Annotated in this window: 100 protein-coding genes and 2 pseudogenes (1 of these 102 running past the window's edge); 55 read left to right on the plus strand and 47 right to left on the minus strand. The window is 59.5% G+C overall.

The annotated features are described in order from the left end of the window. The first annotated feature begins 69 nt into the window (after positions 1-69). Positions 70-2,238 (plus strand): FAD-dependent oxidoreductase, encoded by a 2,169-nt coding sequence (locus O3A94_00870; protein ID MDA1354801.1) that lies wholly within the window; start codon positions 70-72, stop codon positions 2,236-2,238. Positions 2,239-2,254: 16 nt separating this feature from the next. Here O3A94_00870 and O3A94_00875 read toward each other — a convergent pair whose 3' ends face one another. Next, positions 2,255-4,699, minus strand: a complete 2,445-nt coding sequence (locus tag O3A94_00875) for an FAD-dependent oxidoreductase (GenBank protein ID MDA1354802.1) — start codon at positions 4,697-4,699, stop codon at positions 2,255-2,257. 213 nt (positions 4,700-4,912) lie between these two features. Between O3A94_00875 and mscL the strand changes: the two genes are divergently transcribed. The 3 genes from mscL (at position 4,913) to O3A94_00890 (ending at position 7,568) form a co-directional block, all read left to right on the plus strand. After that, positions 4,913-5,326: a large conductance mechanosensitive channel protein MscL gene (gene mscL, locus O3A94_00880; GenBank protein MDA1354803.1), complete on the plus strand. Its 414-nt coding sequence runs from the start codon at positions 4,913-4,915 to the stop codon at positions 5,324-5,326. A gap of 519 nt (positions 5,327-5,845) precedes the next feature. Beyond that, positions 5,846-6,451 (plus strand): hypothetical protein, encoded by a 606-nt coding sequence (locus O3A94_00885; protein ID MDA1354804.1) that lies wholly within the window; start codon positions 5,846-5,848, stop codon positions 6,449-6,451. A gap of 118 nt (positions 6,452-6,569) precedes the next feature. Continuing rightward, entirely contained in the window at positions 6,570-7,568 is a 999-nt protein-coding gene (locus O3A94_00890) for an LLM class flavin-dependent oxidoreductase (GenBank protein ID MDA1354805.1), read from the plus strand. A 19-nt stretch (positions 7,569-7,587) separates the two neighbouring features. Here O3A94_00890 and O3A94_00895 read toward each other — a convergent pair whose 3' ends face one another. The 3 genes from O3A94_00895 to O3A94_00905 all read right to left on the minus strand — a co-directional run bounded on the left by O3A94_00895 (position 7,588) and on the right by O3A94_00905 (position 10,231). Continuing rightward, positions 7,588-7,980 carry a VOC family protein gene (locus O3A94_00895; protein ID MDA1354806.1) on the minus strand — a complete coding sequence of 131 codons (393 nt, stop codon included), beginning with the start codon at positions 7,978-7,980 and terminating at the stop codon, positions 7,588-7,590. 25 nt (positions 7,981-8,005) lie between these two features. Then, positions 8,006-8,830, minus strand: coding sequence for a cytochrome c (locus O3A94_00900; GenBank protein MDA1354807.1), 825 nt, complete (start codon positions 8,828-8,830; stop codon positions 8,006-8,008). 81 nt (positions 8,831-8,911) lie between these two features. Next, positions 8,912-10,231 carry an FAD-binding oxidoreductase gene (locus O3A94_00905; protein ID MDA1354808.1) on the minus strand — a complete coding sequence of 440 codons (1,320 nt, stop codon included), beginning with the start codon at positions 10,229-10,231 and terminating at the stop codon, positions 8,912-8,914. A gap of 106 nt (positions 10,232-10,337) precedes the next feature. Here O3A94_00905 and O3A94_00910 point away from each other — a divergent pair, with 106 nt between their 5' ends. After that, positions 10,338-11,288 (plus strand): acetamidase/formamidase family protein, encoded by a 951-nt coding sequence (locus O3A94_00910; GenBank protein ID MDA1354809.1) that lies wholly within the window; start codon positions 10,338-10,340, stop codon positions 11,286-11,288. 55 nt (positions 11,289-11,343) lie between these two features. Here O3A94_00910 and O3A94_00915 read toward each other — a convergent pair whose 3' ends face one another. Genes O3A94_00915 through O3A94_00925 form a run of 3 tightly spaced genes read right to left on the minus strand, consistent with a single transcriptional unit; the run spans position 11,344 to position 14,396 of the window. Continuing rightward, positions 11,344-12,744: a TRAP transporter large permease subunit gene (locus O3A94_00915; GenBank protein ID MDA1354810.1), complete on the minus strand. Its 1,401-nt coding sequence runs from the start codon at positions 12,742-12,744 to the stop codon at positions 11,344-11,346. Beyond that, complete coding sequence (locus tag O3A94_00920) at positions 12,741-13,376, minus strand: TRAP transporter small permease (GenBank protein MDA1354811.1); 636 nt, start codon at positions 13,374-13,376, stop codon at positions 12,741-12,743. The genes O3A94_00915 and O3A94_00920 overlap by 4 nt, the downstream gene beginning before the upstream one ends. A gap of 18 nt (positions 13,377-13,394) precedes the next feature. Beyond that, entirely contained in the window at positions 13,395-14,396 is a 1,002-nt protein-coding gene (locus tag O3A94_00925) for a TRAP transporter substrate-binding protein (GenBank protein MDA1354812.1), read from the minus strand. 513 nt (positions 14,397-14,909) lie between these two features. Between O3A94_00925 and O3A94_00930 the strand changes: the two genes are divergently transcribed. Further along, positions 14,910-15,749: a carbohydrate ABC transporter permease gene (locus O3A94_00930; protein ID MDA1354813.1), complete on the plus strand. Its 840-nt coding sequence runs from the start codon at positions 14,910-14,912 to the stop codon at positions 15,747-15,749. 19 nt (positions 15,750-15,768) lie between these two features. On the opposite strand, the gene O3A94_00935 is transcribed toward O3A94_00930, so the two are convergent. The 10 genes from O3A94_00935 to O3A94_00980 all read right to left on the minus strand — a co-directional run bounded on the left by O3A94_00935 (position 15,769) and on the right by O3A94_00980 (position 29,757). Next, positions 15,769-18,147, minus strand: coding sequence for a lantibiotic dehydratase (locus O3A94_00935; protein ID MDA1354814.1), 2,379 nt, complete (start codon positions 18,145-18,147; stop codon positions 15,769-15,771). A gap of 296 nt (positions 18,148-18,443) precedes the next feature. Beyond that, on the minus strand, positions 18,444-20,138 hold the full coding sequence (locus tag O3A94_00940) for an amidohydrolase family protein (protein ID MDA1354815.1): 1,695 nt from the start codon (positions 20,136-20,138) through the stop codon (positions 18,444-18,446). An 84-nt stretch (positions 20,139-20,222) separates the two neighbouring features. Beyond that, positions 20,223-21,782, minus strand: coding sequence for an amidase (locus tag O3A94_00945; GenBank protein MDA1354816.1), 1,560 nt, complete (start codon positions 21,780-21,782; stop codon positions 20,223-20,225). 66 nt (positions 21,783-21,848) lie between these two features. Then, positions 21,849-22,265 (minus strand): cupin domain-containing protein, encoded by a 417-nt coding sequence (locus tag O3A94_00950; GenBank protein ID MDA1354817.1) that lies wholly within the window; start codon positions 22,263-22,265, stop codon positions 21,849-21,851. Positions 22,266-22,318: 53 nt separating this feature from the next. Further along, complete coding sequence (locus O3A94_00955; GenBank protein MDA1354818.1) at positions 22,319-23,308, minus strand: aromatic/alkene monooxygenase hydroxylase subunit beta; 990 nt, start codon at positions 23,306-23,308, stop codon at positions 22,319-22,321. Between the two features lie 30 nt (positions 23,309-23,338). Then, positions 23,339-23,641 carry an MmoB/DmpM family protein gene (locus tag O3A94_00960; GenBank protein MDA1354819.1) on the minus strand — a complete coding sequence of 101 codons (303 nt, stop codon included), beginning with the start codon at positions 23,639-23,641 and terminating at the stop codon, positions 23,339-23,341. A 41-nt stretch (positions 23,642-23,682) separates the two neighbouring features. Beyond that, positions 23,683-23,964, minus strand: a complete 282-nt coding sequence (locus O3A94_00965) for a toluene monooxygenase (GenBank protein ID MDA1354820.1) — start codon at positions 23,962-23,964, stop codon at positions 23,683-23,685. Positions 23,965-24,020: 56 nt separating this feature from the next. Beyond that, on the minus strand, positions 24,021-25,526 hold the full coding sequence (locus O3A94_00970; protein MDA1354821.1) for a YHS domain-containing protein: 1,506 nt from the start codon (positions 25,524-25,526) through the stop codon (positions 24,021-24,023). A gap of 280 nt (positions 25,527-25,806) precedes the next feature. Beyond that, complete coding sequence (locus O3A94_00975; protein ID MDA1354822.1) at positions 25,807-27,654, minus strand: hydantoinase B/oxoprolinase family protein; 1,848 nt, start codon at positions 27,652-27,654, stop codon at positions 25,807-25,809. A 12-nt stretch (positions 27,655-27,666) separates the two neighbouring features. Then, positions 27,667-29,757 carry a hydantoinase/oxoprolinase family protein gene (locus tag O3A94_00980; GenBank protein MDA1354823.1) on the minus strand — a complete coding sequence of 697 codons (2,091 nt, stop codon included), beginning with the start codon at positions 29,755-29,757 and terminating at the stop codon, positions 27,667-27,669. A gap of 304 nt (positions 29,758-30,061) precedes the next feature. On the opposite strand from O3A94_00980, the gene O3A94_00985 reads away from it, so the two are divergent. Next, on the plus strand, positions 30,062-30,811 hold the full coding sequence (locus O3A94_00985; protein ID MDA1354824.1) for a glucose 1-dehydrogenase: 750 nt from the start codon (positions 30,062-30,064) through the stop codon (positions 30,809-30,811). 618 nt (positions 30,812-31,429) lie between these two features. On the opposite strand, the gene nhaA is transcribed toward O3A94_00985, so the two are convergent. Together nhaA and nhaR are read right to left on the minus strand one after the other, a co-directional pair. Then, a complete protein-coding gene (nhaA, locus tag O3A94_00990) occupies positions 31,430-32,824 on the minus strand; it encodes a Na+/H+ antiporter NhaA (protein ID MDA1354825.1) in 1,395 nt (464 codons plus the stop codon). Further along, on the minus strand, positions 32,814-33,716 hold the full coding sequence (gene nhaR / locus O3A94_00995; protein ID MDA1354826.1) for a transcriptional activator NhaR: 903 nt from the start codon (positions 33,714-33,716) through the stop codon (positions 32,814-32,816). The genes nhaA and nhaR overlap by 11 nt, the downstream gene beginning before the upstream one ends. 761 nt (positions 33,717-34,477) lie before the next feature. On the opposite strand from nhaR, the gene O3A94_01000 reads away from it, so the two are divergent. Beyond that, on the plus strand, positions 34,478-36,199 hold the full coding sequence (locus O3A94_01000; protein MDA1354827.1) for a cation:proton antiporter: 1,722 nt from the start codon (positions 34,478-34,480) through the stop codon (positions 36,197-36,199). Between the two features lie 179 nt (positions 36,200-36,378). On the opposite strand, the pseudogene O3A94_01005 reads toward O3A94_01000, so the two are convergent. Further along, positions 36,379-36,513, minus strand: a pseudogene (locus tag O3A94_01005) (IS6 family transposase). A gap of 285 nt (positions 36,514-36,798) precedes the next feature. Here O3A94_01005 and O3A94_01010 point away from each other — a divergent pair. The 8 genes and pseudogenes from O3A94_01010 (at position 36,799) to O3A94_01045 (ending at position 48,263) form a co-directional block, all read left to right on the plus strand. Beyond that, positions 36,799-38,814: pseudogene (locus O3A94_01010) on the plus strand (hydantoinase/oxoprolinase family protein). A gap of 42 nt (positions 38,815-38,856) precedes the next feature. Then, on the plus strand, positions 38,857-40,533 hold the full coding sequence (locus O3A94_01015; GenBank protein MDA1354828.1) for a hydantoinase B/oxoprolinase family protein: 1,677 nt from the start codon (positions 38,857-38,859) through the stop codon (positions 40,531-40,533). Between the two features lie 59 nt (positions 40,534-40,592). Next, positions 40,593-41,930 (plus strand): aspartate aminotransferase family protein, encoded by a 1,338-nt coding sequence (locus tag O3A94_01020; protein MDA1354829.1) that lies wholly within the window; start codon positions 40,593-40,595, stop codon positions 41,928-41,930. A 29-nt stretch (positions 41,931-41,959) separates the two neighbouring features. Beyond that, a complete protein-coding gene (locus tag O3A94_01025) occupies positions 41,960-42,853 on the plus strand; it encodes a 3-keto-5-aminohexanoate cleavage protein (protein ID MDA1354830.1) in 894 nt (297 codons plus the stop codon). 8 nt (positions 42,854-42,861) lie between these two features. After that, a complete protein-coding gene (locus O3A94_01030) occupies positions 42,862-44,661 on the plus strand; it encodes a hydantoinase B/oxoprolinase family protein (GenBank protein MDA1354831.1) in 1,800 nt (599 codons plus the stop codon). A 4-nt stretch (positions 44,662-44,665) separates the two neighbouring features. Then, complete coding sequence (locus tag O3A94_01035) at positions 44,666-46,723, plus strand: hydantoinase/oxoprolinase family protein (GenBank protein MDA1354832.1); 2,058 nt, start codon at positions 44,666-44,668, stop codon at positions 46,721-46,723. A 117-nt stretch (positions 46,724-46,840) separates the two neighbouring features. Continuing rightward, complete coding sequence (locus O3A94_01040; protein ID MDA1354833.1) at positions 46,841-47,866, plus strand: 2-dehydropantoate 2-reductase; 1,026 nt, start codon at positions 46,841-46,843, stop codon at positions 47,864-47,866. A 49-nt stretch (positions 47,867-47,915) separates the two neighbouring features. After that, a complete protein-coding gene (locus O3A94_01045) occupies positions 47,916-48,263 on the plus strand; it encodes an antibiotic biosynthesis monooxygenase (GenBank protein MDA1354834.1) in 348 nt (115 codons plus the stop codon). 45 nt (positions 48,264-48,308) lie between these two features. Here the strand turns inward: O3A94_01045 and O3A94_01050 are convergent, their stop codons facing one another. Next, a complete protein-coding gene (locus tag O3A94_01050; GenBank protein ID MDA1354835.1) occupies positions 48,309-48,590 on the minus strand; it encodes a hypothetical protein in 282 nt (93 codons plus the stop codon). A gap of 147 nt (positions 48,591-48,737) precedes the next feature. Then, positions 48,738-49,046: a hypothetical protein gene (locus tag O3A94_01055; GenBank protein MDA1354836.1), complete on the minus strand. Its 309-nt coding sequence runs from the start codon at positions 49,044-49,046 to the stop codon at positions 48,738-48,740. On the opposite strand from O3A94_01055, the gene O3A94_01060 reads away from it, so the two are divergent. Then, a complete protein-coding gene (locus tag O3A94_01060; GenBank protein MDA1354837.1) occupies positions 49,041-49,259 on the plus strand; it encodes a hypothetical protein in 219 nt (72 codons plus the stop codon). The genes O3A94_01055 and O3A94_01060 overlap by 6 nt on opposite strands. Before the next feature lie 384 nt (positions 49,260-49,643). Here O3A94_01060 and O3A94_01065 read toward each other — a convergent pair whose 3' ends face one another. The 5 genes from O3A94_01065 to O3A94_01085 all read right to left on the minus strand — a co-directional run bounded on the left by O3A94_01065 (position 49,644) and on the right by O3A94_01085 (position 54,500). Continuing rightward, entirely contained in the window at positions 49,644-50,108 is a 465-nt protein-coding gene (locus O3A94_01065; GenBank protein MDA1354838.1) for a nuclear transport factor 2 family protein, read from the minus strand. Positions 50,109-50,138: 30 nt separating this feature from the next. After that, the gene (locus tag O3A94_01070) at positions 50,139-51,791 is read right to left on the minus strand and encodes a pyridoxamine 5'-phosphate oxidase family protein (GenBank protein MDA1354839.1); all 1,653 of its coding nucleotides are present in this window, start codon (positions 51,789-51,791) and stop codon (positions 50,139-50,141) included. Next, complete coding sequence (locus O3A94_01075) at positions 51,788-52,099, minus strand: VOC family protein (protein MDA1354840.1); 312 nt, start codon at positions 52,097-52,099, stop codon at positions 51,788-51,790. The genes O3A94_01070 and O3A94_01075 overlap by 4 nt, the downstream gene beginning before the upstream one ends. 210 nt (positions 52,100-52,309) lie before the next feature. Next, the gene (locus tag O3A94_01080; protein ID MDA1354841.1) at positions 52,310-53,107 is read right to left on the minus strand and encodes a class II glutamine amidotransferase; all 798 of its coding nucleotides are present in this window, start codon (positions 53,105-53,107) and stop codon (positions 52,310-52,312) included. 94 nt (positions 53,108-53,201) lie between these two features. After that, complete coding sequence (locus tag O3A94_01085; protein ID MDA1354842.1) at positions 53,202-54,500, minus strand: flavohemoglobin expression-modulating QEGLA motif protein; 1,299 nt, start codon at positions 54,498-54,500, stop codon at positions 53,202-53,204. A 151-nt stretch (positions 54,501-54,651) separates the two neighbouring features. Here O3A94_01085 and O3A94_01090 point away from each other — a divergent pair, with 151 nt between their 5' ends. The 4 genes from O3A94_01090 (at position 54,652) to O3A94_01105 (ending at position 58,218) form a co-directional block, all read left to right on the plus strand. After that, positions 54,652-55,035 (plus strand): cupin domain-containing protein, encoded by a 384-nt coding sequence (locus O3A94_01090; protein ID MDA1354843.1) that lies wholly within the window; start codon positions 54,652-54,654, stop codon positions 55,033-55,035. Positions 55,036-55,146: 111 nt separating this feature from the next. Beyond that, positions 55,147-55,581 (plus strand): nitroreductase family deazaflavin-dependent oxidoreductase, encoded by a 435-nt coding sequence (locus tag O3A94_01095; GenBank protein MDA1354844.1) that lies wholly within the window; start codon positions 55,147-55,149, stop codon positions 55,579-55,581. Between the two features lie 92 nt (positions 55,582-55,673). Further along, entirely contained in the window at positions 55,674-56,480 is an 807-nt protein-coding gene (locus tag O3A94_01100; GenBank protein ID MDA1354845.1) for an SDR family NAD(P)-dependent oxidoreductase, read from the plus strand. A 115-nt stretch (positions 56,481-56,595) separates the two neighbouring features. Continuing rightward, a complete protein-coding gene (locus O3A94_01105; GenBank protein MDA1354846.1) occupies positions 56,596-58,218 on the plus strand; it encodes a SulP family inorganic anion transporter in 1,623 nt (540 codons plus the stop codon). A gap of 25 nt (positions 58,219-58,243) precedes the next feature. On the opposite strand, the gene O3A94_01110 is transcribed toward O3A94_01105, so the two are convergent. The 3 genes from O3A94_01110 to O3A94_01120 all read right to left on the minus strand — a co-directional run bounded on the left by O3A94_01110 (position 58,244) and on the right by O3A94_01120 (position 60,260). Next, on the minus strand, positions 58,244-59,032 hold the full coding sequence (locus O3A94_01110; GenBank protein MDA1354847.1) for a glucose 1-dehydrogenase: 789 nt from the start codon (positions 59,030-59,032) through the stop codon (positions 58,244-58,246). Positions 59,033-59,189: 157 nt separating this feature from the next. Then, complete coding sequence (locus tag O3A94_01115; GenBank protein MDA1354848.1) at positions 59,190-60,074, minus strand: hypothetical protein; 885 nt, start codon at positions 60,072-60,074, stop codon at positions 59,190-59,192. A gap of 6 nt (positions 60,075-60,080) precedes the next feature. After that, a complete protein-coding gene (locus tag O3A94_01120) occupies positions 60,081-60,260 on the minus strand; it encodes a twin-arginine translocation signal domain-containing protein (protein ID MDA1354849.1) in 180 nt (59 codons plus the stop codon). A gap of 151 nt (positions 60,261-60,411) precedes the next feature. Between O3A94_01120 and O3A94_01125 the strand changes: the two genes are divergently transcribed. Beyond that, positions 60,412-61,098, plus strand: coding sequence for a FadR/GntR family transcriptional regulator (locus tag O3A94_01125; protein ID MDA1354850.1), 687 nt, complete (start codon positions 60,412-60,414; stop codon positions 61,096-61,098). 115 nt (positions 61,099-61,213) lie between these two features. Here O3A94_01125 and O3A94_01130 read toward each other — a convergent pair whose 3' ends face one another. Together O3A94_01130 and O3A94_01135 are read right to left on the minus strand one after the other, a co-directional pair. Then, the gene (locus O3A94_01130) at positions 61,214-62,026 is read right to left on the minus strand and encodes a tRNA U-34 5-methylaminomethyl-2-thiouridine biosynthesis protein (protein ID MDA1354851.1); all 813 of its coding nucleotides are present in this window, start codon (positions 62,024-62,026) and stop codon (positions 61,214-61,216) included. 31 nt (positions 62,027-62,057) lie between these two features. Next, positions 62,058-62,972, minus strand: a complete 915-nt coding sequence (locus O3A94_01135) for a tRNA U-34 5-methylaminomethyl-2-thiouridine biosynthesis protein (GenBank protein MDA1354852.1) — start codon at positions 62,970-62,972, stop codon at positions 62,058-62,060. A gap of 188 nt (positions 62,973-63,160) precedes the next feature. On the opposite strand from O3A94_01135, the gene O3A94_01140 reads away from it, so the two are divergent. From O3A94_01140 to O3A94_01155, 4 genes are all read left to right on the plus strand, one after another. Continuing rightward, the gene (locus O3A94_01140) at positions 63,161-64,273 is read left to right on the plus strand and encodes an acetamidase/formamidase family protein (GenBank protein ID MDA1354853.1); all 1,113 of its coding nucleotides are present in this window, start codon (positions 63,161-63,163) and stop codon (positions 64,271-64,273) included. Positions 64,274-64,288: 15 nt separating this feature from the next. Then, complete coding sequence (locus tag O3A94_01145; protein ID MDA1354854.1) at positions 64,289-65,050, plus strand: N-acyl homoserine lactonase family protein; 762 nt, start codon at positions 64,289-64,291, stop codon at positions 65,048-65,050. A gap of 43 nt (positions 65,051-65,093) precedes the next feature. Further along, a complete protein-coding gene (locus O3A94_01150; protein MDA1354855.1) occupies positions 65,094-66,107 on the plus strand; it encodes an NADP-dependent oxidoreductase in 1,014 nt (337 codons plus the stop codon). 138 nt (positions 66,108-66,245) lie between these two features. After that, complete coding sequence (locus O3A94_01155) at positions 66,246-66,689, plus strand: SRPBCC family protein (protein ID MDA1354856.1); 444 nt, start codon at positions 66,246-66,248, stop codon at positions 66,687-66,689. 60 nt (positions 66,690-66,749) lie between these two features. On the opposite strand, the gene O3A94_01160 is transcribed toward O3A94_01155, so the two are convergent. Next, on the minus strand, positions 66,750-67,223 hold the full coding sequence (locus O3A94_01160; protein ID MDA1354857.1) for a nuclear transport factor 2 family protein: 474 nt from the start codon (positions 67,221-67,223) through the stop codon (positions 66,750-66,752). A gap of 116 nt (positions 67,224-67,339) precedes the next feature. Between O3A94_01160 and O3A94_01165 the strand changes: the two genes are divergently transcribed. From O3A94_01165 to O3A94_01175, 3 genes are all read left to right on the plus strand, one after another. After that, positions 67,340-67,840, plus strand: a complete 501-nt coding sequence (locus O3A94_01165; protein MDA1354858.1) for an ester cyclase — start codon at positions 67,340-67,342, stop codon at positions 67,838-67,840. 121 nt (positions 67,841-67,961) lie between these two features. Then, positions 67,962-68,912, plus strand: coding sequence for a DMT family transporter (locus O3A94_01170; protein ID MDA1354859.1), 951 nt, complete (start codon positions 67,962-67,964; stop codon positions 68,910-68,912). 79 nt (positions 68,913-68,991) lie between these two features. Next, on the plus strand, positions 68,992-69,750 hold the full coding sequence (locus O3A94_01175) for an SDR family oxidoreductase (GenBank protein MDA1354860.1): 759 nt from the start codon (positions 68,992-68,994) through the stop codon (positions 69,748-69,750). A 29-nt stretch (positions 69,751-69,779) separates the two neighbouring features. Here O3A94_01175 and O3A94_01180 read toward each other — a convergent pair whose 3' ends face one another. The 4 genes from O3A94_01180 to O3A94_01195 form a co-directional block, all read right to left on the minus strand. Next, complete coding sequence (locus tag O3A94_01180; protein MDA1354861.1) at positions 69,780-71,237, minus strand: HAMP domain-containing sensor histidine kinase; 1,458 nt, start codon at positions 71,235-71,237, stop codon at positions 69,780-69,782. Between the two features lie 135 nt (positions 71,238-71,372). Continuing rightward, positions 71,373-71,894: an aromatic-ring-hydroxylating dioxygenase subunit beta gene (locus tag O3A94_01185; GenBank protein MDA1354862.1), complete on the minus strand. Its 522-nt coding sequence runs from the start codon at positions 71,892-71,894 to the stop codon at positions 71,373-71,375. A 34-nt stretch (positions 71,895-71,928) separates the two neighbouring features. Then, positions 71,929-73,332 (minus strand): aromatic ring-hydroxylating dioxygenase subunit alpha, encoded by a 1,404-nt coding sequence (locus O3A94_01190; GenBank protein MDA1354863.1) that lies wholly within the window; start codon positions 73,330-73,332, stop codon positions 71,929-71,931. A 13-nt stretch (positions 73,333-73,345) separates the two neighbouring features. Then, positions 73,346-74,455: an alcohol dehydrogenase catalytic domain-containing protein gene (locus O3A94_01195; protein MDA1354864.1), complete on the minus strand. Its 1,110-nt coding sequence runs from the start codon at positions 74,453-74,455 to the stop codon at positions 73,346-73,348. A gap of 272 nt (positions 74,456-74,727) precedes the next feature. Here O3A94_01195 and O3A94_01200 point away from each other — a divergent pair, with 272 nt between their 5' ends. Both O3A94_01200 and O3A94_01205 read left to right on the plus strand, forming a co-directional pair. Further along, complete coding sequence (locus tag O3A94_01200) at positions 74,728-75,384, plus strand: cysteine hydrolase (protein ID MDA1354865.1); 657 nt, start codon at positions 74,728-74,730, stop codon at positions 75,382-75,384. Between the two features lie 57 nt (positions 75,385-75,441). Next, on the plus strand, positions 75,442-76,605 hold the full coding sequence (locus tag O3A94_01205; protein ID MDA1354866.1) for an acyl-CoA dehydrogenase family protein: 1,164 nt from the start codon (positions 75,442-75,444) through the stop codon (positions 76,603-76,605). Positions 76,606-76,646: 41 nt separating this feature from the next. Here the strand turns inward: O3A94_01205 and O3A94_01210 are convergent, their stop codons facing one another. Then, positions 76,647-77,270, minus strand: a complete 624-nt coding sequence (locus O3A94_01210; GenBank protein ID MDA1354867.1) for a glutathione S-transferase family protein — start codon at positions 77,268-77,270, stop codon at positions 76,647-76,649. A 201-nt stretch (positions 77,271-77,471) separates the two neighbouring features. Between O3A94_01210 and yghU the strand changes: the two genes are divergently transcribed. The 5 genes from yghU to O3A94_01235 all read left to right on the plus strand — a co-directional run bounded on the left by yghU (position 77,472) and on the right by O3A94_01235 (position 82,971). Beyond that, positions 77,472-78,314 carry a glutathione-dependent disulfide-bond oxidoreductase gene (gene yghU, locus O3A94_01215; GenBank protein ID MDA1354868.1) on the plus strand — a complete coding sequence of 281 codons (843 nt, stop codon included), beginning with the start codon at positions 77,472-77,474 and terminating at the stop codon, positions 78,312-78,314. 767 nt (positions 78,315-79,081) lie between these two features. Continuing rightward, a complete protein-coding gene (locus O3A94_01220; GenBank protein ID MDA1354869.1) occupies positions 79,082-80,401 on the plus strand; it encodes a multicopper oxidase domain-containing protein in 1,320 nt (439 codons plus the stop codon). Between the two features lie 18 nt (positions 80,402-80,419). Beyond that, positions 80,420-81,664, plus strand: coding sequence for a hypothetical protein (locus tag O3A94_01225; GenBank protein MDA1354870.1), 1,245 nt, complete (start codon positions 80,420-80,422; stop codon positions 81,662-81,664). Between the two features lie 20 nt (positions 81,665-81,684). Continuing rightward, on the plus strand, positions 81,685-82,113 hold the full coding sequence (locus O3A94_01230) for a hypothetical protein (protein ID MDA1354871.1): 429 nt from the start codon (positions 81,685-81,687) through the stop codon (positions 82,111-82,113). 24 nt (positions 82,114-82,137) lie between these two features. Next, positions 82,138-82,971: a plastocyanin/azurin family copper-binding protein gene (locus O3A94_01235; GenBank protein ID MDA1354872.1), complete on the plus strand. Its 834-nt coding sequence runs from the start codon at positions 82,138-82,140 to the stop codon at positions 82,969-82,971. A 142-nt stretch (positions 82,972-83,113) separates the two neighbouring features. Here O3A94_01235 and O3A94_01240 read toward each other — a convergent pair whose 3' ends face one another. After that, positions 83,114-84,307, minus strand: coding sequence for an adenylate/guanylate cyclase domain-containing protein (locus tag O3A94_01240; protein MDA1354873.1), 1,194 nt, complete (start codon positions 84,305-84,307; stop codon positions 83,114-83,116). Positions 84,308-84,462: 155 nt separating this feature from the next. Between O3A94_01240 and O3A94_01245 the strand changes: the two genes are divergently transcribed. The 4 genes from O3A94_01245 (at position 84,463) to O3A94_01260 (ending at position 89,349) form a co-directional block, all read left to right on the plus strand. Beyond that, the gene (locus tag O3A94_01245; GenBank protein MDA1354874.1) at positions 84,463-85,179 is read left to right on the plus strand and encodes a 2OG-Fe(II) oxygenase; all 717 of its coding nucleotides are present in this window, start codon (positions 84,463-84,465) and stop codon (positions 85,177-85,179) included. Positions 85,180-85,753: 574 nt separating this feature from the next. Then, entirely contained in the window at positions 85,754-86,386 is a 633-nt protein-coding gene (locus O3A94_01250; GenBank protein MDA1354875.1) for a methyltransferase domain-containing protein, read from the plus strand. Positions 86,387-86,638: 252 nt separating this feature from the next. After that, positions 86,639-87,589, plus strand: a complete 951-nt coding sequence (locus O3A94_01255) for an NAD-dependent epimerase/dehydratase family protein (protein ID MDA1354876.1) — start codon at positions 86,639-86,641, stop codon at positions 87,587-87,589. A 380-nt stretch (positions 87,590-87,969) separates the two neighbouring features. Further along, on the plus strand, positions 87,970-89,349 hold the full coding sequence (locus tag O3A94_01260; GenBank protein MDA1354877.1) for a HAMP domain-containing sensor histidine kinase: 1,380 nt from the start codon (positions 87,970-87,972) through the stop codon (positions 89,347-89,349). Positions 89,350-89,362: 13 nt separating this feature from the next. On the opposite strand, the gene O3A94_01265 is transcribed toward O3A94_01260, so the two are convergent. Both O3A94_01265 and O3A94_01270 read right to left on the minus strand, forming a co-directional pair. Beyond that, a complete protein-coding gene (locus tag O3A94_01265) occupies positions 89,363-90,340 on the minus strand; it encodes a phosphoribosylaminoimidazolesuccinocarboxamide synthase (GenBank protein MDA1354878.1) in 978 nt (325 codons plus the stop codon). A gap of 56 nt (positions 90,341-90,396) precedes the next feature. Continuing rightward, the gene (locus O3A94_01270; protein MDA1354879.1) at positions 90,397-92,352 is read right to left on the minus strand and encodes a molybdopterin-dependent oxidoreductase; all 1,956 of its coding nucleotides are present in this window, start codon (positions 92,350-92,352) and stop codon (positions 90,397-90,399) included. A 124-nt stretch (positions 92,353-92,476) separates the two neighbouring features. On the opposite strand from O3A94_01270, the gene O3A94_01275 reads away from it, so the two are divergent. The 4 genes from O3A94_01275 to serA are packed head-to-tail and all read left to right on the plus strand — an operon-like array spanning position 92,477 to position 98,426. Beyond that, positions 92,477-93,523, plus strand: coding sequence for a TAXI family TRAP transporter solute-binding subunit (locus O3A94_01275; protein ID MDA1354880.1), 1,047 nt, complete (start codon positions 92,477-92,479; stop codon positions 93,521-93,523). Then, positions 93,523-95,595: a TRAP transporter fused permease subunit gene (locus O3A94_01280; protein ID MDA1354881.1), complete on the plus strand. Its 2,073-nt coding sequence runs from the start codon at positions 93,523-93,525 to the stop codon at positions 95,593-95,595. Before O3A94_01275 ends, O3A94_01280 begins: the two co-directional genes overlap by 1 nt. Positions 95,596-95,648: 53 nt before the next feature. Continuing rightward, a complete protein-coding gene (locus O3A94_01285; protein ID MDA1354882.1) occupies positions 95,649-96,818 on the plus strand; it encodes a phosphoserine transaminase in 1,170 nt (389 codons plus the stop codon). Positions 96,819-96,848: 30 nt separating this feature from the next. After that, entirely contained in the window at positions 96,849-98,426 is a 1,578-nt protein-coding gene (gene serA, locus O3A94_01290) for a phosphoglycerate dehydrogenase (protein MDA1354883.1), read from the plus strand. A gap of 77 nt (positions 98,427-98,503) precedes the next feature. Here the strand turns inward: serA and O3A94_01295 are convergent, their stop codons facing one another. Together O3A94_01295 and O3A94_01300 are read right to left on the minus strand one after the other, a co-directional pair. After that, positions 98,504-99,259, minus strand: a complete 756-nt coding sequence (locus O3A94_01295; protein MDA1354884.1) for a hypothetical protein — start codon at positions 99,257-99,259, stop codon at positions 98,504-98,506. A 317-nt stretch (positions 99,260-99,576) separates the two neighbouring features. Continuing rightward, positions 99,577-100,503, minus strand: a complete 927-nt coding sequence (locus O3A94_01300) for an LLM class flavin-dependent oxidoreductase (GenBank protein ID MDA1354885.1) — start codon at positions 100,501-100,503, stop codon at positions 99,577-99,579. A gap of 236 nt (positions 100,504-100,739) precedes the next feature. Between O3A94_01300 and O3A94_01305 the strand changes: the two genes are divergently transcribed. Genes O3A94_01305 through O3A94_01315 form a run of 3 tightly spaced genes read left to right on the plus strand, consistent with a single transcriptional unit; the run spans position 100,740 to position 103,235 of the window. Continuing rightward, on the plus strand, positions 100,740-101,624 hold the full coding sequence (locus O3A94_01305) for a phytanoyl-CoA dioxygenase family protein (protein ID MDA1354886.1): 885 nt from the start codon (positions 100,740-100,742) through the stop codon (positions 101,622-101,624). A gap of 47 nt (positions 101,625-101,671) precedes the next feature. Then, positions 101,672-102,406 carry an MBL fold metallo-hydrolase gene (locus O3A94_01310; GenBank protein ID MDA1354887.1) on the plus strand — a complete coding sequence of 245 codons (735 nt, stop codon included), beginning with the start codon at positions 101,672-101,674 and terminating at the stop codon, positions 102,404-102,406. Beyond that, on the plus strand, positions 102,339-103,235 hold the full coding sequence (locus tag O3A94_01315; GenBank protein MDA1354888.1) for a PhnD/SsuA/transferrin family substrate-binding protein: 897 nt from the start codon (positions 102,339-102,341) through the stop codon (positions 103,233-103,235). The genes O3A94_01310 and O3A94_01315 overlap by 68 nt, the downstream gene beginning before the upstream one ends. 22 nt (positions 103,236-103,257) lie before the next feature. Here O3A94_01315 and O3A94_01320 read toward each other — a convergent pair whose 3' ends face one another. Both O3A94_01320 and O3A94_01325 read right to left on the minus strand, forming a co-directional pair. Beyond that, entirely contained in the window at positions 103,258-104,031 is a 774-nt protein-coding gene (locus O3A94_01320; GenBank protein MDA1354889.1) for an SDR family oxidoreductase, read from the minus strand. A 28-nt stretch (positions 104,032-104,059) separates the two neighbouring features. Next, a complete protein-coding gene (locus O3A94_01325; protein MDA1354890.1) occupies positions 104,060-104,509 on the minus strand; it encodes a GNAT family N-acetyltransferase in 450 nt (149 codons plus the stop codon). A 203-nt stretch (positions 104,510-104,712) separates the two neighbouring features. Here O3A94_01325 and O3A94_01330 point away from each other — a divergent pair, with 203 nt between their 5' ends. From O3A94_01330 to O3A94_01340, 3 genes are read left to right on the plus strand one after another with little or no spacing between them, the layout of a single operon-like run. Further along, positions 104,713-105,405, plus strand: a complete 693-nt coding sequence (locus O3A94_01330; GenBank protein ID MDA1354891.1) for a glutathione S-transferase family protein — start codon at positions 104,713-104,715, stop codon at positions 105,403-105,405. Between the two features lie 48 nt (positions 105,406-105,453). After that, entirely contained in the window at positions 105,454-106,653 is a 1,200-nt protein-coding gene (locus tag O3A94_01335; GenBank protein ID MDA1354892.1) for a hypothetical protein, read from the plus strand. Further along, entirely contained in the window at positions 106,650-107,954 is a 1,305-nt protein-coding gene (locus O3A94_01340) for a glycosyltransferase (protein ID MDA1354893.1), read from the plus strand. Before O3A94_01335 ends, O3A94_01340 begins: the two co-directional genes overlap by 4 nt. Positions 107,955-107,970: 16 nt before the next feature. On the opposite strand, the gene O3A94_01345 is transcribed toward O3A94_01340, so the two are convergent. Both O3A94_01345 and O3A94_01350 read right to left on the minus strand, forming a co-directional pair. Then, a complete protein-coding gene (locus O3A94_01345; protein ID MDA1354894.1) occupies positions 107,971-109,359 on the minus strand; it encodes a phenylacetate--CoA ligase family protein in 1,389 nt (462 codons plus the stop codon). A 102-nt stretch (positions 109,360-109,461) separates the two neighbouring features. Continuing rightward, positions 109,462-110,850: a phenylacetate--CoA ligase family protein gene (locus O3A94_01350; protein ID MDA1354895.1), complete on the minus strand. Its 1,389-nt coding sequence runs from the start codon at positions 110,848-110,850 to the stop codon at positions 109,462-109,464. A gap of 188 nt (positions 110,851-111,038) precedes the next feature. Here O3A94_01350 and O3A94_01355 point away from each other — a divergent pair, with 188 nt between their 5' ends. The 5 genes from O3A94_01355 to O3A94_01375 form a co-directional block, all read left to right on the plus strand. After that, complete coding sequence (locus O3A94_01355) at positions 111,039-112,448, plus strand: aminotransferase (GenBank protein MDA1354896.1); 1,410 nt, start codon at positions 111,039-111,041, stop codon at positions 112,446-112,448. A gap of 121 nt (positions 112,449-112,569) precedes the next feature. Next, a complete protein-coding gene (locus O3A94_01360) occupies positions 112,570-113,601 on the plus strand; it encodes an LLM class flavin-dependent oxidoreductase (GenBank protein ID MDA1354897.1) in 1,032 nt (343 codons plus the stop codon). Between the two features lie 7 nt (positions 113,602-113,608). Continuing rightward, positions 113,609-113,740: a hypothetical protein gene (locus tag O3A94_01365; protein ID MDA1354898.1), complete on the plus strand. Its 132-nt coding sequence runs from the start codon at positions 113,609-113,611 to the stop codon at positions 113,738-113,740. A 26-nt stretch (positions 113,741-113,766) separates the two neighbouring features. Next, entirely contained in the window at positions 113,767-114,951 is a 1,185-nt protein-coding gene (locus O3A94_01370; GenBank protein MDA1354899.1) for a methionine synthase, read from the plus strand. Positions 114,952-114,973: 22 nt separating this feature from the next. Further along, positions 114,974-115,343: the start of an FAD binding domain-containing protein gene (locus O3A94_01375; protein ID MDA1354900.1), read on the plus strand. It continues 848 nt past the right edge of the window; the window shows 370 of its 1,218 coding nt (coding positions 1-370); the start codon lies at positions 114,974-114,976; its stop codon lies beyond the right edge, outside the window.

The following is a 115,343-nucleotide window of genomic DNA, read 5'->3' on the forward strand; positions in this document are numbered from 1 at the left end:
AACCATCGCCATCAACGGTTCGGCCAAAGATCAAGCGATAGAACTCATTCAGTATTAGGGAGAGCGACCATGGCGTCTGATTCGAGGCACGACATTCTGTTCGAGCCGGTGACGATCGGCCCCAAGACGGCGCCAAACCGCTTTTTTCAGGTTCCCCATTGTAATGGTGCGGGCTCAATTCGTCCCGGCGCGCAGGCCGCGTTCCGCGCCACCAAAGCCGAAGGCGGCTGGGGCACCGTGTGTGTGGAATATTGCTCGATCAGTCCGGAAAGTGACGACACCCCGCACATCAGCGTGCGCATGTGGGATGAGGGTGACGTGATTAATCTGCGCCACACCACAGACAGCGTGCACAAGCACGGCGCCTTGGCCGGCATTCAGCTGTGGTATGGCGGCGGGCACGCGCCGGTGCGCGAGAGCTTGGCGATTTCGCGCGGACCGAGCCAGATGCCGTCGGAGACCGCCTATCAGAATTATTGCCATGAGTGCGATGAGGACGATATCCGCGAATTGATCGAGATGTATGTCACCGCCGCCAAGATGTCCGAGCAGGCAGGCTTCGACTATGTCGAGATCATCGGCTCGGATTCATCTTTGCCGACGCAGTTTCTTCAGCCGATGTACAACAAGCGGACGGACCGCTGGGGCGGCTCGTTCGAAAATCGCTCACGCTTTTGGTTGGAGACCATGCGCGCGGTCAAGCGTGCGGTGGGTGACCGGGTTGCGGTCGGCACGCGCATCGCCGTCGATAATCTGCTTGGGCCCTCCGGGCTCGAGCTTGAAGAGGGGCTGCGCTTTGTCGAGATGATGAGCGGCGAAGGCGTGGTCGATCTGTGGAACATCAAAATCTCGTATTTTATGGAGTGGGGCAACGATGCCGGGCCGTCGCGCTTCTTCAAGCCGGGATATCAGACCTGGGCGACCAAGGCGGTCAAAGCGGTAACCAACGTGCCGGTGGTTGGCGTCAATCGGGTAACCAGCCCCGACGACATGGCGCAGATTATCCGCGCCGGCGAGGCCGACTTTATCGGCGCGGCGCGGCCCTCCATCGCCGATCCGTTCCTGCCCAATAAAATTAGAGAAGGCCGGACCGACGACATCCGCGAATGCATCGGCTGCAACATTTGCGTCGCGCAGTTCAATATGGAGGCGCCGCTGATTTGCACCCAGAACGCCACCGCGATGGAAGAATACCGCCGTGGCTGGCACCCGGAGAAATTCGACCCGGCGCCGGAGCCGTGTTCGGTTCTGGTGGTCGGCGCTGGCCCGGCCGGGCTCGAATGCGCGCGCGTGCTGGGCGAGCGCGGCTATGACGTGCATCTGCGCGAAGCTGACGATGAGATCGGCGGCCATCTGCGCGACGTCATGCGCTATCCGGGCCTGGCAGAATGGGGCCGGGTGATCAGCTACCGCGCCGGGCAGATCGGCAAACTCAAAACGGTCGAGCTTCATACCGGAATCGGCAAAATGAGCGCCGATGATATTCTGACTTACGGCGCCGATAAGATTGTCGTTGCCATCGGCGCCCAATGGGCGACAGACGGTCTGAACGCGGTCAATTTCGGCACCATCGAAGGCGCCGACGCGGCGACGCCGCAATTCTGCACGCCGGAACAGGTCATGGCGGGCAAAGAGGTCGGTGACCGCGTCTTGGTAATCGACAGCGACGGCTATTTCACCGGCGTTGCCATGGCGGAGATGATGGCCGATCAGGGCAAGCAGGTTTCGATCGTCACGCAATTTGGCGAAGTGGCACCGTTTTGCGAGAACACCCTGGAAGCGCCCAATCTGCAACGCATGCTGCACGAAAAGAATATCGCCCGCCATACGCTGCATTGGATCGACAGCATGACGGTCGATAATTCAATCAAGGTTTCGCTCGCCTACGCCTATCGCGACGGTTACGAGATCGAAATGCCGCCAAAGACCGGCCAGTTGCCGCGCCGCGCCGGCACCGAGGTCACGAAATTGGAATGCGATAGTGTGATCCTGTGCACCGCGCGGAAATCAAATACCGCGCTCTTTAGCGAGCTAAAAAGCAGAAAGACCGAATGGGCGGCACATGAGATTGACGCGGTTTTCCATGTCGGCGATTGCCACACGCCGCGCTTTATTCAGCTCTCCGTTTTCGAAGGCCACCGCATGGCGCGCGAGTTCGAATCCAAGAACCCGCAGCAGGCGCTGCCGTTCATCCGCGAGCAACATATCTGGGGCGGCGAGACCTACCCGAAGCTGTGATCGGGCGGCTAGGCGCTTAGCCCTTCGCCCGTTCACCGGTTGGGTCGAAAAAGGCGCGTAAGGACGCGTCCGCCGGATGGCGTTCACCGGCGATTTCGATTTCCCAATCGCCGCTTGCGATCAGCTCCTTTGTGATGCCTTCGGGATGGCGGACATATCCCATGCCGACCGAAGCGCCGAGGGTAAAGCCGTATGCGCCGGAGGAGATATAGCCGACAATCTCTCCGTCGCGGCGGATCAGTTCTTCGTGAAACAGCACCGGCTGTGGATCGCGTAATTTGAACATGACGAGACGCTTGGTTAAGGGGCCGGCCGCTTTTTGCCGCAGCAGCGCATCGCGCCCGATGAAGCCGCCCGGCTTGTCGAGTTTGACGGTGAAACCGAGCCCGGCTTCGAGGGGGGTATCCTCCGGCGTCAGGTCAAGCTCATATTCGCGGTAGGCGCGCTCCGAGCGGAGATGTTCGAGCGCGTGATAACCGGCTGGCTGCAAGTCAAAACCGGCGCCCGCCGCCATCACCACATCGAACACGCCTTGCGCGAATTCGGTCGGGATATGGAGTTCCCAGCCGAGTTCGCCGACATAGGTCAGGCGGTTGGCGATGATCCGGGCAAAGCCGACATCGATCTCTTGCGAGGTGGCGAAGGGAAACGCGTCATTACCGAGATCGGCATCGCTCACTTGGCTGAGGATATCGCGCGCGCGCGGGCCTTGCAGCGAGAGAACGGCATAGCCCGAGGTCACGTCCGTCAGGGTCACGTTATCGTCGCTGGTAATCTGGCGCTCGATCCACGCCTTGTCGCGCGGATGGACGGTGGCCGATGAAATAATCAGATAGCGATTCTCGGCCAGGCGGTTGACGGTGATATCGGTTTCAATGCCGCCGCGATTGTTGAGCATATGGGTGTAGACCAGCTTGCCGAGCGCCACATCGATATTGCCGGCGCAGAGGCGTTGCAGAAACGGCGTGGCATCCTGGCCCTGAATCAGATGTTTGCCGAACGAGCTTTGGTCGAGCAGGATCGCCGTCTCGCGCGCCGCCTGACATTCCCGCGCCGTATGTTCAAACCAGTTGGGGCGGGTGTGGGAATAGATATTCTCGGTCGAGCCGCCATCGGCGGCGAACCACATCGGGCGCTCCCATCCCATGCCCTCGCCGAAGCTGGCACCGAGCGCCGCCCAGCGGTCGTGCAGCGCGCTGTGGCGCACATTGCGTGCGGATTCAGGCTGATAATGCGGCCAGCCGGGTTTGTAATGCAGGCCGAGAATTTCCGCGGTGCGCTGGTGCAGGTAGCTGCGATTGACCTGGAACGGGTGGTAGCGCGCGACATCGACATGGCTCAAATCCATGGTTGGCTCGCCTTCGACAATCCATTCGGCGAGCGCCCGCCCGGCACCCGGGCCAAACTCAATGCCTTCTGAATTATAGCCGGCCGAGATGAAGCAGTTGGGCAGGCCGGGCGCTTCGCCGAGCGCGAACAAGAGGTCCGGCGTGAAGCTCTCTGGCCCGTTCATAAATGTCGCGATCCCGGCATTCTCTAAATCCGGCAGAATCTCCATGGCCTTGCGGTAGGGCAATTCGAAATGGTCCCAATCTTCGGGCAGCTGGATGAAGGCGCTATCGCCCGGCAATTGATCCATGCGGATCGGCTTGCCGGTCGGCTCGAACGCGCCGACCAGCCATTTGCCGGCGTCCTCTTTGACGTAGCAATGGCCGTCGGTATCGCGCAGCACCGGCAGGTTGGGCGTGACGGCAGCCAGGGCCTCGGTCACCACATAGAAATGTTCAGCGGCGTAAAGCGGCACGCGCACGCCGAGCTGCGCCGCGAGATCGCGGGTCCACAGGCCGCAGGCCAGGACCAAGGTCTCGCATTGAATGACGCCTTGGCTGGATTCAACGCGGTATTCGCCTGAGGCCAGGCGCTCCAACTTGGTGACCGGGCAGTTTTCAACAATCTTCACACCGCGTTGGCGCGCCCCGGCGATCAGCGACATGGTGCTGTCGACCGGATTGGTCTGGCCGTCTTTCGGAATATAGATGGCGCCTTCGATAATGCTTTCGTCGATTGCCGGATAAAGCGCTTTCGCTTCCGCCGGGCTGATCATATGGGCTTCGATATCGAAGCTCTTGGCGATTGAGGCGGTGCGCCGGGTTTCGAACAGGCGGTCCTTGGTGCGGCAGACGCCGAGCGTGCCGTTTTGTTTGAAGCCGGTGGCCTGACCGGTCTCGGCTTCCAGATTGGCGTAGAGTTCGACATTGTAACGCGCCAATTCGGTCAGCGCGTGGGTTGAGCGCAGCTGCATGATGAGGCCCGCCGCGTGCCATGTGGTGCCGGATGTCAGCTGGTTACGCTCAAGCAAAACGACATCCGTTCGCCCGAGCTTGGCGAGATGATAGGCCGCGCTGGCGCCGGCAATCCCGCCGCCGACGATCAGTGTTTGAACATGAGAAGGCAGATGCATCTTGCTGGCGGCTCTCGTGTTGGCGGTGCGCAAGAGTTTACGCGCCTTGCGCCGGTTTTGTGGGCTGATTCGGTAGGCCAACAACAGCTTGAACGGCCGAGCTGTGTCAATGCCGTGATGGGGCAGAAACATTCTTGCCCGGTTCGGTTCCGTCGGCCTAGGCTACGCGCCAGACGCCCAAAACGAGCTAATAATCAGAGGAGACTATATCTCATGCTTAAGGAATTTCGTGATTTCGCCATGCGCGGCAACGTCATCGACATGGCGGTCGGCATTATCATCGGCGCTGCGTTCGGCACCATCATCAAATCCTTGGTGTCGGATGTGATCATGCCGCCGATCGGCGTCGCTTTGGGCGATGTGGATTTCACCAACCTGTTTATTACCCTCTCCGGCGAATCGCACGCCACGCTGGCGGCGGCTAGGGAAGCCGGGGCCGCGACGCTTAATTACGGCGCGTTCATCAACACCGTCATCAGCTTTGTCATTGTCGCCTTCTGCGTGTTCATCTTGATCAAGCAAATGAACAAGATGAAGAAAAAGGAAGAGGAAGCGCCGGCAGCACCGGCAGAGCCTTCGCGCCAGGAGTTGTTGCTGGAAGAGATTCGCGATCTCCTAAAAAAATAGCGGCGCGCGCCGCCGGGAGCAGGCGGGCAAGGTCGGTTTAGCCAAAGACCGGAATGGCTCTCGGAACCCGGGAGAACAGCGCCCGTGGTCGGCGCGCCGTGTCCGGCTTGATTGTGGATGAACTGATGATGCGGAATGCCGTCCAGGCAATATTTTAGGCCCGGATCGCCGCCGTAAATCCACGCCTATGGGCCTAAACGCGGCCAGATGGGGCCCCATTCGGTGACCGCGCCGGACACTTCCGTATCGTCCGTCAAGTCTTGGCCCCTTCAAAAAACCACAGCCCCTTCAAATTCACGGTTGCTAGTTAATAACGCGAATGATAATCATTCGCATATTGGATCAAGGCTAATTGCTTGTGTCCTGTCGAGTGTCGTGGACGTCACGGGTGTCCCCGATGCTACGGGTATTCCTGACGTCAGTGGTGTGGCGTTGAGGATGTAACGGAACTGAAAGACCACGTGGCGCAGACCGACCGCACAGCGCAAACGGAGCAATAGCGTAAGGGGAGCACATGAGATGCGGCAGGCATTTGACGAAATCAGGCTGAAACAAAGCCAGAAACAAAAAATGACTCTTTCCTCTCACCGATCAACTGCGTGGCCGACCATGGCGGCGCTCAGTTTTTCGGAAGCGGCGCTCATCCGGGCGGCGCGGCGCTTGTCAGCGATCCATACCGAAACGGCTTTGGTGGTGCCGGATTTAGAGCGGCTCAAGGAGGAGATTATCGAATCTGTCGGGTCCGGATTTGGCGTATATCTTGGCCCACAACCCGGCATGGCCGCCGCCGCCGAGATCGACCAAATATTATGTATTTTTTGCTGTGCCGGATACCGTCCGCTGCGAATTGGCGCTATATGCGAGCCGCACTTGTCGGTGGACGAGCGGTTCCTGCTGTCCTTCGTGGCCGCTTGCCAAGCCGATGACGCCGGCCATGTCGGGGATTTGTTGTCGTGGTTGCTGCCGCCGGCCGGCGTGAGAATCATTGTGACAAACGGCCACATCCTCGCCCGCCTCTTGCAACAAGGCGGGCTGATGCTTCCGCAGCGCTTGCGGCTTGCTGGTTGCTCGGGCCATTCGGAAATCGCGCTTTGCCCCGACGATTATGTGTCTCCGGCGCATTGAGCGCTCTGGTGTGAGGGCCATACCAGCCCTGGCGTGAAGGCGCGATATCAGATTTCTCGGGCGATCACGGACGCGCTCGGTGTAGTATCCCGCCAACCACAATCGAGAGGAATACATCATGGAACGGCTCGGCATCTGTTTTTCCGGCGGCGCCAACGCCAGTGAGATCGTTGAATGCGTCAAACTCGCTGAATCCTTGGGCTATGAATCGGCCTGGGTGGCGGAAGGCCATGGCGGTGATCAGTTCGCGATTCTCGCCGCCTGCGCCACCGCGACTTCGCGCATCCTCCTCGGCACCGCGATCACCAGCGTGTTCGTGCGCACCGCGCCGACCATCGCCATGGCGGCGGCAACGGTTGATCAGCTCTCCGGCGGGCGCTTTATTCTCGGCCTCGGCTCAAGCCATAGAGTGCAGGTCGAGCCTGAGCATGGCCAGGTTTACACAAAACCACTGACCCGCGTGCGCGAAACGGCGGAGCTGGTACGTGAGTTGTTGGCGGAAGGAAACGCGCATTATCACGGCCAGACCGTCAAGTGCGAGAATTTTGAACTGTGGTTCACGCCGCACCGCAAGCGCTTGCCGATCTTCTTCTCCGCCGTCTTTCCCAAGATGACCGAGCTTACCGGCGAGCTCGCCGACGGCATTATTTTAACACGCAGCACTTTGGAGAGCGGCGCCACCGTGCGCGCTCAACTCATCACCGGCGCCGCGCGCTCGGGCAAAGACGGCGCCACCATGCCGATCGTCTCCCTGCTGCCAACCGCAATTGGCGCCACAAAGACGGAAGCCTGCGACAAGATGCGCCCCGGCTTCGCCGCCTATACCGGGTATTTCCCGCGCTACAACCGTATGACAGCCGATCAGGGCTTCGGCGACGAAGCCACCATCATCGCTGAAGCCTGGGCGCGCGGTGACCGCGAAGGCGCGGCGGCAGCGGTCAGTGACGCGCTGATCGACGCCTCAGGCATCGCCGGCACGCCGGAACAATGCCGCGCCAAAATCCAAGAAGTCCGTGCCTCCGGCATCGACGTCCCGCTCATCGCCCCCTTCGCCTCTGGCCCGGGAGCGCAGGCGGAAATGGAGGCGGTGATTAAGGCGTGCGCGCCGGCGGGGTAGGGGGGGGGATGCTAGCGCCTCAATACTCCGCGTAAATCTCCACAACATTATCCTCCGGGTCGCGGAAGAATATTGTGCGGTGGCGCCATTCTGGGATGTCGGTGGGCGCGCGGAGGATGGCGACTCCATGTTCCACCAGTTCGGCGTGGCAGGTGTCGATGGCGGACAGGGGGACGCGGAAGGCAAGTTGGACTGATGCTGTGCCCGGCGCTGAGGGGCCGTCGTCCCAGGTCATGAAGGGGCCGCGCGGGCGGAGGGTCAGCAAGGTGGCGCCGACTTGGAAGCTTACCCAATCTTCTGAATCATGGGCGAGGGGGAAGCCCATGACGTCTTCGTAGAAGCGGCGGGTTTCCTTCATGTTGTCGCAGAGCAATACGGCGTAATCGAAATTGCGGATTTCTTTGAGGCTCATGGTGGGCTCCTCTCGGATGGGGGCGTTACTCGCAGGCGGTTGTCCCGCCGCACACCTTGTTCTTGGCCATCTCGCCGAGATAAACCAGGACCGCGTCTAACTCCGCCTCGCTGAGGGTGCCTTTAAAGCCCGGCATTTTGCTGCGGGCGCGGTAGGCGGCGGGGTTGGTGATGAAGGCGCGGAGATGGTCGGGGGCCCAATATTCGGTGATATTGCGCGGGACGTTGAGTTCCGGTGCCAATTCGCCGCCGACCAAATTTACCGAGTGACAGCGCAGGCAGTAGGTGCGGAACAGGTCGAAGCCCTTGCGGGTCGCGGTCGCGACGTTGGCGGGCGGGGCGGCGGCGCCGAAGGCGGAGGTGAAAGGCTCGACGGTGATGCGGATCAGTTGGTAGGGCCAGACGAAGGTCCAGTCGTCATGCGATTGGTTGGGCCAGACCAGGTAATAGGGGGCGGGGGTGATGGTTTCCTTGCCCTGCTCGAATGTATGCCAGCTGCTGTCGGCTGGGGCGTCGCGGTCGCGGGAGGCGATGACGCCGCCGGGGGTGAGGGCTTTGTCGAGGCTCATCACGGCTTTGTAGCCATCGGCTGCTTCGAAGATGGCGACCGCGCCCTCGGCGCGCAGTTTCTCTAGATTGGGGATTTGCGCCAGCACTGCGGACAGCGGATAGCCGCTATAGGATTTCTCGGCGTGGTAGACCGGGTCGTCGACCGTCACGTCGATTGGCTCGGGCAGGTTTCCGGCGGCTTCGAGCGCCGGCAGGTCCAGGCTCGGCCATTCCGCTGCGGTCACGGCGGCAGGGAGCACCAAGGCAAACGCCAACAGCGCGCCAGCAAAAATATTCGTCATTATTGGGACTCCCTTCACGGCGCAGTTGCTTTCGCCTGACGCGACCGCGTCATAACGTGGCTGCGTCACTAAGTGACTGCGTCATTTTTCTTTGCGGCCGCGCCACATTTCCATGGCGAAGCGGGCGTGGACGCCGAGGTCGAGGAAAGGGCGGGGCGGCAGGCGTTGCGGCTCGCCCTGGCTTTCCATGTCGGCGATGAGGGGGTTGTCCTCGCCGCACGCCATGTCGGCGGCCAGCACGCCGCCGATGGTGCCTTTGGTGATGCCGACGGCATTTTGACACACCGCGCCGAGGACATTGGGGCCGAGGCGGCCAAAGCCCGGCGCGTGGTTGCGCGAGAGGCAGACGAAGCCGCGCCAATTGTGCTCCATATACACGTCCGGCAGCATCGGGAAGCGCTTGTGGAAGAGCTTCTCGTGATCGGCGCGCGACTGAGTCGCCTCGGCGGCGGGGCGGCGGAAGCTTGGGGCGTAGCGGAAGCGCTGGCGCATCAGGATGCGGTGGTCTTGGGTGAGGCGCATGGTGACGCCCGAGATGGCGTTGACCGGGGTCAGGCCCCAATCATCAACGCCGCCGAGCGCCGTACGTTCGGCAGTGGTGAGCTGGCGGGTGAGGCTGGCGTGCGAGACGAAGCTCATGATCGCGCGTTGGTAAAAGCCGAATTGGGTGGCGAAGCCGTTGACCGCGAGGATCGCGGTCGGCGCGGAGACGCTGCCGCCCGGCGTGGTCAGGCGCACGCCGTTGGAGAATTCGGCCTCGGTGACCGGGGTGTGTTCGTGCAGGCTGACATTCCCCGGCAGGGTGTCGGCAAGGCCGCGGGTGAGCGCCGCCGGGTTCACCAGATAGCCGCCCTTGGTGTAGAGCGCCGAGTGGTGATAATCGCTGCCGATTTCTTTTTTTAACTGGGCGCGGTCGAGCCAACGATATTCCTCACCCAGGCCATCAAGCTCCTTGGCATAGGGGACGAGGGTGTTCTCGCGCCCGCTTTCATGAACGGCGGCGTGGTATTTGCCGCGCTCGGCCCAATTGCACTGGATGTTGCCGGCCGCCACCGCGTCTTCGTGATATTTGATCGCGGCGCGGCTGAGGCGGATGAAACGGTGCGAGCCCTCAAGCTCTTGCAGCGACGAGCCGACATTATGCGGTAGATCGATGGCGAAGCCGGAATTGCGGCCAGATGCACCTTCGCCGACCTCATGCGCTTCAATCAGGATGATTTTATCGTTGGGGCGGTTCTGCCCGAGGCGACGGGCGGCGGCGAGGCCGGCGAAGCCAGCTCCGATGACGACCCAATCGGCATGCTGCGCGCCTTTCAGCGCCGGCGTGATCGGGCGCTTGGGCAGGATGGCGCTCCAGCCGTTGGTGCGGTCGTCCTTGGGCAGAATGGAAATTTTTGCCATGGTCTCTTCCGGTCGGGTCAAATTCACTAAGCGACCCATCTTACAAAGTGGCGGGCGCGAGTGCTACGCTCAGGCCAACGCAATCGTGACAATGGGGGAATGAGACATGAACAAGGGTCTGGGCAACAAGCACACCATTCATAACGAGCATTTGCATCTAAGCTGGGACAATGCGACGCCGCCGGCGATCACGGTGGCGCCGGGCGATGTGGTCGTATTCGACGAAATCGACGCGTTGATGGGTCAAATTACGCCGCAATCCGGCGTCGACGATGTTATCAACATGGATTTCGCGCGCGTCAATCCGGTGGCTGGGCCGGTCTATGTCGACGGCGCCGAGCCGGGAGATGCGCTTAAGGTCACGCTGTTGGACTTCGCGCCCTCCGGCTGGGCTTGGACGGCGATCGTGCCTGGCTTTGGCCTCCTCGCCGATGATTTTCCCGAGGCAGCGCTACATGTCTGGAACGTCGACAAGGCATTCAACGAGCCTGCGGCGTTCGGCGATTTCGCCCGCATTCCGCTGAAGCCGTTCTGCGGCACCACGGGTGTGGCGCGGGCTGAGCCCGGCGGGCACAGCACCATTCCGCCCTACAATACCGGCGGCAATATGGATATTCGCGATCTGACGCTGGGCGTTGATCTTTATCTGCCGGTGGAGGTGCCAGGGGCGTTGTTTTCGATCGGCGATCCGCATTGCGCACAAGGTGACGGCGAAGTGTGCGGCACGGCGATTGAATCGCCGATGGGGGTGACGGCGCGGCTAGATCTGGTGAAGGGCGAGAATTTGAAATTTCCGCGCTTCGAAACGTCGGGGCCGGTATCCCGGCATCTCGACGGCGCGGGCTATGAGGTCACGACCGGGATCGGCCCGGACCTGATGGAGGCGAGCCAGAACGCGGTGCGCGGCATGATCGAACGGCTGGCCAAAACCAAGGGGCTGAACGCCGATCAGGCTTATATGCTGTGCAGTGTCTGTGCCGATTTGCGGATCAGCGAGATCGTCGATCAGCCGAACTGGGTGGTGTCCTGCTATATGCCCAACATCGTGTTCAACTAGTCGCGGCGGCGGATGTCCCGCCGGACGCCGCCGGGATAAAACGACCGCCGGTTTTCTATTTAATGCCGCGCATTTGATCGATCAGGTTGGGTAGGAACAGCGAGAGCTGCGGCACATAGGTGACGATCACCAGGAACACCAGCAGGATGGCGAGCCATGGCAGCGCCGCCTGCGTTGCCCAGCCGAGACTGCGCCCGGTGACGCCGGCGGTGACGAACAAATTGAGGCCGACCGGCGGGGTGATCATGCCGATTTCCATATTCACCACCATGATGATGCCCAAGTGAATGGGATCGACGCCGAGTTGCATCGCGATGGGAAAGAGAATTGGTGCCATGATCAGGAGGATCGCCGAGGGCTCCATGAAATTGCCGGCGATCAGCAGCAGAATATTGACGGCGATGAGGAATTGCCAGGGCGAGAGGCCCCACCCGGTGATCACCTCGGCAAGCTCATGCGGGATGCGCTCGGTGGTCAGCACATGGGCGAACAGCATTGCGTTGGCGATGACGAACAGCAGCATGATGCTGGTCTTGGCGCCGGCGAGCACGGTCTTGCGCACGTCCGCATCAAGCGCCGATTGGCCGAGCGCCAACACCATCAGGGCGATATTGCGCAGCGCCATGGTGGCGAGCGGCTCGCCTGAGCGGCGCCACGGCACTTTCTTGAGCGGACCCATATCGCGGTAAAACAGGACCGCGACGAGAAAGGCGTAAAGCGCCGAGACGGCGGCGGCTTCGGTCGGGCTGGCGACGCCGCCATAGATCGCGCCCATGACGATGACGATCAGCATCAGGCCGCCGATGGCACGGAGACCCGAATCCGCCAGCTCGCGGAAGCCGGCCCAGGGCTGGCGCGGAAAGCCTTTGATGCGCGCCGCGATATAGATGGCGATCATCAGCATCAGGCCCATCACCACACCGGGAACCAGCCCAGCAGCGAACATGCGCGCCGCCGATACCTCGGTCGCGGCGGAATAGACCAGCATGACGATGGACGGCGGGATCAGGATGCCGAGGGTGCCGGCATTGGCGATAACGCCGGCGGCGAAGCGCTCGGAATACCCCGCGCGCACCATGCCGACGATGACGATTGAGCCGATCGCTGCGACGGTGGCGGGCGACGAGCCGGAGACCGCGGCGAACAGCATGCAGGCCAGCACCGAGGCCATGGCGAGGCCGCCGCGCACATGGCCGACAACGGCGTTGGCGAAGCGGATGATGCGAAGCGCGATGCCGCCGGTGGACAGAAACGCCGAGGACAGAATGAAAAACGGAATCGCCAGCAAGGTGTAATGCTCGCTCAACCCCTCGAACAGTTTCAGCGCCATCGAAGCCAGCGAGTCATTGGAGAAAAAGAAGATCGTCGTGATTGCCGAGAGCCCGAGGGCAACGGCGACCGGCAGGCCGAGAATAAGAAAGGCGAACAGCATGGCGAACAGGGCCAGGGTGGTCATCGGCTTGCGTCCTGGCCAGAATCCTCGCCGTGTTCTCTGCCCGTATCTCTGTAAGAGTCCCCGCCATTATCGCCTGAACCGGTGCCACTCTCGGTTAGAATGTCGCGGGCTTCGTCAGCGACGAGAAGGCCGTCGGCGCGTTTGTTCAGGATATTCCACAGCAGTTCGGCAAAGCGGAACGCCAGCAGCAGAAAGCCCGGTATCAGGATGCCGTGCGCCAGCCATTGCGGCAGCGGCAAATCCTCAAGCGCGATGCCGAAGCGTTTGATCTTGGAGAGATATTCCCACGAGCCGGCGAGAAAAAGCGCGCAATAGGCGAGGCAGAGCAGCGCCGCCAATACTCCGGCGCGCCGTCGCCAAGCGAGCGGCAGGCGGCGCACCGCCAGGTCCATGCCGATATGGGCGCCCTTCTTGACGCCGTATGCGGCGCCGACCAGCACCAGCCAGGCGGAAAGCAAGAGCGTAAGTTCCTGTATCCACAACAGGCCGGTCGAAAAGCCGTATCTGAGGATAACCTCGACGATCACCAGCAGCGTCATAATGCTGATGATGAGGGCAATGACGCTCTCTTCGACTCCCGCCAGGATGCGCGCAATGAGCGGACGAGGCCGGATGCGGTTAGGTGTCACCACCGCTGGGGGGCTCCGGGGTTATTGGTTGGCGGCCATGGCGGCGGCGATTGCCTCGGCGCCGATATCATCCTCAAATTCCGCCCATACCGGCTTCATCGCATCGACCCAGCGCTGGCGTTCGGTGGGGCTGAGAATCAGGATTTCGCTCCGCCCGGAATCGCCAATCTTGGCGCGGTCGGAGATGGCGAGTTCCAACGCCACCTGATTGGTGAAAGTCGTCGCCTCGGCGATGCATTGCTCGAGGACGGTGCGCACATCATCCGGCAGGCTTTCCCAGAATTCGACGCTGGTCACCACCATATAATCGACCACGCCATGGTCGGTCTCGGTGATGTAGTCCTGCACTTCGAAGAATTTTTTCGAGTAGATGTTCGACCAGGTGTTCTCCTGGCCGTCGATGCCTTTGGTTTGCAGGAGGATGAACACTTCCGAAAACGGCTTCTTTAACGGCGTCGCGTCGAGCGCTTGGAATTGCGCCGCGATAACGTCTGACGCCTGGATGCGGAATTTCAACCCGGCGGCGTCTTCGGGGCGTTTAAGCGCCGTGTTGGCTGAAAGCTGCTTCATGCCGTTATGCCAATAGCCGAGGCCCAACAGGCCGCGCGCGGTTGTGGCGCTCAGCAATTCGCGCCCGGCGGGGCTGTTTTGAAAGCGGTCAACGGCAGCGATATCGGCGAACAGGAACGGCAGATCAAAGAGCTGAAGCCTGTCGGTATAGCGGCTGAATTTGGAAACCGACGGCGCCGCCAATTGCACATCGCCGAGCAACAACGCCTCGAGCACTTTGTCGTCGCCGTAAAGCTGGGCGTTGGGGAATATTTGCACTTCAACGCGCCCGGCGAGGCGTGATTCGGCGAGTTCCTTAAACTTCAGCGCGCCCTGGCCCTTGGGCGTGTTCTCGGTGACGACATGCGAGAATTTAATGATGATCGGATCATCGGCGGCATGGGAATCAGACATGCCGAACGCGCCGAGTACGGCGAACGAGGCCCATGCCAGAGCGGTGATGAGATAACGCATATCCTAATTCCTCTGTCCCCTGCCTTGGCTGGTATCCGTGGCCGCCAAGCATGAAAATTTCCAACACCGGGCCATAGGGGGAGTGATAACATGATCGCATCCCGATTCCCCGAAATTTAAGGGCGTCTGGGATCGCCCGACCCGGGCACGCTGCCCTTTCAGGCATCATAGCCAGCGAGTGGCGGGAGTCGCTTGGCAATCTCGATACAAACAAGGAGAACTAAAAATGGCGGATAAGGGTAAGAAAGATAAAGGCAAGAAAGAAACTCAGAAAACGGCCAAGCTCAACCCGAAGGAAAAACGCAAACTGAAAAAAGAGAAAAAGAAATAATGGCGCCGTAGCCGCGCCGGCCCGCTCTTTTTAACCACCTATCGGCGGGCAGCGACGGTCGCGAAAGTATGATGTTTATGGCGTTTGGTCTTTGGGTTCCAGCCGGAGGAAGTTCAATCGAGGAGTCTAAGCGGGCCAGTAGCGCGGGGGCGCTCTTTTTATCCGGTAGGAAATCGGACTGAATGCAGCAAAGACCCTTTCGATTGCAGCATGCAATCGGCCTATTTATCGGCCTTGTGTTCGCTCTTTTTCCCATATTTTGGATGGTTTCAACCTCATTCAAGCCGACGCATGAATGGGCTGCGGCGCCGCCAGTGTGGATCACCGACCAACCGACCTGGGCGAACTATGCGCCGTTGATCGCTGTTGATTTCAATACCGGTTGGGTCGATGGCAATGGCGCGTCGTGGCGCGCGCTGATGCATTCTTTCATTGTGTCGAGCGTCGCCACTTTTGTTTCGCTATTCATCGGCTTGTTGGCAGCCATCGGATTTTCGCGCTACCGCGCTGGTGGCCATACGTTGGCGCTCGCCATTCTCACGGTGCGCGGGATACCAACGGTAATTGTCGCCATCCCCCTGCTGATCATGTTCGGCTGGTTTGGCCTGCGCGATACCCATATCGGGCTTATTCTCGCCTATGCCGCGTTCACGGTGCCGTTCGCCTTTTGGATGCTGAAGAGCTTCATTGACGATGTGCCGCATGAGATCGAAGAAGCCGCAATGATGGACGGCATGTCACGCTCGCAGGCGCATTTCCGTGTGACCCTGCCCCTAATTAAGGGCGGTGTGGTCGCCACGGCGCTGTTTATCTTCATCCTCAATTGGAGCGAATTCCTGCTCGCCATCGTGCTGACCGAAAAGACGGTCGTGACCATGCCGGTCAATATGTTCTTGTACTCCGGCGTGTTTGGAATCCAAGCGGCGCTGGCAACCGTCGCGGCCCTGCCGATTGTCGTGGTCGGCTTGTTGATCCACAAACATCTGGCGCGCGGATTTACGCTTGGCGCGGTCAAGCGCTGAGCGCCTCGGCCCGAGCGGTTTACGAGAGTGGCCAGTTTGGCGCATCCAGAGGGTCAACGGCCACCATGCGAAGCTCACAACAATAGCGTCGACCATCCGCATCCTCGAGCCAGGTTTCGTCAGGCGATGGCAGCATCTCCGAAATGGTAACCATTGCCGTCGGGTCTTTTCGATGCAGGTCTCGAACATAGCGGCTCATGCGCTCTACTGAGATTGGGCTGTCGAAATCCATATAGAACGGCTTTCGCTCGCTGGCGATCTTGATAAATACGTGGCGCGGCAATCGACCACCCCTCTGCCAGCGACGCGCGCCAACAAAACGCGCCTCCTCGCTGCGTTCGCGGGTAAAGACGAGATCCTCGGCAGATGGCCGCCAGGTCTCGCGCGAAATGACGAGGCGATCAATGGCGATGCGCGGTGTGTGGGGAGCGGCTTTGATGAGTTTGAAGCCCGAAGAAAAGAGATCGTAATAGGAAGTTTTTGTCAGATCGAAGAGCTGAATTGCGTGTCGACCGTCTGACGTCCTGACCTCCAGATGCTCGCCGGATTTTACGACAAATAAGTCGGAGAACGGGATTACCTGTTCTTTGGGCCGCCAGGACGGCGTGTCTTTAATTCCGATGTGAATGCCATTGGGCGTGAGGTTGATTGGTGCGACCCGCTGGCCGACGTGATCGCGATTAATTACCGCGGTCGCGCGCGGTTGCCCTAGGTCGCGTCTATCGGCTTCAAAGAGTGCCGAGGGATTTGGATGTTGGTCAACGAAAGGCGTCTGCAGAAGGGTATTCGTCCCGACGTGCATCTCTCCGAGGACGAATCTGTAGTCGCCGCGTCGAATGGCTTCTATCCCTGGCGCTGCAATCATGATGTCGGGTGCGTGCAGGCGTGCCGTTTGCATTCCCGGTCCCGGCGCAGCGAATTCACGATGTACGATGTCTCGCAACTGTGCCGCTTCGAATTGTACAAACCGGGCATCCTCTTCGAACTCCAGAATGTTGCGCCACTTGGCGATGAGGCGTGCGGATACGTGATTGACCGGCTCACTGCTTTTTATCGCCGGTCCCAATTCGAGCAAAAATTCCCGCAGAGGCAGCGGTTGTGGGTCGTTGCCAGGCGCCAATTGCTGGTAAATATTTGCGGCCAATTCGTGGACATGTTGGGTTATGGCGTGGGTATACCAGCGCACGCTTTCAAGGATTAGGGTGAGGGGTGGCGCGAGTTGTGCGCGCAATTCTGATCCGAATTGAAGCTCGACGTCTCGCCGGCAATCCAAGTAGGTAACTGTTCGGCCGACATAGGTTTTTCCTGCCAAGCGAGTTGGCTGCGCATCTGTCAATTTTTCAAAATGGGTTTCGAGCGCGGCCATTCTTTCGTTCAATTTTGAAACATCGCCCACGGCGGTACGAACGGTTGCGAGGATTAGCTCTAAATCGTCTAGCTTGGCCAATTCTCGATTTCGTAAATCGCGATCGCCAATGCGCGAAATTTTGGTTCTGAGATCGCGCTCAGGATGGGGGGCGACGGGTACCTGCAAATCCCAGAGGACGGCTTTGATCGAGACAAGCGATTGCAATGCTGCGAAAACGGCTTCACGAGTGGGAAACAGGTTTGGGTGTGTCTTAATAAGTTTGCTCGCGATCTCCGCTGCCAGTGCGGTTTCATCACAGGCTAAGTATACGGCAAGTTGTGCGGGCTTGAGCTGGTAGCGCTTTCCCGTAGGCGCCCGCACGATTTGGTCGATTTTCACGGACTGAGGGTGAATTCTCGGCGCCAACCACGGCAGCATTTTCGGATTCTTCGAGAGCGCTTGAGCCAGGGCATCGATCGTCCAATATTCGAAATGAACCTTGCTGTCGGCAATGAGCTCCGGGCCTGGTGTCATCACGATGCCCGTTTCATCGGCCTGAAATTGCGCCCAGCCGATGGGTCCGAAGAATCCGATTGATTCATTTTTCATGCTGAATCGCTGCATGTAACTGACCAAGATTTGCTCCATCACACGCCAGGATCTATTTCGCTGTGCGGGCGCTGGCGCGGTTAATCTGTCGCGCATATCCATGAATGCGCTTCGGTTCTGCCAAACTAGAGCCTCAAGGAAACGCGGGTCGCCAGCCTTTTGAATCAATGCTTCTGAAATTCTCCCATTCGCGGCTGCGAGCGCCGCGTGGGATGTTTCTCGCGCGATTTCCAGCTTGGTTCGGCATTCCGCGACGGAGGCAAAAAGTTCATTTGCGTCCGGCCGCCCCGGAATGGGCTCAGGGACGCGCAATTTAAACAGATGGCGCCCGGCGCGACGAAGCTGTTTGCGTTCCGTATCGGGAGCGGAAAATGACTCCTCCCAACAATATTGTTTTACGCGCGAAGCGATCTCTCGGAGGGCTTCTTCGACCGCTAGCATGGCGTCCAGCGCGGGTAACGCCTCGTCCGCAGCTAACCCGTCAAGCGCATCCACGGGGAAGCCGGGGCTTCTGAGCGATGCGGTACTCCACATCGACCAGCCATCCGCCAAGGGAACAAGAGATACCGCCCCCGTTGACATTGCCCCGGGCTTTAGTGGCGAAGGGGGCGGGGGCTCATCAAACATGCCGTCGCAGAATTGATCGATTTAGGTGCATGAAAATTCACACTGCATCGTGCCTATTTTGTCTAAGCCCGTGCAAATGGCGGCAGGTGGGGACAAATAACGACAGGCAATTAAGACCGCAAAACCTGCCCAGCCTTCGCCCCGGTCAGCCCGGCGTTGGTGTAGGTAACCTCACCATTGACGATCGAATATTCGACGCCCTTGGACGGCATGACCATTCTTTTGCCGCCGCCGGGCAGGTCGTAGCAGCGCTCGCCGCGATTGGACGAACCGATCGTCGCCGGATCGAAAATTGTCACATCGGCAGCGAGACCAACCTGTAGGCGGCCTCGATCCTTGATGCCGAAGAAGTCGGCCGGGTCTGAGGTCAGACGCCTGACGCCTTCCTCCAAGGTCAGCGCCGCTTTCTCGCGAACCCAAGTGCCCAGAAGATAAGTCGGATAACCCGAATCACAGAGCATATCAACATGTGCGCCGCCATCTCCGAGGCCTATTAGAATGCTGGGGTCTTTCAACATTTCGGCCATCCGTTCGGGCCGATTGTTGAAGGTCGCCATCGTATATTCAAGCTCGAGATCATCGGCCAATGTGAGATCGAGGAAAGTGTCGACCCCATCTTTGCCTTCGGCGCGGGCGATATCAGCAACCGTGCGGCCTTCATAGGGCTTGAGGTCAGGTGATTTAACCTCGTGCAGAGTCACGCGCTCCCAATTGCCGAAGCTGATCGGTTTTTTAAGCTCTTCGCGGAACTGATCGCGAAAGGCCCGGTCCTGATAGACGGCCCTTTGCGCCTCTTTTGATTTATCTTGAAAAACCCGCTGCCAGGAGGGGAAGGCGGCAAAGGAAAACGGGCTGCGCATATCGACTTCCCGGGTGAGCGGCAGGGGGGAGGTCTGCGGCCGTGCGCCGAGGGCGGTCAACGGCGCGCATTTCCGCAGGGTATCGCGCACGGCTTCGGAGATGTCATCACGGTCAAACAGCGCGATGAAGGTGACCGGCCGCCCACTGGCTTTTAGCAGCATCTCCAGAATGTTGTACTGATCATCATCGAGCACCGAGATTTGCCGAGTGAGGGCGATCTCGATGGCGCCCTTGCCCTTTTCCTTGAGCACACTGGCGTAGCTCGTGAGTTCCTCATTGCTGGCCATGCGGCAGGCGAGAGGCCGCCCGGCAAAGCCCAAATGTTGATTTAAGATGGTGCTCGAAATGCCGAATGCGCCGGCATCCATGGCTTCGGCGAGAAGGCTGCGGATGCTGGAAATCTCGTCCGCAGTCGCCGCGCGGTCCATCGATTCTTCGCCCATGACGAAGTGGCGGAACGGCGTGAGCGGCGCGAGAAAGGCGAGGTTGAGCGATGGATTGCGGCGCTCCGCGGCATCGAGATATTCCGGGAAGCTCTCCCAATCCCAGCTGATCCCCTGGTTCAGCACGTCATAGGGAATCGATTCAACATTGACCAAATCATGCATGGCAATTTCGCGCGCCGCCGGTTTGCACGGCGCGAGGCCAACACCGCAATTGCCCATAACGACGCTGGTGACGCCATGCCAGGAGGACGGCGTGACGGCGCCATCCCAGCAAATCTGCGCATCATAATGGGTGTGCGGATCGATAAAGCCGGGCGATACCACGCAATCGCTGGCATCGATGATTTGTTTGGCAGCGCCATCAACGTCGCCGACGCCACGGATTTCTCCGCCGGTGATCGCGACGTTGCCATGACGCGCTGATGCGCCGGTGCCGTCTACCAGAAGACCATTTTTTATAAGTGTGTCGTAGGCCATATGCTGCTTTCTAAGTGACATCGCGCGAGATCGTTAGGGTTGGTAGCGCGCGGTAATTGTGGTGCTGAAGTTTGAGTTCGTTTTGCCGCCCCGAGAGCGGTCTCTCTACATCTGTTGCCAGTCTCCGACTTTCTCGAAAGCGTCGGCGATTCGGATGACGGATTTGTCGTCAAAATGTTTGCCGACGATCATCATGCCGATGGGCAATCCGTCCGCCATGCCGCAGGGCACGCTGATCGCCGGGTGGCCGGTGACATCGAACTGGCCAGTGTTGTGAATCATATTGAGGCCGAAGGCGACATAATCTTCGATCGAGCAATCTTCGGCCGGCAGCGGCGTGGCCCGGAACGGGACGGTCGGCATGACGAGCACGTCATAGGATGCGAGCACGTCGTCATAAGCTTGGCGCAACGACCCTCTCAGGTTTTGCGCCATGGCGTAATACGAGCCGTGATATAGCCGGTGCATATGTTCGCTCAGCAGCAGGACGGTTTTTACGGTATGCGAAAGATCATCAACCTGGCTGCGCATGCCGCGCGCCATCGCCTGGTACAGGCTGGTGTTGTAAAGCCCGGCCCAGTTTGAGCCCATGCCATTGCTCTTGATGATGGCAGCCGGACCTTCAAGATGGATGGCGAGCCAAATACACACACCGTCTTGATGCAGCGGGATCGAAACCTCGGTGACGATCGCGCCGCGCTTTTCCAACTCGTTGACTGCCGCCTTGACCTTGCTGTCGACCACGGCTTCGCTGCCGGGGAGGCCGAGTTCATCGCGCGGCGCCAAATCAAAAGCCTCGCGCACGACCGCAACGCGGGCGCCGTGCAGACCCTGGCCGATGGCTGAAAGATAATCATGATCGAGGTCAGCCGGAATGGCGCCGCGCTGACGTGGGTCGGTCGGGTCTTGCCCGGCCATGACGGAGAGAAGGCGGCCGATACCCTCGACGTTCTTTGCCATCGGCCCGAGATGGTCGAGCGACATTTCCATCGTCATCGCCCCGGTGTAAGGCACCAAGCCATATGTTGGTTTGAGACCGACGATGCCGGACCAGGCGGCGGGGATACGGATCGATCCGCCCTGATCGCCACCAAGCGCTAGGTCGATGTCTCCGGCGGCGATCACGACCGCACTGCCGTTTGACGAGCCGCCCGGCGAGTGGCTCGGTTTATGAGGATTCCGAACCGGGCCGGAGGCGCAGGTATGCCCGCTGCCGGAGAACGACATATCTTCACAATTGGTTTTGCCGGCGATGGTGGCACCGGCATCGAGCAGGCGGGTGATGACGGTCGCGTCGATGTTCGGCACGAAACCTTGCAGAACTCTCGAGCCGGCCATCATCGGCACACCGGCGACACAGATCGCATCCTTGACCGCGACCTGATGGCCCTTCAGCAATCCCTGATCCGCGCCTTTAATGTCTGTCTTGTAGTACCAGCCGTTATAGGGGTTTTCGGCGGCCTCGGGACGATAGCCGGTCGTCCGCGGGTAGCGATGCTCCGGCATGCGGGACTGGCTGAGTTCTTCGACGCGGCGGTAGGCATTCGCCGGGCCTTGCATGAGGGCGCGGTAGGTCGCCGCCTCTTCAGCCGTCATCTCCATGCCGAAATGCTCGGCGAGATCGAGTACTTGGCTGACGCTCGGGAGTTTTACACCGCTCGGCATATTACTCCGCCATGTGCCGCAGAATTGGCGGGCAGATTGCGCATCACCAAGTTCTTCGTCAGCGTCTTAATCTGCGTCGTTCTGGGCATTCAAGCCGGATGAATTCTGAAAGAGGTTGGGCTTGCGATAGACCGCGAAGACGATCGCGCCTTCTTCGCTCACATTGTCATGAATGGAGCCGCCGTGGCGCCAGACATATTCGCCGGCGTGTACGGTGCCATCGTGGTCGGTCATCGAGCCTTCTAAAATATAGGCCTGCTCGATTTCGGGATGCATGTGTATCGGCAGTTTCGCGCCCGGGTCCAATTTAGCAAGGCATGTCATCTCGCCTTTTTCTTTGTCTTCATAGAGGATTTTTATCCACACCTTGTCGAACTGCGTGGGCTGCCATTCCATGTCCTCGGGCTTCACAATGACCGAGCCGCCGGGCGTGGGTTTCATCTTGGGTATTTTGGTAACTGCGTGTGCAACTTTAGTTGTCATTTCGGATCATTCCCTTTGCCAATTACTGCTCTGACAGCGCCGTGCGTCCGCCCTTAGGCGTTGAAGCCGAGCGTTTCGCGGAAGTTTCTTGCCGCATCCTTCGCCGTGGTGGTGGCGTCAGGATTGTCGGGGAGGGCGAGGCAGAAGGCGTCAATGGCCTTCTCCGCAAGCGGCACCCATTTCGCCACCCATTGTTGCATGACGGCTTTGTTGTCCGGCGTTTGATCGGCGAATTTGACCAGCGCCGTCGTCCAACGGCGCGAGCGGTCAATGTCTGAAAACTGTGCGTCCGCCAGCATCGCCAGCAGCGTATCGCCGTTCACCCGAGCCGATTGCCCGAGCCGGCGCACATAGGCCTCGTCAATCACCGGCATCGCGACCACGTTGAGCGCAATAAACTGTTCGCCCCAGTCATAGGCGACGAGGACGTTCTCCATCAATTCGCGAAAGCCCTGCCAGGCGGGGTTGTCCTCCCAGATTTTGCGTTCACCATCGCCAAAGCCAAGCTCGGGGTGGGCCAGCGAGAGCGCTTTGGTGCGATAAGCAATGCGCGACAGCCAGCGCAGTTGATCCGCCGTTTGCATCATGGCGCAGTTCTCAATGGTGCTCGCCGGGACCATTTGGGCGAGATAGGCCGAAGACATCTGGCGGATATGAGTGAGGTAACGCCCCGGTGTGTAGAGCTTGGCCAGCGCCTTGGCCCAGCCCTTGTCGAGGGTTTCGTCATGATCGTTCTTTTCGTGGTCATTGATCAGCCCATCGACATGCGCTTCTTGTCCGTCCTGCGTCATGTTGTAGGTCCGGTAAACCAACTGATCGGGATCACGGAAGGCATCCCAGTCGGGGTGGCGCAGCGGGCTGTTGTTGCGGTATTTGACGTACCAGTCGCTCATATGGCCGTGCGTCGCCCAAGGCTCCTTGGGATCGGCGGTGCTCCACAGCAGGTTGGTCGACACGATCTCGTACTCGGTCGGCCGGCGCTTGTTGGCCGCGAGGTGGCTCCAGGTTTTGAGCGGTTTGCTTAGGTCATCAATGTCCGACATGGTGTCGTGCCTTTTTGTTCTAGAGCGGCCTTAGGCTGAATTTAGATAAAAGCGCATATAGGCTTCCGTCGTCTCGATCTGACCGGCGAAACCGCTCAAGTTGATTTCGAGCTCCTGCATCTCAAACGGGCGCCCAAGAATTTCCGACATGGTCTGCGCCTTGATCAGACATTCACGATCGACCGAAACGCGCACATAGGTCTTGTGGTCATCGACCTTCACATGTTTGCCCGGGTTGTCTTCGATCATCGCTTCGACCGCGGCTTCGGCGATATCTCCACCGCGCAAGACCGGCCCCACCATATTCTCCAACATTCCCTCGACGTTCGACATGTGTCCTCCGTGGCGGTCTTTGGTTTCTTGTTTTCAGGCGATCAGGCCGTGTCGCTCTCGATATAGATATCGACGCAGTCAAACTTCTGAAGCTTGGCATCGGCGACGGTCATATCGACCGGAAACGGCGCGGCGCTATCATCGTCCGTGGTCGGGCGGATACGAAGCGGCTTGCCGGGCTCGGGCGGCGGCAGATGGGTGCCGACGGAATATTTGGCGCATTCCGCGGCGACCTGATCCATGGTGAAATCCGGCGCCACATCGACCACGCGAATATGACCGTCATACTGCATCCGGGAAAGGATGGGGAATTCGTTCGCCATTGCCGTGCTTCCTCTTCAACGCAACACAAAACCGGAGGTACTGACGCACCCGATCCTTACTCGGCAGCGCTCCGCACCGCGCGGTAGGGATCGGCCCAGGCATAATCATAAGCGTCCTTGCCGCCCTCGCTAACCACGCCGGACCCCATATAGAGCAGGACGTTTTCCATGGTCGGCGGGTCTATCTCACCGGAATACATGCGGTCGACGATCGAGTGGTGATGCTTGTAGCGCTCGGGGTCGACCTTGAAGATCCACTCGCAGACCGAAGTGCAGAAGCTGTAGCGCCGATCTTGATAGTCCACTTGATAGGCTCTGGCCTTCCACGGCTCGCCCGGCCGGTTGGAGATCGGAATCTGGCACATGTTGCACAGCATCGGCATGCCGGTTGCCAGGGTCTTCTCGGGATGACCTTCGACAATATTTTGGATAATCGTATCCCAATAATATTTGCCGTAGGTGTCGTTCCAGCCGGGGTATTTTTCCTCCAGCCATTCACGCTCGGCCGGGCCGACGGCGCCGCTTGGGTTCCACCATACGGTGGGGCGCCACGACCAAATGCCGCCCTGCTGGCAATGATGGTGGTTCTCAATATCGTCGAGAAAGATATCCCAATACCATGGCCGATCCAGGCCGACATCGGTGAGTTGGCGCTCATACTGGGTCATCACGAACTCGCGCATATATTCCTTGAACGAGCGATCGCGCTTTGCCAGCGGAATTTGATAATCCATCGAAATTCCAACCAGGATCGCGAATACCCGCCAAATGCGCCAGAAGGCGATATCGACCGCTTGCTGCGCCTCTGCCTTTTTGCCGTTGCGAATCATGATCTGAATGACCGGCGTGCCGATCTGGGCATGGCGCGCTTCATCTGATTGGATGCTGGTGATCAGGTTTGAGAAGGTGTAATCGCCCATGTTCGCGGCATCGCGCGACAGGCCGATCATCTGGACGTTGGTCAGGCCGGTCTCAAAAGCGAAATTGAGCATGAGTGAAGTGGTCGGCGCGTCGCGCGTCATCATCACATCGTCGAGCGCATGACGGCCAGCAACGACGGCCCAATTCTGGGTGTGATGGGCCTGATGCGCCCAATCGAATTGACGGTCTTTTTTGGCTAGCGCATGGGCGAACCAGAGATGGATCTGGCCGTGCCGCATTTCGTCCAGCATGCCGAAGGTCGCCATGTTGCGCATGCTCGGCGCGCGGCCGAAGCGCACCATCCGTTCGTCCGCATGGCAGGCGGCATATTCGGATAAAGAGATCGAGCCATAATGCATTTTTAAGGCGCTTAAATAGGCCGGGTCGGCGTCTTCGTAATAATCGGAATGTGCGAGGGCGGTGCGGACAGAATAGGCGCCCGAGTCTTTCTCGCGCTGAATGCGGACATATTCGCGGTACGACACTTTATAGGGCTCGTCGAACGTCTCCCACTCGGCGACCGGAATGCCGTAGGGATCGCTCATTTCCGGCGGGAATATTTCCTGTTCATCGACATAGCGCGGCGTCCAGTTGGTGTCGCGCGCGAGGTCGTACCATTCGGAGCGTTCGAGTCTGGGCATTGTCGTGCCTCCATGAAGCGATGACGTGCCGCCTTAGCAGCATTCCGTAGATCAGGAGCTGCCTCTCCCGAGCAGAGAAAACCTAGCCCGGCAGGACGAATTGCACCGACGGTAGCATGTTTCTGGGAATGAGTCGGTGGTTTTGATCCAAATCAGCGCGGCACATGCGTCACCCGCGACGCTGGAAAGGGGCATCGGCTCGGAGTTGTCAGGCCCCAGGTCCTTGGACTTGTCAGGCCCCAGGTCTTTGGACTTATCAGGCCCCAGGTCTTTGGACTTATCAGGCCAATGCCGCGAGGCGGGATTGGCGGAGTTTGGTGGTGGCGCTGATGTCGACAGCGAGATCGTCGCGCGCCGGCGAGCCGGTGATGATCACGCCATAGACCGCTTCGGCCTTGGCGCGTGAGACATAGCGCTCCTGCACATCGTTGAGAACACGTTCGGTCTCGCGCGTCAGGGGGTCGCCGTAGCCGCCACCGCCATTGTCGACGGCGCGTAATCTATCGCCCGGCGAGAGATGGCAATAGGCATCGGTGGAATAAAACTCCTCGCTGCCGTCGGCGGCAATCTTCATTTGGATGGCGGGCTGCGACGGCAAGCCGCCGAGCACGCCCTGCGGCACATTTTCCAAGCCGTTGGCGATATTGATGATCAGCATGGGTTCGATGCGCGGCCCCATGATCACTTCCGACGCCGGGCCGCCGCGCCGCCGTCCGGCGCCGCATGAATCCTCCAGCGCGCGCACGCTTTCAACCTGGAACGGAAAGCGCTGTTCGTTGACCTCGATGCTGTCGCGGTAGACCAGCCCGGCGCTGACCGGATTGACCATGCCGTGCATGCCGTCATTGCGCGCTGAGGCGGGCATGCCGCCGGCCGACATGAACATCTGGTTCACATAGGGTGCGCCGCCGTTGCGCCAATCCTTGCCCGAGCACACGCCCGTGCCGGCGCCGTTGCACATATTGCCCTGGCTGAAGCCATAGCCGTCGCCGAGCTGAGCGAAGCCGGCCTGAATGGTATTGATGATGGTATCGGTCATATTGGTGGTGGCGACCGAGCAGCTATGCGGAAAGCGCGGAATGCCGGTGACGCAATTTTCGCGCAGCAGAATATCCAGCCGCCGGAAGCTGCCGGAATTGTGCGGAATGTCGGGATCGAGGCAGCAGAACACCGCTTGCGCCGCCGACATGGTGGAGGTCGCCTCGGTCAGATTTAGTCCGGCATCGACGGAATCCGGATTGTCGCGCAGATCCACCTTGATCCGGCCGTCGGTGCTGTCGATATCGATAGCGACTTTGATCTGAATGCCGTCCGGCAGAAACGGCATGATCGGATCATGCACGCCGGTGGCGGAGATGGTGCCACCCGGCAGAGCGCGGATCGCCTCGGCCGTCCGTCGCTCGGAATAATCGAACCAGTCGGCGACGAATTTGCGCGTCATGGCCTTGCCGTATTTGCCGATGAACTCCTTCAGCCGGCGCTCGCCGATGCGGGCCGCGCCCATCGCCGCGAGATAATCGCCATACCATTGATCAGGCACGCGGATGCGCCGGCGGCACATGCGGATGATATCCTGGTTGTCCTCATAATCGCTTTGCACCTGCACACAGGGAAAGATCAGCGCGCCTTCTTGATAGACGTCCTTGGCGGCGGCGAAATAGGTCGTCGGCTGGCTATTGCCGCAATCGGCCTGATGCGCCTTGACCGCCGCCGTAAAGAAATGCTCGCCCTCAAAAAATACCGGAATGAGAAAGGTATGATCCGCGGGGTGGCTGTTGCCGACATAGGGATCATTGTCGAGAAAGGCATCGCCCTCGCGAAAATCCGGATGATATTTCGCCATCGAGGCGGTTTGCAGATGCATGCCAAACACATGAATCGGCATCGCCTCGGCGACCGCCAGAACCTCGTCATCCGAGGTGATAATCGCGCAGGAAAAATCGCGCGCGATGCCGATCACCGCCGAGCGGGCGGAGAACAACACGGTGTTGGTCATCTCACGGCAGATCGCGTCCATGCGGTTGGCCATGATGGCGAGCAGCACAGAGTCGAACTGGCCGTCCTGGTCCGCCTGGCTCGTCTGGTCCGTCCCTGTACCGGACGCGGGATTGTTCTTGGATATAGCCATATTTAAGCTCCCCTACGCCTTGCTCTCGGTTTCTGTTTCCAACATATAATTCCGCCGCGCCGTCACCCGTGCGGTGGCGCCGGGATAGACGACGATGGTGGTGGTTGGCTCCTCAATAATTGCCGGGCCAGCGATCACAGCGCCGGGGCTGAGGTCCGTGCCGACATAGACCGGCGCGTCGAGGGCGTCGTCGCCGCCGAAATAGGTTTTCGAAACACGCCTGGCTTCGGGCGCCTTTAATTCGCCCGCCGCTTCTTCCGGCAAATTCGGCTTGTCGAGGATCGCGGTCAGCCGGCCCTTCCAATTGACGCATTCGATGGCGCCGCCTTCTTCTTTCATGGCGTAGCGGCGGAAATGCACATCGTGGAACGCCTGCACCAAAACCTCTACATCGGCGGCGCTTTTGACCGTCTCCAGCGGCATGGCGAATTCCATTTCCCACTGTTGATTGATGTAGCGCGCCTCGACAAAATATTCGCTTTTGAACTGGTTGATGCCGCGCTCGCGCAATTCTTCGCTGAAGGCCTCGATCTGCTGGGTGATGCCGCCGAGCGCGCGATCGACGCCGGCGAAATCGAAATTTCCCGAATGGGCGTATTGGCTGGCGCTGAATTCGGCGACGATGTTGGAATATTGCCCACCGCAGGCGCTAAGCGCCCCAGCGGTGCGCGGCACCAGCACTTTGGCGCAGCCGAGTGCCTTGGCGATGGGCAGAATATTGAGACCGGCAGCGCCGCCGCCGGCGACGAGAATGCTCTCCGCCGGGTTAACACCGTCCTGCACGGTGATTTCCTGAATCGCCTTGATCATCTGCTCACCGGCGATGGTGATGATGGCAAAGGCCGCCTGCTCAACGCTCAACTTGCTCTGATCGGCAATTGCCGAAACAGCCTTGCGCGCCGCCGCCACATCGAGCGCCATGCGCCCGCCGAGAAAGAAATGCGGATCGATATAGCCGAGCACCACGGCGGCATCGGTGACCGTCGCTTCGGTGCCGCCGCGGCCGTAACAGGCCGGGCCGGGCATCGCGCCGGCACTCTTGGGGCCGACCCGGAGCAGGCCGCCTGAATCGATCCAGGCGATGGAGCCGCCGCCGGCGCCGACGCTCCGCACATCGACCGAGGAGAGGCCGAGATTGTGGCCGATCCATTCGCCGAGCAACCACGTCTCGCGGGTGAATTTGATTTGCCCGGCGCGCACCATGCTGACGTCGAACGTCGTGCCGCCGGTGTCGACGATGATGACGTCGTTGCCTTCGCCTTCCGCCTCGGCATAAGCGATGCCCGCCAGGGGCGCCATGGCCGGCCCCGATTTAACCGTGTAGATCGGCTTCTCAACCACATCTTTGACATGCATAACGCCGCCCGAGCACGCGCTCACCAGGATTTCGCCCTGATAGTTGGCCGCGCGCAGATCGCTCTCAAAGCCAGAAAGATGGTGCTGCATGAGCGGCTTTAGCGAGGCATCGATGGCGGTGGAGGAGGTGCGCGGATATTCGCGGATGATCGGATTGAGCTGATGCGACAGCGTGTAGGGAATGCCCGGCAGGATCTCTGCAATCAATTCGCCAAGGCGCTTTTCATGCGCCGAATTGACGATCGACCAAAGCAGGCTCACCGCGACGGCCTCGATATTCATGTTCGCCAGGCCGGCGATGGTGGCGCGCGCCGCCGCTTCGTCGAGCGCTGTCTCGACGCCGCCTTCGGCATTGATGCGCTCGGGAATTTCGAAGGTGAGGCGGCGCGGCACGTAGGGCGGTGGAAACTCAATCACAATATTGAGCGGCTCGCGCTTGCCGCCTTGGCGGTACAGCAGAATGTCGGGGAAGCCTTCGGTCACGAGGAGGGCGGTCTTGGCGGTCTTTTTTTCCACGATGGAATTGGTCGAGCGCGTGGTGCCGTATATCAAAACTTCAGTCTCGCCCAGTAGAGTCACCACCGGAACACCGATGATTTCCGCCGCATTGGTCAACGCGGCGGAAAAGCCGTCATAGCTGCGTTCGGGTGTGGTCAGCGCCTTGCCGACCACCAAATGCCCTTGTGCATCTGCAACGACGACATCGGTGAAGGTGCCGCCAGTATCGACGGCAATGCGATAGCCCATTCCTGCTCTCCCGATTTCTTCATATTTGGCCGTGCGTACCACGCATTTTTAAGATGCTCGACGACCTTGTCCTTGGATTCGATCTTGCGCGAATTGGAGGCGGCGATCAAATACTCAAGCGCGTCTTTGGCAAAACAGTCGAAATTATTTTTCGCCGCGCCGACGTCTAGGCTCCTCAGCCGCACGCCATCCTGTGACCAGGCCGTTTTTTGCGCTCGATCTCCAGCCAGCCAATATTTTTAAAGCCTTGTTGGTGGCGGCCAGCTAACGTAGCAGCCCTCTGGATTGGGAAGGCGGCAAAATTATGTTGAAGGATCGCGTGGGACTGGTGACGGGTGGTGCGTCCGGAATTGGGCGGGCGACGGTACTGGCCATGGCTGCGGCGGGGGCCAAGGTTCTCGTCGCCGATATCGATGAAGCGGGCGGTGAAGCGGTGGCGCGCGAAGTAACGGAGGCCGGTGGCGTCGCCGAGTTTCTGCGCGCCGATGTGTCTAACGCGGCAGATGTGAACGCCATGGTGGCGCGCGCATTGAGCGCCTTTGGCAGGCTCGATGCCGCCGTCAACAATGCCGGCCTCGAGGGCCCTGAGGCGCCGGTACAGGGACAGGACATGGCGCAGGTGCAGCGCGTGTTCGATATCATGATTAACGGCGTCTATCTCGCCATGCAGGCTGAGATACCGGCCATGCTGGCTGGCGGCGGTGGCGCCATCGTCAATATGAGTTCGATTTGGGGCTTGTTCGGCTACGCCGATTGGTCGCCCTATATCACCGCAAAGCACGCGGTTTCCGGCATGACCAAAGCGGTGGCGCTTGAAGTCGCGGCCCAAGGCATCCGCATCAATGCGGTTGCCCCCGGACCGATCCACACGCCGCTCCTGCTGCGCCTGTGGGATAACGATCTCTCTGGGTCGGCGGCACGCGTGCCGATGCGCCGCATCGGCCAGCCCGAGGAGGTTGCCAATGCGGTCGTCTGGTTGCTTTCAGATCAATCCAGTTTCATCACCGGCCATATCCTGCCGATCGATGGCGGCATGCTGGCCGAGAAGGGCTGACCCGCGCTGCGTTGTGGGCCGAGCTGCGTTTGATCGTGCTCGGCGGCGAAGATGTTGGCGGGCTTCGTCACAGACTCGTTTAACTGCCCGCCCGCACGCTAGATGATCGATCGTGGGAAGCGAGGGCTTCGACAGCTGCTCGCATTCATCCGGCCAGTTTAACCGGATCGGCGCCGCTGGGGCACTCGCGTTTGCGACAAAGCCTTATATAAAACCGGGGCTTACACTCCAGTAACGCTTGCTCCGACAGCGCCAAATCTGTCGCCGCACGAGCTGGCGATGCGCCCGACAGATTCAGAAGGCGCCTTCGTCTTGGAGGCCGTTGCATTGAAAACGTTGAGGTGGCTTCTGTAGGCTTCACTTCTTGCCATGATGAAAAACGCCAACACACGCGTATTTGATGGCCGGTGCAAGTACATGGCGCCTGTGTTTATGCAAAGCTTCGATGCCATTATTGGCTATCAGAATCTCGCATTCATTTTCCAGCAACCGGATGTTGAGACCGCCTTTAAGTTAATCGTCTTGAACAACTAGAACTTTCTTCATAGCCTTACTTTCCACCCGAGGGAACGCATCCGATTGTCCCCCAGGTCATTAACTCCATCCGCGATCCAGAATCTAGTCTTCCGCCTCTCCTGGCCTGCTAACTAGGTAGAGCCAAATGAATCCAGCCACGCCCGCCAGCAGGGAAGCGGCAATAATGCCCGTCTTGGCCACCAGCAACAAATCATTGCGCTCGCCAAAACCGAGCTGAGCGACAAATATGGACATGGTGAATCCGATCCCGGCCAGCAACGACACACCAGCGATCTGGGTGAACCGCGTATTTTTCGGTAGTTCGGCCACACCCAGCTTCAGCACCAGCCAACTTGCCCCAGTGATGCCAATGAACTTGCCCACCACTAGACCGAGCGACACACCGTGCATCACCGGATTGGTCAAAATTTCACCCAGCGAACCAGAAGATAGCGGAATGCCGGCGTTGGCCAAGGCGAAGATTGGAATTACGAAGTAGGCCACCGGCATATGCCAGGTATGCTCCAATCGCTGCAACGGGGCTTCAACGCTGTGCACACTGTTTTTCAAGGCCTGTACGACGGCACGCAACTCGATATTGGTCATGATGCTTTTCCCAGGTTTGTGGCTGGCATCAAAACGCCTTATGAGTTCTTTGACGTGCTCACTGAAACGTGTCGGGTCGTACTTTGGTATCGCTGGGACCGATAGCGCTCCCAATATGCCAGCCAGAGTGGCGTGCACACCTGATTGCTGCATGGCGTACCACATCAACACCGCGACAATAAAATAGGGCATGGTATTGCGGATGCCGACCAGATTGAAAGCCAGCAGCAAAGCGAAGAGACCGCCGCAGAGCGCTAGGGGACCAAACGCAATGGTGTCGGTATAGAATAACGCAATCACCATCACGGCACCCAGATCGTCTACAATCGCCAGAGCGACCAGAAAGGTGATCAAGGCCTTGGGCACCCGGCTTGCCAGCAAAGCCAGGGCACCAACTGCGAAAGCGATGTCGGTGGCCATGGGTATCCCCCATCCAGCCGCCGCGTCGCCTTGTGGGTTGAAGGCAAAATATATCAAGGCAGGCACAACCATGCCGCCAATTGCCGCCGCAATCGGCAGGATGGCATTTCGTAGTTTCGCCAGTTCTCCTACCAGCAACTCACGTTTAAGTTCCAATCCGACGACAAAGAAAAATAGCGCCATTAGGCCATCATTGATCCAATGGTGCAGGGTCATTTCCAGCGCCCAACTGCCGATGTCGAGGCTGATTAGGGTATGTACGACATGCTCATAGACGGAAGCCAACGGTCCGTTGGCCAGTACCAACGCGACGATTGCCATACACATCAGCAGTAAGCCGCTCGTGGTCTGGCGGTGAATAAACTCTTCAAACGGCGTGAGGATTTTGCCGAAACTTTTTTCCCAGGGAGCGTAATAAACGCCTCTTTTCATTTTGGGAATACGGTTTGCTCCTGTGTTTTTATTTTTCATCACCAAACAGCGACTGACGAGCTGCCTCCACTATGGCGGAGACGACTGGGTGCTTGACTTGGCGCTCGACGGAGATGGCGTAGAAATGCGCTTTCACCTCATTGACCCGGCCAATCACAGTCACCTGATACTGCCTCTCCACCTCTGCCTCGATAACAGCGGGCGCTATGAAGATCCCGACACCTTCTTGCCCAAAAGCCTTCATCAGCGCGCTGTCATCAAACTCGGCAATTCTTTGCGGGTAGATGCGATGTTTGTTCAGCCACTGATCAATACTGGAACGCAGTTGATTGCCGGTACTCGGAAACAGTAGCGGTGCGCCTTCCAGACACTGGGGAAAATCACCAATTAGCTTCTTTTTCAGTTTCGCTGTGGCAAAGAAGCTGACCGCGCTCTCGCCAAGTTTATGACTAAAACTTCGCGTGCTGACCGTGGGAGGAACAGGACTGTCGGCCAGTACCAAGTCAAGGCGGTGCACGGACAATTCTGCCAGCAAAGTATCGAGACCCGTCTCGCGGCAAATCATGCGTACTGGGTCCGGCATCCGCAGCGCAGGCTGAAGAATTCGATGGGCGATGGACTTGGATAGCACGTCGACAACACCAACCCGAAACAATTGGGGGCGGTCGTCAGGCAGCCGATGAATCGTATTTTCCAACTCACCGCCCAGCGAGAAGATCTCATCAGCATAGCTCAATACAAGTTGCCCGGTCTCAGTGAGCTCCAAATTGCGGCCGACCCGGGAGAACAGTTTCACTCCCAGATGCTCCTCCAGCAAACTCAGTTGCCCGCTGATCGTTTGCGGTGTCAGGTTTAGCCGTTCACTGGCCCTAGAGACGCCGCCCTCCCTAGCTACCGACCAGAAATAATGTAGATGCTTGTAGTTGATCATCGGAATACCATAGTTCGATAAATACGAATAATACGTCATATATATTCGTATTTTATTGAATTTCAAGGATGGCCACCATAGTTGTTGTTGAAACTACAACGACAATGCAGCGGAGGGGTTGATACGGGCTGACGTCACCCCGGACATCTTTTGTCTGATCCCATTCAATGCGCAGTCATGCCTAAAGTTGGCGGCGTACTTATTTCCAATATTGGCGATCACATTCAACGATTGCCTGCGAGGAAATCTCGTTTCGGCGCAGGCCGAGAACATTGTCGATAAGGTAAGATGATAGGGAAAATGCATCCGCATGACGGGAATTTTGGAAAAACGGGGCATGGTAAAGCCACGAATTATTTATAACTTGAGAGACGAATAAACTGTTACGTGGTCGGACCAACGTGGTGGCAACGGCAACGGCCCCTGGGGAATTTCCCAGTTGGGTCACGCCGTGGTGAGGGCGGTCGCGGCTCCGGCGGCGGTGGCCGACGACCAAATGGCGGTGGCGGACCGCAACCGCCTGACTTAGAAGAGGTGTTGCGACGCGGTCAAGACAAGGCGCGGCGCTGGATGCCCTCTATTCGGGGGCCGCGCGGCGTCATTATCTTAATTCTTGTCGCCATTCTATCGGACGATTGCGAGGTAAATCGATTCCAATACCAGAGTCAATTTAGCGATTATTTGGAAAAGAACTGCTGAGCGGGAGCGTGCGGCTCGGTGCGCCGTCGCGGCCGAGGAGATGCCCAGGGGGGCTAGATTCGATGGATATTCCAGAGACCCATCTTGACGAACTGCTCTTTGCCCTAGTGATCATCCTGGGGGCCAGCGCGGGCGCCATGGCTATCGCGAAGCGCTTCCGCTTAAGCCCTGTGATTGGATTGTTCGCGACGGGGTTCGTTGTCGGGCCGTCGGTCCTGGGCATTACCCAAAACGTGAGCCAGCTTCGCGAGATTGCCGAGTTCGGCGTGGTGTTGCTTCTGTTCGTGGTCGGACTTGAGATGGCTCCGCGCAAATTGTGGGCGATGCGCACCCGGGTTTTCGGGTTGGGCTCGCTTCAAGTGGCGGTAAGCGGCGCGCTCCTGTTCGGCTTTCTCGTCGCCACCGCGCTGCCGTGGAACGTGGCGCTAGTCGTTGGCCTGGCGCTCGCACTGTCGTCTACAGCATTCGTCGCGCAGATTCTTTCCGAGCGGGCCGAGCTGAACACCGAGACGGGGCGGACTAGCATTTCGATCCTCATCTTACAGGATATGGCGGTCGTTCCCTTGCTGGCGATGGTTCCGCTCATTTCGGAGGGCGCGCCGCAGATCGCGGGCGAGCCAATCTGGCTGCGCGCGTTGATGATCATCGGCGTCATAGCCATCGTGCTGCTGATCGGGCGCTTCGTCTTGCCGGTCTTGCTCACTTGGACGGCGAAGCGGCGCTTCATGGACGTGTTCGCCGTGCTCTCAATGCTTGCGATGTTAGCCAGCGCCTGGGCGATGGAGTTCACGGGGTTGTCCATGGCGCTCGGCGCCTTTCTCATCGGGGTGACGCTGTCGGTGTCGGATTATCGCCATCAGGTCGAGGCGGCGGTGTTGCCCTACAAGGGACTACTGCTTGGGCTGTTTTTTCTCTCGGTCGGCATGTCGATCGACATCGCGGTGATAAAGCAGGAGTGGGTGCGGGTGATCTTCAGCGTACTCGCTGTCATCGGAATCAAGATCGCGGTCCTAATCGTGCTATGCGCTGCATTTCGGGTCTCGCGTCGGGCGACGATCCGCACAGCGTTCCTGCTCTCGCAAAGCGGCGAGTTTGGTTTCGTGCTACTGGGTTCTGCGCTGGCGAGCGGCCTCGTGGGCGAGGACCAGTTCGCCTTCGCCCTTGTCGTGATTTCTGTGTCGATGGCGGCGACGCCGGTTTTCGTCAAGCTCGGCAACGCGCTTGCCGACTTACTAGAAAGAGCGGGGCGCACATCTGCCCACTCCACGGCGGCCGACTGGGGCGAGGAAAAATACGTCGTGGTGACGGGAATTGGCAGGGTGGGGCGGATCGTTTGCGATATGCTCAAGGCTTCTGACATCCCCTACATCGCCTTCGATGTCGACATTGAGAAGGTGGTGCGGGAACGGAAGTTGGGCCACCATGTCCGCTTCGGTGACGTCAGCGACCCGCACGTACTGACCTCGGGAGAACTCGCTCGGGCTGCGGCGGCGGTAGTGACGCTGAACGACAAGCGAGCCTGCGAAAAGGTGGTTAGTGCGCTGCGCAATTTCTATCCAGAAATGCCTGTACATGTGCGCGTCTATAATTTCGAGGACCGAGACGCGATGCTGGAGCGCGGGGTCGTTTCGGCGATTCCCGAAACCGTGGAAGCGAGCCTCGAGCTCGGCGCGGACCTTCTGCAGCACCTCGGCATATCCGACTCTGAGGTCCAGGACTTGCTCGGTATATTACGCGCAGATGGCTACGCACGGATCCGTAGCGGCGAGGAGAGGGGGGGCTGACGGTATGCGGTGGAACGTCACTCAAATTTGCGGCGGCGGTCGCACCCCAGGGCGCATCCCAGGGCAGCTTGACTGTTTGACCGGTATCGTTAGATCGGCTCCTGGTACATCGGAACGACAATTTCCGAGACCATGCGCGGTAGCTCTATGCACCTGCGGGGGTTGTCAGACAAACTGATCTGGCGGATCTCGGCAGCAAACATCGGATCGTGCCGGCTCCACCAGAACCGCACCGTCTGGTGGCAAATGTCTATCCCACGCTCGAACGGCGGATCCTCAACCTGCCGCTACGACAGCGGATAGCTGATGTACATCGTGACCGCGAGGCGGATCACCTTGGGTGAGCTGTCGAAATAGCGGAACGGATTTGCCGTCCGCCCGGGCTATGCGTCGCCCACGCCGCCATCAAGCCGGTTTGGTCCGACAGAGCCCATAGAAGGCCACCTGATCTCGGAGGCCGCTGCATTGAAAACGTTGCTGTGGCTTCTGCCGCTGCCGGCACTTATATTGTGGTCGCTGTCAGCCATTTTGTGGCCTATTTGGGCAACGGCAATTTCGGAGTGTTACGACGTGGGCGAACGAACGGTGATGTTGCTGTGATTCTCGGCGTAGACGTTGGCGGCACCTTCACCGACCTGCTGCTTGCCGATCCCAAGACCGGGCGCTTCGAGATTGCCAAGGTGCCCTCTACGCCAGCCGATCAGTCGGACGGGTTCATGGCCGGCATCCAGGCGCTCGGCGCCGATCCGAGCACACTCGATTCAATCATTCACGGCACGACCGTGGGCACCAATGCGGTGCTTGAACGGAAGGGCGTGCGCTGCGGGCTGATCACCACGCGCGGCTTTCGCGACACGCTGGAGCTTGGCCGGCGCACGCGGCCCAACCCTTGGGGCATGACCGGCCATTTCGAGCCGCTCGTGCCGCGCGACCGCCGGATTGAGGTGAGCGAGCGCATCGACGCCTCGGGCCGCGTGGTGACAGTGCTCGCAGAAGACGAGGTGCGCGAAGCCGTGGAGACGCTGCGCGAAGCCGGCGCGGAAGCGCTCATCATCCATTTCATTCACTCCTACCTCAATCAGGACCACGAGCGCCGCGCCGGTGAAATCGCGCGCGAAACCTGGACCAACGGGCATATCACGCTGGGCTCTGAGGTCTTGCGCGAAGTACGCGAGTTCGAGCGCGGCAGCACGGCGGCGCTCAACGGCTATATCCAGCCCATCATGACGCGCTATCTCGGCCATCTCCAACAGCGTCTGCGCGATGCCGCGTTTGGCCATGAATTGCTCGTGATGCAGGGCAATGGCGGCATGATGAGCGCTGCGACCGCTGGTGAAAAAGCGGTTCATACCGTGATGTCGGGTCCGGCCGCGGGTGCAATTGCCGCGGCGCATCTCGGCAGCGCCGCGGGCTTTCCGAACGTGATCAGCTGCGACATGGGTGGCACCAGCTTCGACATCGCCATCGTAAAAAACGGCGTGCCAACGACCACGACCGAGAAGGACATCAGCTACGGCATGCCGCTCCGCGTGCCGATGGTCGATATCCAGACCATCGGGGCAGGCGGCGGCAGCATTGCCCGCGTTGATACCGGCGGCATCCTTCGCGTCGGGCCGGAAAGCGCGGGCGCGACACCCGGCCCGATCTGCTACGGGCGGGGCGGCACCGAGCCCACCGTGACCGATGCCAACCTCCTGCTCGGGCGGATCGACCCGGATACGATCGCGGGCCTCAATACCGGCCTTGGCGCAGACGCGGTGCGGCGTGCCATTGCCGAGAAGATCGGCAAACCGCTGGGGCTCGACGCCACCGAGGCGGCAGCGGCGATCATCCGCGTGGTCGATCATCAGATGGCGGGTGCGGCCAGGCTGGTCTCGGTCGACAAGGGAAACGACCCACGAGAGTTCGCGCTGTTCGCATTCGGTGGCGCGGGTCCGATGCACGCGACGGCGATCGCGCGCGAGCTCGGCGTGCCGCATGTGGTGGTGCCGCGCTATCCCGGCATCACCTCGGCGCTCGGCTGTGTGCTCGCCGATGTCCGCCATGATTTCGTGCAGACCCTGCACACACCGCTCGAAGACGTGGATGTTGACGAGGCGGACCGCATTCTTGCCGACCAAGCTCACGAAGGGCGCGAGGTATTGGCGCGCGAGGGCGTGGCGGTCACGGCGGTCGAGGTCAGCCACGAGGCCGATCTCTTCTATCGCGGCCAAAGCCATATGTTCCGCGTCGCGGTTGAGAGCCCGGGCTTCTCACTGGATGCAACGCGCGAGCGCTTCGCCGATCTCTACCGCGAGCGCTTCGATATTCTTTTGCCTGAGATGCAGCCGATCCTGGTGAGCCTCCGGACCACGATTCGCGGCGTCCGCACCTCGCCCGAGCTCACCTTCACGCCGAGCGCTGCTAAGAACGATCTGGCGGCCGCGCGAATCTCAACCCGCCCGGTCTTTTTCGATGGCGCTTGGCACGAGACGCCGATCTATGAACGCGAGCGCCTGCCGGCGGAAGCTGAGATCACCGGCCCCGCCGTTATCCAGCAGCTCGATACCACCATCCTCATTGAGCCGGGTTCGACCACGCGCATCGACCGCGCGGGCAACCTGATCGTCGAGGTGCCGCAAGCCGCCGCACAGAAGATCGCTGGGGCGCTAGATGCCGTGACCCTCGCGGTTATTCAAAGCGGTCTCGAACAAGTTGCGAGCGAGATGGACCTGGTTCACCAGCGCACCTCGTTCTCGCCGGTGATCTCCGAGGCCTACGACCGATCGAACGGGATTTACGACGCCGTAACCGGCGACATCATTGCCCAGGGCGAACTTGGGCTGCCGATCTTCCTTGGCGTCATGCAATCGACGACACAAGCCGTGATCGCCGAGCGCAAGGATTTGGAGCCCGGTGACATCATCCTGATCAACGATCCGTATAAGGGCGGCACGCATCTGATGGACGTCAAGATGGTGCGCCCTTTCTACTATAAAGGCAGGCACTGGGCGTATCTCTCCAACACGGGGCATTGGCCCGACACTGGCGGCATGGTGCCGGGCGGCTTCTCCTCCGAGGCCACTGAGATCCAGCAGGAAGGCCTGCGTCTGCCCCCGGTAAAACTTTATCGGCGCGGCGTGATCGACCAGGACATCTTGCAAATCGTGCTGGCAAACATCCGCGTGCCAGACGAACGTGTCGGCGACATCCGCGCCCAGGTGGGCGCTCTTTCGGTCGGCGAAAAACGGCTTACGGCACTGCTCGACAAATACGGCGAAGCTACAGTCAGCGCAGCCATCGAGGCGCTCAAGGACCGCTCCGAACAGCGCATGCGCGCGCATATCGAGACCATCCCCGACGGCGCATATGTTTTTTCCAGTTATATGGACAGCGACGGTGTCGATGACGCGCCGCTTGAAGTGCGCGTCAACACGACCGTCAAAGGCAGCGACATCCACGTCGATTTCTCGGGCTCCAGCCCGCCTTGCCGCGGGCCTGTCAACTCGGTTTGGGCGACCACGCTGGCCTCGGTCTATTGCGCGGTTAAGCACATCTTCCCCGACGTGCCGATCAACGCCGGCTGCTTCCGGCCGATCGCCGTCACCCCACCGCATGACACGTTTCTCTATGCGACCTATCCGCGCCCGGTTTCGGGCTGCGCCGCCGAGACCGCACAGCGCATCATGGAAGCCGTGTTCGGCGCCTTGGGCCAGGCAATCCCGGAACGCATGTTCGCCGCACCCGCCGGTACCAGCGGCAATTTCAGCTTGGGCGGCGAAGACCCCGACGAAGGGCGCCGCTACGTCATGTACATCTTCTCGGGCGGCGGCTACGGCGGCTGGTGGGAGACCGACGGCCTGACCAACGGCTGCTCCTCTGTCGGCATCTCCAAAACCCAGCCGGCCGAGATATTGGAGCAGCATTACCCGATCCTGTTCGAGGAATATGCGCTCCGCGAAGGCTCGGGCGGCGCCGGGCGGCATCGCGGCGGCTTCGGCGTCAACTACCGGGTCCGCCTGTTGCGGGGCGAGGCGAAAGCCTCGTTTATGATGGATCATGGGCGCATCGGTCCGCCCGGCTTGGGTGGCGGCCTGGCGGGTGCGGTGAACGAAATAGAGATCACGCGCGGCGGTAATACCGAGCGGCCACCGCATCTCTCCAAGGGTGAGGGCTATGCGCTTCGTCCCGGCGACGTGGTGCAGGTACGCACACCGGGCGGCGGCGGTTACGGCGATCCGCACGCCAGGCAACGTTCGAGGGTGGTTGAGGATCTTCGCCGGAATTACCTTAGCGCCGAGGATGCGGTGCGCGACTACGCCTTCGATCTCACTGCAGACGAAGCCGCCGAGTAAGCCGCCGAGTAAGCCCGCGACAAAGCCGCTGAATGAGCGCCTGATAAGGATATCGAAACATGACAAATTATCCCGACACCGGCTCACGCTCCGCCGCGCTCTTTAAGCGTGCGCAAGCAGTGCTGCCCGGCGGCAACTCGCGGCAAAGCGTCTATCGTGCGCCGTACCCGATCTACATCCAATCGGCCAAAGGCGCGGTGTTGACCGATGTCGACGGCATCGAGCGCACGGATTTTCTCAACAACTTCACCTCACTCATTCACGGCCATGCACATCCGGACGTGATTGCGGCGGCGGCGGCGCAGCTTCCGCTCGGCACCTGTTATGCCGGCCCGACCGAGGCGGAGATCATGCTGGCGGAGCTGATTTGCGAGCGCTTGCCTTCAGCCGAGCGCGTGCGCTTCGCGAATTCCGGCACCGAGGCGGTGATGATGACTATCAAGGCGGCGCGTGCGCATACGGGCCGGTCGAAGATCGCGAAATGTGAAGGCGCCTATCACGGTACCTATGATTATGCCGAAGTGAGCGAAGGCGTCGGGCCGGACGTATGGTCAGCGAGCGACCCAACTGCCATCGCCACCTCGCGCGGCACGCCAGCCGGCGTGCTCAGCGATGTCGTCGTGATGCCGTTCAATGATCCGGTCGCGGCCGAACGTATCCTGACACCGGAAGCTGGCAACCTCGCGGCCATTATCATCGACCCGTTGCCCAACCGTTGCGGCTTGACACCCGCCAACCAAGTATTCCTAAAATTTCTTCGTGATTTCGCTGACCGCCACGGCATCGTCCTCATCTACGATGAAGTCATCAGCTTCCGCATTGGCTTCAATGGTGCGCAGGGCGTGTTTGGCGTGTTGCCTGACCTCACGGCGCTCGGCAAGATTGTCGGCGGCGGCTTTCCCGTCGGCGCTATCGCCGGGCGGGAAGAAGTCATGTCGGTGTTTGATCCACGGGCGAGTGCGGTCGCGCTGCCCCATGCCGGTACGTTCAACGCCAATCCAGTTACGATGGTGGCAGGGCTGACGACGATGCGCCTCCTAGACGAGAAGCGCCTGGCCGAATTGAACGCCTTGGGTGAGAAGGCGCGTGTTGCCTTCCGCGCCGCGATGGCCGATGCGGGAGTCGCCGGGCAAGTCACCGGCGCTGGCTCGCTGTTTCGGCTTTATCTCAACGACCGCCCGATCAGCGATTACCGCTCGGCCTATGTCGATGCCGACGAAAAGGCGCGCATGGCGCGGCTCAACCGCTATTTCCTCAATCACGGTTTCATGATGGCGCCCTACGGCATGGGCAATTTGTCTACCGCGCTCGTCGAGGCCGATATCACCCGTTTCGCCGATGTTTTGCGGGACGGATTGCGCGATCAATTGCGCAATGCCGAAGACGAAGCTGCCTAACCTAATCCCGGTTTAAGGAGTATTTTCTTATGGCGCGAAAAGTCATCATCACCTGCGCGGTCACCGGCTCTGCCGATACCGTCGGCAAGAACCCAGCCGTACCGGTCACACCGCAGCAGATCGCCGATTCGGCGATAGAGGCGGCGAAGGCGGGGGCTGCGATCGTGCATGTCCATGTGCGCGACCCCGAAACCGGCCAGGCCAGTATGGCGCCTGAGCTTTACGAGGCAACGGCGGGCCGCATCCGGGAGAGCAACACCGACGTGGTGCTGAATCTGACCACCGGTTATGGCGGTCGCATCAGCCTCGGGCTCGATAATCCACTCGAATTCGGGCCCGGCACGACCATGACTTCGCCGGCGCGGCGGATCGAGCATGTCTTGGCGCTCAAGCCGGAAATTTGCAGCCTGGATGTCGCGACCATGAATTCCGGCGGCATCCGCGACGAGAGCGTGATGATCAACTCGCCGCCGCATCTGCGCTACATGGCCCAGGCGATGCGCGAGAACGGCGTGGTACCGGAGCTCGAAGTGTTCGATGTCGGACATGTGCGCCTCGCCCGGCATATGCTCGAAGCTGACCAGATTGCGCGCCCCGGCTTCTTCCAGCTTTGCCTCGGAATCCAATGGGGCGCGCCTGCGACGCCTGCCGCGCTTAACTATCTGTTGACCCTGTTGCCCGAGGGCGCGCATTGGGCGGCGTTTGGCATTTCGCGCGATCAATTGCCGCTGGCTGGCCTTTCCATTCTGAGCGGCGGCCATGTGCGCACGGGGCTTGAGGACAATCTCTATCTGCGCCAGGGCGAACTTGCGCCGTCTAACGCGGCGTTGGTCGAGCAGGCTGTCACGTTGATCGAGATGTTCGGCTGCGAAGCCGCAACGCCGGCCGAGGCGCGGGATATTCTCAACCTCCGCAAGCCCTGATCCAGCCGATGGCTGGCAACCCCCAGATTGAGAGTGAGGGCTATACCCTAGAGCCGATGATGCTCGCCGTGCTATCGCGGCGCTTCGAGGCGATCTGCCGCGAGATGACCAACGGCATTTTGAAGGCCAGCCGTTCTGCCGTGATCAAAAACGCGCGCGATTTCTCGGTCGGCATCCTGACCCACGATCATCGATTGATCAGCGTTGAGGACGGCCTGCCGATCCACATCACCGCCCTCGACCTCACCACGCGCGCGATCGATCGCCTGTTCGACGATATTGGAGAGGGTGACGCTTTTCTTAACAACTGCCCCTATTACGGCGCGACGCATCACGCCGATCTCGATGTCATCGTGCCGGTGTATTTCGAGGGGCGTATCATGTTCTGGGCGCTCGTGCGTTGCCATCATGCCGACATGGGCGCGCCGCTGCCGACGACCTATTTGCCGCATGCTGCGACGATTTATGAGGAAGGTCTGCATTTCCCCGGCGTGCGCGTGGAGGAGGGCTACAAATCCAAGGCCGATATCCTGCGTATCGGATTGACTAAGATTCGCGCGAGCAAGATCTGGCTGGGCGATTATCGGGCGCAGCTTGGCGCCTGCCGCATCGGCGAGCAGCGCTTGAAGGAGCTGGTCGAGCGCCACGGTAGTACGATGATCGAGGACTTTATCGAAGACTGGATAACCTATGGCGAGCGCCGCACCAAAGCCGCCATCGCCAGTTTGCCGGCGGGCACCTGGTCATACGCGACAAAGCATGATCCGGTGCCGGGTGTGGCGGAAGACGGCATTCCGGTGCGCGTCACGGTTACGGTCGACCCTGAAGCCGGCGAGGTCACGGTCGATGCCCGCGACAATATCGATTGTGTGCCGGGCGGGCTCAACCTGTCCGAGGCAACGGCCACCGCGTCCTGCCGCATCGGCGTGTTCGTCAATCTCGACCCTTCGATCCCGCACAACGAAGGCAGCGCCCGCTGTATCAACGTGCTATTGCGCGACGGCTGCGTCGTCGGCCGCCCGGCCTATCCCGTCGGCACCTCGGTCGCGACGACCAACGTCAACGACCGCTTGATCAACGCGGTGGCGTGCTGCTTCGCTCAGATGGGCAGCCCGCACGGCATTGCCGAAGGCGGCGGCATGATGGCGAGCGGGCTGGCGGTGATTTCCGGCGACGATCCGTTGCGCGGCGGGCGCGCCTATGTGAACCAGCTTTTCGTTGGCTATTCGGGCGGGCCCGGCATCCACGGCCATGACGGCTGGCTCACCTATAACGACGCCGACACCTGCGGCATGCTGATGCTTGATTCGGTCGAGGTCGACGAAGGCATGTATCCGATTTTGATCGAGGAGCGCGGGGTGGCGCCCGACACCATGGGGCATGGCCGCTGGGACGGGGCGCCGGCGATGACCGGTATCTACGGGCCGCTCGCCGCTGAAATGACAGCGATCTATTGCAGCGACGGCGATGTGGCGGCGGCACGCGGCGTGCTCGGCGGTCATGACGGCGCGCCTTCGTGCAACTGGAAGCGCGACGGTGCGGGCGGCTGGACAGAGATGCCGAGCTTCCATACCGAAATCTGCCAGCCGGGCGAGGCGCTGCGTTTCCTGGCAGGTGGCGGTGGCGGTTACGGCAACCCAAAGGAGCGCGCGCCCGAACGCGTGGTCGAGACGGTCAATCGCGGCTGGCTCTCAGCCGAGCGCGCCGAGGCGACCTACGCGGTCAAGCTCCGAATATCTGAGGACGGCCTCGATTACGTACTCGATGACACCGCGACGGCTCAACTGCGCACCAGCAACGGCGACTGAGCGCGTGCGCTTCAATGTTTGCATCGATATCGGCGGCACGTTCACGGATTGCGTGGTGGCGGACGATGCCGGCACGGTTGAAATATTCAAGTCACCCACCACGCCGGGCCAATTCGAGCTAGGCTTCATGGATGCGCTCGCGCTTGCGGCGGCTCATCATGGGCTGGAGCTGCCGGCATTTCTCGCGACCTGCGAGCGGATTGTGCATGGCACCACCGTTTCGACCAATGCCTTGGTCGAAGGCAAGACGGTGCCCACTGGCTTTCTGTGTAACAAGGGCCATCCAGATATTTTGACTTTTCGCGAGGCGCCTCGGAAACGCTGTTTCGATTTTCGCCTCGACTATCCCAAGCCCTATGTGCCGCGCCAGATGACAGCCGAAATTGGCGGGCGCATTGATGCCCAGGGGCGCGAGCATGTGCCGCTGGTGGAAAACGACGTGCGCGCGGCCGTCGATATGCTGCAACGGCGGAGCGTGCAGGCGATTGCCGTTTGCTTTTTGTGGTCGACCGTGAACCCGGCGCATGAGCTTCGGGCGCGCGCCATCGTTCACGAGATGTGGCCCGAGGTATCGGTCACGTTGAGCCACGAGCTCAACCCGATTCCGCGTGAGTACCGGCGCGCCATCTCGACGGCGATTGACGCGTCGCTCCACCCGATCGTCAGCGCCTATACGAAAGCGCTCGCCGGTGCGCTCGAGGCCAACGGCTTCGATACCGATCATTTCCTTGTCGCAACCTGCACCGGCGGCATGATGCCGCCCGACGCGATCGTGGCGAAGCCGATTTTCAGCGTCATGTCGGGGCCGACGTTGGCACCGGTCGCGGCGCAACATCTGACGAACGCGCCGGATGTCGTGGTTGTCGACATGGGCGGTACGACGTTCGATGTCGCAGCGATCCGCGATCGCCGGCTGATCGTCAATGACGAGGCCATGATCGGCGATGACATGCTGGGCATTCCCAAGGTGGACGTGCGCTCGGTGGGCGCCGGCGGCGGCAGCATCGCCTGGGTCGATGTTGGCGGTATGATCCAGGTCGGGCCGCAAAGCGCCAGCGCCCAGCCAGGTCCGGCATGTTATGGCCTGGGCGGCACAGAGCCGACGGTGACGGATGCCAATGTCGTCCTCGGGCTGATTGATCCCGATGATTTTCTCGGCGGGCGCATGCACCTCGATGCCGCAGCCGCAGAGAAGGCGGTGGGCACGCTCGGCCAAATGCTCGGCCTCGGCCTGATCGAAACAGCTCTGACGATCCACACCACCAGCAATCACAACATGATCGCGGCGATCGAAGACATCACCGTGATGGAAGGCATCAACCCGCGCGAGAGCTTCCTCGTCGCCGGGGGTGGCGCAATCGGTTGCCATATCGGTGGCATCGCGCGCGAGCTCGGAATTAGGCGTTTCATGTTGCCACGGTTTGCTGCTGGCCTCAGTGCGTTCGGTGGCCTGATCTCGACCATCAAGTGGGAGCAAGCGACGACAGTTTTCTCAATCGCAGAGGATTTTGCGCTTGCCGCCGTCAATGAGGCGCTCGTCAGTATGCGCCGCAAAGGTGCCGCATTTCTTGAGCGCGCCGGACTCGAACCCGAAACACATCATTTTGAATGCGTTTTCTTTGGTCGATACGAGTTCCAGTCCTGGGAGATTGAAGTGCCGTTCGATGCTGCCGGTGGTCAACTTGTCGAAGCAGATATCGCCAAGCTGACGGCAGACTTCCATCGTCTGCATGAGCGCATCTATGGCGTGAAGGATGAAGAGGACAGCGTCGAATTCGTGAGCTGGAAAGTGCGGGCGTTTGGCGAGGTTGCCAGGCTAAAAGGCGATAGCGACCGGGTTGAACAAACCTATATGCCTGCATCAGAAGGCCAGCGCACGATCTTCCTCAGCGACCCCGAAACGCCGCTGGCTGCCCAGTTCTACCGTACAAAAAACATATCATCGGGTGCGGTTATCGACGGGCCGGCGGTGATTGCCGATGACACAACAACGATTGTCATCCATCCGGGATCAGTCGCGACCGCCGACGAAAACGGCAATCTTGTTGTCGTACAGGCATAAATCCAGCCCTGCGACCTTCGCGGTGACAGGCGAATTTGATATCCGCTGTCAGACTTGAGCCGACCGAAGAATCAAGTCTCGTTGGTTGCTTGGCCGCACACGCAACAGGAGCAAATAATGCGTATCTATGTAATCGGCGCGGGGGCCATGGGCTCCTTGTATGGCGGGTTGTTGGCGCGAAGCGGGTGTGAGGTAATTTTTGTCGATCGCTGGCGGGAGCACATGGATGCGGTCGCGGCGGACGGGCTCCGGCTGAGCGGTATCACCGGCGATTTCACCGTGCCGGTGCGGGCGATTTACGCTTCTGAAGAAGCGGGCATGCTGGCCGACGGCGGTGACGGCGATATCGCCATTATCTTGACGGATGCCAATTCCACCGCGTTTGCCGCCAGCCTGGCGAAGCGGCTGCTCAAGCCGGGCGGTTACGCGCTGACGCTGCAAAACGGGATTGGCAATATCGAGGCGCTGGAGGCCGAACTCGGCCGCCCACGTGTGATTGGCGGGCTGAGCTATCATAGCGCCGCCATGGTCGAACCCGGCCACGCCATCCATACTCATAAGGGACCGACCTGGATTGGCGAGCTCGACGGCACGCCAAGCGCACGGGTAAGCGCGCTGGCGACGATGCTCAGCGACGCCGGCTTTAAGCCGCAGATTGTCGCGGATATCCTCGGCCAGATCTGGACGAAATTTATCCATAATTGCGCGATTAATCCGGTCTCGGCGCTGACCGGCCTCCGGGTTGGCGAGATATCGCGGGTGGCGGAGGCCGATGCGCTGCAAAGCGCGATTATTGAAGAGGCGCTCGCGGTGGTCGCGGCCAAGGGCATTGCTCTCGTCGACAGCGACCCGATGGCGAGCATCAAGAAATTCTGCCTCGCCAAGTTCAACAAGCCCTCCATGTTGCAGCATATGGAGCAGGGCCGGCGCACCGAGATCGACGCGCTCAACGGCGCGCTGGTGCGTGAGGGCCGCGCCCTCGGCATTGCCACGCCGTATAACGAGGCCGTGACCTGGATGGTGGCGGCGATGCAGCACCAGAACATGCAGGTGATGCACGGCGCGCCGATCGACTATGAGGCGCTCGAGGCCGAGATTAAGGGTGGCGCGGCGGCAGACCGCTCAGAAGACGAGGAAACCTAGGCATCGCCGCTGTGCTAGTCTGGTCACGCTGGGATCAAGGAGCAAGCAGTTGGTAATCGTTATTTTCGAGTACGTCATCAAGGAAGGGCAGGCCGAGCGCTATTTAGAGACGGCGGCAAAGCTCATGCCGCTGGTTGAAACATTCGACGGTTTCCTTGGCGTGGAGCGCTACCAGAGCCGCACCGAAGCCAATAAACATCTCTCGCTTGTCTTCTGGCGCGACGAAGCCGCGATCGAGCCCTGGCGCAATCATCCGAATCATCGGGCTGCTCAAGATCTTGGGAAATCCGAGATATTCGAGGATTTCCGTATCACCGTGGTTGATACCTTACGGTCCTATACGATGGGCGACCGAGGCGGCGCCCATACCGAAGATGCGATGCAAGCATTGGCCTGACCTGCACTTGCCGCGCTCCCTAAATATCACCAGGTTTCGGCTGCGCTAGCTGGCCTTTTGGCCGCCCGAAATCTCTGCAGGCGCCTGGTCGCGCAATAACGCTGCATCCAGCTCATTCGGGTCGATATTCAATATTTGCGTATGGCCCGGCTTTAGGCGGAGGTGAATCTGCGTCGATATCCGGTGGTAGGCGGCAAACGAAATGCTGTCCAGAAGCTCTTCTTCCGTTTCTACACGATAGGTGCCTGCCGGCAGCAGCTCATCGAATCCACTCAGGGCGAATGCCCGTTGGAAGGTCACTGTCTTGGTGCTGGTGCGTGTTGTCATGGGTGGCCTCGTGGTGGCCTCGTGTGGCCTCGTGGCTGACGGCTTTATCGTCCCGTGGAGGCTGACGGCGGCGACGAGACGAGGTGCAGAGAATTGATCAGACCATCGGGAATGTTTCGCGCGCACGTCTCAATCGGGCTCGCTGTATTATTCAGCGGCATCCCGCTTTTCTTGTTCGGCCAATTTCTTGGCCCGTTTGGCTTGCTTTTCGTAGTAAATTGCATCGTCGCGGTCCGTCGCATCGGCGCGATCCTGGGCGGCGCGGGCCTTCTTGTCATAGTACCCGGCGCCCTCTCGTTCTTGCTCTTGCAGAAGTGCGGGCGCCGATTCAACGATGTCCGCCTTGTCGTCGTCGTTGGCGGATAGCGGGCTGGCCTGAATCAACAAAGCAGCTAAAGCCGTGGCGATAGCTGCCCCGCCGCGATATCGCCAGGGAGATTTGAAAAATATGTGCATGAATATATCCCAACCTGCATCTGGCTGGCAGGCGTCGTCGCGTGTGATAGACCGAGCGTTGTCTGCTTCGAATGTTACGGCTTCGTAGAGGAGACGGCTACGCTCGATATTTTGTTCGGCACTGCAGCGGGCTGCTCGGCTGCCGGCGCGTCCTCGGGCCTAAATTTGGACGGCGCATCTTTTGCAGAGGAAATATCCTTGAATGACATGTAATGTTCCTTTTACTTATGGTGGCAATGAAATTGCACCAATAAGTACATGGTTGTTTCATATGTATATTGCAACAAATTCTGATAATATTTTTGAATTATTTGATCAACGCAAAAAATGCGAAGAATTTATTTCATTATTTAATATAACATTATTTATTCGGAAAATCTTTTATTTATGGGGTGACCCGGGAATTCGCGCGAGCCGACGCGCCGCCGCAAGCCTGCAAGTAGGCGAGGAATCGTCGTGCGGCCTGTTAAGTGTGCGGTCCGTTAAGAAGCCCGCACGGTGGATCCAGTCAGGTCGCGCCTTTGGTCTGGGCCGGCGAAGTCTATTGAGGGTCAAAACCGGCCCGGCGGAACGCGATGGCGCCGGGCGAGCCGGAAGTTACAGGCCTAAATCCGAAAGCCCGAGGTGCGCGTCGGGGCGGCGCCCCAACGGCCAGGTGAACTTGCGGTCCGCCGCGGCGATGGGATGTTCGTTGATGCTGGCGATGCGGCGCCGCATGAGACCGTCCGCATCGAATTCCCAGTTTTCGTTGCCATAGGCGCGAAACCAATTGGCTGTATCGTCATGATACTCATAGGCAAAACGGACGGCGATGCGATTGTCGGCAAAGGCCCATAATTCCTTTATCAGACGATAGTCGAGCTCTTTTGCCCATTTGCGCGTGAGGAAAGCTTCGACCTCGGCACGTCCGGTAAGGAATTCAGCGCGGTTTCGCCACTGACTTTCCGCTGTGTAGGCGAGCGCAACCTTGGCCGGGTCGCGGCTGTTCCACCCATCCTCCGCCATGCGCACCTTTTGCTTGGCGGTCTCTTCCGTGAATGGCGGCAATGGGGGTCGCGGCATGTCCGGCTCCTATGGATTGCGGCATCCTTGTCACCCAGCCGGTCCAAAAGACTCGGTGTGAATGCGTTCGGAAGGAATGCCCTGCTTCTCAAGTGTGTTCTGAATATTAGCCATAAACGCCGTCGGACCACAGAGCAGATAGTGCGCCTCGGGTAGTGCCGAAAGGGAGGCAATCAAATCACCGTCGATCCGTCCTTCGGAATCGTAGTCGATACCGAGTTTGTCCTCGGCGAGCGGTTTGCTGTAGGCAATGTGCAGATTGATTCCCGGACGGCGAGCCGCGAGATCGCGTATCTCGCTCGCCAAAGCGTGGTGGGCGCTGTCGTGGCTGCCGTGGATAAACCAAACCGGACGCGCTCCGTCTTCGCCCGCCAGAGCATGAAGCATCGACGCCATTGGCGTAATACCCACGCCTGCGCTGACCAGCAACACGGGGCATTGGTCACATGGAAGGATGAGATCGCCGATAGGGTTGCGGGCGTCGACAAAAGCGCCAACTTCAATCTTGTCATGCAGATGACGCGAGGCGATGCCCAGCGGGTGGCGCTTTACGGTTGTTCTGTAGCGTTCGGCGCTTGGTCGACCGGAGAGCGAATAGGTGCGGCCAACCGTGCCGTCAATGCCTGGTACGTTAAGTTCAATCGGCAGATATTGACCCGCTGCAAAAAGAGGCAGGGGACCGCCATCGCGCGCCTCAAATACAAATGACGTAATGTCCGCGCTCTCCCGGGCCTTCTCGATGAGCCGCAGGGTGCGGACGGAATCGGCGGATGCTTGCCACCGTAAAGCTACAGCGGAGGGGAGTTCGACAACCTGTTCGATATCTAGGGAGACCAAGCGTCGCGCTCCGGGAATTGCAGCGACAGCGTCCGAATCCCAATCGATCGTTGTCCGGCCAGTCAGTTGCAGCAGGCTCCCCGTCGTGAAGTCCACAAACAACAATCCTGCTCTGGCATCGAGCACGAGGTTGCCGATGGTGTTGAAGTGATTGTTGCCGGCGAAATCCGGGAACCGTATTTGCGTTTGGTTCATCACCTGTACGAAGCCGGGTTCGCCGCCGCGGTGCGAGGCATCCATGCCGTATGCCGGACTTTCTTCTTCGCCTGCGTGGCCGCTGGCGATAAAAAATGTATCGGCCGACGAGATCCAGGCGATCTGTGATGGTGTGAGACGAGTGCCGCGCGATGGCACGCCGGCTGAATTATCGCTGGTCCGCCGCCATTGCCGCTCGCGAATATATTGCGGGCAATTTCCGAAAGCTTGGTCCACGGAAAACAGCAAATCTCCGGTAGCGTTCGTAGAGACCCGGCCATTGACGCGATTGCGCCGGCGGCTGTCGAGCTCAATTCCCAGTAGCCCAAGGTGGTGCCCTGATGACAGCGTACCCTCCAAGGCGTCGCCATCAGCGAGCGTTGCGTCTATGACCAGTGACTTGGAATCCGGTGACGTGATGAAGTTCTCTGGCCCTGTGAGCAAAGTTGCCCAAGGGCGTCCCCGGTCGTCGCGTGCTGCGGCGACCAAAAAGGGCAGGGCTGTGTGGAAGTCGAGGTGATCCTTCGCCAAGAACGGGCGCACGACTTTCCGCGCCCAATCTTCGATATCTTGAACACCCATCCTTCTCTGAACATCATGCTCACCGGAATGGAAAGGCGAACCGCTTTCCGTCCAATCATCGGTCATCATATTTTCTCTGCTACTTCATTCAGGCGCTGATAGAGATCATCGAGTACCGCCGCGGTCGCAACCTTCAATGCAAGATGATGAAGCCCTATGACATTCTTGCGGTCGAACGGAGCGGCGGTTTGCGGATTTTCTGCCTGCCACAGGGTGATCATCGTTGTGCCGTCACTCAAAAATACGGCGGTATAATCCGCTACCTCGCCGACTTGCATGAATCCCAACAAATCGCCGAAAAATGATTGAGCCTCGGATAAATTAGGTACCGTCAGCCCAACGTGATGCGTCCCTTGGGTCAATGCGGTGGTTGTCATAATTTTTATCCCCCGGATGTAGCGCTGGCCGGCGACACCGGATGTGTTCGCCTCCTTTCCGCTACTGGGATAAATATATTATGTCTGAAGGAGAAGATAATTGGCAGACTTGGCAATTGATTGTTGCGATTATTGAAATAATCAATTGGTCGGTTTCAGCCCATGCCTCTTCTCAGGCAAGTCCCGCCGGTACACTGGGGCGTGCTCCAACTAGCCGATCATCACGCCATTCTGGATACACAGCACCTCGCCCTCGTCGAGCGGCACCCAGCCCTCGTCTGAAAGCGGCACGCTGGCAACTAAGACAACATGCTGGTCTTCGCTGTCGAAATGCAATCCCGGAATATCATAGGCAGACTCCGGCGCGCATTGCCGGCACAGCCGATACAATCCGGGTGGCGCGACATTTCCCGAGGTGGGTTGTGTTCTCTTGTTGCCATGCGCAAAAAATGCATCGCCATCGGCGTAAAGGAAATTGGCCGGACCCAGCGGACTGATTTCAGCCGCGAATTGACTAACGATTTGATGGCGGTGGGTCAGCGACGGAACCCCTCTGGTACTGAGCCAAAGCTCAGATAAACGCTCAAGCAGGATGCAGAAGGCGTGCTCGGAATCGGTCTCTCCGACGGGTCGATAGCGCTGATATGACAGCGGCTTCGCCGTTTCGATGTCGTGCAGGTTGCCGTTATGCGCGAAGACATGCTTGCGCCCGCCAAGCTCCCGCATAAACGGGTGGGTGTTGATGAAAGATACGCTGGTCCCCGTCGCCGAGCGGATGTGCGAAAGAATGATTTTACTGTTGAGCTTTTGCCGGCCGATGAACTCCACCCATTCGCTGCCGGCGGCGGGCCCGGCCTCCTTGATGAGCCTGGCGTCGCGGTCTTCAAAATATGCGATGCCCCATCCGTCACGATGCGGCCCCGTGTCACCGCCATGCCTGGCGAACGTATCGAGGGAGAGTTTCGCGGTAACCGGAATATTGCTGGAAAGACCGAACAGTTCGCACATTTTATGAAGAAACCTTTTCAGCTATCGGCCTGGCAGCCGGCAATTGCAGCAGCGCAAAGGTGTTACCGCGTTTCAGCGGCGCCGGGTCGGGAATTTAATCGCTCGGTGTTGGCACCTTTGGCGCGTGTTGCAGGACGTCGACATAATGTTCACGGATCGCTCCGAGGTTGACCTGATTCAGAAAGGCCGAATAAGCGAGGTAGGACACAAGAAACCGTAGGTCCTTCACCCAAGGCGGCAGATAGCGGGGAAATTGGCAAAGCCCTTCCTGGACCAATATGCAGATCGCCGGCAGATCTTCGATGTTGAGTTTGCCGCAGAATAGCAAACGGATGCAGTCCAGCCGGTCGAGCTGCACGGCGACCCGCAAGAAATTATGAACGCGCAGAAGCCCTTCTAGATAGACCACATCCTTGGTAAACGGCGCACCGCCAGTGACCAATCCGCCGCGCACCACCCGGCGCGCATTTTCGAAGGATTGGCGCGTGCTGTCGGTGCGCTCGAAAAAGAATTTATAGATCTCGAGAAAATCGGCGCCGTCGATCGCCATTTGTATCGCGATGACACGGTCGGCCAAGCGGCGCATGCGGCTCGGGTCCATAGCGCCACTGATGATTTCGGCGAACACGGCGAGGCCTTCTTGCGTGCGTGTGGTGCCGGGATGCCCCGCCGCCAGCAGGGGCATTCGCTTCTGCTCATGGCCATTCAGGGTGGTCCCGATATGGACGAAGGCCTCGTGCTGAATCAGTTGCGCGCAGTCTCGGTCGGAAAACACCGCATCGCTGCGAAATCGGATATAGCGTCCTCCGGCGATGGCTTTCGCGGATAGATGATCCATGATCTCAAGGCGCGGCGCGGCAGCGCCAAAATGCGCGACGACTTGAGGGCGGATTTGTTCGACCAGTTCGGTTGCGCTGTATTCTATGGGCGATTCGTCGAGGTGGAGGTCCTGATGCTTGAAGCCGGCCAGCACACCGTCGAGCGCCTGGGCGAGATCGATGGGACGGGTAACTTTATCCACCATGGCCGCATTCGGCGCGCCGTACAGCTCGGCCGACAATTCGAAAAATTCTTTCGTTCCGACGGCACCGACCATATTTGCACCGGTATCGACCACATCGGCGACCCTCGATAGCCAGTGATGGACGGGCGAGGAACCATCGATCAAGGCGCGGGCGGCGCGAGTGCGCTCGTGTGTTTCATCGGGGCGAATCTGGGTATACGTTACCTGTGGCAGGGCGCATGCTCTTTTCGCCATGAACGCTTCGTAAGCGTCTTCAGGCCATGCCACGCTGCGCAACATGCGCACCGGGCGTTCAGCTTCGCGCAAGGCAGCGGCTGCTTCGATTATTCGATCGCGCTCTCGTGAGCTAAATTCGGCGGTGGCGTTCAAGAACCTGGCTCCTTATGGTTTATCGTTTGTCGATCCCGGTAGGCTTAGAGGATACATATTGACCGCAGGCGAAGCGGCCGGTCGAGAGAATTGTGGAGATTCGCGATGAAATTTCTTTCTGGCGCGGCACGCGACAAGGGATAGGAAAAACGTGACTCAGACATCACCAAACGCCGTGAATCTTCTCGGCGAATTCGAAAATGTAACGGAATATTGGTCACCGCAAATCGTCGGGCAGGTCAATGACCAGTACGTCAAGATAGCCAAAGCCAAAGGAGTGCTGGCGTGGCACAAGCATGATGAGGAGGACGAGCTTTTCTACATCTGCAAAGGCAGCCTCAAGATCGAGTACGAAGATTCGGAGGTTATCCTCAACGAAGGCGACTTCCATATCGTACCGAAAGGGAAAATGCATAATCCCGTGGCGGAATCGGAATGCTGGATCATGTTGATCGAAACGGTAACGGCAGCGCATACTGGCGATGTCGTGATAGAGCGGACCAAATCCATCGCGGCGCAGCGCAAGCGGCGCTAAACGACGAACCCCCTGGATGGGCGACCGCCTGATTCGGGGTCAAGAACAGACCCAAAGTGCCGGAAAGTTCGGCAATATGTCTATTTCAGCCCTTACAAATTGGAGAATTTAATGCCCGAATACATTCCCTCACCCATTGATTGGGTGCGCGAACAGATAAAACTTTATGAAAGCAGCGGCGGTACCGAAGGCACCACATTGAAGGATACAGGATTGCCCTGCATCGTCATCACGCATAAGGGCAATAAGACCGGTGGCGTGCGCAAAATCGCATTGATGACGGTTAAGGTTGGCGATGGCTATGTGCTGATTGGCTCGAACGGCGGCGCGCCTACGCATCCGGTGTGGATTTATAATTTTAGGGCCAATCCGGACGTGGAAATACGGGATAAGACCAAGGTCCAAAAGATGCGGCTTCGCGAGGTTCACGATGATCCGGAACGCGAGAAGTTATGGCAGGCCGGTGTGAAGGCATTCCCCCCCTACGAAGAATACAAAGCAAAAACGTCGCGTAAAATCGCGGTCTTTATTGCCGAACCAATTTGAGCTGACCGACTGCGGCAGCCGCACGCCCAAGATTGTGAGGCGTGCGGCTGTGACCGCATGGGTAAAGAGAATTCGGCGAAGGGAATTTGGTGATGGGTAGGCTCGAAGATCGGGTGATCATCGTAACCGGTGCGGGTGCCAGCGGTGAAGGCATCGGCAACGGCAAGGCATGTGCAATTCACTATGCCCGCGAGGGTGCACGGGTCGTCGCGGTCGACATCAATAAAAGCGCCGTGGAGGAGACGGCGAATATCATCACCGAGGAAGGCAATTCAGTTCTAACCATATTGTGCGATGTCACCGATAATAGCTCGGTATCGGCGATGGTTGCGGCCTGCCTAAAAATCTATGGCCGGATTGATGTTCTGCACAATAATGTTGGCATTCTGGATGTTAACGGGCCGGTATCACTGCCCGAAGCGATGTGGGACAAAATTATCGATACCAACGTCAAGAGCATGTTTCTCACGTGCAAACATGTCTTGCCGGTGATGGAAAAACAGGGCAAGGGCGCGATTGTGAACATCTCCTCGGTCGCGGGAATCCGTTATTGGGGAACGCCGGCAATCGCCTACGACACGTCGAAAGCAGCGATCCTGCAATTTACCCGCACCGTGGCGCTTGAATATGCCGCCAAGGGAATCCGCGCGAACTCAATTTTGCCCGGCGTTATCGATACGCCGTTGATCAACGCGTCGCTTGAGGAGATCAATGACCCGGCTGAAGTTGAACGTATCCGCCAAGAGCGCCATGCCATGATTCCGATCGGGCGCATGGGCGATCCGTTTGAGATTGCCAAGGCAGCGGCTTTTCTGGCCTCCGACGATGCAAGCTATATCACCGGGACGGAATTGATCGTAGATGGCGGGCTGACGAGCACCTGCATCCCTACTTGGTAGGGGCGGCGACGCGGGGCGACGCGGCGCGGCCGTTCAAGCTATTTGATTTGGCGTTGATCTGCGCCGGCGCTGGTGCAGGAATGCGGCGCCATTCTGCCGCCCGCCGGGGCTAGCAATGAAACTGGTCCACGGGCTCGCCTTCGATAATATACGCGGCGATATCTATGGTGGTCTCACAGCCGCCGTGGTCGCCCTGCCGCTGGCGTTGGCGTTTGGCGTTGCCTCCGGCGCCGGGCCAATGGCCGGGCTGTACGGCGCCATCATTGTCGGCTTTTTTGCCGCCCTTCTCGGCGGCACGCCAAGTCAAATTTCCGGCCCAACCGGGCCCATGACCGTGGTCATGGCGGTGATCTTCCTGCGCTATGCCGATCAGCCGGGCACCGCTTTTACGGTCGTGCTCATGGGCGGGCTATTGCAAATTCTTTTCGGTGCGCTTCGTGTCGGTCGCTATATCAACCTGGTACCGTTTCCGGTGGTATCCGGCTTCATGAGCGGCATCGGCTGTATCATTATCATCCTGCAATTGGCGCCGTTGATAGGGCAAAGCCATCCCGGCGCAAATGTTGTGCAAAGCCTGGGTGCCCTGCCCAGCGATATCGCCGCACTCAATTGGCAGGCCGCGTTGATCGCCTGCGTGACGCTGGGCATCGTCTATTTCACGCCACGGCCTATCCAGCGCCTCGTGCCGACTCCGCTGATTGCCCTGGTGATCGGCACCATCGTGGTGTGGCTGTTTCTTGCCGGTGTGCCGACCCTGGGTGAGATTCCAACCGGCCTGCCTGAACTGCAATTGCCGTCGCTCGATTGGCTGACGCTCAGCGACATGGTGGGCTCGGCCCTGATGCTGGCGCTGTTGGGATCGATCGACAGCCTGTTGACTTCTTTGGTTGCCGATAGCGTTACACGGAGCCAGCACAATTCAGACCGCGAACTTATCGGCCAAGGCATCGGCAATTTTCTCGCCGGCCTGTTTGGCGCCATTCCCGGTGCCGGCGCCACGATGCGCACGGTCGTCAATGTGCGCGCCGGCGGGCGCACACCGATTTCGGGCATGGTGCATTCGCTGGTGTTGCTCGCCGTGGTGTTGGGCGCCGGGCCAATTGCCTCGCATATGCCGCACGCTGTGCTGGCCGGCATTCTGGTCAAGGTTGGCATCGATATTATCGATTGGGGTTATCTCCGGCGCATCGCGCGAGCGCCGCGCGCCGGCATCGCCATCATGGGCGTGGTGCTGGGATTAACTGTGTTCGTCGATCTGATCATTGCGGTCGCGGTCGGCATCGTCTCGGCCAGCCTGTTGTTCGTCAAGCGCATGTCCGATTTGCAGTTGGAGAATGTGCACGAGGTTTCAGAAGACCGGCCGCTCACGCCTGAAGAGGCGGATATATTAGAGCGCCACGCAGACGACATCATAATCTACTACATTTCCGGGCCGATGAGTTTTGGCGCCGCCAAAGGCCTGACGCGGCGCGTCGCCGTCACCGGCGAATTCAAAGTGTTGGTGCTTGATCTCTCAGACGTGACGTTTATCGATACCAGCGCGTCGCTCGCCATCGAAGATGCCATGGCTAATGCTACGGAGTTGGGCCTGGACGCGCTCCTCGTCGGCCTACGCCCGCGCGTACGCAATACGCTGGAACGGCTCGGCGTCATCCACAACATTCCCGCGCATCATTGTTTAGAGACCCGCGCCGAGGCGCTGACCTACGCCGCGGAATTGCTCGCCAAGCGCGGCTAAGTCGGACGACTAATGGGCGGCTCGCTCAGCCGACCTTGCACATCATGCCGCCATCGATCGGCAGCACATGGCCGGTAATGTAACTGGCGCGATCGGAGCATAGCCAGACCACGGCCTCGGCCACTTCGTTTGCTTCGCCGACGCGGCCCATCGGCACGCCGAGCGCGGCTTTGTCGACATCGCCGCTCCAATCGCGCAGCATCATCGGCGTGCGGATCGGCCCCGGCGCGATGGCGTTGACGCGGATGTTCTTTTTCGCGAGTTCGAGCGCGGCGGTTTTTGTCAGGCCAGAAATGGCGTGCTTGGCCGCGATATAGGTCGAGCGCTCGGGGCCGGCATTCAGGCCCCAGACCGACGTGGCATTGACGATTGAACCGCCGCCGCCGGCGATCATTGCTGGGATCTCATGCTTCATGCAGGCGAGGATGCTGAACAAATTGACGTCATAGGCGGCTTTCACCTCCGCCAAATCGACGTCCTGAACGGGGCAGGCCGGGCTTTCGATGCCGGCATTGTTATAGGCGATGTCGAGGCGGCCATATTCATCGAGCGCACGCGCCACCATGCGCGCGATCGCGGCCTCATCAATCACATCGACCGTCTCAAAAACCGCGCGTCCGCCCAATTCGTGGATTTCCGCCACCATCGGATCGCCCTCCGAAGGCTCTCTGCCGGTGACCACCACCGCTGCGCCTTCGCGCGCCATGGCAAACGCCGCAGCCCGGCCGAGCCCTGCGGTGGCGCCCGTCACCACGCCAACTTTTCCCTGCAACATCATATCTTGCTTACCCTCTACCCGGTTGATGGCGCGCATCGAGCAGGCGCCGCCGACGATGATGCGAAATCATTTCGGTTATATCAATGACCTGGCGCTGGCTGGTTGCGGCGGTAGATAGCGCTGCCAACGGCTGGGCGGTGCGCTTTGCCGCCCAGCCGTTGGCATACTTGGGTTTAGAGGTTCAAGCCCGGTGCTAGCTCACATTGTCGCCGCGGCGGAAGGCTCGGATCACGTTGTCGCGCAGCACATGGCGAGCCATGTCTTCACCGAGCCGCTCGGCTAATTTCGCCTCGAAATAGCGGTGCACATAGGTGTTGTCGCGGTCGTACTGCCACACCGGCGGATTGACATAAACCGAGGCATCGGCCGAGACGATCACCTGGTCGGGATGGCCCTTGGTGATGTTCTCGATGCGCTCGAGCATTGAGGCATCGTCGGTCGGGCCGTTGAAAAACGGGTCGGTGTCGGCGCTGATCGCATCGAACTGCACGGTTGCGCCGCGACCGACCATCTTGAGATGGTCTTCATTGCTCGACGGCTGCGAATGGCCCCACACAAATCGATCCAGTTTGAAGCCCTCCGCTTCCAACGACGCGACAACTTCGTTGGCCACATTCGCATGCGGGCAATGCATCGAAATGGTGCAGCCGGTTTTCTTCGCCGCTATGGCAGCGGCCCGATGAAATGGAACCTCGGTTTCGACGACGGCATCCGAGGACACCGAGATCTTGATAAATCCGGCGCGAATATTGGTGCCGTCAATTCCCATCGTCAGCTCGCGCATGAAGTGCTCGGCGAGACGCGGGACCGAGAGATCAGCCATCGCCGGCGGCACCAGGCTTTTGTAGATGCCGGTCGGACAGACAATATTCATCCCGGTTTGGCGCGACACATGGCGCAGCAACAGGACGTTGCGCCCGACACCGAGGTTGGTCCACTCAATCATCAAATTGACGCCCTGGCCGCGCAGTTCCATGGCGCTGGTGACGCTGGCGCCGAGCGCTGCCGACCAATTAACGTCCATATATTCGGCAGCGTTTGGCCCGTGAAAATCGACGAACAGATGTTCATGCGCCATGGCTTTCTAGATGTCTGCGGCGCTGACCGGCCCGGTAACGGTCTGTAGGACGGCGTTCTCGATTGTGTCCGCCAACGCGAATTTCGAACTGCCGAGAGTTGTCAGGGCCATCGCGCCGAGCGCCGCGCCCGAGCCCAGTAGAAACGATCGCCGGCTTGCTAGGATATCCAGAGGATTGTTTGACATGATTGCTCCCGTAGTTGATTTTGTGAACCACTTGTGATCCAATGGAAAATTGATCTAATAATGGTACACTAATGGATCCAATGATCAAGGTGCAACTTGGCGTCCTAGAGCGCGCGGCGGAATCGATCAAGCGTGCGACAAGGCGCGCGATATGAACAAGCGCGAGCGATCACACGAGCTGTCCGGCGCGGTTCGTGCCTCGATAACCGATCGCATCGCATCGGGTGAATTGGCGCCGGGCGACCGGGTGCCGACGGAGCGCGCGCTCTCGGAAAAATATGAGATTGCCAGGAATACCGTGCGCACGGTGTTGCGCCAGCTTGAGCGCGACGGGCTGATCGTGCGCCATGTCGGCAGCGGTACGTTTGTTGCCGATAGGGAAGGCCAGGTGCGGTTGACGCCGGCCACGGGCATTGGTGACGCGTCGCCGTCCGATATCATGGAGGTTCGCTTGCTCGTCGAGCCGGGCATGGGCGAGCTTGCTGTCTTGCGCGCTACTCAATCGGATCTCGACACCCTACAAAAATGCCTGGAGCGCGGAGAGGCGGCGCGTTCGTGGCGTGAATTCGAGCGCTGGGACGCTGAATTTCATGAGGCATTGGCGCTGACGACGAAAAACCGCGCGGTGATCGATATTCTAAGTTCGATCAACCGGCTTCGATCCCTTTCGGCGTGGGGAGAGTTGAAGAAGAAGAGCCTCACTCCGGCGCGCCGGACAATTTACGAACGCCAGCACCGCGCGATTTTGACGGCGCTCTCCAAACGAGATTCTGCCGGTGCGCAGAAGACCATTCGCCAGCATCTGCTGTCCGTTCGACATAATCTCATCGGATATTAAGCGCTGCCGGCGATCGATCGACCGGCAATCGGGCCTCGCCTCATGTTTTGGCGGACTTCGCCAAGTTGATCTATCGGGGCGTTTACATCTTTTGAAAATGCGGCGGCGCTAATACTCAGAACTTGAACTCAATTACCGCAGCGCCGGCGCCATATGTGGGGCCGTAGCCGTGAATTTCGGCGTGGTTATAGCTGCCGCCGATCCCGCCCAGTACCCAGGCGAGATGTTTGAAGCCCATATCGACCTTCGCCGCCGCCGCATATTCGCCGCAGAGGTCCTCGACCTGCTGTGCTTCTCCCGCTGCCATCAAGTCGAGCATGCGGCGGTTCCATTTGTCATCTTCGGCACTGGCGATGCGGTCCGCGGCGATATCGATTTCTTCGCGGAATATCGTGCCTGACAAGCCGCCGACACCGACCACGGCATAGCGTTTGCCCTGTGCCTCCGCGGTTTCTGCAGCCATCGCGGCGATGGTTCGGGTCTTTTCAAAATCGTGATAGACGTTATTCGCGGCCAACACGAGCGGGCAGTTTGCGCCCGAATTCAAAAAACCGTTGGCGACAATCGTGCCCGTGTCGATCGGGAAAGCGTCGTAATCAACGCCCTTGGATTGGATGCCGCGTGCGTTGGCGGTTTCGATACAGGCATGCGCCAGTTTGGTATCGATTTTTAGATCATATTCAAGATCGCCATACTCGTACCAGTTTTCGTCAACATGGGTCCCGGACAATTGCGGTCGTGTTTGCCACAGTTCGTCCAGCACAGCGATCCATTGGGTCGAATAGAGCAAAATGACATCAGGCTTGGCCGCAGCCAAAGCGCGCGCGGCTATCTCGAAGCCGGTGGTAAGTTCCTTCCAGGCTGGATTGTCTTTGCGCAAATAGGGCAGGGGGGAGCCGGTCACCAAAAACGCTGCGGCCAATGTCATGGAATTTATCCTCGGTGCGTAACGTGTGAAGTTATTCGGCTGCGGCGCTTTGCAGCGGGCCAGGATTTTTTAAATCCCATTCCATCACCGCGTTGCCTGTGCCGATCACCGTGCCATAGCCGTGCAGCTTGCCGGGCATTTCCGGGTATCCCATGGCGGCGAACATCCAGGTGAACGCGCCGGATTTAACTTCGGCATGCGCCTCGTCGATGAATTGCGGCATGATTTTGAATGCTTCCTGGGTTTTGCCCTGGCGCAGCAGCTCGATGAAACGCATGTCCCAGCGATAGCCCTCATGGCTGAAGGGGTGCTCGCAGGACATATCCTCCGGCAGCGCTGGCTCTTCGGAGAAATGCAGATGGCTGAGCGTGTTGGACGCGAGCAACACGGCTTTTCGGCCGGTTTCTTCGATCGCTTCGCGGGTTGCTTTGCCCAGCAGGTCCATCTCCTCCAGGCCTTGCTCGGTGCTCAGGTAATAGGGCGAGTTGTTGGCCGAGATGCCGACCACCGGAATATCCCATTCAGGCCGGATCATGTGCAGGGTTGTGATTGTTCCGTAATCGACGCGGAACTTTGGGTTGCGCATCATTTTGGCGACCAGGCCTTTGGCCTGGGCTTTGGCGCAGCAAGCTTCGGCCAGCTCGACGTCGACGTTCAAACCAAACGAATAGCGAAAGAGGTTTGGGAAGATCGGGTCTACGGACTTGCCCGAAAGATTTGGCACGCCCAAAAAATGGTGGCCGAGTTGGGTCATCCAATGCGGCGAATGAACGAGCAGAACGTCTGGCTTCATTCGGTCCAGGCTTTCGCGGGCATGCTCATAGGCCCAACGAAGAGGCTCCCAGCCGCCCTCGGAATCGGGCTCGTTCTGAGACGGGTTATCGCCATAAACCAGATGCGGCGGATGCGGGGCCAAGAAGCCAGCTAAAATTTCACCGTTCGCCATGATTAACTCCTTCTACCGGACAAGCTGATTGCGACAGGTCATTAGATTAAATTCAAAGAGCGGTCTCATCGACTTAGGTTGGTACACTTCATTGTCGTCGTTAAAGTGAGTCTATATCAATTACACCTAGTCTATCGGCAGTGCACTGCCTCCGCCATCCCCTGCCAGGATCAAGAGGAACATCAGATATGGTTAAGCATCTCGTCTCGGTTGATCGTACCATTCCGTTGGCGGAGTGCCCCGCGGAAGGCCATAACCGTTGGCACCCCGACATCACACCGATGATTCATGTGAAGAGCGGCGACGAGGCGGAAATTCATACGCGTGACTCGTTTGACTGCCAAATTCACAAATCTATGTCGGGCGCGGATTTGGGTCAGGCCAGCATTGGCCGTGCGCATCCTTTGACCGGGCCGGTTTATGTCGAGGGAGCGGAGCTCGGCGATTTGCTGGCGGTCGATATCTTGGACGTCAAATCGCATGACGAAGGGTTCACGCTTATCGCGCCGGGGTTCGGCTTTTTGCGCGACCGCTTTACCAAACCGCATCTGATTCATTGGGAGATGCGGGATGGGTTTGCGACCTCGCCCGACCTGCCCGGTGTGCGCATTCCGGGCGCGCCGTTTTTTGGCGTGATGGGCTTGGCGCCGTCGCATGAATTGCTCGCCCGCATAAATGCGCGGGAGAAGAGCCTGCATGAGCGCGGCGGCGCGGTATTTCTGCCCGATGCCGACATGGCGGTGCCGGCTGATCCGGCAATCGCGGGTGAAGCCATGCGCACCATCGCGCCGCATGAAACCGGCGGTAATCTCGACATCAAACAATTCGTCAAAGGCACGACAGTCTATTTGCCGGTCTATCAGAAGGGCGCGTTGTTTTCAGTAGGCGACGCACATTTTGCCCAAGGTGACGGCGAATCTTGCGGCAGCGCGATCGAGACTTCGGCCATTCTGCATGCGCGCTTCCGCGTGCTGTCCGGCGTGGCGGCGCGGCGCGGCCAGACCGATGTTTCTTTCGGCAATGAAAACCCCGGGGGCGCGCCGCTCGATTGCTCGACCCGGTTCTACGCAACCACCGGCACCTGCCTGAAACGCGACGGCGAGAATCTGTCGGAAGACCTCACCTTGGCAACGCGCAACGCGCTCTTGAATATGGTGGATTACATCGGCGAGCGCTGCGGCTTCTCGCCGGAAAATTCGCTGGCCTTGGCGAGCGTCGCGGTAAATTTGCGCATCAGCCAAATTGTCGATGTCCCCAACCTGACGGTATCCGCCTTCTTGCCGCTTGAGATTTTCGACTAGCAAAGGAACGTCGCTGTGAAGATGCATATTCTCTCCGGCGGCCGCCTCAGGATGCAGAAGCTCGTCTATTTGCCTGGCTCGGCGCCCGAGGAAATGATCGAGCTGCCGGTTTCCTGTTTCCTGTTCATTCACCCACACGGCAATGTGCTGTTCGATACCGGCTGTCACCCGGAAATAGCCGTCAACCCGGAGGAGCGTTGGGGGCCGATGGCGCGCTTTGTAATTCCGGCGATGTCGGCTGATGACAACATCATCAGCCAGCTCGCGCGGGTGAATCTGGCGCCCGACGATATCGATATCGTGGTGAATTCGCATTTGCACTGCGACCATTGCGGCTGCAACGAGTTTTTCTCCAAGGCGACGATCTACTTACACCGCGATGAGCTAGCCTGTGCGCGCGATCCGGCGAGCGAGGGCCAAGGCTATTTCCAGGCCGAATGGGACCACCCGATGCCGATGATCGAATTCGACGGTGAAGTGGATATCTTCGATGATGGGCGCTTGGTATTGCTGCCGCTGCCTGGCCATTCGCCGGGGATGACCGGCCTGCTCGCCGCGCTGCCAAAGAGCGGCGCGCATCTGCTGGCTTCGGACGCGGTCGCGGTGCGCGAGAATTTACAGCCGGAAAACATGCCGCAAAATACCTGGAACCGCGACGTGCAAACTAAATCCATCGCCGAGATCACCCGCATCGAGAAATCGGGGGCGCAGGTTCTGTGCGGCCATGACTTGGCGGAGTGGTCGACCTTCAAGCAGGCGGAGGAAAGTTACGCCTAACGCGTCCGCCGCCCCGCCGCCATTGAGCAAAGGAAAAAACACCATGTCGAATATCGTAAATCATCAAATCAGACTGGCCGGCCGGCCGGTCGGCCTGCCCAAATCAAGCGATTGGCAGTTTACCGAGGCGGCGGTGCCTGACCTCGAGGCTGGCCAGGTATTGGTCAAGATTCACTACATCTCGGTTGATCCGGCGATGCGCGGCTGGATGAACGACCGCGAAACTTATGTGCCGGCGCTCAAGCTCGGCGAAGTGATGCGCGCGCTGACGGTTGGCGAGGTGATCGCCAGCGAGAATCCGGCCTTCGCCACCGGCGAGTTCGTCGTTGGTATCGACGGCGTGCAGGAATATGCGATCTCCGACGGCAGCGCATTGATGAAGGCCGACGCCAGCCTGGCGCCGCTGCCGGCTTATTTGAACAGCTTGGGGATCGCCGGGCTGACCGCCTATTGCGGCCTGATCGAGGTCGGCGCGCCGAAAGCGGGCGAGACGGTGGTCGTCTCCGGTGCTGCCGGATCGGTCGGCGCGCATGTCGGTCAGATCGCCAAGATCAAGGGCTGCCGCGCGGTCGGCATTGCCGGCGGGGCGCGCAAATGTGCGTTCCTCATCGACGAGCTCGGGTTCGATGCGGCGATCGACTATCAGAATGAGGATCTCAATGACGGCCTGGCGCGGAGCTGCCCTGACGGTATCGACGTGTTTTTCGATAATGTCGGGGGCGAATGTCTGGATGCGGCCCTGGCGCGCATCAACTTTCACGCCCACGTCGTGATCTGCGGCGCGATCTCTCAATATAACAATACGACGGCGATCGAAGGCCCGGCCAATTACCTCAATCTACTTATCCGCAGTGCTCGGCTGGAAGGCTTTATCTATTTCAACTGGCGCAACCAGTGGCCGGAGATGGTCGCTGAACTCGCCGGTTGGCTGAATGCCGGCAAGTTGAACTGCCCCGACGATATCGTCGAGGGCGGTGTGGCGGCCTTCCCTGAGACGCTGTTGCGGCTGTTTTCCGGCGACAATTTCGGAAAATTGATGATCAAGGTGGCCGCTTAAGGTTCTCTGCTGACGTCTTCGCCCCCAGGTACGAAGCAACCATAGTTCAGCGGCCGGCGATGGCGGCGCAATATTGGCGTAGGCGCCTCCCATAGCCTATCGTGCCAGTCAGGTATTAAACCGGGGAGAACAGCGAAGATGCGCTCGATCAAGGTAAGCAAGAGGATATCTGCCGCGCCGGCGGCGGTGTGGGCGGTTCTCGCGGACTATCCCAACATCGCGTCATGGAACTCGGGTGTCACCAAATCATTCTCGACCTCGGACAGCACCAGCGGCGTCGGCGCACAGCGGCACTGCGATTTGGCGCCGTTCGGCGCGCTCGAAGAAACCGTCAAAGAATGGGATGAGGCGAGCCGCCTGGTGATCAGCATTGATTCGGCGAAAAAATTGCCGATGGCGCATGGTCTCGCCACCTTCACCCTCACCCCGGCGGGCGAAGAAACCACCGTCACCATCGATTACGCCTACCAGCCGAAGTTCGGCTTTGTCGGGCAAATCCTGGGCAGCGTCGCCCTGGACGGCCAATTTACCAAGGGCTTCAACGCATTCCTCAAAGATCTCGACAAGGCCGCGCGGAAATAGCCTAGCCGTAGCCTCGGCCGCAATCGGTGCTTTCAGATGGCGACGGCCGGCGTCTGATCCTTAAGTCTTGGCGGATTCTGCCCAGCCTTTGTTGATCGGCTCGAAGAAATTGACATAGACGTTGACCGCCTGAAATTTCCACACGCCATCGACCTTGACGAACACATTGTCATAAGCGGCAACGAGTAGGTTTGAATCAAGAGCGCCGTCGCTATTCACGGTGGCGGTCTGAAACAGGCGCCAGGCGCCGCGCACGCGATCATCGGTCTCGAAGGTGATGATCGGGTTGGTGACGAAATGGGCGGCGAACACCAGTACGCCCGACAGGCTTTCGAAAAAATCCCAGATCGCTTGGCGTCCTTCATGGCGGCCGAAGGCGTCGGATTCCCAGGTGGCGTCCTCGACGAAAAAGGCGGTGATTTTATCGGGATCGTAGCCCTGGTCAGCGACCAGCAGATATTCCGCCATCAATTTGCAAATGTCGTTATGCGCCTCAAGCCGGGCGATGCGTTGTTCGAGGGTCTGGTCAGCCATGGCAAACTCCTTCTTCAATGGGCGGCGATGAATATCATGGATTTTACCGGCGGCGCTAGGCAGTATTCCGACCGCTTTTATGATGTGGTGCAAGCGGCGACAGAGGAGAAGAAAAAATGAGCGCGCGAGAATGGATGATGAGCGATCGCAACATGGCCGATCAGCCGATCGAGAGTTTTACTGAACTGAACGATGAAGAGCGCGCCAATCTGGCACTTCTGGCGCAGCAATGCCGCGGGTGGTCGAGCCAGAATATCGACGAGGTGGTCGCGCCGATGGCGGAAGACGGGGTGTATCACGACATCACCTTGCCGCCGGCGGAAGGCCATGCCGCGATTCGTGAATTCGGTGCCGGGTGGCTCGAAGCGGTGCCGGATCTCTCGCTTTATATCGAGACGTTCTGTGTGCAGGGCAACGTGGTGTGCGATATGGGGCGCATGAGCGGCACCATTTCCAAGGAATATTTCGGCTTGCCCAATACGGGGAAAAGGTTCGATTGCCAGTTTTCGCAAATTTGCTTCATCGAAAACCACAAGATTAGCTATCTGCGGGGGCTGTGGAACGCCGCCGATATGTACAATCAGGTCGGTTGGGATGTGGCCGGCTTGAAACGCTAGCTGTGCAGGGCGGTTTGGCGCTATGCTCGGCCTTGGCGACCGTCCTTCCCAAGGGTCACATTGACCGTTCTGGGCATTGGGCGTCTCGGAAACATACTGAAACGGTTGACTGGGACGCGCTATGAAATCGGTTGATATCGTTGCCCGCCGGAGCGGCGGGCTGTTCCTATCGCTACTGCTGATTTTTATCGCCGGCGCCAATTTCAGCTTTATCTTTTCAGTCAACAAGGTCGCGACCGAAGCCGGGGTTCCATTTTTCGCCTACGTCTTCTGGTACACGTTCGGCGCCGGCGCGGTGTTGTTTGTCGTTGCCGCAATTCGCCGCGAATTGCCGCGCGTTGATTTCATCCATTTAAGGGCTTACGGCGTGGCCGCGGCGCTCGGCATCGCCTTTCCATTCGCGCTGCTCGCCTTTGTCGCGCCCAAATTGCCGTCCGGCGTGGCGGTGCTGCTGGTTATTTTGACTCCGGCGTTTACCTATTTATTTTCACTGCTCGCCCGTCTCGAGCGCATCCACATCATGAGTGTCGCTGGGCTCGTGCTCGGCGTCGCCGGCGTGTTGTTTATCGTCATTCCGAGTGGCAGCCTGCCGGACGCCGACATGGCTGGCTGGTTCATCCTCGCCCTGCTGGCACCGATCTGTTTTGCCGGTCTCAATGTTTATGTCGAACTGGTGCGCCCGCCGGAAACGGCTTCGCTTTCGCTCGCGGTCGGCATTCTGTTGTCGAGCGCTTTGCTGCTGCTGCCCTTGATGCTGGCGACCGGTCAGCTTTATATTTTCCCCGGACCGGTGCAGGACGGCGACCTCGCGCTTCTGGGTGCGGTGGTGATCAACATCATCATGTGGCCGCTGTTCTTCGAAATCGTCAAACGTACCGGTGCTTTTTTGATGTCGATGATTAACGTCTTCGGCGTGGTGATCGGCATTTTGTGGAGCATTGTCCTTTTTGGAGAACGCCATAGCGGCTACGTCTGGCTTGCCGCCGCGCTGATGTTGCTGGGCCTCGGGCTAATTCTGGCGCGGCCCATTATGTCGAGTCGGGCGAAACGCGCCGCCGCCGACAAGGCTTAGAGCGTGCCGCCAAAATTCCTTTAAAATATAGCCTTGGTTTGCCAGGCGCGCTCCCGGGTGGAGAAGGGGAATTTTTGAAATGTTGTTCGATCTCACAGGAAAAGTGGCACTGATTACCGGAGCGAGCCGCGGCGTTGGCGCGGCGATTGCAGCGGGCCTTTCGCAGCACGGCGCGACCATTATCCTGAATGGCCGCAACCCGGAAACTCTGGAACAAACCGCCACAGAACTGCGCGCTATTGGTGGCCAGGTTCACACATCCGCCTTCGATGTGAGCGATGCCGAGGCGATCACAGCGGCGGTTGGCGAGATCGAGGCGACGATCGGGCCGGTCGATATATTGGTGAACAATGCCGGCGTTCAACACCGTCAATTGCTGAGCGAATTGCCCGAAGCCGATTGGCGGCGCGTGCTCGAAATCAATCTGACCGCACCGTTCTTGATGGCGCAATCGGTGGCGCGGGGCATGCTGCGGCGGAAGTCGGGAAAAATTATCAATATCTGCTCGTTGACCAGCGAAATTACCCGGCCCGGTATCGCGCCTTATACGGCGGCCAAAGGCGGCTTGAAGATGCTAACGAAATCTATGGCGGTGGAATGGGCAAAGGACAATGTGCAAGTCAACGCGATTGGTCCGGGCTTTTTGATGACGGAGATGAACAAGGTTCTGGCGGAGGACGAAAAGTTTAATGAATGGGTTTGCGGGCGGACACCGGCTGGGCGATGGGGCACACCGGAAGAAGTGGCGGGCGCCGCAGTCTTTCTCGCATCCGAGGCGTCAAATTACATTACCGGTCAAGTGATCTATGTCGATGGCGGCTTTCTCTCCACCATGTAAGTACAGGCGGTGGCGCGATATCTTAGGTCTTAACCGGCGAGCGGAATACGGACGATAAATTCCGTGCCCTGGCCCGCCACGCTCTTTACCTCAGCACTGCCGCCATGCACCTCGGCGGCACTTTTTACGGTCGACAGGCCCAACCCCGTGCCAGAGAACCCGACGGCGTTGCCGCCCCGGAAATATAGCTCGAAGATGTTATCGATCTCCGCCGGCTCGATGCCGATGCCTTGATCGGCAACGCGAAATTCAACCTGGTTTCCGCGGCGTGAAATTTTGATATCGATAGTGCTTCCGTGCGAAGAATATTTGATCGCGTTTGATATTAGATTGTTCAAGATATGGCGCAGCAGCTGCGCATCGAGCACCACCTGATCGAGATCGCCGCTAAAATTCAAATTTACCGTCTGCTCTGCATTGGTGCTGAGGCGCATTTGCTGCACCAGATCGCGGCAAAACGGGCCGAGGTCCATCACCGCCGGATTGCACTCCAGCTTGTTGGCGCCGATCTTGCTACCGACAAGAATTTTGTCGAGCACTTGGGTGATGGCCGATACTTGCTTCTTGATATTTTCCAAATTGTCCTTGAATTCATGCGGTTCCAAGCGCTCGGCATAGCGGTCCATGATATCGGCGGAGGCGTGAATCGTGGTCAGCGGCGTGCGGAAATCATGCGACACGGAGGCGACAAAGTTCGACCGGACCTTGCCCATCTCGCGCTCATTGTCGAGCGCCACCCGGGCGACCTCCTCGGACCGCCGGCGCTCGGCCAACTCAAGCTGGAGCTCTAAGTTTTCCTGATGTTTGCGCGCCGTCAGCCGGGTGCCGGCAACCACCGTGAACAAAACAACGGCGTACACCACCAGGAGAATGCCGATCGTGACGCCCAGAATTAACCAAACTAGATTGGAGATCGTGCTTTTGAGCGTGGTGACGTCGGAATAAATCTCTAGCACGCCGGACGCCGCCGGCGCGCCAGAGGTCGTGAAGATCGGGATGTAGCTCGAGACCAGGTCGCGATTAAAAATTGTTTCCTCGAATGCATTAAATTGGTCGCGAAAGGTCAGCGTGCTGGCGACCACATTGCCGATGGCCGATTGAAATCCCGCGTTGTCGCTTTTGTCCTCGCCGATCTGGCTGGGGTCTGAGGAATAAACCGTCATGCCGGAGCGGCTGTATATCTTAATATTGACGATTCGCGTTCCCTGCGTGGCGTCGGTAAAGGCAAGGTTGATGTGCCGTAGCGCGGGGAGTTGCTTTAACTCCGCTGCTGAGAGGTCCGGCGCTATATTCATAAGCTCGCCGACTTCCTCGCGTAGCATGTTCGACATGGCAAAGGTGAGCGCGACGTTGCTTTCTTCCGCCATGTTCTTGAGCCGTGCGATCGAAGCAGCCTGATTGACATAGGCCAGCGCGCCTGCGGCCACCAACAGGACAATGCCGCCGATAAGGGCGAAGCGAAGCGGTAGTGATAAATTGCGCAGCATAATTGACGCCCCGGCTATTTGCCGGCGGGCCGAATTCGGCTTTGCGGCTTAGATCGTTGAATTATTTTTTGTCATAGACTTTTCTGTGTCGCGGTCGGCCGCAGCGAATTGTATCTACGTCAGACAATCCGAATCCTATAGGAAGACGCCGATACTCTGAGTTGGAAGGGTTGTATGGGATAATAGCACCCGCCGCCGCGCCAAACGTAAACCTTGCTCCTCTTTTCGCAGAATATCCTGACGTTCGGCGGCAAGCACGGTGTACTCCGCTGAATCGCCGCGGCCCAGATAAAGCAAGAGGTTCGATTTAACGTCGATCTTCCCTTCGTTCCACTGCCCGGCTCTGACGTTACCGATCACCCGGCGGGTGCGTGTTGGCGGATCTTCTCCCCAGGCACTGTCGGTGCCGAGCCGGGCCACGCGGGCTTGGAGCGACGCAAAGGTTTCCTTCATATGCCATCCGTTTTCGACAACCGGATCTTCACCGCGCAGCCGGGTCACCAGGATTGGCATTTCATAGTGAATATCGGCAGTCAATAAATCGAGCCATTCGGTGACGCGGTTTTCGTCGAGGCACTCGGCTTCCTGCGCGAGAAATTGATAGCAGGCAAACCAGGCCGTTATGTCCTGCTCCTGTAAATTTGAATTTTTCATCATTCCCTTGTTCCTCGAGTGCTCGCGCTGGATGGCGTCAGTCGAGTTCGCGCGGTGCCGGCAGCAGCTCCGGATAGGCATCGTCCGTTACGAATCGCGCCCATTGCCGAATTGTGTAGCGGTAGGAGTTCTCCTCATAGCGGTGTGAGGTCGCGAGTCCGGGGCCCTGCCAATCCTTGATCGGTTCGGCGGTGCCGACGCGAAATCCGGCCTGATAGTTTAATTTCATGCCGCAGCCGAAAACGCTTGTGCTGGTGCGGTTCATCCCACGTCCGGCGACGCCGTCGTCCTGATCGAACACGCCGGTGCTGCCGAAGGTTTGCACCGCCGCCAGATAGGATTTTTCGCGAAACTCGGCCGACGCGCTCTTCGGCACCAGGGTCCAGCTCCACGCTTCCATCTTGCCGTCGCCGCGCGGCTGCCAGAGGCGCACCTGCGCGAACCCGGTGGCGGGCTGCCCAGCGGTGCCGGTTAGGGGGATGATGAGGTAGGAGAAATTGGGGAACACGGTGCCGACCAGCACGCGGCTGCGGCGCGCGAGATCGGCTTGCAGCGCATCGAGTTTGTCGAACGAATAGCGCTCAGCGAATTCTTCGGGATATCCCCAGAACGCGGATTCATCGCTCGGTGCGATTGATATGGTGGTGTTGTGTCCGCCGCCGGTGATGACATGGTGGCCGAGAATATTGGCCGCGAAGGGAATCTCGATTGCGCCGATGTCGAACAACGAACGGTGCAGGGTGATCAAGTGATAATCATCGCCAAAGCCGTCAAACCCGGCTTTCCAATTGGTTGGCCACATATAGCGCTGCGGTGCGCCGACGACTTCGAGATCGTCGAACAGAGCGAAGAAAATATCGAGATAATAGGCCGCATCGCCAAGGTAATCTGCGAGCGACGGCGCGGCGTTATCTAAACAAGCGAAATACAAGCCGCGATAGAGCTCAAGCCGAGGCGCCGCATGCAAGCCCCATTGGCTGCGATCGAGGCCGCCGATCGCATCGCCCTGTGACGGCGCGCCGATGAGATGGCCGATATTGTCATATGTCCAGCCGTGATAGGGGCATTGAAATTTCTCGCTGTTGCCGCGTTCCACCGCGCAAACCTGAGAGCCGCGATGGCGGCACGCGTTGAACAACAGCCGGACTTGATTATCGGCGCCGCGAACAAGAATGAACGAGTCCTCGCCGATATAGCGCAGCAGATGATCGCCGCGCTTTGGAATTTCAGATTCATGGCCGACAAATGTCCACGCCCGGGGAAACAGGCGCTCGCGTTCCAGGGCATATAGCTCCGGATCGCTGCCGAACACCCATGCCGGCACCAAGCCTTGCTGGATATCTTTTTCCAGCATCTCAAACCTGGCGCGCATTTCTGGCGATAGGTTGCGGGTGCGCATTATTGCCGGGGACAGGCCGTTCGCTGCCGGGTTCGACGTCATAGGCTGTCTCCGCTTATGAACAAGGCTGCGGGAATCGAATTGCCCCGCGGGTGATCTTATGGCCTTCCAAATCGTCGAAGGCCGCCGCAATCTCGGAGATATCGTAGTATCGGTCGGTGATGGCGTCGAACGGCAGTTCGCCGGCCATCATGAGGTCGACGAAGCGCGGGATATCGCGGCGCGGAACAATTGAGCCGCCATTGGTCCCGGTAATAATTTTTTCATTAATCAAGCCGCGCAACGGCACCGAATATTCAAGATCGTTTTTCATGATGCCGATAGCGACGATTGTGCCGCCGGCCCGGGTCGCGGCGATGCCGGCCTCGATGGTGCCGGCGGCGCCGACGGCATCATAGAAAATATCGACACCCCTGCCGCCCGGTGTCAGCTTCAATATATCGTCAATGGCATTGGGGCCGGCGAGCACGGCATCTGTCGCGGCGCCGGAGGTGAGCGCGTTGTCGAGCTTTGTCGGTACGAGATCGACGGCGATCACGCGCAACGCCTTGAGCGCGCGCGCACCCAGCATGGTGGCGATGCCGACGCCGCCGGCGCCCAGCACAGCAATCGTTGCGCCGGGCTGCACGGGCGCGCGGATCATGGACGCGCCAAGACCGGTAGAGATGCCGCAGGCCAGGCCGGCCAATTTTTCGAGCGGCGCATCGGGGCGCACCTTGACCACCGCTGAGACCGGGACAACGGCATATTCGGCGAATGAGGATTGCGAAAAGAAACTGTTGATGTCATTGCCGCCGCGCCGGAGCCGCGTCGTGCCGTCGGGCATGACGCCGCTGAAAGCGGTCTCAAACCAGCGATCGCAGATCGACAGGGCGCCGCGATCACATTGCGGGCAGGCGTTGCACGGCATGATGATGGAGCAGATCACCGGGTCGCCGAGCGCTACTTCGCGCACGTCCGGCCCGACCGCATCGACGTAGCCACAGCCTTCATGGCCGAGCACCACCGGCTTCGGCACATCGAAATTGCCGCGCACCACCGAGAGATCGGTATGGCAAATGCCGGCGGCGACGATCCTTATCCGGACCTCGCGCGCCTGCGGTTGCGGAACATCAATATCCTCGACGGAGAATTGATTTGTGCCAGTGCATAGGACGGCTCGCATTTTTTGTGTTTCTCCGTGCCTGTTATTGTGGCCCCCAAAGCGCCGCGCTGCTCGAGATCGGGCACTTCGGTATTGGTAATTTAACATCGCCAATCTGACCACAGCAATCGGCCTGTCGCCGCGATCCGGCATGCCTGAGGGTTGACGGATCGCTGGTGGCGCCACTGCGTTAGAATATGATCCGGGCTTGGCATAGCGGAGAATCAGATTAATTTAGCGGGCTCACGCCGCGCCGGACCTGCGCAACCAGACCGGAAGGAGAACCGCCAGCGATGACGGATGATACAGAATCGACGACACCGTTCGAAATTGTGCGCTGGGATCTCAACCCTGGGCGCACAGTGCTCGTCATCATTGATGCGCAGAATGATTTTCTCCACCCGGACGGTTGGTATGGCCAGAAGGGCATCGATATTTCCCATATGCGGCGCACCATCGCGCCGACACGCCAGTTGCTGAAGGATATCCGCGCCAAAAACATCCCTGTGGTGTGGACGCGCCATGGCTGCCGCGGGGTGGAAGACGGCGGACCGTTCATGCAACTCCGCCCGTTTCTCAAGGAAGGCGGCTTGCGCCAAGGCAGTTGGGGCTATCAAATATTTGACGAGCTCGGCCCGCGCGAAGACGATTGGTACGTGGAGAAATCGCGCCTCAGCGCCTTCTACAACAGCAATCTTGAGACCGTCCTGCGCGCGCTTAATGCAGATACCGTGCTGATCGTTGGCGTGCTCACCAACCAATGCGTGGCGGCAACCTCCAAAGATGCGATGTTTCGCGACTTTCGGCCGATTGTGATTGAGGACTGCACCGGCACCACGTTGCCGCACCTGCACGCCCCGGCAATCGAAATGATGCAGGTCGGCTGGAGCGAAGTACGCGATCTTGAGTCTGCGCTGAGCGAAATTCGCCAGCTCTCACCGGCGCGCTGAAGCCGAGCTATGCGCCGAATTTTATGACCACAAAGAACAGTTCAAGGGAGGCGGGACATGCAATTGGGTGAACCATCTTGGATGAACGAGGAATATGCGATCGTCCGGGATTCGGTGCAGAAATTCATCGCCGCCGAGATTGCGCCGCATTATGAGGCGTGGGAGCAAGCCGGCATCATGCCGCGTGACATCTGGACCAAGCTCGGCGCGCACGGCCTGCTCGCCCCCGACATGCCGGAGGAATATGGCGGCGCCGGCGGAACTTTCGAACATCTGGCGGTAGTCATCGCCGAGTTTGCCCGGCACGGCTATGCGAGCTTTGCCGGCAGCATGCTCGGCGTCCATTCCGGCATCATTAATCATTATATTTTGAACAATGGCAGCGCCGAGCAGAAAGCGCGCTATCTGCCGGCGATGGCGTCCGGCGAGATGGTGGCCGCCATCGCCATGACCGAACCCGGCGCCGGATCGGACCTCCAAGGCGTGACCACGACGGCGAAGCGCGACGGCAATGGCTATATCCTGAACGGCGCCAAGACTTTCATTTCCAACGGCCAGCATTGCGACGTCGTCGTGGTGATCGCCAAAACCGACAGCACGGTCGCCGGCTCCAAAGGCATCAGCCTGCTGTTTGTCGAGAAAGACGCTGCCGGCTTTAGCCGCGGTCGCAATCTCGATAAGATCGGCCTGCACTCCGCCGACACCTCGGAACTGTTCTTCGCCGACGTCCGGGTTGAGGGCGATGCCGTTCTCGGCCCCGAACATGGCGGATTCGGCGTGCTGATGACTGAATTGCCGCGCGAGCGCTTGACGCTGGCAATTGGCTCTCTGGCCGCCGCCGAGGGCGCGATGCAATGGACGATCGACTACATCCAGGAACGCCAGGTCTTTGGCCAGCCGATCGGAAAATATCAGAACACCCGTTTCAAGATAGCCGAAATGATGACCGAACTGCGCTCGCTGCGCGCCTTTATCGACGATTGCACAAGACTGCTATCGACCGACGATCTCGACACCGTGACGGCCAGCATGGCCAAGCTCAAAGCCACCGAATTGCAGGGCGAAATCATCGATGGCTGCCTGCAATTCTTCGGCGGCTATGGCTATATGCGCGAGTTTCCGATCAGCCGCGCCTTCGTTGACGCGCGAGTGCAGCGCATCTATGGCGGCACGTCGGAGGTAATGAAGGAAATTATCGCGCGCGACATCCTCGGGCGATGAGCGCTTCCTAAGGCGCCCGCGCTAATTCGTAAATTAGGCGATCAAAGCGCCGGCGGAACGGTTTTCTTGGCGCTGTCACGCTCTGCCATGCGCGCTGACCAGGGCCTGAGATTTTGCGTCGCGTTGAGCAGTGACTTGCCTTCTGCGGTCATCTCCAAAACTGAAAGCACTGGGAAAACGAAGAAATCCGCCAGCGTTGGCTTGTCGCTGGCAAAATATTTTTGTTTACCGAGCGCGCCGTCGAGTGCGGTGAGGGCTTTTGCCGCCTTGGGCATGCTTTCTAATATAAGGTCTTCATTTGTCGTGCCGCCGAAGGCCGGAATGACCAGCCGTTGCAGGACGATATCGATTCCCGGGCGGTAGAGATATTGGATAAATACCGATATCCATTGATTCATGCGGGCACGTTGCAGCGGATCATCCGGCTGTAAGGCGGGTCCGTCGAAATTTGTGTCGATGTAAGAGGTGATCGCGAGCGTCTCATAGAGGCGAATATCGCCATGGGTCATCGCCGGCACTGGGCCCCAGGGATGGCGTTCCAACTGCTCCGCAGATTGTGGCTGGGCCGGGTCTAGCTCGTACGGCACGCCTTTTTCGATCAGGGCGAGGGTGCAGGTGCGGCCATAGGTGCTGAGCGGCAGCGCATGGATGATTAAAGCAGACATCACGATCCATTTGAGTTAGGGCAGGGTTAAGTTGATCCTATAGTTAGCACTCTCAGCCACGCCTTCAATATATTTTCGGCGGGCCTCCCTTTGGGGCTTGGCGTCTTCGCTTACCCCCGTCGCTTTACTCGCCAAGGGCCAATCGCCATAATTAACGACTTCCTCTGATACCATCGCCACCGCAACTGGAAAGCCGTAAGCATGCCCGAAACATCGTCCTATACGCCGCCAAAAGTTTGGAAAGACGTTAATGAAAACGGTGGCACATGGGCCAGCATCAATCGCCCGACCGCCGGTGCAACGCATGAGCAGGAGCTGCCGGTCGGCAAGCATCCGTTGCAGCTCTATTCGCTGGCGACGCCGAACGGCGTCAAAGTCACGATCCTGCTGGAGGAACTGCTGGCGCTCGGACATAAGGGGGCTGAATATGATGCCTTCCTGATCGAGATCGGCGATAGCCAGCAGTTCGGCAGCGGCTTCGTCGCGCTCAACCCGAACTCTAAGATTCCGGCCTTGCTCGATCAGAGCACATCGCCGGGAACGCGGGTGTTTGAATCAGGCGCGATCCTCCTCTACCTGGCGGAAAAGTTCGGAGAGTTTGTTCCGCAGGAGCTATCGGCACGGGCCGAATGTTATTCCTGGCTGTTTTGGCAAATGGGAAGCGCGCCCTATCTCGGCGGCGGATTCGGCCATTTCTACGCCTATGCGCCGGAAAAATTCGAATACCCGATCGACCGCTATGCGATGGAAGCGAAACGCCAGCTTGATGTCTTGGATCAAAATTTGTCGGAGCGGCGCTACCTGTGCGGCGATGACTACAACATCGCTGACATCGCCACCTATGCCTGGTATGGCAATCTGGTGCTGAATAATTCTTACGATGCGGCGGAATTCCTCGACGTGGCGTCGTATAAACATGTCGTCAGATGGGCGACGGAAATAGAACAGCGCCCGGCGGTCAAGCGCGGCCGGCGGGTCAATAAAACCTCGGGACCGGAAGACGAACGCCTCCCCGAACGCCACGACGCAAGCGACCTCGATTGATCGGCGCGGCAAGCGGAACGCGCCGGAGTTGGTGAGGATCGGGCAACAAGGCTTAACGAGCCTGTGATATGGCCGGCTTTGCGCCGGGGATATCTGGCCTCACAATCCACCCGGCGGAAAAAAATTCGTTACCGTTGATCTCTCTTCCTTGACCTTCCAGGTGCTGGAAGCATTATATGGATGGAATGACAAGCGACGCGAAGAACATTGTTCCGCCGCCGCAGCGGCAGCCGGTCAATTTTTTCAGATTTTCCGGACGCGTTGCCATGGCGTTGGCCCTGGCATTTACAATAGTTTTTGGCCCCTCCCAAATTAGCGCGGCCACGCCGGATCTGAATAATGCGGCGGGCCAGAAGCAACCTCATCACGACGAGCAGGCGAACGCCGGTCATCATTCAATTGGCCCGGCGGCAAGCGGGCATCACACAGCGGCGATTAAGGTCTATTGCAACACGGCGACGCCTGGCCATGGCGACCATGCGCAGCATGGCGACGGTATGTGCGAAGGCTACCGCGTTATGTCTTCTGCCCTGACATCCGCCGAACGCGAATTTGCGCGGTATTACATTCGCCTCAGTGCGAAAACGGCGCCTGATAGCGCCCCGGCCGGCCACTCACCCGAGCGCCTCAAAGAACCTCCCCGAACCGTCTAAGGCGGGTATCCCCGCTTCATTTTGAATGAAGGGCTTCCGTAGCGAAGCTTGAAATGGCCTGCCGTGGTTCTCCCATCCGCGGCGGCTGGGACGGATCATGTGTGAGGAGTGATCATGAGCGAGAAAAGAGAATTGCCACAATCGGCGGCACAGACCGCCGAAGAAACCACCGAAGAAAGCGCCAAAAAATCTAGGCCGACCACATCGTCTTCTAGTACCGACACGCCGCCTTCGGGACCGACGCGGCGCGCCGTGCTGCGCTCGGCGGCGTTGGCGGCCACCGGCGGCGCGCTGTTGGGCGCGGCGGGCAAAGCAGGGGCCAGCGAATATCAGGCAGCCCAGGGCTCCATGATGTTTATGAAAGGGCACAACATGATTGGTGCGCGCACCAATCCGCCGGGCGCGCCGGGCGACCATGAAGTGCCCTACCGCAGTTTCGATATCAGCTTTGATCTGATGGAGCATGAATTGGTGCCGGGCGTGAGCCTGCCGGTATTCGCTTTCAATAAGCAGGTGCCGGGGCCGCTCTTCCGCGTGCAAGAGAATGATTGGGTCAAGATCAGCGCCACCAACAATACGGAAGAGATGCACACCATCCATTGGCATGGTCTCGACGTGATTTACACCATGGACGGCGTACCGATGGTGACGCAGGACCCGATCCACCCGGGCGAGACGTTCGTTTATCGCTTTCAGGCGCGCCCGGCAGGGACGCGGTTCTATCACTGCCACTGGAGCACGCCGCTGCATATGATGTCGGCCCTGCACGGTGCCTTCATCATCGACCAGGCAGATGATCCGGTGCGCCAAGCCTTCCCCTATACGCGCGACTACACGCTGATGCTTGAAGCGTTCGACGTGAATTGGACACGCAAGCACATCAATGAAGTTTTGGCCGGCATGAAGCGGGTCAACAAGCTCATGGCGATGGGCAAGCTGGACCCGATCACGCACGGCTTCTTTCGCGATTACGATGAATTTAAGGCCGCCGTCGCGGACGGTTGGACACCGCCCTATGTGCGCGGCGCGGCGGAGCGCAGCACGCCGGAGCCCGATTTCTTCGCGATCAACGGCAAATGTTATCCGGCCACCGAAAAACTCAAAATCAAGCAAGGCGAATATATCCGCATCCGCCTGATCAATGGCGGCTTCCTGTCACATCATATGCATTTGCACGGTCATAATTTTTGGCAGGTGGCGGAGGACGGCAACCCGCTGCCCCAGCCAATTCGCATGAACACCGTATCGCTGTTTCCCGGAAAGACGGCAGACATCATCGTTTACGGCGACAATCCTGGGTTTTGGACTTTCCACGACCACGATGTCCGGCGGGTGATGAATAACGGCATCTATCCGGGCGGCATGCTCACGATGCTTGAATATGAAGATATGGGCGACGTGCCCTACGTCCCCTCCATCGCCATCAACGAATAACCGGAAAGGAACTGACCGATGAAAAACAAACTTATCTCTCTCGCCGCCGGTTGTTCAGCCGCCCTCTTTGCCGCCGGCGCTATGGCTCTGGAGATCGATCCAAACGTGCCGCCGGAGATCAGTCTCGGCGGGCGTCTTGTTGCCACGGCCAACTTCTCGGATACGGAACAAGCGGTTGGCAGCAATAAGACCGATGCGGCGCTCGATATCGCCGATTCAAGCATTCTCATCAGCGCCAGCAAATATTTGTTCAACGCCGGTGATTACGGTTACGCGGTGTTTGGCCTCACAATTCCGGAGGACGATTCTGACCTGCCGGATGAGATATTCGTGCACCAGGCGGCGGTCGGCATGGGCAGTCAAGATTACGATCTAGTCCTTGGCCGCACGCGACTGCCAAATACCTTGGTTTCGTTTCCGACCGTGCGCGACGACGATCTTCTCGCTTTCACCCATGTCGGCAACGCCGGCGCTAACGTAGAGGCGGAGGAAGATACAATTTTTGGCGGTGTCCTCGGCGGCACGCGGTATCTATGGAAGCAATTCCAGGCGCAAGCCTTCGCCACGGCGCGGGCCGAAACCGACCTTACCAATCTCACAAATAGTGACCGAACTGCGCGTTCTAATTTAAACGGCGCGGCGTTTGGCTTTGCCTATGAAATTCCCGAAGAGATCAAGTTTGACCGCGGCATCCGCTACGCTGCTGTCGGGCTCGATTGGCAGCGCGTTGATGAGTTGGCGGGCGGCGATGATGACGACGTCGCGGCCGTTCTGGCCGGCCTAAGTTACAACCTCAGCGACGACCCTGAGGCAAGCTGGGCATTGGATTTTCAGGGCATCTACAATTTCGGCGCCGGGGTCGCCAATCTCAATTCCGACGTGGCGCGGGCGCGCGGCGAGCAATATGCCCTGGTCAGCGCGCTCCGCTACACCGCCCGCCCGCAATTGCAAACCGATTGGCAAGCGGCCATCACGGTGGCGTGGAAGGATTATGCGGATTTTGACGACGCCTCTTCTTTTGCAATAGTGCCGAGTATCGCCTGGCGATTGGGCAGTGGTGTCGAGGTGCTCGGCCAATATCGATTTCTCAACAATGGCGCCACCTTGGGCGCTGCGGAGAATCAGGACCGTAGCCACACACTCTTTCTCGGCCTGTCCTTCGCTTTGGATACGACCTTCAACGAATCTGTCGGTGCGCGCGGCTCGATTCTCAGCCTAGAGCACAACATGCTCAATCCCGGCCCCGCCGGGCTCGGCCATTGAGAGACGGAGGAAGGAAGAGAATGATGCAAATCAAAAGTAAGACGCTTCCACTCATCGCGGCGGTGGCCGCTTTCACCACTTCCGTCGCTGTGGTCACTCCCGCTATGGCGCAAGAGTCCGGCAGCCATGAGGGGCACGATATGTCTGCCATGATGGCTGTGGGCGAAGCCGGTGCCTGGTCCTATACAGGGCGGGAAAATCCACAAATGCAGATGCACGGGCGCTGGGAAACGGTGCCGCTAAAGGGGCGAGCTAGCGCCGCGGTTTCCGCCGCCGCCATGACGCACCAGGAGCGCTGCGCCGCGCTGATGGCGGCGGAGGATTTGATGCAGGATCACGCGACCCTCGCGGCTTGTACGGGGATAAACCCATCCACCCCGATGGAACAACAACCGCCGCCGAGCCAACATGATGACATGGACCATGGCGACGGCGGACAAAGTAACTAACTCTAACTCCAACAGAGAAGGCAGATGATGAAACACAGAAAACTGGCCGCCACCACGGTGCTGGCTCTAATGATCGGCGCGGGAATTTCCACAGCAGCCATGGCCGATACGGCGGTCATCAAAATGAAATTCGATGAAGACAGCGGCGATCTTTATTTTGAGCCGGCCAAGGTCACTATCAATCCCGGCGATACCGTGGTCTGGCTGCAAGATGATGTCGACAACGAGCACAACGTGGCTGCCTATCCCAACCTCATTCCGGAAGGCGTGCAGCCCTTTGAAAGTCAGATGATGACGCGGGTAGGCGAAAGCTGGAGCATGACCTTCGACAAGGTAGGCAGCTATTTCTATCACTGCCATCCGCATGAGGCGGCGGGCATGAAAGGGCTGATCGTGGTCGGTCGCGAATCTCTGCCGGAGGAATTCCGAAAAGCCAGAGCGGGTGATATGTCGCATGACCATGGCGACGGCGATATGGACGACATGAAGCATGGCGATAAGGACGGCATGAAGCATGGCGACAAGGACGGCATGAAGCATGGTGACATGGACGACATGAAGCCTGGCGATAAGGACGGCATGAAGCATGGTGACATGGACGGCATGAAGCATGACGACATGGACGGCATGAAGCATGACGACATGGACGGCATGAAGCATGGTGACATGGACGGCATGAAGCATGACGATAAGGACGGCATGAAGCATGACGACATGGACGGCATGAAGCATGACGACATGGACGGCATGAAGCACGGCGACGATGATGATCATCACCAAGATGGTGACAAAAAGGAGAACAAGATTATGGAGGATGGGCATGGCCACGATAATGACCATGGCGATCACCACGATTAGGGCGCGCCGGACGGTCAAGGGCGCCTTCGGCTAGGCGCTCCGCATTAGAGAAGATAACTGTGAACGGCAATTTTTTTGACAGCGAGGTGGCGGAGCTAATCGCTCTATGCCCCGCACCGCCAGCGGCCTTGATTGATCGGCTTCAGCGCGGCCCCAGCAAACAATAGGTGTCCATCTTGCCTTTGCCTTTGATCTCGATCGTTCCGTTTGCGCTGAATAGGTATTTGTCGCTTAGCGCGCGGTAGACGGTTTCCGTGACCTGGATGGTATCCGCCGCACCGCTTGATTCCATACGGCTCGCGACGTTCACCGTGTCGCCCCACATATCGTAGGCGAATTTGTTTTTTCCGATGACGCCAGCGACGACCGGGCCGCTATGGATACCGATGCGGAGTGAAAAGGCCTCGCCGCTGTCCTTCTTTATCTCGCTGATGGCCGATTGCATATCGAGCGCCAGATTGGCGATGGCCTCGGCGTGGTCCGGTCTTGGCTCCGGCACGCCGCCCGCTACCATATAGGCGTCTCCGATGGTTTTGATTTTCTCCAGACCGTGACGGATGGTGAGTTCATCAAAGCGAAAAAAGATCTCGTTGAGCTTGGTCACCAGTTGATCCGGGCGCACGGTGCTCGAATACCCGGTGAAATCGACAATATCGGCGAAGAGCACGCTCGCATCGTCATATTCCTCGGCGATGACGCCGGGCCGCGACTTCAGAACCTGCGCAGTTTTTCGCGGAAGAATGTTCAACAGCAGGCCGTCGGCTTTGGCCCGTTCGCTGACGGCGCTGATCACGAAATAGCTGGCGAAAACAAAGACGATGAGCGACCAAATGCTCAAATTCATGAAGAAGAACAACACCCTCGTATCATCGGATACGGGATGGCCGTGCCTGATAAAAAAATCTTCGAAGGCAAACGAGATAGCGATATTTACGAGATAAAGCAGCAGCCAGATGATTGACTGCTTCATTGAAAAAAACATCAACGCGATGATCGGGCCGCAGAACGCCCATAGAAGGACCAAACCGGAATCGAAAACGCTGCCGATGCTCCACTGGATCAGCGCGGTGATATAGATGATGCAGAGGATCTGGACATAAACCAACGGGCGATGCTTACGCGTGAAATGGCAGATAACGATTGTTGATCCGACAATCACGACAAAGGCGAAAGGCAGGAGCGAAACCAACCCGAAGCCAAAGATGATGTAGTACATTGCCGTCCAGGCAGTGCCCGCTAGGCAGCACGACGCGGCGACCAGAAAGATGGTGATTTTTTCCAGTCTGACGTCGTCGGTGTCATCGGGTGCGTAGGCGAAAAAGGTCTTCAGATTCATTCTGTTCGGCGCTCTGATGTGAAAGCCGGGCTGCGAATTTGAACGGCTGGCAGGGGCGGCGAACCGTAGCATGAACTGGCGGGCGGCAGAGAGCTGCTGGAGGAACGGTGACAAACAGCGCTTCGAGAGCGCCCAGTGCGGGGAGGCTGAGCAATATGGATGATTTTTATGTGGTTGCGACCGAGCCCGGCCATGTTCGGCACGACCTACCAGTTTGGGCCGGCAAGCGTGCTGGGGCAATCAAGTTCGATGCCGCATCCGGCCGCAAAGTCGAGCGGGCAGATATCGCGGACGTGCCAGGCGCTTTTCAGCTCCTCGATGTCCTGAGCGTTGATGAGTGTGATCGCTTGGTCGAACTCAGTGATGCTCTCGGCTATCACGATGACGCGCCGGTGTCGCTGCCGCGCAGCATTCTCCACACCAACAATTTCAATTGGGTGGTGGATGAAAGCGTCGACGGCCCAATCTGGGAACGTTGCAAAGATTTTGTCGCAGCATCCACCTACACCAGCCGGATAGCCTGCGGCCTCAACGGGCGTTTTAGATTTTACCGGTACCACCCGGGTGATTACTTTGCGCCACATACGGACGGGGTGTGGCCTGGGAGCCGCGTCGTTGACGGGCGATTGGTCCATGACGCCTATGGCGATCGCATCAGCGAAATGACGTTCTTGATTTTCCTAACGGACGGATATGAGGGCGGGCGGACTCAGTTCCAGTCGCAACAGAACGCTGTTACCAGCGTCGCCACCCCGAAGGGCGCGGTCCTGTGCTTTCCGCATGGTACGCATCCGCAGCACTGTGTTCATGCGGGCGAAGAAGTAACATCTGGGAAAAAGTACATCATACGCACCGACATATTGTTTGGTTGAAGAATAACACCAGCGAGAATTTCCAGTGCTCCGATCACTAACCCTGCACGTCCGTCCGGGGTCGCGAACAAACTCACCGTCGGCTCGTTCTGAGCCGGCGGTCGTTTCATCTGGGTTGGTAGAGCCGCAACGATTTTACAGCCGCTGCAGGCAAAAACCGAGGTCCAGAAGGCGATGAATTGCCACCGCCATGTGATCGTCCTACGATGGATTCAATGGCTTGCAAAACATCGGCGGTGGAACAATTGACCCGCAAACGCCATCGCGTCACAATTCGAAAAGAGGCAGCGCAAGACGTGATCAAGGCCATTTTACGCGCCTCTATGAGAAACCTCATGCGGGTTTCTTTGTTGTTCGCGCCATCACCGCGCCGCTGGCCAAACGGTCGTGATACGCAAGCTAGGAATGGCCGCTCAAATGTTGGTCTCCACCCTCTGATTTGGCGGCAGGGCGGTCCGGATTGACTGAGCAGCCCAAAGATTCTTGCCCCGCTTGCCTCTGTGGCGAATCCACACCCTTTGCGATTCACGAGGGGATGGCGCTCGTCCGCTGCGGCGATTGCGGCGTCATCCACATGGACAGACTGCCTTCGCCGACGCAATTGGCGAGCCTGTACGACGATGCCTATGACGGCGCGACGACGGGTTACTTCGCCAAAGTAGACTCAAAAATGCGCCGGTCCCTTCACCGTGTCCGTCAATTGCGGCGGCGGGTCAGCGGCGGCCGATTCCTTGATATCGGTTGCAGTGGCGGATTCATGGTGGAGGCGGCGCGGCTGCAAGGATTTGGAGCGCATGGCGTTGAGGTCGATCCTAAGTCGGTCGCCTATGCGCGCGAACATTACCCGGCCAACGCCTATTTTCATGGCACCGTACAGGCGTTCGCGGAATCGCACGGCGGCGAGCCACTTTTCGACGCTGTGTACTGCAGCGAAGTGATCGAGCATGTGCCCGAATCGCGGTCTTTCGTTGCCGCCATTGCCGGTTTGATGCGGCCAGGAGCGGTCCTCTACATCACGACGCCGGACATCAGCCACTGGCGCCGTCCCAAGGAACTGACGAATTGGGACGCTTTCTGCCCGCCCTCGCATTGCGTTTTTTTCAATCCAGCCAACCTCACCAGGCTGCTCGCCGCGCACGACCTTGTCGTATTTAAACGCTTCATTTCTTTGAAGCCGGGGGTCAAGCTTTTGGCGCGAAAGTCATGACCCTGAAACCGTTGCAGGCTTAAGCAAAGGCCGCTCCTGCTCCGCGGCTTCCGCCGGATATTCGCGGCGCTGCTGGCCCGCTGGATCGCCCCCGGAAGGTTCGATCATGCCCGTTCGGGTCCTTCAGCCGCTCTGTCCGACTTGCGATAGCCGGCGCGGTCGAGCGCAGCGTAAAATCCTAATCCGAAAACCTGACCGGCCCCGGTACGGTTTGAACTGTACAAGGCCAATTTACCGGCTAGGCTCGCAATGATGCAAAAGATACTAGTTACAGGCGCGTTGGGACAAATCGGTTCGGAACTGGTGCCGGCCCTGCGAGAGCGGTATGGGAGCGAGGCGGTCATCGCTTCGGGCATCCGCTTCAGGTCCATGGGCCCTGTTACGGAAGGCGGCATTTTTGAGATTCTAGATTGCACCAATGTCGATGACGTCGGCGCGATCGTTCAGAGACACAATATCGGCACGATCTATCACCTGGCCGCAATCATGTCGGCGGTCGGGGAGAAACAACCGGAAGACGCCTGGGACCTTAATTTTGGCGCCTTCGCGAATGTCCTGAAAGTCGCCCGACAGCACCGGTGCGCCGTATTTTTTCCGAGTTCGATTGGCGCATTCGGTCCGACCACGCCGAGTCACAACACGCCTCAAGACACGTCGCAGCGTCCCACGACAATATATGGCGTCGCCAAAGTCGCGGGCGAATTGTTGAGCGACTATTACGCTGCCCGCTTCGACCTCGACACGAGAGGAATTCGATTGCCGGGCCTTATCTCCAGCGTGACATTGCCAGGCGGCGGTACCACGGATTACGCGGTCGATATATTTTATCAGGCGGTGCGCGAGAAACGCTATACCTGCTTCCTGCGGGCCGATTCACGGCTCGATATGATGTACATGCCCGATGCGATCAGCTCGATCACGCAATTGATGGAGGCCGACGCGAGCCGTTTGAGGCATCGCAATGCCTTTAACGTGACCGCCATCAGCATTACGCCAGCGGAGCTTGCCGCTGAAATCCAACGACACATTCCGGACTTTGTCATCGACTACGACGTCGACCCCTTGCGTCAGGCGATCGCCGATTCCTGGCCTGATTCGATGGACGACAGTGCGGCGCGCGCGGAATGGGATTGGTCGCCCCGTTACGATCTCGCCGCTATGACCAGAGACATGCTTGAGAAAATCCGAACCAAGCTGACCTAGCCGTCAGGCGCGCGGTGGCGCCGCCGCTTGGCCGCCGGCACTTTCTCTGTTTGGCAGATTTCTGTCACACCGGAATCCCCGAGATGACTCCCTTTGTTCAACGGCATTGCCGGCCCACAAAGCCGGCCGATCTGGCACCTTAGGTCAGGCAGTCGGTGACTTCGCGCCCCGCCGCTTGGCCGGGAAAATATGTCGCCATCGCCTGGGTAGACAGTGTTAACATACGGCGGTAAAGTCCAGAATCTCTGAAGGCATGGCGGCGCCAACAGGCGCACGGACTGACGCCCGACGTATCGGGTTGTGAATTTTTGCCGAGGACCAGAAAGAACTATCACGTGTCCATGAACACAATTCCCCTCCGCTCCTGGGTTACGGGTCGAATGTCGATTGCGCCATCGACGTCGCAGGCCGTCGAGCAGCGCGTGTCGTCGCTGGTCTTGTTGGTTGGCAGTTTGGTAAGCGCCACAGGCGCCGGCCTCGGAATTCTCGCCGCGTCCTGGTCGCCCGAGCAGGCAATGCCCTTTGATATGGTGACGATGCCCACGGCGACGGTGCTGTTTTCCTCAATATTTCTCGCCATCCTTGTCACGGGCAACCGCTATAACCGCCAAATTGCCTATGTTTGGGTCGCCTTTTCAGGACTGTTCAACCTGATCGCGGTCGCCGATGCGTTGTTTGTTTCGCCCTCGCCAAATCTGGTTTTCTATCTTCTGTGGATTCCGCTCTATTACATATTCCTCAGCTTCGTCTTAAACGGTCGCCAAGCATTCTTTGTCGGTTGGGGCTGTTTTCTCGCCGTTGTGCTGATGTTCCTGGTGTATGGCCTAACGGGACCTGGCGCCGATCTTGACGGACGCGAGTTCAATTTGCTCGTTCAATCAGCCGCCACACAGGGCGGCACGTTGGGTTTGATGTATTTCTTCCGTGTCTATCGCGAGCGCTTTCACCATGAATCGGAGCGTAGTTCGGAATATCGAAAAATAGCAGCGGAACTGGAAGCCGCGGTGCAGCGCGAGCAGGCGACGCATCAGCAGGTAGAAATCGCCAACCAAGCCAAAATTCAATTTCTCGCCGGCATGAGCCATGAATTGCGCATGCCGCTGAACGCCATCAACGGCTTCTCCGAGATGATTTCGAAGGAAATATTTGGGCCGTTAGAGAATGAGAAATACCGCGAATATATCGAAGATATTCATCGCGCCGGCGTGCATTTGCTGGCGATGGTGGAAGATACGTTCGATCTCGCCAAGATCGAGGCGGGCCGCATGGAGCTTGAGTTGGAGCCAGTGAGGCTTGGCCGCGTCGCGCAAGACGCGATCAACATGACCAGCGGCGGCAAACACGGCAAAAACCTCGACATGCGCGCCGAAATATCGCCTGATTTGCCGCGTCTGACCGGCGATTCACGGGCGCTGCGCCAGATCGCGATAAATCTCGTTTCCAATGCCCGGAAATTCACCGCCAGCGGCGGCCGTGTCACGCTGCGAGCCAAACTGGCGCCAGACGGCGGCATCGTGTTCGAAGTATCTGACACCGGCATTGGTATCCCCAAAGAGGAAATCGCCAAGGTGGTGGAGCCGTTTTATCATCTCAATAATACGCTCGATCCTGATCAGGATTCGAGCGGCCTCGGCCTATCGCTGGTCAAGCGGCTGGTGGAACTGCATGGCGGTGATCTCAATATCGTCAGCGCCGTCGGCAAAGGCACGGTGGTGAGCTGCAAATTCCCGCGCTGGCGCACGGTGACCGAAAGGGCGTGAGGCCGGCGCTTGATCAGCCGAAATATTCGGGCAGCGCGGTTGCGAGATTGGTGCGGATGCGGTCGTATATCGGCGAGTTATCTGCGGCGTAGTCGAAGGATTGGCCGGTGACCGCTTCATAGAGGGCGACGTATTTTTGTGAGAACTCGTTGAGCGTGTCGGCTGGGATGTCGGGCACTGGCTCGGTGTAGGGGTCACATTGGGTGCGGACCCAGAGACGAAGAAATTCCTTGTCGAGGCCTTCCGGCTCTTCGCCGGCGGCGAGGCGGGCGGCATAGTTCGCCTGCCTCCAATAGCGGCTTGAATCCGGCGTGTGCAGCTCGTCAGCGACGGTGATGCGGCCGGCTTCGTCGGTGCCGAATTCATATTTGGTGTCGACCAGAATAAGCCCATGTTTGGCCGCGATCTCGCGCCCGCGTGCGAACAGCCTGAAGCTGATCTCCGCGACCTCGTCCCACTGCGCCTGACTTAGCAATCCTTCGGCGACGATTTCTTGCGCGGTGATTGGCGCGTCGCGCTCGCCCTTGGTGGTGGGGGTGAGAATGGTTTCCGGCAGTTTCTGATTTTTCACCAGACCATCAGCGAATTGATGGCCGTAGAGCACGCGTTCGCCGCGCTGATACATGGTCCAGATCGAGGTTTCGGTCGAGCCAGTCATGTAGTCGCGGACGATCATTTCGATCGGCAACATCTCAAGATGCTTGGCAATGACGACGTTGGGGTCGGGATAAGAGAGCACATGGTTGGGGCAAATGTCGGCGGTCGCTTCGAACCAGAACTTCGCCGTTTGATTAAGCACCTGGCCCTTAAAAGGTACCGCCGCCAGCACCTTGTCGAACGCCGATTGGCGGTCGGTCGCGATCATCACTTGGCGGCCATCCGGCAGGTGATAGGTGTCGCGCACCTTGCCGCGATAGAAGCCGGGTAGTTCGGGAAAGTGCGCATCGGTGAGACATTGGCCGGAAAGCGGCGCGCTGCTTGTGTTGTTCATAGGAGTTCTCTCGTCCGGTGGGATTCTGTCTTGTTACTATATTCTATCGTGCCGGGCTATTCCGCGCTCTCGACCTCGACGAAGGTATCGTTATAGGCGGGCTGGCCCGAGATCGACCAAGCGGGGGGCGTCAGCATATTGCCGACGGCGCCGCTGTCCTCGGGCGTCGACCACCATTTGCCGGCGAGCGAAACGGTGCCGGCGCGGATCTGTTTGGTTACTTTGAGCCCGGCGTGAAGCCGCCCTTGAGCGTTGCGGATCGCCACGCGTTGACCGTCCGACAGGCCACGCTGCGCGGCGTCCTCGCTGTTCATTTCCAACGCCGGTGCGCCCTCGGCGCCGCGTTGGCGCGCCATATTGGCGAAGCTTGAATTGAGGAAATAATGCGCTTTCGGGGTTAGCAATTGCAGCGCGCCGTCGGGCGCCGTAGCAGCCACACGAGCAGGATGACCGGCCAGCGCGACACGCGCCTCCGGCGCTGGAATACCGCGCCGTGCGGGACCGTGTTTTTTCCAGCCGGTGGCCTCGAGGTCAGCCAGCGGCAGCTCGGGCGGCAGCGCCGATGCGGCGATTTCCTCATCGCTCTCGTGCAGTGCTGGATGGTTCAAGCCCATGCGCTGGGCAATCAGGCGCATGATTTCGCCGTGCGATTTCGCCTCGCCGACCGGCGCCACGGCCGGCTTGTTGAGCGATACATAATGATGTCCCCACGCGCCGTGCACGTCGAAATGCTCCAACTGGGTGGTCGCTGGCAGCACGATATCGGCGCGCCGCGCGGTATCGGTCATGAAATGTTCGAGCACCACGGTAAACAGGTCTTCGCGTTCCAGGCCGCGGCGGATTTCCGCCGTGTTGGGCAGCACCACCGCTGGGTTCGTGCCCCACACCAGGAGGCCTTTGACCGGCGCGCCGGCCTGCTCGCCGTTCAGAATCGCGCCGAGACGGGTCATATCTAGGCTGCGCACTTTTTCCTGCCTGAGATCGGCGCGTGCTGCCTTGGAGAGATCTACATCTGGCATGGTTATCAGCGAGAGCCCGCCGCCGGGTGCGCCATCATGGCCGGCGAGAATGCACAGCGCCGACAGACCCCAGACAAATGCCTCGCCATGCTCGCTCTGTTGCGGGCCGACGCCGCAGCGGATCATGGCCGGCTGTGCGGCGGCGAATTGGCGCGCCAGCGTGACCACGATTTCTTCATCGATGCCGCAGGTCTCGGCGACGCGCGCCGGTGTCCAGGGCTCAACTTGCGCGCGGTAGGCGTCGACGTCATGCGCCATCTGCCCGGCAAATTTGAGATCGCCCAAGCCTTCTTCGAAGATGACGCGCGCCATGCCGGCGGCGAGCGCTGCATCTGAGCCCGGGCGGATTGCAATATGTTCATCGCTTTTTGCAGCGGTCTTGGTGCGCCGTGGATCGATACAGATGATGCGGGCGCCATTTTTTTCGCGTGCCTGATTGAGGAAATGCCAATGGTGGTGGCCGGTGCTCAGCACGTTCACGCCCCAAAGGATAATCAGCTTCGCCTGGTCATATTCATCCGGGTCGAGGCCGATCGAATGGCCGGCGCCGAGCAGAGCAAGCCCCGGCGCGCCGCAGATATTGCCGTGCATGCCCGAGGCGCCGAGCGCATGCATCAGGCGCATGGGCGCAAATTTCTGTACCGCGCCCATTGAGCCAAAATAAGACACCGGCATCAGCGCCTGCGCGCCATGCTCGTTGATGATGCCGTCAAAGCGCTTAGCGATTGTATCGACGGCCTCTTGCCACGAGATGCGCTCGTACTGGCCGTCGCCTTTGGTGCCGGTGCGGCGCAAGGGATGCAGCAGGCGATCGGGTGAATAGGTGCGGGCGGGGTAATCATTGACCTTGGCGCAGAGCACGCCGCGGGTGAAGGGATGCGCCTTGTCGCCCTCGACGCGCACCACTTTGCCATCTTCGACATGTGCCTGCCAGGCGCAGGTATCCGGGCAATCCAACGGGCAACAGCCCTGTACGATGTGCTTCTCTACCATGTCCCGTCTCCTCTTCGAATCAATGCGCGGAGGCACTATAAAGCCAAAACCGGCCCTATTTCGAGCGCTACCTTTGTGTGCTTAATCTTGGCACGGTACCGGTGCCTCGGTTAACATCGCAGGCATGATTAAAAAATTCCGACTGACCCGGCGCAGTTTTTTGCGCCACTCTGCCGCCACTGCGTTTGCCGCAGGCGCCGCTACGACACTGAGCCTGCCGCTTCGCGCCGAGCAATCGCTGTCCTATCTGCTCGGCACCGGCACCACGGGTGGCACCTATTATCCTGTCGGTGTCGCCATCGCGACGCTGGTCAAGGTCAAGCTTGAGCCCAAGGCGAAGATTTCCATGTCGGCGATCACCTCGGCCGGGTCGGGCGAAAATCTCAAGCTGCTGCGCGAGGACCAGGTGCAATTCGCTATATTGCAGGGCCTGTGGGGCGCCCATGCGCGGGCCGGCAGCGGGCCCCTGGAAAGTGTCGGGCCGCAGGATCATCTGCGCGGCATTTCCATGCTGTGGCCAAATGTTGAGCATTTCATCATCCGCAGCGAATATGCTGCCAGCGGCACGGTGGCGGATTTACAATTGCTCGCCGGCAAGGGCTTTTCGATTGGCAAGCGCAATTCCGGCACCGAAGGCTCGAACCGCCATATTCTCGCGGGACTTGGCTTTGATCCGGAGGCATCGTTCGACCTCGCCTATCTCGGCTATGGGCCGAGCGCCGATGCGTTGATCAATGGCAAGATCGCCGGCATGAGCACGCCAGCGGGGCCGCCGGTATCGGCCGTGACGCGGGCTTTTGCGTCGCTTGGCAAAGACATCACAATTCTCTCTTTCACGGCCGATGAAATCGCCCGCGCCAACGCCGGCTTTGATCTCTGGACGCCCTATACGCTGCCCGCCGGCACGTATCCGGAGCAGGACCATGACGTCGCCACCATCGCCCAGCCAAATTTTCTCGCGGTGCGTGCTGATGTCGATGACGAGGCGGTCTATCAAATCACCAAGGCAATGCACGAGAACCTGCCGTTCCTTGGCAATATCCATAAGGCGACCCGGGCGATCTCGTTGGAGAGCGCCCTGAGCGGCCTACCGGCGCCGCTGCACAACGGCGCTCTGCGCTACTATCAAGAGCGCGGATTAGAGATTCCCGGAGCGCTGCTCGGCGGCTGATGCCGCACCAAGAGGCCAATCCACGCGGCGCGGCGGTTGATCGCTTCGTCTATTGGTTCGGCGCCGCGCTGTCGCTGGTCCATGTCTATTTTAACGTCCTTTCCACTCTGCCCCAGCTATGGCTGGCGGCCATCCACTTTGCTGGCTTTGGCCTGATCTGCCTGCTGGTGACGCCGCCGCTGCGCGCCGTTTTGCGCCGCCCCTTCGCGCGCGTGGCGTTCGCTTTCGATCTAATTCTGGCGCTTGTCCTCGGTCTTGCTGCGCTCTATGTGGTCGTTGCCGAAGTACCGTTGGCGGCGCGTGGCTTCGATTATGGCGCGCTCGACTATATTGCCGGCATCGCGCTGATATTGCTCGCCATTGAACTGGCGCGCCGCACCACCGGGCCGGTGATCCCGATCCTGATTATTGTCGCCGTCAGCTATGTCGCTTGGTGGGGGAAATATGTTGGTGGTGTGCTGCATTTTCCTGGGCTATCGCTGGAAGTTGTGTTGCTGCGCGGCAGCTACGGCGATGAGGGCATGTTTGGCCTGGTGGCCAATATCTCATCGAGCTTCGTCTTTATGTTCGTGTTGTTCGGCGCGTTTCTGATCCGCTCTGGCGGCGGCGCGTTTATCGTCGATCTGGCGCGCGCCTTGGCCGGGCGGGTGGCTGGCGGGCCGGGTTTCGCGGCGGTAATCGCCTCGGCCCTGACCGGCATGGTGTCGGGCTCGGCGGTGGCCAACACGGTGTCGACCGGGGTGATCACCATTCCGCTGATGAAACGCGCTGGCTTTCCGCCGCGCTTCGCCGCTGGGGTTGAGGCCGCTGCCTCCACCGGCGGCCAGTTGATGCCGCCGGTGATGGGCGCCGGCGCCTTCGTGATGGCGACCTATACCGAGATTTCCTATCTCACCATTATCGGTGTTTCGTTCTTGCCGGCGCTGCTCTATTTCATCGGTATTGCCTGCTATGTGCGTATTCAGGCTAAGAAATCCGGCCTACAGATGGATGCCGCGGACACGCCTAAATTACGTCAGGTGCTGAACGGCGGTGGGTTGCCATTCCTCATTCCGATTGCGGTTCTGGTCGGCCTCCTTGTATGGGGTTTTACGCCGAGCTATGCGGCAGGCTTCGCCATTCTCGCGGTGATCGCCGCGTCCTGGCTGACGCCGCAGCGCATGGGGCCGCGCGCGATAGTTGATGCGCTGGCGTTGGGCGCGCGCAATATGGTGACCACGGCGGTGCTGTTGGTGGCGATTGGGCTGGTGGTGAATGCCGTGGCAACCACCGGCCTCGGCAACAGCTTCGCGTTGATGATTGCCGAGTGGTCAGGCGACAGTTTGATCCTCGCGTTGCTGCTGGTCGCGGCGGCGTCGCTGGTGCTCGGCATGGGGCTGCCGGTGACCGCCTCTTATGTGGTGTTGGCAACTTTGGCGGCGCCGGCGCTCTACGACCTTATTACCCGCGCCGAACTGATCGAGATGCTCACCAGCGGTGCCGTGCCGGAAACGGCGCGCGCCATCTTTGCCCTCGCCGCGCCGGGCGCTGCGCTGGAGGCGCCGATGAGCGCTGCCGCCGCCGCTGGCCTGTTGGCGCAAATGCCGCCGGAAGTAGGCGGCATGTTGCGTGAGGCGGCGCTATCGCCGGCACTGCTCACCACGGCGCTGTTGTCGGCACATATGATCGTGTTTTGGCTGAGCCAAGACAGCAACGTGACGCCGCCGGTTTGCCTAACCGCTTTCGCCGCCGCCGCCATCGCCGGGACGCCGCCGATGCGTACCGGCCTGGTGTCCTGGAAGGTCGCGAAGAGCCTTTATGTGGTTCCGGTGTTGTTTGCTTACACGCCGTTTCTGTCCGGCGATATCTTCGTGGCGCTGGAGATTTTCGTGTTCGCTTGTTTGGGTATTTACGCCCTCACCGGCGCCATCGAAGGTTATCTTGAGACGGCACTGCCGGCGCCGCTGCGGCCGGTTTATGCCGGCCTTGGCGTCGTCCTTCTGTGGCCGCTGGAATGGCACTGGCATGCGGCGGCGGCAATTGCCGTGCTGGCGATTTTGGCGTGGAACGTGCGGCGTTCGGTCGCGCGTTGACCGCGCATGTTACGGTGCTAGTATCCGCGCCTTCCCGCAGCCGAGGCCAGCCGATGAATAGCCCTGCAAAACCTGTAATCGTTCCAGATAATCCTCGGTTTTCCTCCGGCCCCTGCGCCAAACGGCCGGGTTGGTCGCTGGCGGCGCTGGAGGACGCGTTGACCGGGCGTTCGCACCGCGCCAAGGAGCCGATGAAGCGCATCCAGGAAGTGATTGCGCGCACCCGCCAGATTTTAGACCTGCCGGAAGATTTCCGGGTTGGCATCGTACCGGCGTCCGATACCGGCGCGATGGAAATGGCGCTGTGGTCGTTGTTGGGCGCACGCGGGGTGGATTTCTTGAGCTGGGAGAATTTCGGCGAGCAATGGGTGATCGACGGCGAAAGCCAGTTGCGCCCGCTCGACCATCGCGTCATCCGGGCACCTTACGGTGAGCTGCCGGATCTGAGCCAGGCCGACCCGGCGCGCGATTGTGTATTTGTGTGGAACGGCACCACTTCAGGGGTGCGGCTGCCGGACGGCGATTGGATATCGAGCGCGCGCGAGGGCCTGACCATTTGCGATGCTACCTCCGGCGTGTTGGCGCACGACATGCCGTGGGACAAGCTCGACGTCGTGACTTATTCCTGGCAGAAGGCAATGGGTGGCGAAGCTGGGTTCGGCATGTTGTTGCTCGGCCCGCGTGCCGCCGAGCGGCTTGAGAATTACACCCCGCCCTGGCCGATCCCCAAGCTATTCCGCATGGCCAAGGGACAAAAGATCATCGAAGGCATTTTTCGCGGCCAGACCATCAACACCATCTCGATGCTTGCGGTCGAGGATGCGCTGGACGCGATGCGTTGGATCGAGAGCATCGGCGGTGGCACGGCCATGATCTCGCGTGCCGCAGCGAACTTTGCCGTGGTTGATGCCTGGGTGACGAAGACGCCGTGGGTCGAATTTCTCGCCCGCGATCCGGCGACGCGCTCGCGCACGTCGGTCTGTCTCAGCCTGACCGAGGATTGGTTCACCGCGCTCGATGAAAAAGCGCGCTGGGAGATCGTCGACAGCCTTACGCAAATGCTGGAGCGCGAGGGCGCTGCATTCGATATCGCCACCCACCGTGCGGCGCCACCCGGCCTCAGAATCTGGTGTGGCGGCACGGTCGAACAGCGCGATCTGGCGAAGCTTCTGCCCTGGCTCGACTGGGTGTGGGCCGAAATGCGCACGGCGCATGCGCCGTGACGCATTGAATTGCTGCATTAAAGGTAGGCCATGCCCAAAGTATTGATATCTGACAAGATGAGCCCGTTGGCGGCGGAGATATTTGCCGCGCGCGGAATCGAGGCGGATGTGAAAACCGGTCTCACGCCGGAAGAACTGCGTGCCATTATTGGCAATTATGACGGCCTCGCGGTGCGTTCAGCGACCAAGGCGACTGCGGAAATTATCGCCGCGGCCGACAATCTCAAGGTCATCGGCCGGGCCGGCATCGGCGTCGACAATATCGATCTCGACGCGGCGACGGCGCGCGGCATCGTGGTGATGAACACGCCTTTCGGCAATTCGGTCACCACCGCTGAGCACGCGATTGCCATGATGGCAGCGATGGCGCGGCAAATTCCGCTGGCCGACCGCTCGACCCGCGCCGGTAAATGGGAAAAGAGCCGCTTCATGGGGATTGAGCTCTGCAAGAAAGAGCTCGGCATCATCGGCTGCGGCAATATCGGCGCCATCGTCGCGACCCTGGCGCTCGGCCTGAAGATGCGGGTGATCGTCTATGATCCCTATCTTTCGCCAGAGCGCGCCAATGCGCTCCGCGTTGAGCGGGTCGAGCTGGATGAGCTGTTGGCGCGGGCCGACGTCATCACCTTGCACGTGCCGCTGACGCGCGAAACCAAGGGCATTATCGATGGCGAGGCACTCGCCAAAACCAAGCCAGGCGTGTTCATCGTCAATTGCGCGCGTGGCGGTTTGGTGGTCGAGAGCGACCTCAAAGCCGCAATCGAGAGCGGCCATGTCGCCGGCGCGGCGCTCGACGTGTTCGAGACTGAGCCGGCGCGCGACAATCCGTTGTTCGAACTGGATCAGGTGATCGCCACGCCGCATCTCGGCGCCTCAACCGAAGAAGCGCAGGAGAATGTCGCCCGCCAAGTGGCTGAGCAAATCAGCGATTTTCTGCTCGACGGCGGGGTGATCAATGCGGTCAACACCGCGACCATCGCCGCCGAGGACATGCCCAAGCTCGCGCCCTATATGCGCCTCGCCGAACAGCTCGGCTCGTTCGCCGGCCAGTTGACCGAAACCGGCCTGGTGGGCGCGACCATTGAATATGAAGGCGCTGCGGCGGCGCTCAATTGCCAGCCGCTTACCGCCATTATTCTGCAAGGCCTGCTGCATCCGCTGTTGGATTCAGTGAATGTGGTGAACGCGCCGCTGATCGCCAAGGAGCGCGGTATCGATGTGCGCGAGGTGAAGCGCGACCAAGCCGAGGATTACCAAACCCTGATCCGCCTCACGGTGGTCACCGAGCGCCAGCAGCGCTCGCTCGCCGGGACGCTGATCGCCGGTGACAAGCCGCGCATCGTCGAGATCAAGGGAATCAAAATCGAAGCCGAGCTGAGCCCGCACATGCTCTATTTCACCAATGCCGATAAGCCCGGTCTGATCGGCGGCATTGGCCTGGTACTGGGTGCGGCAGAAGTTAATATAGCCACGTTCCATCTCGGCCGCGCGGCAGCGGGCGGCGACGCCATCGGCTTGATTTCGGTCGATTGCGACGTCAGTGAACAGGTGCTCAACCAACTGCGTGGGCTGCCCAACATCGTCCAGGCCAAAGCGCTGCGTTTCTGATAGGGCGGCGTGGTTTGCGCCCGCTGTCAGCGCCGCGATTGCGCGAATAATGTCGTACTAATATACGAAAATATTATTCAATAGCCGTAAAGGTCGACCATACGCAGGACCAAGTGGACGGAATCTATTTCGGCCACAAGAAAGCGGATTTTCTTGGGCGGGTTGAACTGCTCGGCCACTATTTCCTCGCTGTCGCGCTTCAGCAAGCGTTTGATAAAGGCGCAATATTCGCCGTCGCGGTTGCGCTGGACGATGACGACATCGTCACCGATACGCGCCGGGCGGCGCGGCGAGACGAAGATCAATTCACCAGGTTCGTAGCGCGGCGACATGGAATCGCCCTCAATAAAAAGCCCATAGGTGCCTTGCGCGGTGGCGAGGCGCGGCGGGCAGCGCACATAATCAATATCGTCGCCGGTTAGCACGAAGGCGCCTTTCAGGCCGCCCTGCGCGGTGCCGCGAACGGGAATACGCGGCGCTGACGGCGAAACCAGCTCCTGCGCGCTATATTCGCGCGCGGCGGGCAGGGCCAGACCGGACGGTTTTAAGCCGGCGGCCGGCGCAGCGGTGGTGGGAAAATTTATCTCCGCGCCGATGAGTTCCGCGGCCACTAGCTCGGACGGCGCAGGTGAGCCAGAGAGCTGAGCAATGGCGCCGAGCACTTTATGCAGGGTGCGGGTATTGAGCCCACGGCCCGCGGTATCGCGATAGGCCCGCAAGGTCCCCTCTGAAATTCCGCCTGCGCGGGCCACCGCACTAACCGTCAGGCCGCGCGCCGCCAGGGCATCAAACAGCGCCCGGCTGGCAGGGTTGGCAGGTGTTTCGGCTGTCATAGCTGCTCCCCCATGGTCTGTTGGCGCCCCTATTTCGTACTATAATGCGACGAAAGCGCGCGGCCGCTAAGCGCATTATAATGCGAAATATACTGCAATATTATTCTAAGAATGATGCCGCTGCAAAGCTCTGCCAAGGAACATCGATCCGGCGCGCAAGTCTCTGCCGACCGCGCGCTCCTTCCGCCGACCCTGCCTGCCGATGCTGCGCGTGCGAGGCATCGGCAGTGTCGCGGCGCGGCAGAATTTCATCCCCCGGCGGTCTGGTAGGCGAAGCGGTGCGGCGGCAACCTCGCAGTGCTGCCGCCCGATCAATCCTAGCCGTTGAGTTTTTTGACCTCGGGCAGGACTTCGGCGATCAGGCGTTCGGTCTGGGAGAAGATTTCCGCGTCGCCTTCGCCGATTGGGCTGAGGATGAATTTGGATGCGCCGGCGGCTATATAATCCTGCAGGCGGGCCATGATGTGTTCCGTGCCGCCGGCTACGATGCGCGGCTCAGGCTCACGCGCTAGGCGGTCGCGGAAGAAGGCCGCAACCGCCTGCACTGGGGCGTCGTCCCAGGCGCCGAAACGGTAGGAGAAGGCGGCGCCGTAATGATCGTGATCGATCGTCCGGCCTTCCTTTTCGAGGGCTAGCTTGATGGCAGAGATGACGGCGCCGACCTCGTCGGCTGTTTCCAGGCCGGCCTGCCAACCAGTGCCGAAGCGGGCGGTGCGGCGGATCGCCGCCTCGCTGGCGCCGCCAAGCCACATCGGCAGGCGCTTTTGCACCGGCTTGGGCGAAATCACTGCGTTTTTGTAGCGGTAGAATTCACCGTCGAAATCCACCGAATCCTCGACCCAGAGACGCGCGATGATCTCCAGCGCCTCGTTGCTGCGTCGCCCGCGGCCCGCCGTATCGGCGCCGGTGGCGAGCCAATCGGCGGCGCGAATATTGCCGATGCCGAAGCCGGGCAGAAGGCGGCCATTGCTTAGCATGTCGATGGTGGCGCATTGCTTGGCGAGGAGGAGCGGATCACGCAGGCCGACGGAAACCACGTTCATGCCGAATTTGAGGCGCTTGGTAGCGCCGGCCAGCGCCGCCATGGCGCTCATGCATTCGAGAAACGGTTTCTCTGAAACCAGACGGTCGGTCTGCCACACCGAATCCACGCCGCCGTCCTCACACATCGCCACCCAGCGCCAATAGGCGTCCGCCGAGGAAAACGGAAAATCCATAAAGCCCAGTCCGACTGCGATCGTCACCCGATTATCTCCTTGCTATTCGTTGCTGCTGGCCAGAATGACTGAGACTTGCCCGTCGCTCAACGTGCCTCTGTCCGAAGCCGCCCGGGCAAGTCGCGGGAGGGCGTCCAGATGGGCGCCGCCGAGGGGTTAATATGGGGGACGTCGGGACGCTCGCCATCGCTTCGTAGCGGGCAGCGATGAATCCGAAACTTCCTGTATCGCGCCTCCGCAATATAGTGGATAGGCTATGCGCTATGGCAAATGACGCGATGCTTGAGATCGATGCGACTGAGGCCCGGCGTTTTATGGAGCAGGGTTTTTTGACCGTCGGGCGGTTGATCGATGCGGCGACGGTGGCGCGCCTGCGCACGCGTTTCGACAAATTGTTCGCCGGTGAATTCGAAACCGGGGTGACGCCGGACGAAGTCAATTGGCAAATCAGCACCGGTGACGAAACACTGACCCGGCAAATCTGCAATGGCTGGCGCGCCGACCGCGCCATCGCCGACGTGGTGCTGCGCGAGGATTTCGGCCGCGCGGTGGCAAAATTGGGCGGTTGGCCCGGGGCGCGCATCATGATCGACAATGTGCTGTGGAAATCGCCCGGTGCGCGGCCGCTGCTGTTTCACCAAGACAGTGCCTATCTCGATTGGTATCGCCCGTCCGATCTTCTGAGCCTCTGGATCGCTCTCGACGACACCACGGCCGAGGGCGGCACGCTGGAATTCGCGCCTGGCTCGCAGCGCTGGCGGCACACCGAGCCGGGGGGTGACTTCCACGGGCCCGAGGATTATCGCCGAAATCTTCGCCACGCCGCCAAGGCGGAAGGGGTGGCGGATATCGAAGCGGATATCGCTTATGTCGAAGTGCCGGCGGGCGGTGGCTCGTTTCATCATGGTTGGGTCTGGCATGGCTCGGGCTACAACCGGACGAACAAACCGCGACGCGCCCTAGTGCTCCATGCCATGCGCTCGGACGCAGAGTTCAATCCGGCGCGTCTCACCTCGGGCACCGGCGCGATTTACGGCCGCTACAAGCGCCTTGGCGACAATGCCATGGACGAGAATTATTTTCCGATAACCTGGCATGAGGACGGCTACCGCACACCGGGCATCGAGAAATATTTGGCTGGAACGTAGCGCCGCCACCATAATCATTTGCGCGCAACACCGAAGGGGTGAAAGCCATGCCAATTGCCAATGGACAGTCCGGAACCCGGATCGATGAGATCGCTGAAGGTATTCACCGCATCTCGACGCCGGTCTTGCCGGGTGACGCGTTTCCACCCGGTTTTACGTTCAATCAATTTCTTATTGTCGATGACGAGCCGCTGCTGTTCCACACCGGTTTGCGCGGGATGTTTCCGCTGCTGCGCCAGGCGATCGAGCTTGTCATGCCGATTGAAAAATTGCGCCATGTCAGCTTTGGCCATGTCGAGGCGGATGAGTGCGGCGCGCTGAACGAGATCCTGGCGGTGGCGCCGGCGGCAGCGCCGCTGTGCGGTGATATTGCCGCCATGACGTCGATCGGCGATATGGCGGACCGCCCGCCGCGCGTTCTGGGAGACGGCGAATCCCTTTCGCTTGGCCGCCACGCCGTCACTTGGCTGGCGACGCCACATCTGCCGCATGCCTGGGAGTGCGGATATTTGTTTGAGAGCATGACGTCTACCCTGCTGTGTGGCGATTTGTTCACGCGATTTGGTGCCGATCATCCGCCGGTCACCGAAGACGATATTCTCGAAGCCAGCGAACAGGCGCGCGCTGGCATGGATTATTACGCCCATGCGCCGAACAGCGGCGAGATGCTGGAAAAACTGGCGGCGACGGAGCCGGCCGTTCTCGCCTGCATGCATGGCAGTGCGTATCGCGGCGATGGTGCGGCAATGCTGCGCGCCCTGGCGGCGCGGCTGGCGGCTTGAGGCTTCGACTATCGGCAAAGACACGGCGATGACCAGCGCCAGTTTTCCGATGTACGACTTCCCCGAAGTCGCCGGCGCGCTGGATGCGCTATGGGCCGCCCTGTCGCGGGCATTGGCCGACTGCGATGATGTGCCGAGCGGCTTGCTGCGTGGCGAAGAACTGGATGCGCTATGGCGCGACGAAGCGCTCTTCATCAGCCAGTGCTGCGGCTATGATCTGGTCAGCCGCTACGCCGGAATCTTGCGCCCCTTGGTGACGCCGCGCTATACGGCGCCGGGTTGCCAGGGCAGCGAATATTGCAGCCAGATCGTGGTTGGGGCGAATTCTGCCATCGCTGAATTATCTGATGCGCGGGGCAGGGTTTGCGCCGTCAACGGGTTCGAATCTCATTCCGGCATGAATGCGCTGAGGGCTTTGGTCGCGCCACTTCACCAGGGCGGTCGGTTTTTTTCCCGCGTGATGCAATGCGGCAGCCACACCGATAGCCTTGCCGCCGTGGCAAAAGGAGATGCGGATATCTGCGCGATCGATAGCGTCAGCCATGCTTTGCTGGCGCGCCACCGGCCAGCGGCGCTGGCTGACACCCGCATTCTCTGCCAGACCGCCTCGGCGCCGGCCATTCCGTTTGTCACCCGTGTCGATCGCGGCGAAAATTTCGCGGCACGTCTGCAAACTGCGCTACTGCAAGTACTCAGCGATCCACAGCTGGAGGATGCGTGTCGCGACTTACTCATCGCCGGCGGCGAAATTCTGCCCATCACGGCCTATGCGCGGATTAGAGAATTCGAAACCGAAGCGGCATCGAGCGGCTACCCAGAACTGCGCTAAAGCGGGCGGCCACGACCGTGGGTTATTCTTCCCATTCCATGTTGCCGCAGACGCCTATGGCTTGGCCGGACACGTTGCGCGCCGCATCGCTGGCAAGAAACACCGCCATGTCGGCGACCTCTTCGGGTTCGATCCAGCTGCGTGTTGAGACGTAACTGAAATAGCGCGCTTCGGCCTCGGCATAGTCCTGGCCACGCTCCACTGCGAGCCGCTCCACCAAACGTCGACCGCGCGGATTGTTGATCATGCCCGGCAGGATGGAATTGCAGCGGATCTTGTCGGGCCCAAGCTCGCGGGCGAGGTTACTGCTGAGGCCCTCGACCGCCCATTTACTGGCGACGTAGGGCGTCCGCAAGGGCAAGCCGGTGCGGGTCGAGGCGGTGGACACATTGATGATGGCGCCGCCGCCGGCCGCGCGCAGTAACGGCACGGCGCGCTTGATGCAATAAAACATGCCGTCGACATTCACCGCGAAGGCGCGGCGCCACTGTGCGTCGGTGACCTCTTCGATCGGCGCGCGCGGATCGCCGATGCCGACATTGTTGACCAGCACATCAAGCCCACCGAGATGGGCGGCGGCATCTTCGAACAGTTGCGCCACCTGATCGGACACGCCGACATCGGCCAGGCTGCCATGCAGGCCGGGATTGTCAGCGAGCACGCTTTGCAGCGATTCGTCGGTCACACAGCAGACATGCACCTTGGCACCGGCGGCGAGGAAACGCTCAGCCGTGGCGCGCCCGATGCCGCGCCCGCCGCCAGTAATGATCGCCCGTTTGCCGCGCAATGAATCCATGGTTTTTACCTTTGTCTAAAGCGTGAGTCTAAAGCGTGAGCATGAGGCGCGGAAGCGCCCGGCCGGGGATCGCAGTCGATGGCGCCGTGCCGGCATCGACCGCGCCCATGCGGCGATAGAAATCGGCGGCGGCGGGGTCGGATTCAATACTCAGGCTGGTGGCGCCGGCGACGCGCGCCGCTGCCGCGGCCCAGTCGAACAGCACCCGGCCGACGCCGCGACGTATGTGACAGGGCTCGACGAAGAGTTTTGCAAGCTCGGCGCCTGCCGACCGCACTACGAGCTGCACCATTCCAACGGTGGCGCCGGCGTCCTCGGCGATTTGCACCAGGCTGCTCCGAAGGTCATCGGGGCCGAGCGTAAGTTCGGTCCGGCACGCAGCCATGAAATCTGCGTCATAGCCCCACAGCGCTTTGGAGCGCATGCAGAGCGCGCTTAGGTCACTCAGTTCGCCGGTGCGGGCTTGGCGCAAGTTCATCCTTGGAGATCCAGCATACTGGGCAACGAGTCCATAGTTTCGGCCCCTGTCGAATGTTTGAGAATGAGGCGCGGAAGCGCTCGTCCAAACGGTTTTGCACCTGCGCTGCGGCGAAGATAAATGCTTGGCTTGCGGGCGGCAATGCGTGGACGATAGATTAGACTCAGCACCCAGCCAAAATTTTTGAATCAAGGAAGCGCTTCATGAGCGACGTAGAAATTTTCAGCGCCGAGGTTTGCCCGTTTGCCCAACGCACGCGCATGATTCTAATCGAGAAGGATGTGGCCTTTACGCTGCGCGAAGTCGATCTTAACGACAAGCCGGATTGGTTCCTGGAAATCTCACCCTATTCAAAAGTGCCGGTGATCCGCCATCAGGGCCGGGTGGTCTATGAATCGGCAATCATCAATGAATATCTCGACGAAACCTTTCCGACCCCGGCGATGATGCCGGCGGCGCCCGGCGCGCGGGCGACGGCGCGCATCTGGATCGATTTCATGAACATGAAACTGCTGCCTTGCTTCTACCGTTTGTTGATGGCGCAGGAGCAGGAAAAGCGGGCGCAAGAGGCGGCAACCCTGACCGCGTATTTCCGCCTGATGGAAGCGGCGATCGCTGCCGAGAGCGCCGGCCCTTATTGGTTTGGCGGTCAGCTGACACTGGTCGATCTGGCGCTCTATCCTTGGTTCGAGCGCCTGCCGGCCTTGGAACATTACCGCGGCACCATGCTCCCCGCAGATTGCACCCGCCTCAAATGCTGGTTCGATGCGATGGAGCAAACCAAAGGCGCGCGCGAGACGACCAACGGCGCCGAGTATCACATCCAAGCCTACGTCAAATACGCCGACAACAGCGCCGACACGATCAGCGCCCGCGAATTCCGCGCCACGGCGTGACGCTGTCGTTGGCCTGATGTTAAGCGCAAGCATGCAAAAATTGTTGCCATGCGGCTCTACTTAATTCAGCACCATCTGGTCAACAAACTGGGCCACGCTTACAACGAGATACTGGCGTGGCAACGTGTCCTGCCGCAACTCGGCTGTGAAGCGACGGTGTTCATCAATCAACACGCGGATGCCGACGTCATTGCCGACACCGGCGGCGTGCCGGTGTTCCCGTTCCGCTCTGGGCAGGTGTTGAGCGATGACCCGGTCATCTCACACTTGCAGAGCTTTACAGTCCTAGGGCGCGTATTTGCCGAGACGCTTCGAGATGCTCTGCCAGATGTGCGGGTAGACGAAGCCGTCATTGTGCCCTTTAGCACCGACATTGAGGTTCACGGCGTGGCACTTTGGCTAGCAGGACTCGCGGCAACTCATCGGCCGAAAGTCACGTTCATCTTTCACAATCCTGATTTCGCGTGGCGCCTGGACGAAGCGAGCAGCAAGCTACGCGGCAATATTTCGTTTCACCGCTTCGCTGCACATCAGTTGAAGCAGCTGTTGCCAGCAGATCGAATGAATTTTTACGCCACGAATAAAAAATTGGCGAAACTCTTGACTGAAGTGATGCAGGTGCCGTTCGCCGAATGCTCTTTGCCAACGGATCAATTCGAAGAGCCGGGTGGCGCGCTTGACGGCGAAACTATTGAACCTATCCATGTCGGTGTGATGGGCCATCTGCGTCCGGAAACCGGAAGTCATATCGTTGCCGGCGTGCTGGAAAATTTTTGCCGCGCACGCCCCGGCAAGCGCATCTTTATTCAGGGTTCCCAGCCGCAGATCGATCAAATATCGGCTCGCCTTGACGCAGTCACGGGGGCCGAATGCATCTATTGGCCGGGCGCCTTGTCGCGCCAAGATTATTTTCGCCGCCTGCAAAGCGTTGAAATTAGACTGCTCCCTTATATGTGCGAGCGTTATGATTTTCGCACATCTGCATGCTTTGCCGAGGCCGTATCGCTTGGCTTGGTTTGCGTTGCGCCGGCACGAAGCTGGATGGCGCGGCAGTTAAAGGCGGGCTGGGGTGCCGGTGTCCTATTCGATGAATTCACGCCGGAAAATATTGGCGCTGCACTGGTTCGAGCCAGTGATGCGCTGCCCGAACTCAGAATCAAGGCGAAGCTGGGCAAAATGGACTGGCGGCAGAAAAATTCGGCCACCGCGCTGGTTGAGCAAGTGATCGACGGATTAAGACGCGCGTGACATCACGCTCGGGCGCCGAAGATGGTCGGCTGGGTGTCTTCGCTGGCCCCTGGCACACCGGGCATGTCGCGCGCGATGGGGCGGTGTTGGGATTCTCAGATATCGAGCGCGCGACGCGCCGCATTGAGTCACAAGAGAGCGATAATGCATGGCGCGTCACTTGGCTCGACGTTTCCGAATTTCTCGGCGGGAGGATTGCCAAGCGGTTGGCTAATCTTGATGTCGTCTATGCCAATTGCGGCCCGCTGGCGGCGCTTTTGTTCGGCTTGCGCGAGGCAAATGGGTTGAACTTCCGCATCGTCCGCGAGGTTCGCACGCTTGGCTGGGTGGGCTATGCCTTCCAGGAATTTATTGCACGGGAACTAGAGCGGCCGGGCGATGTGTGCGCGCATGTATCGAATTATTGCCGCGATGTTTGGGCGCCGCTCGAAACGGCGCGCGGTGCGCTGCAACATTATCCGCTGCTCGAATCTTCCGGACAGATTGATTCCGGTTCCGGCGACGCGCCGGGCGGCAACGTTCGATGTGGATTTTTCAGCCGCGTCACTGCCGATAAAGGGTTTCAGTTCGTGCCTGAAATAATCCGCCGAATGAAAGCCGTCGGATGGGAAATCACGTCGCTGGATGTGTGTGGCTCCAGCACCGACGGCGAAAATTTTGGGAAGGACGCGAGTGCCGCAGTCGAAGCCTTGGGCGTGGCGGTTAATTTTTATGGCGAGCTCGATTACCGACGCACAATGCAGATATTGACGAGTACCGACATCGTTCTGTTTCCTTCGGTCTCAAGCATCGAATCTCTGGGCAGGGTCACGGTCGAGGCGGCGAGCAGAGGCAAAATCGTCATCGCTTCAGATTTTTGCGGTGCGCACGATATTTTCCCGCCCGAATGTCTTATTCCGCTGGTCATCGACAATATTGTCAGCGGCCCCAGTTCGGACTCCTTCGCGATTGGCGAATTGGACTTAGAGCGTTGGACGCCGCCAACACCGCAAGTGACTCTGGCGGCGCGCTATGACGCCTATGTATCCGACAGCGATAAATATCTGCGCATCCTGGCACCCGCCGGCCCGGCATCGGGCAGGAACGTCGAAAACCCGGACGCTGGCGCGATGATCGCCATGGCATTTGATTGGGATCAATTGGCCGAGCGTTCGGCGCAGGATTGGTGTGCCAAAATCGCCATCCGGCTGGCCGCCGAATCCCGCTCGCGAGCGGATTTGCTGGATTTGGGCGGGGCGATGAAGCGCAGTATCGTCGGCGAGGGCTTTGCCCCCGAGGTGTCGTTCAGCGCGTCAGCATAGAAATTGTTGGTAGCCTTCAAACCTCGATTTCGGAACGAAAATCCTCGAATTTGCCGCCGGCGCTCCGCGGTATTTCATCAGGATAACTGAAGTGCAGATCAAACGCATATCCCAGTTTGGCATGAATGAGCGCCTTCAGCGCTGTCTCCTCCGCATCGACCAAAGGCCGCCCGGTGACAAATTTGACATCTATTCTTTCCAGGCTTTTCTGCACGAACTGATATTGCCGGATCGGCGCGATATCGTTGAATTGTCCGTCTCCAAGAACCGGCCATCGCCGTTCACCGTTTGGCAGTATGAGCATGCCGCGCGCCCGCCCGAGGATGCGCTTAAGCACCGGAAGTCCGCGGCCGCAAGCGCAAGGCGGGCCGGCTTCAGCGTAATCGCCGATATCATAGCGGATCACCGGAGTGGCGAAATTGTGTAAATCCGTCACCACCACGCGACCGGTTTGGCCGACGTCGCAGGGCCGCCCGTTTTCGTCGAGGATCTCGAAAATCACATGCTCGGACTGCACATGATAGTGCGGGTATTCGGGGCATTGCAGCGCCAAATAACCGACCTCCTGCGTGGTGTACATATCGACGAGCGGGATATTCCATTCCCGCTCACAGAGCGCCCTCAGCGTTGCCGGCAAAAGCTCCGATAAAGTTTGCACTTCGCGCAGACTCGTCAGCTCGATACCGGCATCGGCGCAATGACGGATCAGGGCCTCCAAATTAGACGGATAGGTGATGAGATAATCAGCGTTCTGCCGCACCAGCCATTCGGCCTGTTGTGCAATCGGTGTTGCAATGGCGAGAATAGTGGCGGGGCCGGTTGGGGCGGCGGAAGCATAGCCGCGCCCCCAATTGCGCAGCAGGACGCCATCGGGATAAGCGGCGGCACCGGATTTGTCGTGCCGGATGGCGGCCAGCTTGCCGCTTAGATCGCAGCGCCGCCAAAAATAGTCTCGCACTGTAAACAGGTTCCAGAACACGGCGGTGAGACCGGTGCTGAGCAATTCGACGGGCTTGCCGGTAGAACCCGAAGTGGTGATTCTACTGGTCTTGCCATGGGCCTTCGGCAACGTTCGTGTCGTCAGATCGTTGCCGGCTTGTTGGATGTCTTCGCGTTTGAGAAGCGGCAGATTGAGCCAGATGCCGTCGTTGAGTGGCGTGTCCGGGTTATAGCCGGCTTCGGCCAAGTGTTTGGAATAGTAGGGAACGTTCGTGAACGCGTGGCGCAGCAGCGTGTCCGCCTGACGAAATTGAGCCGCGCGCAAACGCTCGGGTGGCCACCATTGGCTCTGCTCGAGCTGAAAGAGAAGAGACAGCAGAATATTGCTGATGTGATCTGGGATAGCGGGCCAAGTGACGCCTTCCAGCGCGGATTTGGGAACGGGGATGTGGTTCGCCGATTTCATCGCCGGCGAGCATAACACGACCGGCAATTCCGCAAGGCGGGCGAAACCGGAAACTCCGGATGGTAAATGGACTTCTGCGATGTCAGCGAATTCGGAATTGCGCTAGGTCTCAATCAGGCTAATAAAATCTTCGAACTTGCCGTTGGCGCCGCGTGGAATTTCATCGACAATCTTGACGTCGATGCGATGCGGAAAATTCAAATTGCGCTGCATGGTGGAGATAAACAGCTCCTGTTCCTCCGCGCGCATCGGCCGCTCCATTGCGGCGATCGCTTCGATGCGGTCAGGCGCGTGCTGGACCATCTGCAATTGGCGGATCGGCGCGATGTGGCCCCATTCCCTGGCGGGGAAAATCGCCCATTGCTGAGAGCCATCAGGCAGCGTGATCATGTTTCTGTGCCGGCCCATGATTTTCTTGATGACCGGTAGACCACGGCCGCAATCGCACGGTGCCCCCGCTTCGCCAAAGTCGCCAATATCGTAGCGGATCAGAGGCGTGGCGAAATTGTGCAAATCCGTCACGACGATGCGGCCGGTTTTACCGGCTGCACAGGGGCGCCCATCAGCGTCGAGGATTTCCAGGATCACATGCTCTGACTGGATGTGATAGTGGCTATGCTCAGGGCATTGCAGCGCCAAATAGCCGGTCTCCATCGCGGTGTACATATCGACCAGCGGAATATTCCAATGTTCCTTGCATAATGCACGGAGGCCGGGCGGCAATCGTTCGGAAAGCGTTTCTACCTCACGCAGCCGGGGCAGCTCGATGTTCGCTTCCACGCAATGGTGAATCAGTGTCTCTAGGTTGGAGGGAAATGTGATGAGGTAGTCGGCATCCTGGCGCGCCAACCACTCAGCTTGTTGCGCCACCGGTGTCCTGATGTTGAGAAAACAGGATGGGCCGCTCGGGACGGCCGATGCGAAGCCGGGTCCCCAATTGGGGATCATAGCGCCCGTGGGATAATTGGCTGTTCCTGATTTACTGGGCCGGATGGCGGCAAGTTTGCCGCTTAGGTCGCAGCGCCGCCAGAAGAAGTCGCGCACCGTAAACAAATTCCAGAAGATGCTCGTGAGCCCAGTGCCGAGCAACTCGACGGGCTTGCCGGTCGAGCCGGAGGAGGAGATTTTATGGGTTTTGCCATGACCCTGGGGCAGGGCTTGCGAATTCAATCCGTTGCCGGCCTGTTGGATATCCTCGCGCTTTAGAAGCGGCAGGTTGAGCCAGGCTTCGTCGTTGAGCGGGGTGTCCGGGCTATATCCGGCCTCCGTGAGACGTTTGCTATAGTAGGGGACGCTGGCGAAAGCGTGAGCAAGGAGCGAATTCGCCTGGCGGAATTGTGCGGCGCGCAAGCGTTCGGGCGACCACCACTGGCTCTGTTCGAGCTGAAATAATAGGGCGAGCAGGATATTGCCGGTCATGTCGGGAATCGCCGGCCATTCGATACCGCGCATCGCAGATTTGGGAATGGGAATTTCGTTGGCCCGGGTCATGGCTGGCGCAGCATAACATCGCGGACGGTCCCCGGGCCGAGGAATTCTCCCGCAAGCGAAATCCTACTGGAACCGGACGGCAAGATCGGCGATAGTCGCGCCAGATTCATAATAGTGTGATCACGCTGCCAATGGCGGCGCGTGAGATTGGCCCCCGGCAATGGCGCGGGGAGCATGAGGAGCCCGAAATGAGCGTGCAACCAGCACATAACCTCTCCCTTGAGGAGATGGACAAGCAGAGTTTTCTCCACCCCTACACCGCACTCAAGGATCATGCGGAAAACGGGCCGACGATCGTCGCGTCCGCCAACGGCGTGAACATCACCGACACCAACGGCAAGGAGTATATCGATTCCATGGCCGGGCTGTGGTGCGTGAACATCGGCTGGGGACGCGAGGAAGTGGTCGAAGCGATCACCGCGCAGGCCAGCAAGCTGGCCTATTATCACTCCTTTGCATCGATGGCGAATGAGGCGTCGATCCGCCTTGCCGACCGTATCTTGCGGCTGGCGCCGGACAATATGAGCAAAGTGTTCTTCGGCAATTCAGGCTCGGACGCCAACGACACCAACGTAAAATTGGTGTGGTATTTCAATAATTTGCGCGGCAAGCCGCTGAAAAAGAAAATTATCTCGCGCGAGTTCGGCTATCACGGCGTGACCGTGGCAGCGGGCAGCATGACCGGCATTCCGATGGTGCACACCGCTTTCGACCTGCCGCTGGAGCGCATGCTGCACACCGTCATGCCGCATTATTACACCAAAGCCGAGCCCGGCATGACCGAGCTTGATTTCTCCAAATGGTGTGCCGCCAAGCTTGAGGAAATGATCATCGCCGAGGGGCCGGAGACGATCGCCGCCTTCATCGCCGAGCCGGTGATGGGCGCCGGTGGCGTGGTACCGCCGCCGGAAGGCTATTTCCAGTTAATTCAGGCCGTTTTGAAAAAGTATGACGTGCTGCTGATCGCCGATGAAGTGATCACAGGCTTTGGCCGCACCGGCAACTGGTTCGCCGCCGAAACCTACAATTTCGAGCCCGACATCATGACCATCGCCAAGGGCCTCACCAGCGCCTATATCCCAATGTCTGCCTCGATTATTTCCGAGGAAATCTGGCAGGTGCTGATGAATGGCACACCGGAAGTCGGCGCGTTCGCGCATGGCTACACCTATAGTGCCCATCCGATCGCGGCGGCCGCAGCGATGGCCAATATCGACATCATGGAGCGTGAGAATCTGCCGGCCAACGCGGCCCGCATGGGGACCTATTTCCAGAACAAGCTGCGTAAGGAAGTGGCCGATCATCCGTTGGTCGGCGATGTCCGTGGCGTGGCGTTGATGGCGGGCGTCGAGCTGGTTGCCAACAAGGCCAATAAGACGCCGCTCGATATGAGCCTCAAAGTGGCGCCGACGCTATCGAAATATTGCATCGAGGAAGGGCTCATTAGTCGGGCATTGATGCAGATGAATGCGCTTTCTTTCTCACCGCCGTTGGTGATCAATGAGAGCGAAGTGGACGAAGTGGTCGCCCGCTTCCAACGTGCGCTCAATCGCGTGACAGATGAGTTGGTAAAAGCCGGAACTTGGAAGGCACAATAGCCAGCCAGGAGCTGCCCAAGAATGAAAAACGGGGCCGTAGGGCCCCGTTTTTTATTGCTCGCTATAGCTAAGGAGTGGGACAGTTGGTAATCGTGCCCTGCCACCTTTTGGGAGCTGAAACGTGAAATTCGGACTTTTGTTCGCCTATCAAAATCCGCCCGGCGGCGGCATTCCCTGGCAGGAGCCTTATGGCGATATGCTGGCTTGCCTGCCGCGCGCCGAAGCGCTCGGCTATAGCTCAGCGTTTCAGGCCTCGCATCATGTGCAGAAAGACGGCTTCTGCCCGTCGCCGCTGATCGCCATGGCCGGCGCCGCAGCGGTGACCGAGCACATGCGCATTGGCACCAGCGTTCTCCTTGTGCCGCTTTACGCGCCGTTGAAATTGGCCGAAGACGTGGCGGTGCTCGACAATCTCTCGAATGGTCGCTTTGTGTTCGGCGTGGCGCCCGGCTATGTCAGCGAGGAGTTCGCCGCCCATGGCGTGCCGCGTGAAGAGCGCGTCGCCCGGTTCGAGGAAGCGCTCGATCTGATGACTGCCGCGTGGACCGGCGAGCCGTTCAATTTCGACGGCAAATATTACAAAGCGCCTGAGGCGCGGGTGACGCCGCCAACCGTGCAGCGCCCGCATCCGCCGATCTGGTACGGCGTCTCCGCCGCATCCTCCCTGCGCCGGGCGGTCAAGCGCCGCGCCATACAAATTATGTCGCCACGCCACGGCATCGCCGAATTGAAAGAACATTACGCCGCCTATGACGCCGCTGCTCAAGAGGCCGGGTGGCAACCGCCGGAGCGCCCAATTATCCGCCAGGTATTCATTGCTGAGAGCACTGCGAAAGCGGAAGAGCTGGCGGCGCCGGCGATCGATTATCTCTACCGTGAGCTTTACGGCGCCGCCTCGGCGGCTGGTGATCGCGTGCTGCGCGGCGATGACGGCCAGGTGGTTGAGCAAAGCGACACGGTCGCTTTCGAGGGCTTCAAGCGGCGCTACATTATCGGCGATCCGGACTTCGCCGTCACCGAGATCAAGAAGTATCAGGCCGAGCTAAACCCCAGTGAGATGATCTGCTGGATGCACATGCCGGGCATCAAGGGTGCCGATGCCGCCCATTCGATGGAGCTGTTCGCCAAGCATGTGATGCCGGAGTTTGCCTGAGAATTTCATGGAACGCCGCTTGTCCGCCATAGTTGCCGCCGATGTGGTCGGCTATACCCGCTTGATAGAGGCGGCAAAGACGGAGTATCTCGGTGAATTGCGCAAGGCCGGCCTGCCGGAAGCGTCGGATCAAATTTAATTCACGCGGCGGGAGGGCTGCACATTATGAAACATAGCAACGAACGAATTCTTACCACCCATACCGGCAGCCTGCCACGCACCCAGGCGCTGACCAAATTGCTGGTCGCGCGCGAGCAGCGTAAGGAATATGACCCGGCGGATATGACGCGCGAGGCGCGCACCGCGCTCGACATCGTGCTCGCCAAGCAACTCGGCGCCGGCATCGATATCGTCAATGACGGCGAAGTGCCGCGCATCGGCTTTTCCACTTATGTGACCGAGCGAATCTCGGGCTTCGGCGGCGAATCAGTGCGCAAACGCCCGACCGATATGGAAAAATTCCCCGAATATGCCGAATTCTTCATCCGCCAGATTGGCGCCACCGATGATTTGGCGAAGGTGTGGAACGCCCCCGAAGCGCTGGAAGAGCTGCATTATGACGATTCTCTGAGCGGTGCGCGCGGCGAATGCGCGCTCTTTGCCGAGGGGCTCGCCGCGTCAGCCGGCGGCTATGCAGAGACCTTCATGACGGCCGCGTCGCCGGGCATCGTCAGCACCACCTTGCTGCGTGGTAAGAACAACAAGGCCTATGCCAATGACCGCGATTATGTGCTCAGCATCGCCAAGGAATTGAAGAAGGAATATGACTATTTGGTCAGTCAGGGCCATGTCTTACAGCTCGATGCCCCAGACTTGGCGATGGAGCGGGTGATCATGTATGGCGACCGGCCGCTCGGCGAATTCCTCGAACGTGTCGAGCTGCATATTGAGGCGATGAACATTGCGCTTGCCGATGTGCCGCCGGATCGCGTGCGCCTCCATGTGTGCTGGGGCAATTGGCAGGGGCCACATCAGGACGACGTGCCGGTGAAGGATTTGCTGCCCATTCTCTATCAGGCCAAGGTCGGCGCGCTCAGCATTCCGCTCGGCAATCCGCGCCATGAGCATGAGTTCACGGCCTTCCGCGATTTGCCGTTGCCTGACAGCATGGTGCTGATCCCCGGCGTCATCGACGTCACCACCAACTATCTCGAACATCCGGAAGTGGTGGCCAACCGCATCTGCAACGTGGTCGATGCGGTGGGTGATAAGACGCGGGTGATTGCCGGCACGGATTGCGGCTTCGGTACGTTCGCCAGCTATGAGTTCGTCGCCAACGATGTCGCCTGGGCCAAGCTCGGCGCCCTGACCGACGGCGCCAAGATCGCCAGCGAAAGATTGTGGGGCTGAGCGAACGACGCGGTTTCGCCAGGTGACGAACCCCCGCGTCGTTGTCATCGGCGGCTCGCTCGGCGGCTTGCTGGCGGCCAATATGCTGTGGCGCGCCGGCTGCGACGTGACGGTGCATGAGCGTATCGGCGAGGAGCTGTCAGGGCGCGGCGCCGGCATCGCGGCGCATCCTGAAATGTTCGCCGCCTTCGACCAGGCCGGCGTCAACATGAATGACGCCATCGGCACCAGCGTCGAAGAACGTATCGTGCTGGCGCGCGATGGCTCGGTCATGGCGCGCCATCGCTTGCCGCAGATCATGTGCTCGTGGAGCAGCCTGTTGGCGTTGTTGCGCGCGGCTTTTCCGGCTGATCGCTATTTTCCCGGTATGGAATTTTCGCGGGCTGAGCAAA

The organism is Pseudomonadota bacterium, from assembly GCA_027624955.1.
Lineage (GTDB): Bacteria > Pseudomonadota > Alphaproteobacteria > UBA828 > UBA828 > PTKB01.

Bases quoted from the DNA above. Each gene is read 5' to 3' on its own strand.
- O3A94_00905 (MDA1354808.1), bottom strand. From the start codon at position 10,231: ATGGCAAAAATTTCCATTCTGCCCAAGGACGACCGCACCAACGGCTGG.
- O3A94_01075 (MDA1354840.1), bottom strand. From the start codon at position 52,099: ATGACAACCACCGCATTGACCCAAGGGACGCATCACGTTGGGCTGACG.
- yghU (MDA1354868.1), top strand. From the start codon at position 77,472: ATGCCCGAAACATCGTCCTATACGCCGCCAAAAGTTTGGAAAGACGTT.
- O3A94_01240 (MDA1354873.1), bottom strand. From the start codon at position 84,307: ATGAATCTGAAGACCTTTTTCGCCTACGCACCCGATGACACCGACGAC.
- O3A94_01055 (MDA1354836.1), bottom strand. From the start codon at position 49,046: ATGCACATATTTTTCAAATCTCCCTGGCGATATCGCGGCGGGGCAGCT.
- O3A94_01285 (MDA1354882.1), top strand. From the start codon at position 95,649: ATGAATAGCCCTGCAAAACCTGTAATCGTTCCAGATAATCCTCGGTTT.
- O3A94_00985 (MDA1354824.1), top strand. From the start codon at position 30,062: ATGTTGAAGGATCGCGTGGGACTGGTGACGGGTGGTGCGTCCGGAATT.
- O3A94_01070 (MDA1354839.1), bottom strand. From the start codon at position 51,791: ATGATGACCGATGATTGGACGGAAAGCGGTTCGCCTTTCCATTCCGGT.
- serA (MDA1354883.1), top strand. From the start codon at position 96,849: ATGCCCAAAGTATTGATATCTGACAAGATGAGCCCGTTGGCGGCGGAG.
- O3A94_01335 (MDA1354892.1), top strand. From the start codon at position 105,454: ATGCGGCTCTACTTAATTCAGCACCATCTGGTCAACAAACTGGGCCAC.
- O3A94_01155 (MDA1354856.1), top strand. From the start codon at position 66,246: ATGCGCTCGATCAAGGTAAGCAAGAGGATATCTGCCGCGCCGGCGGCG.
- mscL (MDA1354803.1), top strand. From the start codon at position 4,913: ATGCTTAAGGAATTTCGTGATTTCGCCATGCGCGGCAACGTCATCGAC.
- O3A94_01265 (MDA1354878.1), bottom strand. From the start codon at position 90,340: ATGAACAACACAAGCAGCGCGCCGCTTTCCGGCCAATGTCTCACCGAT.
- O3A94_01345 (MDA1354894.1), bottom strand. From the start codon at position 109,359: ATGAAATCGGCGAACCACATCCCCGTTCCCAAATCCGCGCTGGAAGGC.
- O3A94_00970 (MDA1354821.1), bottom strand. From the start codon at position 25,526: ATGCCCAGACTCGAACGCTCCGAATGGTACGACCTCGCGCGCGACACC.
- O3A94_00915 (MDA1354810.1), bottom strand. From the start codon at position 12,744: ATGACCACCCTGGCCCTGTTCGCCATGCTGTTCGCCTTTCTTATTCTC.
- O3A94_01245 (MDA1354874.1), top strand. From the start codon at position 84,463: ATGGATGATTTTTATGTGGTTGCGACCGAGCCCGGCCATGTTCGGCAC.
- O3A94_00950 (MDA1354817.1), bottom strand. From the start codon at position 22,265: ATGACAACTAAAGTTGCACACGCAGTTACCAAAATACCCAAGATGAAA.
- O3A94_01205 (MDA1354866.1), top strand. From the start codon at position 75,442: ATGCAATTGGGTGAACCATCTTGGATGAACGAGGAATATGCGATCGTC.
- O3A94_00885 (MDA1354804.1), top strand. From the start codon at position 5,846: ATGCGGCAGGCATTTGACGAAATCAGGCTGAAACAAAGCCAGAAACAA.
- O3A94_00960 (MDA1354819.1), bottom strand. From the start codon at position 23,641: ATGTCGAACGTCGAGGGAATGTTGGAGAATATGGTGGGGCCGGTCTTG.
- nhaA (MDA1354825.1), bottom strand. From the start codon at position 32,824: ATGAAAAATAAAAACACAGGAGCAAACCGTATTCCCAAAATGAAAAGA.
- O3A94_01095 (MDA1354844.1), top strand. From the start codon at position 55,147: ATGCCCGAATACATTCCCTCACCCATTGATTGGGTGCGCGAACAGATA.
- O3A94_01105 (MDA1354846.1), top strand. From the start codon at position 56,596: ATGAAACTGGTCCACGGGCTCGCCTTCGATAATATACGCGGCGATATC.
- O3A94_01200 (MDA1354865.1), top strand. From the start codon at position 74,728: ATGACGGATGATACAGAATCGACGACACCGTTCGAAATTGTGCGCTGG.
- O3A94_01310 (MDA1354887.1), top strand. From the start codon at position 101,672: ATGCCAATTGCCAATGGACAGTCCGGAACCCGGATCGATGAGATCGCT.
- O3A94_00925 (MDA1354812.1), bottom strand. From the start codon at position 14,396: ATGCGTTATCTCATCACCGCTCTGGCATGGGCCTCGTTCGCCGTACTC.
- O3A94_01270 (MDA1354879.1), bottom strand. From the start codon at position 92,352: ATGGTAGAGAAGCACATCGTACAGGGCTGTTGCCCGTTGGATTGCCCG.
- O3A94_00945 (MDA1354816.1), bottom strand. From the start codon at position 21,782: ATGCCGAGCGGTGTAAAACTCCCGAGCGTCAGCCAAGTACTCGATCTC.
- O3A94_01370 (MDA1354899.1), top strand. From the start codon at position 113,767: ATGAAACATAGCAACGAACGAATTCTTACCACCCATACCGGCAGCCTG.
- O3A94_01235 (MDA1354872.1), top strand. From the start codon at position 82,138: ATGATGAAACACAGAAAACTGGCCGCCACCACGGTGCTGGCTCTAATG.
- O3A94_01365 (MDA1354898.1), top strand. From the start codon at position 113,609: ATGGAACGCCGCTTGTCCGCCATAGTTGCCGCCGATGTGGTCGGCTAT.
- O3A94_01330 (MDA1354891.1), top strand. From the start codon at position 104,713: ATGAGCGACGTAGAAATTTTCAGCGCCGAGGTTTGCCCGTTTGCCCAA.
- O3A94_01180 (MDA1354861.1), bottom strand. From the start codon at position 71,237: ATGCTGCGCAATTTATCACTACCGCTTCGCTTCGCCCTTATCGGCGGC.
- O3A94_01255 (MDA1354876.1), top strand. From the start codon at position 86,639: ATGCAAAAGATACTAGTTACAGGCGCGTTGGGACAAATCGGTTCGGAA.
- O3A94_01030 (MDA1354831.1), top strand. From the start codon at position 42,862: ATGGCTGGCAACCCCCAGATTGAGAGTGAGGGCTATACCCTAGAGCCG.
- O3A94_00965 (MDA1354820.1), bottom strand. From the start codon at position 23,964: ATGGCGAACGAATTCCCCATCCTTTCCCGGATGCAGTATGACGGTCAT.
- O3A94_01140 (MDA1354853.1), top strand. From the start codon at position 63,161: ATGGTTAAGCATCTCGTCTCGGTTGATCGTACCATTCCGTTGGCGGAG.
- O3A94_01100 (MDA1354845.1), top strand. From the start codon at position 55,674: ATGGGTAGGCTCGAAGATCGGGTGATCATCGTAACCGGTGCGGGTGCC.
- O3A94_01190 (MDA1354863.1), bottom strand. From the start codon at position 73,332: ATGACGTCGAACCCGGCAGCGAACGGCCTGTCCCCGGCAATAATGCGC.
- O3A94_01225 (MDA1354870.1), top strand. From the start codon at position 80,420: ATGAAAAACAAACTTATCTCTCTCGCCGCCGGTTGTTCAGCCGCCCTC.
- nhaR (MDA1354826.1), bottom strand. From the start codon at position 33,716: ATGATCAACTACAAGCATCTACATTATTTCTGGTCGGTAGCTAGGGAG.
- O3A94_01040 (MDA1354833.1), top strand. From the start codon at position 46,841: ATGCGTATCTATGTAATCGGCGCGGGGGCCATGGGCTCCTTGTATGGC.
- O3A94_00900 (MDA1354807.1), bottom strand. From the start codon at position 8,830: ATGACGAATATTTTTGCTGGCGCGCTGTTGGCGTTTGCCTTGGTGCTC.
- O3A94_01115 (MDA1354848.1), bottom strand. From the start codon at position 60,074: ATGGCGCATGAACATCTGTTCGTCGATTTTCACGGGCCAAACGCTGCC.
- O3A94_00975 (MDA1354822.1), bottom strand. From the start codon at position 27,654: ATGGCTATATCCAAGAACAATCCCGCGTCCGGTACAGGGACGGACCAG.
- O3A94_01065 (MDA1354838.1), bottom strand. From the start codon at position 50,108: ATGCCGCGACCCCCATTGCCGCCATTCACGGAAGAGACCGCCAAGCAA.
- O3A94_01230 (MDA1354871.1), top strand. From the start codon at position 81,685: ATGATGCAAATCAAAAGTAAGACGCTTCCACTCATCGCGGCGGTGGCC.
- O3A94_01220 (MDA1354869.1), top strand. From the start codon at position 79,082: ATGAGCGAGAAAAGAGAATTGCCACAATCGGCGGCACAGACCGCCGAA.
- O3A94_00870 (MDA1354801.1), top strand. From the start codon at position 70: ATGGCGTCTGATTCGAGGCACGACATTCTGTTCGAGCCGGTGACGATC.
- O3A94_01195 (MDA1354864.1), bottom strand. From the start codon at position 74,455: ATGCGAGCCGTCCTATGCACTGGCACAAATCAATTCTCCGTCGAGGAT.
- O3A94_01320 (MDA1354889.1), bottom strand. From the start codon at position 104,031: ATGGATTCATTGCGCGGCAAACGGGCGATCATTACTGGCGGCGGGCGC.
- O3A94_00910 (MDA1354809.1), top strand. From the start codon at position 10,338: ATGAACAAGGGTCTGGGCAACAAGCACACCATTCATAACGAGCATTTG.
- O3A94_01305 (MDA1354886.1), top strand. From the start codon at position 100,740: ATGGCAAATGACGCGATGCTTGAGATCGATGCGACTGAGGCCCGGCGT.
- O3A94_01185 (MDA1354862.1), bottom strand. From the start codon at position 71,894: ATGATGAAAAATTCAAATTTACAGGAGCAGGACATAACGGCCTGGTTT.
- O3A94_01150 (MDA1354855.1), top strand. From the start codon at position 65,094: ATGTCGAATATCGTAAATCATCAAATCAGACTGGCCGGCCGGCCGGTC.
- O3A94_00895 (MDA1354806.1), bottom strand. From the start codon at position 7,980: ATGAGCCTCAAAGAAATCCGCAATTTCGATTACGCCGTATTGCTCTGC.
- O3A94_01110 (MDA1354847.1), bottom strand. From the start codon at position 59,032: ATGCGCGCCATCAACCGGGTAGAGGGTAAGCAAGATATGATGTTGCAG.
- O3A94_01295 (MDA1354884.1), bottom strand. From the start codon at position 99,259: ATGACAGCCGAAACACCTGCCAACCCTGCCAGCCGGGCGCTGTTTGAT.
- O3A94_01260 (MDA1354877.1), top strand. From the start codon at position 87,970: ATGTCGATTGCGCCATCGACGTCGCAGGCCGTCGAGCAGCGCGTGTCG.
- O3A94_01170 (MDA1354859.1), top strand. From the start codon at position 67,962: ATGAAATCGGTTGATATCGTTGCCCGCCGGAGCGGCGGGCTGTTCCTA.
- O3A94_01350 (MDA1354895.1), bottom strand. From the start codon at position 110,850: ATGACCCGGGCCAACGAAATTCCCATTCCCAAATCTGCGATGCGCGGT.
- O3A94_01355 (MDA1354896.1), top strand. From the start codon at position 111,039: ATGAGCGTGCAACCAGCACATAACCTCTCCCTTGAGGAGATGGACAAG.
- O3A94_01025 (MDA1354830.1), top strand. From the start codon at position 41,960: ATGGCGCGAAAAGTCATCATCACCTGCGCGGTCACCGGCTCTGCCGAT.
- O3A94_01210 (MDA1354867.1), bottom strand. From the start codon at position 77,270: ATGTCTGCTTTAATCATCCATGCGCTGCCGCTCAGCACCTATGGCCGC.
- O3A94_01050 (MDA1354835.1), bottom strand. From the start codon at position 48,590: ATGACAACACGCACCAGCACCAAGACAGTGACCTTCCAACGGGCATTC.
- O3A94_01120 (MDA1354849.1), bottom strand. From the start codon at position 60,260: ATGTCAAACAATCCTCTGGATATCCTAGCAAGCCGGCGATCGTTTCTA.
- O3A94_00980 (MDA1354823.1), bottom strand. From the start codon at position 29,757: ATGGGCTATCGCATTGCCGTCGATACTGGCGGCACCTTCACCGATGTC.
- O3A94_01020 (MDA1354829.1), top strand. From the start codon at position 40,593: ATGACAAATTATCCCGACACCGGCTCACGCTCCGCCGCGCTCTTTAAG.
- O3A94_00875 (MDA1354802.1), bottom strand. From the start codon at position 4,699: ATGCATCTGCCTTCTCATGTTCAAACACTGATCGTCGGCGGCGGGATT.
- O3A94_00935 (MDA1354814.1), bottom strand. From the start codon at position 18,147: ATGCTAGCGGTCGAAGAAGCCCTCCGAGAGATCGCTTCGCGCGTAAAA.
- O3A94_00940 (MDA1354815.1), bottom strand. From the start codon at position 20,138: ATGTCACTTAGAAAGCAGCATATGGCCTACGACACACTTATAAAAAAT.
- O3A94_01130 (MDA1354851.1), bottom strand. From the start codon at position 62,026: ATGACATTGGCCGCAGCGTTTTTGGTGACCGGCTCCCCCCTGCCCTAT.
- O3A94_01315 (MDA1354888.1), top strand. From the start codon at position 102,339: ATGGCAGTGCGTATCGCGGCGATGGTGCGGCAATGCTGCGCGCCCTGG.
- O3A94_01175 (MDA1354860.1), top strand. From the start codon at position 68,992: ATGTTGTTCGATCTCACAGGAAAAGTGGCACTGATTACCGGAGCGAGC.
- O3A94_01160 (MDA1354857.1), bottom strand. From the start codon at position 67,223: ATGGCTGACCAGACCCTCGAACAACGCATCGCCCGGCTTGAGGCGCAT.
- O3A94_00955 (MDA1354818.1), bottom strand. From the start codon at position 23,308: ATGTCGGACATTGATGACCTAAGCAAACCGCTCAAAACCTGGAGCCAC.
- O3A94_01275 (MDA1354880.1), top strand. From the start codon at position 92,477: ATGATTAAAAAATTCCGACTGACCCGGCGCAGTTTTTTGCGCCACTCT.
- O3A94_01250 (MDA1354875.1), top strand. From the start codon at position 85,754: ATGGACAGACTGCCTTCGCCGACGCAATTGGCGAGCCTGTACGACGAT.
- O3A94_01000 (MDA1354827.1), top strand. From the start codon at position 34,478: ATGGATATTCCAGAGACCCATCTTGACGAACTGCTCTTTGCCCTAGTG.
- O3A94_00930 (MDA1354813.1), top strand. From the start codon at position 14,910: ATGCAGCAAAGACCCTTTCGATTGCAGCATGCAATCGGCCTATTTATC.
- O3A94_00890 (MDA1354805.1), top strand. From the start codon at position 6,570: ATGGAACGGCTCGGCATCTGTTTTTCCGGCGGCGCCAACGCCAGTGAG.
- O3A94_01125 (MDA1354850.1), top strand. From the start codon at position 60,412: ATGAACAAGCGCGAGCGATCACACGAGCTGTCCGGCGCGGTTCGTGCC.
- O3A94_01165 (MDA1354858.1), top strand. From the start codon at position 67,340: ATGAGCGCGCGAGAATGGATGATGAGCGATCGCAACATGGCCGATCAG.
- O3A94_01080 (MDA1354841.1), bottom strand. From the start codon at position 53,107: ATGTGCGAACTGTTCGGTCTTTCCAGCAATATTCCGGTTACCGCGAAA.
- O3A94_01325 (MDA1354890.1), bottom strand. From the start codon at position 104,509: ATGAACTTGCGCCAAGCCCGCACCGGCGAACTGAGTGACCTAAGCGCG.
- O3A94_01135 (MDA1354852.1), bottom strand. From the start codon at position 62,972: ATGGCGAACGGTGAAATTTTAGCTGGCTTCTTGGCCCCGCATCCGCCG.
- O3A94_01280 (MDA1354881.1), top strand. From the start codon at position 93,523: ATGCCGCACCAAGAGGCCAATCCACGCGGCGCGGCGGTTGATCGCTTC.